Origin of the sequence: Burkholderia sp. B10 (assembly GCF_004368385.1) — a bacterium.
Lineage (GTDB): Bacteria > Pseudomonadota > Gammaproteobacteria > Burkholderiales > Burkholderiaceae > Burkholderia > Burkholderia vietnamiensis.
This window is the reverse complement of record NZ_PQMX01000005.1, coordinates 1-112,905: the sequence shown is the minus strand read 5'-3', so window position 1 is coordinate 112,905 and position 112,905 is coordinate 1. Positions and strand designations below refer to the sequence as shown.

The 112,905-nt window shown below is 61.9% G+C and carries 113 protein-coding genes and 1 pseudogene (1 of these 114 only partly in view); 31 read left to right on the top strand and 83 right to left on the bottom strand.

Going from position 1 to position 112,905, the window contains the following annotated elements:
* From C3Y15_RS04450 to C3Y15_RS04435, 4 genes are all read right to left on the bottom strand, one after another.
* Positions 1 to 571 carry the 5' portion of an oxidoreductase gene (locus C3Y15_RS04450; protein ID WP_124259839.1) on the bottom strand. 125 nt of this gene lie to the left of the window's left edge, so only the first 571 of its 696 coding nucleotides appear in the window; its start codon is at positions 569 to 571; the stop codon falls past the left edge of the window.
* A 492-nt stretch (positions 572 to 1,063) separates the two neighbouring features.
* Positions 1,064 to 1,993, bottom strand: coding sequence for an ABC transporter permease (locus C3Y15_RS04445; protein ID WP_124259838.1), 930 nt, complete (start codon positions 1,991 to 1,993; stop codon positions 1,064 to 1,066).
* 13 nt (positions 1,994 to 2,006) lie between these two features.
* Complete coding sequence (locus C3Y15_RS04440; protein ID WP_124259837.1) at positions 2,007 to 3,116, bottom strand: ABC transporter permease; 1,110 nt, start codon at positions 3,114 to 3,116, stop codon at positions 2,007 to 2,009.
* An 11-nt stretch (positions 3,117 to 3,127) separates the two neighbouring features.
* Positions 3,128 to 4,693 (bottom strand): ABC transporter ATP-binding protein, encoded by a 1,566-nt coding sequence (locus tag C3Y15_RS04435; RefSeq protein ID WP_124259836.1) that lies wholly within the window; start codon positions 4,691 to 4,693, stop codon positions 3,128 to 3,130.
* A gap of 883 nt (positions 4,694 to 5,576) precedes the next feature.
* Between C3Y15_RS04435 and C3Y15_RS04430 the strand changes: the two genes are divergently transcribed.
* Complete coding sequence (locus C3Y15_RS04430; RefSeq protein WP_124259835.1) at positions 5,577 to 5,801, top strand: DUF4148 domain-containing protein; 225 nt, start codon at positions 5,577 to 5,579, stop codon at positions 5,799 to 5,801.
* Between the two features lie 77 nt (positions 5,802 to 5,878).
* Here the strand turns inward: C3Y15_RS04430 and C3Y15_RS04425 are convergent, their stop codons facing one another.
* The 17 genes from C3Y15_RS04425 to C3Y15_RS04350 all read right to left on the bottom strand — a co-directional run bounded on the left by C3Y15_RS04425 (position 5,879) and on the right by C3Y15_RS04350 (position 22,957).
* A complete protein-coding gene (locus C3Y15_RS04425; protein WP_124259834.1) occupies positions 5,879 to 6,451 on the bottom strand; it encodes a hypothetical protein in 573 nt (190 codons plus the stop codon).
* Between the two features lie 402 nt (positions 6,452 to 6,853).
* On the bottom strand, positions 6,854 to 8,125 hold the full coding sequence (locus C3Y15_RS04420; protein WP_185499738.1) for a site-specific integrase: 1,272 nt from the start codon (positions 8,123 to 8,125) through the stop codon (positions 6,854 to 6,856).
* Between the two features lie 5 nt (positions 8,126 to 8,130).
* Positions 8,131 to 8,502, bottom strand: coding sequence for a hypothetical protein (locus C3Y15_RS04415; protein WP_124259833.1), 372 nt, complete (start codon positions 8,500 to 8,502; stop codon positions 8,131 to 8,133).
* 4 nt (positions 8,503 to 8,506) lie between these two features.
* Entirely contained in the window at positions 8,507 to 9,454 is a 948-nt protein-coding gene (locus C3Y15_RS04410; RefSeq protein ID WP_124259832.1) for a hypothetical protein, read from the bottom strand.
* Positions 9,447 to 11,552, bottom strand: a complete 2,106-nt coding sequence (locus tag C3Y15_RS04405; protein ID WP_124259831.1) for a site-specific integrase — start codon at positions 11,550 to 11,552, stop codon at positions 9,447 to 9,449. Before C3Y15_RS04405 ends, C3Y15_RS04410 begins: the two co-directional genes overlap by 8 nt.
* Complete coding sequence (locus tag C3Y15_RS04400; protein WP_124259830.1) at positions 11,549 to 13,651, bottom strand: hypothetical protein; 2,103 nt, start codon at positions 13,649 to 13,651, stop codon at positions 11,549 to 11,551. The genes C3Y15_RS04405 and C3Y15_RS04400 overlap by 4 nt, the downstream gene beginning before the upstream one ends.
* 62 nt (positions 13,652 to 13,713) lie before the next feature.
* Positions 13,714 to 14,598, bottom strand: coding sequence for a phosphoadenosine phosphosulfate reductase family protein (locus C3Y15_RS04395; protein ID WP_243860189.1), 885 nt, complete (start codon positions 14,596 to 14,598; stop codon positions 13,714 to 13,716).
* Positions 14,599 to 14,669: 71 nt separating this feature from the next.
* The gene (locus C3Y15_RS04390) at positions 14,670 to 15,230 is read right to left on the bottom strand and encodes a phospholipase D family protein (protein WP_059475124.1); all 561 of its coding nucleotides are present in this window, start codon (positions 15,228 to 15,230) and stop codon (positions 14,670 to 14,672) included.
* Positions 15,231 to 15,317: 87 nt separating this feature from the next.
* Entirely contained in the window at positions 15,318 to 15,725 is a 408-nt protein-coding gene (locus tag C3Y15_RS04385) for a hypothetical protein (RefSeq protein WP_124259829.1), read from the bottom strand.
* A gap of 59 nt (positions 15,726 to 15,784) precedes the next feature.
* Positions 15,785 to 15,979, bottom strand: coding sequence for a hypothetical protein (locus C3Y15_RS04380; protein ID WP_059475123.1), 195 nt, complete (start codon positions 15,977 to 15,979; stop codon positions 15,785 to 15,787).
* A 22-nt stretch (positions 15,980 to 16,001) separates the two neighbouring features.
* Positions 16,002 to 16,178 carry a hypothetical protein gene (locus C3Y15_RS31640; RefSeq protein ID WP_166677036.1) on the bottom strand — a complete coding sequence of 59 codons (177 nt, stop codon included), beginning with the start codon at positions 16,176 to 16,178 and terminating at the stop codon, positions 16,002 to 16,004.
* 90 nt (positions 16,179 to 16,268) lie between these two features.
* Positions 16,269 to 18,590 (bottom strand): SMC family ATPase, encoded by a 2,322-nt coding sequence (locus C3Y15_RS04375; RefSeq protein ID WP_124259828.1) that lies wholly within the window; start codon positions 18,588 to 18,590, stop codon positions 16,269 to 16,271.
* Positions 18,578 to 19,105 carry a hypothetical protein gene (locus tag C3Y15_RS04370; protein WP_059896603.1) on the bottom strand — a complete coding sequence of 176 codons (528 nt, stop codon included), beginning with the start codon at positions 19,103 to 19,105 and terminating at the stop codon, positions 18,578 to 18,580. The genes C3Y15_RS04375 and C3Y15_RS04370 overlap by 13 nt, the downstream gene beginning before the upstream one ends.
* Before the next feature lie 201 nt (positions 19,106 to 19,306).
* Complete coding sequence (locus tag C3Y15_RS04365) at positions 19,307 to 20,686, bottom strand: metallophosphatase family protein (protein ID WP_124259827.1); 1,380 nt, start codon at positions 20,684 to 20,686, stop codon at positions 19,307 to 19,309.
* Positions 20,687 to 20,766: 80 nt separating this feature from the next.
* Positions 20,767 to 21,252, bottom strand: a complete 486-nt coding sequence (locus tag C3Y15_RS04360) for an NADAR family protein (RefSeq protein WP_124259826.1) — start codon at positions 21,250 to 21,252, stop codon at positions 20,767 to 20,769.
* A gap of 167 nt (positions 21,253 to 21,419) precedes the next feature.
* A complete protein-coding gene (locus tag C3Y15_RS04355) occupies positions 21,420 to 22,694 on the bottom strand; it encodes a hypothetical protein (protein ID WP_124259825.1) in 1,275 nt (424 codons plus the stop codon).
* Complete coding sequence (locus C3Y15_RS04350; RefSeq protein ID WP_059896595.1) at positions 22,691 to 22,957, bottom strand: hypothetical protein; 267 nt, start codon at positions 22,955 to 22,957, stop codon at positions 22,691 to 22,693. Before C3Y15_RS04350 ends, C3Y15_RS04355 begins: the two co-directional genes overlap by 4 nt.
* Before the next feature lie 618 nt (positions 22,958 to 23,575).
* Here C3Y15_RS04350 and C3Y15_RS04345 point away from each other — a divergent pair.
* The 4 genes from C3Y15_RS04345 (at position 23,576) to C3Y15_RS04330 (ending at position 26,054) form a co-directional block, all read left to right on the top strand.
* Complete coding sequence (locus C3Y15_RS04345; protein ID WP_059741215.1) at positions 23,576 to 24,184, top strand: hypothetical protein; 609 nt, start codon at positions 23,576 to 23,578, stop codon at positions 24,182 to 24,184.
* An 89-nt stretch (positions 24,185 to 24,273) separates the two neighbouring features.
* Entirely contained in the window at positions 24,274 to 25,098 is an 825-nt protein-coding gene (locus C3Y15_RS04340) for a hypothetical protein (protein ID WP_124259824.1), read from the top strand.
* An 11-nt stretch (positions 25,099 to 25,109) separates the two neighbouring features.
* A complete protein-coding gene (locus C3Y15_RS04335; protein WP_059475115.1) occupies positions 25,110 to 25,529 on the top strand; it encodes a polymer-forming cytoskeletal protein in 420 nt (139 codons plus the stop codon).
* A 21-nt stretch (positions 25,530 to 25,550) separates the two neighbouring features.
* On the top strand, positions 25,551 to 26,054 hold the full coding sequence (locus C3Y15_RS04330) for a hypothetical protein (RefSeq protein ID WP_124259823.1): 504 nt from the start codon (positions 25,551 to 25,553) through the stop codon (positions 26,052 to 26,054).
* A 59-nt stretch (positions 26,055 to 26,113) separates the two neighbouring features.
* Here C3Y15_RS04330 and C3Y15_RS04325 read toward each other — a convergent pair whose 3' ends face one another.
* The 32 genes from C3Y15_RS04325 to C3Y15_RS04175 form a co-directional block, all read right to left on the bottom strand.
* On the bottom strand, positions 26,114 to 27,820 hold the full coding sequence (locus C3Y15_RS04325; RefSeq protein WP_124259822.1) for an ATP-dependent helicase: 1,707 nt from the start codon (positions 27,818 to 27,820) through the stop codon (positions 26,114 to 26,116).
* An 18-nt stretch (positions 27,821 to 27,838) separates the two neighbouring features.
* Positions 27,839 to 28,738 (bottom strand): ATPase, encoded by a 900-nt coding sequence (locus C3Y15_RS04320; RefSeq protein ID WP_124259821.1) that lies wholly within the window; start codon positions 28,736 to 28,738, stop codon positions 27,839 to 27,841.
* A gap of 352 nt (positions 28,739 to 29,090) precedes the next feature.
* Positions 29,091 to 29,696: a DUF4400 domain-containing protein gene (locus tag C3Y15_RS04315; RefSeq protein WP_124259820.1), complete on the bottom strand. Its 606-nt coding sequence runs from the start codon at positions 29,694 to 29,696 to the stop codon at positions 29,091 to 29,093.
* Complete coding sequence (locus tag C3Y15_RS04310) at positions 29,686 to 29,970, bottom strand: hypothetical protein (RefSeq protein WP_059475110.1); 285 nt, start codon at positions 29,968 to 29,970, stop codon at positions 29,686 to 29,688. Before C3Y15_RS04310 ends, C3Y15_RS04315 begins: the two co-directional genes overlap by 11 nt.
* Complete coding sequence (locus tag C3Y15_RS04305; protein ID WP_059475109.1) at positions 29,933 to 30,445, bottom strand: hypothetical protein; 513 nt, start codon at positions 30,443 to 30,445, stop codon at positions 29,933 to 29,935. Before C3Y15_RS04305 ends, C3Y15_RS04310 begins: the two co-directional genes overlap by 38 nt.
* Positions 30,446 to 30,455: 10 nt before the next feature.
* Positions 30,456 to 32,324, bottom strand: coding sequence for a conjugative transfer system coupling protein TraD (gene traD / locus C3Y15_RS04300; protein WP_059475108.1), 1,869 nt, complete (start codon positions 32,322 to 32,324; stop codon positions 30,456 to 30,458).
* Positions 32,321 to 33,547: a TraI domain-containing protein gene (locus C3Y15_RS04295; RefSeq protein ID WP_059475107.1), complete on the bottom strand. Its 1,227-nt coding sequence runs from the start codon at positions 33,545 to 33,547 to the stop codon at positions 32,321 to 32,323. The genes traD and C3Y15_RS04295 overlap by 4 nt, the downstream gene beginning before the upstream one ends.
* Positions 33,544 to 34,611, bottom strand: coding sequence for a type IV secretion system protein (locus tag C3Y15_RS04290; RefSeq protein ID WP_059475106.1), 1,068 nt, complete (start codon positions 34,609 to 34,611; stop codon positions 33,544 to 33,546). Before C3Y15_RS04290 ends, C3Y15_RS04295 begins: the two co-directional genes overlap by 4 nt.
* Before the next feature lie 9 nt (positions 34,612 to 34,620).
* Entirely contained in the window at positions 34,621 to 35,358 is a 738-nt protein-coding gene (locus C3Y15_RS04285; RefSeq protein ID WP_059475105.1) for a hypothetical protein, read from the bottom strand.
* Between the two features lie 11 nt (positions 35,359 to 35,369).
* Positions 35,370 to 37,832 (bottom strand): VirB4 family type IV secretion system protein, encoded by a 2,463-nt coding sequence (locus C3Y15_RS04280; protein ID WP_059896587.1) that lies wholly within the window; start codon positions 37,830 to 37,832, stop codon positions 35,370 to 35,372.
* Positions 37,826 to 38,137: a VirB3 family type IV secretion system protein gene (locus tag C3Y15_RS04275; protein ID WP_124259819.1), complete on the bottom strand. Its 312-nt coding sequence runs from the start codon at positions 38,135 to 38,137 to the stop codon at positions 37,826 to 37,828. Before C3Y15_RS04275 ends, C3Y15_RS04280 begins: the two co-directional genes overlap by 7 nt.
* A complete protein-coding gene (locus tag C3Y15_RS04270) occupies positions 38,130 to 38,510 on the bottom strand; it encodes a TrbC/VirB2 family protein (RefSeq protein ID WP_059475103.1) in 381 nt (126 codons plus the stop codon). Before C3Y15_RS04270 ends, C3Y15_RS04275 begins: the two co-directional genes overlap by 8 nt.
* Before the next feature lie 13 nt (positions 38,511 to 38,523).
* Positions 38,524 to 39,570 (bottom strand): ATPase, T2SS/T4P/T4SS family, encoded by a 1,047-nt coding sequence (locus C3Y15_RS04265; protein ID WP_059475128.1) that lies wholly within the window; start codon positions 39,568 to 39,570, stop codon positions 38,524 to 38,526.
* A gap of 264 nt (positions 39,571 to 39,834) precedes the next feature.
* The gene (locus tag C3Y15_RS04260; protein WP_124259818.1) at positions 39,835 to 41,076 is read right to left on the bottom strand and encodes a VWA-like domain-containing protein; all 1,242 of its coding nucleotides are present in this window, start codon (positions 41,074 to 41,076) and stop codon (positions 39,835 to 39,837) included.
* A 7-nt stretch (positions 41,077 to 41,083) separates the two neighbouring features.
* Positions 41,084 to 42,010, bottom strand: coding sequence for a hypothetical protein (locus C3Y15_RS04255; protein WP_059475101.1), 927 nt, complete (start codon positions 42,008 to 42,010; stop codon positions 41,084 to 41,086).
* A 99-nt stretch (positions 42,011 to 42,109) separates the two neighbouring features.
* The gene (locus tag C3Y15_RS04250; protein ID WP_124259817.1) at positions 42,110 to 43,135 is read right to left on the bottom strand and encodes an ATP-binding protein; all 1,026 of its coding nucleotides are present in this window, start codon (positions 43,133 to 43,135) and stop codon (positions 42,110 to 42,112) included.
* A 314-nt stretch (positions 43,136 to 43,449) separates the two neighbouring features.
* On the bottom strand, positions 43,450 to 44,967 hold the full coding sequence (locus C3Y15_RS04245; protein WP_124259816.1) for a hypothetical protein: 1,518 nt from the start codon (positions 44,965 to 44,967) through the stop codon (positions 43,450 to 43,452).
* Positions 44,968 to 45,043: 76 nt separating this feature from the next.
* On the bottom strand, positions 45,044 to 45,454 hold the full coding sequence (locus C3Y15_RS04240; protein WP_124259815.1) for a hypothetical protein: 411 nt from the start codon (positions 45,452 to 45,454) through the stop codon (positions 45,044 to 45,046).
* A gap of 214 nt (positions 45,455 to 45,668) precedes the next feature.
* A complete protein-coding gene (locus C3Y15_RS04235) occupies positions 45,669 to 46,142 on the bottom strand; it encodes a hypothetical protein (RefSeq protein ID WP_059896578.1) in 474 nt (157 codons plus the stop codon).
* A gap of 8 nt (positions 46,143 to 46,150) precedes the next feature.
* The gene (locus C3Y15_RS04230) at positions 46,151 to 46,543 is read right to left on the bottom strand and encodes a hypothetical protein (protein ID WP_124259814.1); all 393 of its coding nucleotides are present in this window, start codon (positions 46,541 to 46,543) and stop codon (positions 46,151 to 46,153) included.
* 90 nt (positions 46,544 to 46,633) lie between these two features.
* Positions 46,634 to 47,095 (bottom strand): hypothetical protein, encoded by a 462-nt coding sequence (locus C3Y15_RS04225; protein ID WP_124259813.1) that lies wholly within the window; start codon positions 47,093 to 47,095, stop codon positions 46,634 to 46,636.
* A gap of 131 nt (positions 47,096 to 47,226) precedes the next feature.
* Complete coding sequence (locus C3Y15_RS04220; RefSeq protein WP_124259812.1) at positions 47,227 to 47,481, bottom strand: hypothetical protein; 255 nt, start codon at positions 47,479 to 47,481, stop codon at positions 47,227 to 47,229.
* A 333-nt stretch (positions 47,482 to 47,814) separates the two neighbouring features.
* The gene (locus C3Y15_RS04215; protein WP_060122031.1) at positions 47,815 to 48,270 is read right to left on the bottom strand and encodes a hypothetical protein; all 456 of its coding nucleotides are present in this window, start codon (positions 48,268 to 48,270) and stop codon (positions 47,815 to 47,817) included.
* A 99-nt stretch (positions 48,271 to 48,369) separates the two neighbouring features.
* The gene (locus C3Y15_RS04210) at positions 48,370 to 49,188 is read right to left on the bottom strand and encodes a PRTRC system ThiF family protein (protein WP_124259811.1); all 819 of its coding nucleotides are present in this window, start codon (positions 49,186 to 49,188) and stop codon (positions 48,370 to 48,372) included.
* Positions 49,185 to 49,823 carry a PRTRC system protein A gene (locus C3Y15_RS04205; protein ID WP_124259810.1) on the bottom strand — a complete coding sequence of 213 codons (639 nt, stop codon included), beginning with the start codon at positions 49,821 to 49,823 and terminating at the stop codon, positions 49,185 to 49,187. Before C3Y15_RS04205 ends, C3Y15_RS04210 begins: the two co-directional genes overlap by 4 nt.
* Entirely contained in the window at positions 49,820 to 50,548 is a 729-nt protein-coding gene (locus tag C3Y15_RS04200) for a PRTRC system protein B (RefSeq protein WP_124259809.1), read from the bottom strand. The genes C3Y15_RS04205 and C3Y15_RS04200 overlap by 4 nt, the downstream gene beginning before the upstream one ends.
* Before the next feature lie 13 nt (positions 50,549 to 50,561).
* The gene (locus C3Y15_RS04195) at positions 50,562 to 51,671 is read right to left on the bottom strand and encodes a PRTRC system protein F (protein ID WP_243860193.1); all 1,110 of its coding nucleotides are present in this window, start codon (positions 51,669 to 51,671) and stop codon (positions 50,562 to 50,564) included.
* Positions 51,593 to 51,811, bottom strand: coding sequence for a hypothetical protein (locus C3Y15_RS32150; RefSeq protein ID WP_243860187.1), 219 nt, complete (start codon positions 51,809 to 51,811; stop codon positions 51,593 to 51,595). The genes C3Y15_RS04195 and C3Y15_RS32150 overlap by 79 nt, the downstream gene beginning before the upstream one ends.
* A complete protein-coding gene (locus C3Y15_RS04190; protein ID WP_059739574.1) occupies positions 51,804 to 52,022 on the bottom strand; it encodes a PRTRC system protein C in 219 nt (72 codons plus the stop codon). Before C3Y15_RS04190 ends, C3Y15_RS32150 begins: the two co-directional genes overlap by 8 nt.
* 10 nt (positions 52,023 to 52,032) lie before the next feature.
* Entirely contained in the window at positions 52,033 to 52,566 is a 534-nt protein-coding gene (locus C3Y15_RS04185) for a PRTRC system protein E (protein WP_311732191.1), read from the bottom strand.
* Positions 52,567 to 52,574: 8 nt separating this feature from the next.
* A complete protein-coding gene (locus C3Y15_RS04180) occupies positions 52,575 to 54,251 on the bottom strand; it encodes a PRTRC system ParB family protein (RefSeq protein ID WP_124259807.1) in 1,677 nt (558 codons plus the stop codon).
* 231 nt (positions 54,252 to 54,482) lie between these two features.
* On the bottom strand, positions 54,483 to 55,442 hold the full coding sequence (locus tag C3Y15_RS04175) for an N-6 DNA methylase (protein WP_124259806.1): 960 nt from the start codon (positions 55,440 to 55,442) through the stop codon (positions 54,483 to 54,485).
* Between the two features lie 494 nt (positions 55,443 to 55,936).
* On the opposite strand from C3Y15_RS04175, the gene C3Y15_RS04170 reads away from it, so the two are divergent.
* The 3 genes from C3Y15_RS04170 (at position 55,937) to C3Y15_RS04160 (ending at position 57,168) form a co-directional block, all read left to right on the top strand.
* Entirely contained in the window at positions 55,937 to 56,173 is a 237-nt protein-coding gene (locus tag C3Y15_RS04170) for a hypothetical protein (protein ID WP_124259805.1), read from the top strand.
* A 6-nt stretch (positions 56,174 to 56,179) separates the two neighbouring features.
* The gene (locus tag C3Y15_RS04165; RefSeq protein WP_124259804.1) at positions 56,180 to 56,377 is read left to right on the top strand and encodes a hypothetical protein; all 198 of its coding nucleotides are present in this window, start codon (positions 56,180 to 56,182) and stop codon (positions 56,375 to 56,377) included.
* Between the two features lie 119 nt (positions 56,378 to 56,496).
* Positions 56,497 to 57,168, top strand: a complete 672-nt coding sequence (locus C3Y15_RS04160) for a Lar family restriction alleviation protein (protein ID WP_060092796.1) — start codon at positions 56,497 to 56,499, stop codon at positions 57,166 to 57,168.
* A gap of 213 nt (positions 57,169 to 57,381) precedes the next feature.
* Here the strand turns inward: C3Y15_RS04160 and C3Y15_RS04155 are convergent, their stop codons facing one another.
* The gene (locus C3Y15_RS04155) at positions 57,382 to 58,530 is read right to left on the bottom strand and encodes an integrase domain-containing protein (protein WP_124259803.1); all 1,149 of its coding nucleotides are present in this window, start codon (positions 58,528 to 58,530) and stop codon (positions 57,382 to 57,384) included.
* A 1,111-nt stretch (positions 58,531 to 59,641) separates the two neighbouring features.
* Here C3Y15_RS04155 and C3Y15_RS04150 point away from each other — a divergent pair.
* From C3Y15_RS04150 to C3Y15_RS04140, 4 genes are all read left to right on the top strand, one after another.
* A complete protein-coding gene (locus tag C3Y15_RS04150; RefSeq protein WP_124259867.1) occupies positions 59,642 to 60,664 on the top strand; it encodes a PRTRC system protein D in 1,023 nt (340 codons plus the stop codon).
* On the top strand, positions 60,661 to 61,008 hold the full coding sequence (locus tag C3Y15_RS04145; protein WP_124259802.1) for a hypothetical protein: 348 nt from the start codon (positions 60,661 to 60,663) through the stop codon (positions 61,006 to 61,008). The genes C3Y15_RS04150 and C3Y15_RS04145 overlap by 4 nt, the downstream gene beginning before the upstream one ends.
* A 96-nt stretch (positions 61,009 to 61,104) precedes the next feature.
* Positions 61,105 to 61,257 carry a hypothetical protein gene (locus C3Y15_RS31635; RefSeq protein WP_166677035.1) on the top strand — a complete coding sequence of 51 codons (153 nt, stop codon included), beginning with the start codon at positions 61,105 to 61,107 and terminating at the stop codon, positions 61,255 to 61,257.
* A complete protein-coding gene (locus C3Y15_RS04140) occupies positions 61,254 to 61,520 on the top strand; it encodes a hypothetical protein (RefSeq protein ID WP_124259801.1) in 267 nt (88 codons plus the stop codon). Before C3Y15_RS31635 ends, C3Y15_RS04140 begins: the two co-directional genes overlap by 4 nt.
* 45 nt (positions 61,521 to 61,565) lie before the next feature.
* Here C3Y15_RS04140 and C3Y15_RS04135 read toward each other — a convergent pair whose 3' ends face one another.
* The 6 genes from C3Y15_RS04135 to C3Y15_RS04110 all read right to left on the bottom strand — a co-directional run bounded on the left by C3Y15_RS04135 (position 61,566) and on the right by C3Y15_RS04110 (position 65,461).
* Positions 61,566 to 61,790 (bottom strand): hypothetical protein, encoded by a 225-nt coding sequence (locus C3Y15_RS04135; RefSeq protein WP_059739593.1) that lies wholly within the window; start codon positions 61,788 to 61,790, stop codon positions 61,566 to 61,568.
* A gap of 99 nt (positions 61,791 to 61,889) precedes the next feature.
* The gene (locus C3Y15_RS04130) at positions 61,890 to 62,990 is read right to left on the bottom strand and encodes a primase-helicase zinc-binding domain-containing protein (RefSeq protein ID WP_124259800.1); all 1,101 of its coding nucleotides are present in this window, start codon (positions 62,988 to 62,990) and stop codon (positions 61,890 to 61,892) included.
* A 215-nt stretch (positions 62,991 to 63,205) separates the two neighbouring features.
* Entirely contained in the window at positions 63,206 to 63,793 is a 588-nt protein-coding gene (locus C3Y15_RS04125; RefSeq protein ID WP_124259799.1) for a single-stranded DNA-binding protein, read from the bottom strand.
* A gap of 11 nt (positions 63,794 to 63,804) precedes the next feature.
* A complete protein-coding gene (locus tag C3Y15_RS04120) occupies positions 63,805 to 64,578 on the bottom strand; it encodes a hypothetical protein (protein WP_124259798.1) in 774 nt (257 codons plus the stop codon).
* 8 nt (positions 64,579 to 64,586) lie between these two features.
* Positions 64,587 to 65,015: a hypothetical protein gene (locus C3Y15_RS04115; protein ID WP_059475338.1), complete on the bottom strand. Its 429-nt coding sequence runs from the start codon at positions 65,013 to 65,015 to the stop codon at positions 64,587 to 64,589.
* A 122-nt stretch (positions 65,016 to 65,137) separates the two neighbouring features.
* A complete protein-coding gene (locus C3Y15_RS04110) occupies positions 65,138 to 65,461 on the bottom strand; it encodes a hypothetical protein (RefSeq protein WP_124259797.1) in 324 nt (107 codons plus the stop codon).
* 475 nt (positions 65,462 to 65,936) lie between these two features.
* Between C3Y15_RS04110 and C3Y15_RS04105 the strand changes: the two genes are divergently transcribed.
* The 7 genes from C3Y15_RS04105 to C3Y15_RS04075 all read left to right on the top strand — a co-directional run bounded on the left by C3Y15_RS04105 (position 65,937) and on the right by C3Y15_RS04075 (position 71,577).
* Positions 65,937 to 66,638: a nuclease-related domain-containing protein gene (locus C3Y15_RS04105; protein WP_243860184.1), complete on the top strand. Its 702-nt coding sequence runs from the start codon at positions 65,937 to 65,939 to the stop codon at positions 66,636 to 66,638.
* A 210-nt stretch (positions 66,639 to 66,848) separates the two neighbouring features.
* Positions 66,849 to 67,295: a hypothetical protein gene (locus C3Y15_RS04100; protein ID WP_124259796.1), complete on the top strand. Its 447-nt coding sequence runs from the start codon at positions 66,849 to 66,851 to the stop codon at positions 67,293 to 67,295.
* Positions 67,296 to 67,307: 12 nt separating this feature from the next.
* Complete coding sequence (locus C3Y15_RS04095; RefSeq protein ID WP_124259795.1) at positions 67,308 to 68,561, top strand: hypothetical protein; 1,254 nt, start codon at positions 67,308 to 67,310, stop codon at positions 68,559 to 68,561.
* Positions 68,562 to 68,614: 53 nt separating this feature from the next.
* Entirely contained in the window at positions 68,615 to 69,817 is a 1,203-nt protein-coding gene (locus C3Y15_RS04090; protein WP_059475342.1) for a FlhC family transcriptional regulator, read from the top strand.
* Positions 69,804 to 69,983: a hypothetical protein gene (locus C3Y15_RS04085; protein ID WP_124259794.1), complete on the top strand. Its 180-nt coding sequence runs from the start codon at positions 69,804 to 69,806 to the stop codon at positions 69,981 to 69,983. The genes C3Y15_RS04090 and C3Y15_RS04085 overlap by 14 nt, the downstream gene beginning before the upstream one ends.
* A gap of 9 nt (positions 69,984 to 69,992) precedes the next feature.
* On the top strand, positions 69,993 to 70,355 hold the full coding sequence (locus C3Y15_RS04080) for a hypothetical protein (protein WP_060092834.1): 363 nt from the start codon (positions 69,993 to 69,995) through the stop codon (positions 70,353 to 70,355).
* A gap of 217 nt (positions 70,356 to 70,572) precedes the next feature.
* Positions 70,573 to 71,577, top strand: a complete 1,005-nt coding sequence (locus C3Y15_RS04075; RefSeq protein WP_124259793.1) for a CAP domain-containing protein — start codon at positions 70,573 to 70,575, stop codon at positions 71,575 to 71,577.
* 878 nt (positions 71,578 to 72,455) lie between these two features.
* On the opposite strand, the gene C3Y15_RS04065 is transcribed toward C3Y15_RS04075, so the two are convergent.
* From C3Y15_RS04065 to C3Y15_RS04000, 14 genes are read right to left on the bottom strand one after another with little or no spacing between them, the layout of a single operon-like run.
* The gene (locus C3Y15_RS04065) at positions 72,456 to 73,661 is read right to left on the bottom strand and encodes a hypothetical protein (protein ID WP_059475344.1); all 1,206 of its coding nucleotides are present in this window, start codon (positions 73,659 to 73,661) and stop codon (positions 72,456 to 72,458) included.
* Between the two features lie 8 nt (positions 73,662 to 73,669).
* Positions 73,670 to 74,263, bottom strand: a complete 594-nt coding sequence (locus C3Y15_RS04060; RefSeq protein ID WP_059475345.1) for a type 4 pilus major pilin — start codon at positions 74,261 to 74,263, stop codon at positions 73,670 to 73,672.
* 8 nt (positions 74,264 to 74,271) lie between these two features.
* Positions 74,272 to 75,402 carry a type II secretion system protein gene (locus tag C3Y15_RS04055; RefSeq protein ID WP_124259792.1) on the bottom strand — a complete coding sequence of 377 codons (1,131 nt, stop codon included), beginning with the start codon at positions 75,400 to 75,402 and terminating at the stop codon, positions 74,272 to 74,274.
* Positions 75,399 to 77,648 (bottom strand): ATPase, T2SS/T4P/T4SS family, encoded by a 2,250-nt coding sequence (locus C3Y15_RS04050; protein WP_124259791.1) that lies wholly within the window; start codon positions 77,646 to 77,648, stop codon positions 75,399 to 75,401. The genes C3Y15_RS04055 and C3Y15_RS04050 overlap by 4 nt, the downstream gene beginning before the upstream one ends.
* Positions 77,645 to 78,283: a hypothetical protein gene (locus C3Y15_RS04045; protein ID WP_243860182.1), complete on the bottom strand. Its 639-nt coding sequence runs from the start codon at positions 78,281 to 78,283 to the stop codon at positions 77,645 to 77,647. The genes C3Y15_RS04050 and C3Y15_RS04045 overlap by 4 nt, the downstream gene beginning before the upstream one ends.
* Positions 78,216 to 79,547 carry a type 4b pilus protein PilO2 gene (gene pilO2, locus C3Y15_RS04040; RefSeq protein ID WP_124259790.1) on the bottom strand — a complete coding sequence of 444 codons (1,332 nt, stop codon included), beginning with the start codon at positions 79,545 to 79,547 and terminating at the stop codon, positions 78,216 to 78,218. Before pilO2 ends, C3Y15_RS04045 begins: the two co-directional genes overlap by 68 nt.
* A 4-nt stretch (positions 79,548 to 79,551) precedes the next feature.
* Entirely contained in the window at positions 79,552 to 81,165 is a 1,614-nt protein-coding gene (locus C3Y15_RS04035) for a type II secretory pathway protein (protein WP_124259864.1), read from the bottom strand.
* 5 nt (positions 81,166 to 81,170) lie between these two features.
* On the bottom strand, positions 81,171 to 81,719 hold the full coding sequence (locus C3Y15_RS04030; protein WP_124259863.1) for a toxin co-regulated pilus biosynthesis Q family protein: 549 nt from the start codon (positions 81,717 to 81,719) through the stop codon (positions 81,171 to 81,173).
* 2 nt (positions 81,720 to 81,721) lie between these two features.
* Positions 81,722 to 82,147, bottom strand: a complete 426-nt coding sequence (locus C3Y15_RS04025) for a lytic transglycosylase domain-containing protein (RefSeq protein ID WP_124259789.1) — start codon at positions 82,145 to 82,147, stop codon at positions 81,722 to 81,724.
* A complete protein-coding gene (locus tag C3Y15_RS04020; RefSeq protein ID WP_124259788.1) occupies positions 82,144 to 83,424 on the bottom strand; it encodes a TrbG/VirB9 family P-type conjugative transfer protein in 1,281 nt (426 codons plus the stop codon). Before C3Y15_RS04020 ends, C3Y15_RS04025 begins: the two co-directional genes overlap by 4 nt.
* A complete protein-coding gene (locus C3Y15_RS04015) occupies positions 83,421 to 84,227 on the bottom strand; it encodes a transglycosylase SLT domain-containing protein (RefSeq protein ID WP_059896540.1) in 807 nt (268 codons plus the stop codon). The genes C3Y15_RS04020 and C3Y15_RS04015 overlap by 4 nt, the downstream gene beginning before the upstream one ends.
* Positions 84,220 to 85,482 (bottom strand): TrbI/VirB10 family protein, encoded by a 1,263-nt coding sequence (locus C3Y15_RS04010; protein ID WP_124259787.1) that lies wholly within the window; start codon positions 85,480 to 85,482, stop codon positions 84,220 to 84,222. The genes C3Y15_RS04015 and C3Y15_RS04010 overlap by 8 nt, the downstream gene beginning before the upstream one ends.
* A gap of 8 nt (positions 85,483 to 85,490) precedes the next feature.
* Positions 85,491 to 86,366, bottom strand: coding sequence for a TrbG/VirB9 family P-type conjugative transfer protein (locus C3Y15_RS04005; protein ID WP_124259786.1), 876 nt, complete (start codon positions 86,364 to 86,366; stop codon positions 85,491 to 85,493).
* Positions 86,363 to 87,079, bottom strand: a complete 717-nt coding sequence (locus C3Y15_RS04000) for a type IV secretion system protein (protein ID WP_059475357.1) — start codon at positions 87,077 to 87,079, stop codon at positions 86,363 to 86,365. Before C3Y15_RS04000 ends, C3Y15_RS04005 begins: the two co-directional genes overlap by 4 nt.
* Positions 87,080 to 88,858: 1,779 nt before the next feature.
* On the opposite strand from C3Y15_RS04000, the gene C3Y15_RS03990 reads away from it, so the two are divergent.
* Entirely contained in the window at positions 88,859 to 89,740 is an 882-nt protein-coding gene (locus tag C3Y15_RS03990; RefSeq protein ID WP_124259784.1) for a replication initiation protein, read from the top strand.
* A 98-nt stretch (positions 89,741 to 89,838) separates the two neighbouring features.
* Here C3Y15_RS03990 and C3Y15_RS03985 read toward each other — a convergent pair whose 3' ends face one another.
* Positions 89,839 to 90,090 carry a hypothetical protein gene (locus C3Y15_RS03985; protein ID WP_081054267.1) on the bottom strand — a complete coding sequence of 84 codons (252 nt, stop codon included), beginning with the start codon at positions 90,088 to 90,090 and terminating at the stop codon, positions 89,839 to 89,841.
* 85 nt (positions 90,091 to 90,175) lie between these two features.
* Between C3Y15_RS03985 and C3Y15_RS03980 the strand changes: the two genes are divergently transcribed.
* Positions 90,176 to 91,621 carry an IS1182 family transposase gene (locus C3Y15_RS03980; RefSeq protein ID WP_059475717.1) on the top strand — a complete coding sequence of 482 codons (1,446 nt, stop codon included), beginning with the start codon at positions 90,176 to 90,178 and terminating at the stop codon, positions 91,619 to 91,621.
* 335 nt (positions 91,622 to 91,956) lie between these two features.
* Complete coding sequence (locus tag C3Y15_RS03975; RefSeq protein WP_166677034.1) at positions 91,957 to 92,676, top strand: serine protease; 720 nt, start codon at positions 91,957 to 91,959, stop codon at positions 92,674 to 92,676.
* A 570-nt stretch (positions 92,677 to 93,246) separates the two neighbouring features.
* Here the strand turns inward: C3Y15_RS03975 and C3Y15_RS03970 are convergent.
* From C3Y15_RS03970 to C3Y15_RS03945, 4 genes are all read right to left on the bottom strand, one after another.
* Positions 93,247 to 94,317, bottom strand: a complete 1,071-nt coding sequence (locus tag C3Y15_RS03970; protein WP_059475365.1) for a ParB/RepB/Spo0J family partition protein — start codon at positions 94,315 to 94,317, stop codon at positions 93,247 to 93,249.
* Positions 94,314 to 94,997 (bottom strand): ParA family partition ATPase, encoded by a 684-nt coding sequence (gene parA, locus C3Y15_RS03965; RefSeq protein ID WP_011875473.1) that lies wholly within the window; start codon positions 94,995 to 94,997, stop codon positions 94,314 to 94,316. Before parA ends, C3Y15_RS03970 begins: the two co-directional genes overlap by 4 nt.
* A 560-nt stretch (positions 94,998 to 95,557) precedes the next feature.
* A complete protein-coding gene (locus C3Y15_RS03955) occupies positions 95,558 to 97,681 on the bottom strand; it encodes a phage integrase family protein (RefSeq protein ID WP_124259781.1) in 2,124 nt (707 codons plus the stop codon).
* Positions 97,682 to 98,061: 380 nt separating this feature from the next.
* Positions 98,062 to 98,274, bottom strand: coding sequence for a hypothetical protein (locus C3Y15_RS03945; RefSeq protein WP_124259779.1), 213 nt, complete (start codon positions 98,272 to 98,274; stop codon positions 98,062 to 98,064).
* Here C3Y15_RS03945 and C3Y15_RS03940 point away from each other — a divergent pair.
* Genes C3Y15_RS03940 through C3Y15_RS03930 form a run of 3 tightly spaced genes read left to right on the top strand, consistent with a single transcriptional unit; the run spans position 98,273 to position 101,881 of the window.
* A complete protein-coding gene (locus tag C3Y15_RS03940) occupies positions 98,273 to 98,914 on the top strand; it encodes a hypothetical protein (RefSeq protein ID WP_124259778.1) in 642 nt (213 codons plus the stop codon). The two genes, C3Y15_RS03945 and C3Y15_RS03940, sit on opposite strands and share 2 nt — an antisense overlap.
* On the top strand, positions 98,911 to 100,884 hold the full coding sequence (locus C3Y15_RS03935; RefSeq protein ID WP_243860181.1) for a hypothetical protein: 1,974 nt from the start codon (positions 98,911 to 98,913) through the stop codon (positions 100,882 to 100,884). The genes C3Y15_RS03940 and C3Y15_RS03935 overlap by 4 nt, the downstream gene beginning before the upstream one ends.
* A gap of 4 nt (positions 100,885 to 100,888) precedes the next feature.
* Positions 100,889 to 101,881: an ATP-binding protein gene (locus C3Y15_RS03930; RefSeq protein ID WP_134206803.1), complete on the top strand. Its 993-nt coding sequence runs from the start codon at positions 100,889 to 100,891 to the stop codon at positions 101,879 to 101,881.
* A gap of 145 nt (positions 101,882 to 102,026) precedes the next feature.
* On the opposite strand, the gene C3Y15_RS03925 is transcribed toward C3Y15_RS03930, so the two are convergent.
* Positions 102,027 to 102,245: a hypothetical protein gene (locus C3Y15_RS03925; RefSeq protein WP_124259776.1), complete on the bottom strand. Its 219-nt coding sequence runs from the start codon at positions 102,243 to 102,245 to the stop codon at positions 102,027 to 102,029.
* 1,253 nt (positions 102,246 to 103,498) lie between these two features.
* Here C3Y15_RS03925 and C3Y15_RS03920 point away from each other — a divergent pair.
* On the top strand, positions 103,499 to 104,671 hold the full coding sequence (locus tag C3Y15_RS03920; protein ID WP_124259775.1) for a DUF3800 domain-containing protein: 1,173 nt from the start codon (positions 103,499 to 103,501) through the stop codon (positions 104,669 to 104,671).
* Between the two features lie 217 nt (positions 104,672 to 104,888).
* Positions 104,889 to 106,244: an ATP-binding protein gene (locus tag C3Y15_RS03915; RefSeq protein WP_124259774.1), complete on the top strand. Its 1,356-nt coding sequence runs from the start codon at positions 104,889 to 104,891 to the stop codon at positions 106,242 to 106,244.
* Positions 106,245 to 106,306: 62 nt separating this feature from the next.
* Here C3Y15_RS03915 and C3Y15_RS03910 read toward each other — a convergent pair whose 3' ends face one another.
* Positions 106,307 to 107,548, bottom strand: a complete 1,242-nt coding sequence (locus C3Y15_RS03910; protein WP_124259773.1) for a tyrosine-type recombinase/integrase — start codon at positions 107,546 to 107,548, stop codon at positions 106,307 to 106,309.
* 157 nt (positions 107,549 to 107,705) lie between these two features.
* On the opposite strand from C3Y15_RS03910, the gene C3Y15_RS03905 reads away from it, so the two are divergent.
* From C3Y15_RS03905 to C3Y15_RS03885, 4 genes and pseudogenes are all read left to right on the top strand, one after another.
* Complete coding sequence (locus C3Y15_RS03905) at positions 107,706 to 108,761, top strand: DNA-binding protein (protein WP_124259772.1); 1,056 nt, start codon at positions 107,706 to 107,708, stop codon at positions 108,759 to 108,761.
* Between the two features lie 461 nt (positions 108,762 to 109,222).
* Complete coding sequence (locus C3Y15_RS03895; protein ID WP_124259770.1) at positions 109,223 to 109,669, top strand: SET domain-containing protein-lysine N-methyltransferase; 447 nt, start codon at positions 109,223 to 109,225, stop codon at positions 109,667 to 109,669.
* 583 nt (positions 109,670 to 110,252) lie between these two features.
* The gene (locus tag C3Y15_RS03890) at positions 110,253 to 111,287 is read left to right on the top strand and encodes a PDDEXK nuclease domain-containing protein (protein WP_124259862.1); all 1,035 of its coding nucleotides are present in this window, start codon (positions 110,253 to 110,255) and stop codon (positions 111,285 to 111,287) included.
* A 12-nt stretch (positions 111,288 to 111,299) separates the two neighbouring features.
* Positions 111,300 to 111,480: pseudogene (locus C3Y15_RS03885) on the top strand (integrase core domain-containing protein); the annotation flags it as partial.
* A gap of 130 nt (positions 111,481 to 111,610) precedes the next feature.
* Here C3Y15_RS03885 and C3Y15_RS03880 read toward each other — a convergent pair.
* Both C3Y15_RS03880 and C3Y15_RS03875 read right to left on the bottom strand, forming a co-directional pair.
* Positions 111,611 to 112,603 carry an IS5 family transposase gene (locus C3Y15_RS03880; protein ID WP_124259769.1) on the bottom strand — a complete coding sequence of 331 codons (993 nt, stop codon included), beginning with the start codon at positions 112,601 to 112,603 and terminating at the stop codon, positions 111,611 to 111,613.
* An 87-nt stretch (positions 112,604 to 112,690) separates the two neighbouring features.
* Positions 112,691 to 112,905 (bottom strand): diguanylate cyclase (locus tag C3Y15_RS03875; protein WP_124259768.1); only part of this gene is annotated, 215 nt, incomplete at its 5' end.

Below are 112,905 nucleotides of genomic sequence, written 5' to 3'. Positions count from 1 at the left end.
TCGCGTGCGTGGGGCTCACCGCGAGCGATGTGGCTCGCTCAATCTCTTCTTCCTTGAGCCCAATCCTGATATTCACTTGGCCATACTCGCTAAGCGAATCGAGCTCTTCCCGAAAGATGGTACGCTCAAGGGTTCGAGCGAAATTGTGAATTTCGAATACCTTGCCAGCAGCAGCCAGCCTTTTTGCAATGCCAGCAACTGCAGTCACGCCGAGCCCCGCTGAGAAGAGGATGTACCGGGAATTGCAGTCCATCACAATCTCCGGGTTTCGAGGCGCGCCAATGTAGAACTCATCGCCGCGATTCCACGAAAAGTCGGACACGTCACGCGTCCCTTTGGCGTCCGCTTCCTGCCGAACACCCACGACAAATGCGTCCTCGCGGGAAGGAAGGTGCCACAGCGGATGGGAACGCACAGCACGACCTTCGTGGTCCCGGGTTAGGTCGACGATTGCTCCGTCGTCAAACGGCGGAACTTCCGAATGATGCTTGGTTTCAACTTCCACCGCATGGTAACCCTGGGCGAGTTGCCATCTGCGCTTGACTACCGCGGCAATCATGTTCCTGTGCATGTCTTCTCCAGTACAAGCCCGATGAATTTTGGGATTGCCCGGCGTAACAAGCAGCGTTGCAGTTGACCGAGCTTTGCTTTTGCTTATTGGATTCAGGTTAAGCCGCTCCAATAACTACGACAAGGTATGAAACGCGAATGCCTTGTATATGCCAACTACGATACTAAGCAGCAGTCGCTTGTAGTTCGTTCTATTTACGAAACCTACTGTCTCGAAAATGAAACGTTGGTTGAATGGCCATCTGATCAACCAACGCGTATCTGCAAGCGGTGAGCTGGAGGGTTGCCCGGTGCTTTCGCAGCCAGCCGCGGCCGATGCGCGGAATTGAGCACCAACAGCGAGGACTCCGCCGATTAAGAATGCGACGAGTTCCGCGATGTCGCGATGCCCTCGCCTTTGGGCCGGCGCGCCACGCGCGGACGCAGCCACGCTGCCGATCGGGTGATCCGTGCGATGACGCCGCAGCCCGTTGCAGAACCTCTAAGGCGATTATCAATTCATCGCAAAGAAGCGCTTGCCGAGCGAGGCCGGCGCGTTGAGCTTGATCGTGTTCTGGTTGCGCGAGATGAGTACCAGCACGACGATGGTCGCGAGATACGGCAGCATCGCGAGGAACTGCGTGGGCACCGGCACGCCGATCGCCTGCGCGTAGAACTGCAGCGCCATCACCGCGCCGAACAGCAGCGCGCCGATCAGGAGACGCCCCGGGCGCCACGTCGCGAACACGACCAGCGCGAGCGCGATCCAGCCGCGGCCCGAGGTCAGTTGCTCCTGCCAGATGTGCAGATAGATGATCGAATAGTAGCCACCCGCGATGCCTGCCATTGCACCGCCGAAGAGCGTCGCGCCGTAGCGCACGCCGACCACCGGAAAGCCCACAGAATGCGCGACCGAAGGTGATTCGCCGACCGAACGCAGCACGAGCCCCGCGCGCGTCTTGTAGAGAAACCAGCCGATCACCGCGAACATGATGAACGCGAGATAGCCGAGCGGCGTCAACGAGAAGATCGCCGGGCCGAGCACGGGAATCGATGAAAGACCGGGAACCGGCATCACGTCGATGGTCGAGCGCATCGCCGCCGACGTGTACGGCTTGCCGATATACGCCGAAAAGCCGATGCCGAAGATGGTCAGCGACAAACCCGTCGCGACCTGATTCGCGAGCATCGTGATAGTCAGAAAGCCGAAGAGCAGCGCCATCGCGAGCCCGGCGAAAACCGACGCAACGATGCCGAGCCACGGATTGCCGGTGATCACGGTAACGGCGTATCCTGCGACCGCGCCCATCAGCATCATGCCTTCGACACCGAGATTGAGCACGCCCGACTTTTCCGCGACGAGCTCGCCGGCGCCAGCGTACATTAACGGAATGGCGGCGATGACGGCGCTCGACGTGAGATTGCTAGCTTGATTGATGTCCATGTTCTTGCCCCTCTTATGCGGCGTGATGCGCGATCGCGCGGCGCGTAATGCGGTAATTCACGAAGAGATCGCAGCCGAGCAGACAGAAGAGCAACAAGCCCTGAAACACGCCCGCGAGCGCTTGCGGCAATTGCAGCGAGGTCTGTACTGCTTCGCCGCCCAGATAGAGCAGCGCCATCAGGAGGCTCGCGAGCACGATGCCCACCGGATGCAGCCGCCCGACGAACACGACGATGATCGCGGTGAAGCCATAGCCCGGCGACCAGCCCGCCTGAAGCTGGCCGATCGGCCCGGCCACTTCGCCCATGCCGGCGAGGCCTGCGAGGCCGCCGGAGAGCAGCAGCGACGTCCAGATCGTCTTCTTGTCGGAGAAACCGGCGTAGCGCGCGGCGAGCGGCGCGAGACCACCGACGTTCATCCGGAAGCCCGCGAAACTCTTGCGCATGAAAAGCCACACGAGCGGAATCGCGATCGCCGTCAGAAACACCGACGCGTTGATGCGCGTGCCCTTGAGCCACGTCCAGTGCCAGTCGCCGTAGAGGCGCGGGAACAAGGCGGCGTCGCCGAACATCGCCGAGATCGGGAAGTTCATGCCCTCCGGGTCGCGCCACGGGCCGCTGACGAGATAGATCAGCAATTGCGTCGCCACGTAGGTAAGCATCAGGCTCGTCAGGATTTCATTCGTGTTGAAGCGGCTCTTGAGCAGCGCGGGAATCGCCGCCCAGATCATGCCACCGACAATGCCGCCCAGCATCATGAGCGGCAGCGTCCACCAGCCCGATGAGTCGCCCGCATGAATCGCGATGCCGCTCGCGAAGATTCCGCCGAGCAGCATCTGCCCTTCCGCACCGATGTTCCACACGTTCGCGCGATACCCGAGCGCGAGCCCGAGCGCGATCAGGCACAGCGGCGACGCCTTGAGCACGAGCTCGGACCAGCCGTTGATGCTAGAGAGCGGCTCGATGAAAAACGCGTTCATCGCGCGCAACGGGTCTTGGCCGACCAGACTGAAAATCAGAAAGCCGAGGACAAGCGTCGCGACGGTGGCCATAACCGGCACGGTGAGTTGCATGAGACTCGACGGTGTCGAGCGCGCTTCGAGTCGGTAGGGGAAAATAGTCATTGTGTTCTCGTTCAGACGGTATCAATTTCGACCGCTCTCTGGCGCTTCCCTTCGAAGAGACCAGCCATGAAGAGCCCAACTTCCTCCGCGTTTGTTTCGCTCGTCTTGCGCACTGGCGAGAGCTTGCCGCGCGCGATGACGGCGAGCCGGTCGCAGATGTCGAACAGTTCTTCGAGCTCTTCGGAAATGACGAGAATCGCGACGCCGCGGGCCGACAGATCCAGCAACTGCTGACGGATGAAGCCCGCCGCGCCAACATCGACGCCCCAAGTCGGTTGCGCGACGACGAGCACCTTCGGCTCCTGCAGGATCTCGCGTCCGACGATGAACTTCTGCAGGTTGCCGCCCGACAGGCTTTGCGCGAGCGCATGGCTACCGCCGCAACGCACGTCGAACGATTCGATGCAGCGGTCCGCGAACGCCTTCACCGCGTTCGTCTTGACCCAGCCGCCGCGCACCAGATTCTCGCGATGAGCGGTGAGCAGGCCGTTATCGGCGAGCGACATCGCGGGCACCGCGCCGCGTCCCAGCCGTTCCTCGGGCACGAAGGCGAAGCCGAGCCGGCGGCGCCCGCCGGCGGTCAGACGCGCGGCGGGATTGCCACAGATCGACACGGCATCGGCCGCGATGTGCTTGTCGCGGATTTCGCCCGACAGCGCGGCGAGCAGTTCCGCCTGGCCGTTGCCGGACACGCCCGCGATCCCGAAGATCTCGCCCGCGTGCACCGCGAACGACACGTCGTCCAGCGACGTGCCGAACGGATCGGGACTCGCCACCGAGAGATGCTTGACCGCGAGCCGGACATCGCCCGGCGTGTGCTCGCGGCGCGTGTAGTCCGGCAGCGAATGGCCGACCATCATCTGCGCGAGCGACGCCTGGGTCTCGCGGCGCGGATCGGCGTTGCCGGTCACGCGGCCGCCGCGCATCACGGTGGCGTTCTCGCAGAGCGACTGGATTTCGTCGAGCTTGTGGCTGATATAGAGAATGCTGCAGCCTTCGGACGCGAGGCGGCGCAGCGTCAGGAAAAGCTTCTGCACCGCCTGCGGCGTGAGCACCGAGGTGGGCTCGTCCATGATGAGCAGACGCGGGTTCTGCAAAAGACAGCGCACGATCTCCACGCGTTGCCGCTCGCCCACTGTCAGACTGTGCACATGGCGCTGCGGATCGACGTCGAGCCCATAGTCCTTCGACACCTCGCGGATGCGGCGGGACAAAGTCTTCATGTCGAATTTCTCGTCGAGCGCGAGCGCGATGTTCTCGCCGACCGTCAGCGTCTCGAACAGCGAGAAATGCTGGAACACCATGCCGATGCCGAGCTTGCGCGCAGCCGCCGGGCTGCCGATTTCGACTACTTCGCCCTGCCAGCGGATCTCGCCCTCGTCCGGACGCACGGCGCCGTAGATGACCTTCATCAGCGTGGACTTGCCCGCGCCGTTTTCGCCGAGCACGGCGTGGATTTCGCCCGGCATGACGACGAGGTTCACGCCGTCGTTCGCCTTGACCGACGGATACTGCTTGCTGATACCGGATAACGCCAGGCGCGGTGGCCTGGTCGACGCAAGAATGGAGTCATCCATTGAGATTCCTTAGCGCCTGGCTGCCGACTAGGCAAGGCTCGTATAAAGTTACCGATCCTCTAATGCTACAAATCAACCAGCACGAAGTAGCGGTAATGTATTATGGAATGCAAACTGTTTTACGTCGTACATACGGCTGCACAATAAGTTAATGCCACTGTCAAAGTTCAACTTGCTAGACCCGGTTTCCGGCGACGCCCGCGTCGCAGCCTTCAATTCCATAGCAGCTCAACCGACGAGAGTCTGTTGCCACTGAGCCGGGTGCCCATTACCTTTCCGCATAAGCATTAAGGGCAGAGCAATGCCCCCCTTTTGTCGCGGGGTGCACGAAGAGGCGAAGCACGTTAAAGAGTCATGGCTTGAGACAACCAGTCGTTCGAAGGACACCGGCACGCCATTACACGTTGTCGCAATGGCATGCGTGTCCCGGTCGTTCCAACAGATGCCGGTTGAAAGATCCAACTCTGCGCTGGTTCGCTAGAGTTCATAGCTGGTATACCAGACTGTATAGCGAAAAAGTACGTTGCTGCAAGCAGTATCTCGTTGGGACAAGTACTGAGGGAGAGTGGCGAATTGGGATTAAGTAAATCAGTACCAACAACGCTTCCACTCACGCTGTAGCCAACCGAAGCCAAGCGGACATCAGTCTCCAAGAGCGTGCTTAAGGTCCATTCCCGATGTCTCAAGCGTACCGAAACGATAGCCACGAATGACGGCGGTGAGGCCCATTGAGATGCTCGTTTATCGTAGCTCGGAGCTCACCCTCAGGCGTGGGCGACGGCGGACATAGTCATCCGCCCTATAGCAACTGACAACGCTCAACTTGTCAGGCCGTGAAGGACGCTAGAGGCGTCAACCACCGGACAGAGGGTCTGCACGCGCCTTGCTCGCCTCCTCCCCCATCGCTTCATTCGCGCAAACCGACGCGCCGCTCACGCGCGCACAGGTTCGCGCCGAACTCGTCAACCTGGAACGGGCCGGTTACAACCCGATTCCCGACGACGTGGATTACCCGCAGATGCTCCAAAAGGCCGAAGCCCGAGTGCAAGCTGATCAGATGGCGTCGCAACGCCAGGCCGCGAATCAATCCGCCACGAGCCAACACTGAGTTGGCTGCTTCAACGGCCGACACGCATTGTTCCGGCTGGCCCTTCGGAACCCTGCCGGCCGTCATCTCCGAAAAGGTTAATCCTTTAGCGACCGCGCTCGACCGCAACGCCGGTTAGCCCATGCAGTCCGCAAAGCGACGCAGAGCGATTCGCTGGCACGTTCATGCAGCAAGGCAACTGTTTGCCGACCCTCTCGTTCTGCTTCGCCCATCTTGAGCAGAAGTTGACGATACAGTCGCCCCAGCCCCGCCGCGTCACACTCCGGTTTGCCACTCGCGATCAACATATAGAGCGTGCGAAAAGCGCGGATTCGTCCGTAGACCAGGGCGACACGCTCGGGCAATGCGGTCCCGAGTAATCCGATCTTGGGCACGGCGCTTTCGTACACGATGTCGCGCGGCATTTCGATTTCCGCCACCCGAATCATGTTGCCAGCTTCAGCCTGCTGGGCAAGCAACGTGATGTTCTGCGTGAGTTCGCCGATCGCTGCTGCGTAGGAGAGAAGTTCGCCCGCGAGCGCGCTTGCGAGCGCAGATCCATCGCGGAAGCGTCTGAAGTCCTCAGCAACGAAATTGGCCACCACCGCGACGATGACGCTGCCGGTGAAGGTGAAGAATGGTCCCCAAAAACCGCTCCAAAAACCGTCCATTTCATTTCCAGTTGTCATTGACGGTGAGCATTCTAACCAGACCGACTGTGCGACTAATACCGACGAGGAGCATCGCACCGGCTGATGTAATAACTACCGACACTCAAGCTGCTACATTCCGCGGCCGGTTGATTGCCGGCGGAGCAGTTCAATGTGAGCGAACTTCGTTCAAGGTTCGATGAACTTCGACAAGCGGCACGCAGCGTTCTCGCATGCGAGAATGCGCCGGCCCTTTCCCTAACTCTTGAAATCGCTTTGATGATTATTGCCATAAGCATCAAAGCCACTTTTTCTCATTAAGGTGTCCGCATCCGCGAATCGAGCGCCTGCCTGTAGATCCGTACGAGAACACCGAAACACTGGCGATTTTTGGCGCCGATGTCGCACCCATTAGGCTCTCGCTCACTTGCCGCCTCCGTAATCGTGATACTCCAGCAGCGCACTCAAGCAAGAGTCAACTTGTGTGCGTTTGAGATCGACCAGCAGATCGTCGTGGGCAAATCGATTCACGAGATGCACGTAATATTCGAGCGTAGTTTTGATGTCCTTGTGGCCCATAAGCTTGCGCAGTTCCGCATCCAGCGCCGCGTCGTAAACGAAATGCTGTCCTAGGCGCCCCTTCTGCTTGAGCGCTTCGTACACGAAGTACGTGGCGCAGGAATGTCGGAGCATGCAGGCCGTGAAACGGCGCCCCTTGAATTTCACTTCGAGTGCCTTCGCGGCGAGAAATGGAATCTTGGCGAATTCGCGGTAAAGCATCTGATAGGTCACTGCATACCCCGCCTTGTTGAGGAACAGGACGGAGTTCGGTGGGGAAATCCCCGTGCGCTCGCGATACAACTCCGCACGCTGTCGGCGAAGCGGAATATAGGCGGCACAGATGGTCTGCCACAGCTTCCCAGGAAATTCGATGGAACGCACGTTGCCCTTGGATGCAAATTCGTAATGCAACGATCGTCGGCCAAGGTCCGGCGGTGCTTCGCCGTCGTCGTAGGGCACGAAGTCGACGTTGAGTCCCTTGCCGCGATATGGGAGCTGGAGCAAGTCCTTAGGGCGCACCGCCGTAATGCGTATGATCGTGGCAATAATGGCATACACTGGGTCGTCGAAAAGTGGCAGCGCCGTCTCGTAGTCGGACTGCGTCACGAACCTGTCCAACTCGCGGTGATGCAATGCCGGCCGTCCAGTAGGCAGGTTGAAGTTGAGCTTCTCGACGCTGACGGAGGGCTTGATGTGTCCCAGTAGATGCTGGTTAGCATCGAGACGATGCTCGATCTCATCCCGCTCCACTTCAAGGGAATGCTCGTAGCCGTTTTTCTTCGCCCAACTGTAGAAGTCGTAAATCCGGTAGGCATAGTGGAGCGCCGTATCGTAGGCAATGGTGCTGCCGTCCTCTCGGGGCTGCCCCAGATGGACCAGATAAGCATCGAAGATGTCCTCGTCAATGGATTGCCAGGCCGCGCAGCCGTAGCCTTCATTGTCCAGCCAGTCGAAGTAGCGTGCCAGGATGTGCGCATAGTTGCGGCTAGTCTCGACGCTCCTAGATTTCCGCTTCGCGACCGCCATCATCCAACGCGTGGGCTCTTCGAGAAGTCCGTGATCGTTATCGAAGAAGATGGCAACCCGCGAACGCTTGTACGCCGGATGACCCATCAGGCCGTTTGCGAACTCCATTATGCTCACGACGCCGGCATCTCGTCTGTTCCAAATGAGGCAATGAATGCCCGCATCTCCTGGATTCCTCCCAGCAGGGTGTCAATGCGGGCGTTCAGCGCGTCGAGCTGTTTGTCCGCCTCACCGTCGAAGTTTGGTGCTGACGGCTCTTCAGTGCCGGACGCTCTAACGATTCCCCGCTGCCTCAGGTTCGCCTCCATCTCTACCAGCCGCATTTGGATGGCAGCGGCTTGATACAAGGTGCTCCGAGGGAACTGGCAGCCTTCAACCACCCTTTGGCGACTGATCCGGGTGCCCGCCTTGTTGAGGTATTTTCGCCAATCGCCTGCCTCCTCTCTGGCGGTAAAGAACGCTTCGAGCCGTTCGAGCTTGGTCATAGCATCACGCCAGGACGATGGAGTTGAAGGGCTCGATCAAGGACACCTCCTCGAACTCCGCCGCGATCATCTCGATGGCATGCTGCACCTCAATGTGAGCGGCACCACGGTGTTGTCGACCGCTGCGGGCTACGCACGTCGGACCGTCAGCGTGTAGCCGAACGCAATGGATTGGAGCCTTTGTGATCTTGCGTAACCGATCCGCGATGAAACGGCGCTGCTCCGCAGTGTGCGTGGTGCCATCGACGTAAAGCGCGATACCAGGGACCTGAGACTTATGCTCCCTGGCCCAAGTGGTTTTCCCGGCCATCGGCAGACCGCACAAGACATAGACGGCACTGACGGTGTTTCCAACTGGGTCATCTGGTGTAACCTGCACCAGTTGGTCCATGAACGACGCCAAGGTGTCGGCCCAGGAACTTGACGTCGGCAGCGTAATATATCGCTTGGTGGTCAACGCCGCTGGTTCCGCTGGGCCGTTGCCCACCTGCTGTCGCAGCATGGCAACCTCCGCCCGGAGGTGCTTGATTTCCTGCTTGTCGTGACCGGCCTCCTTGAGTTGCTTCGCCCGATTCGCCGTTTTAGCCGGCGTCTCGGCGGCCAATGCCACGTAGTATTGAAGCTGATCGACTAGTTTGCGGTAGATCCTCTCTGCATCCTTCCTGAGGGCTTGCAATTCACCTTCAGCGCTGGCCACGCGCTCTTTGAGTTCGGCCACCTTCTGCTTGACTTTCGACGCCTCGGTGACCTCGACCTCGACGAGCTTCACGCGTGACGATGGTTTGCCTTTGATGACCTCGCGGACCTCTTGCCAATCCGGGTCGGGCAGATAGAGGGTAGCCCTAGCGACCCCAGCCCTCACCGCCACCTTCTCGACGTTGAGCTTGTCGCCGCGCGAACGCATCGTCCCGATGCACGCATACACGCGATCCAGAACGTCCGGCTTAGCCATTGGCCAACTTTCTGAGGAAATCGTCCGCACGGTCACTGTCGATCTCGCGCAACCGCGCGAAGGCGTGCTTGATGATCCGCTCCGAGAAAGCCTTCTGCTGCTCGCCGGCATACGGATGCACGACCAGCTTCTGGTGGAACACGATCTCGCTTTCCAGGACGGGGACGTGTCTCTCCGTGAAGACAGCGAAGCGGCAGTTCAAGGGGTCGCAGGCGTATAGCGTCGGATGCAGTTCCGGCGCTTCCACGAGGAACTTGTGCCCGCACGGCGAGGGCTCCACCGTCGCTGGGGTCTTCATGCAGATCCCTAGATTTGTGCGATGAAGGATGGAGATGCCCTGGTCCAGCATCGACTCAACATACTGAACTAGCGTCTCCTTACCAGCATCCTGCAGCTTGGCCTTGAACATCGCAGATTCTTTTATGGTCTTCCGCGCACGCAGGCCCGCGACACCACCAATCTTGTTGTTGAACACGGCCCCGACGACCTCCGTCAAGAGGGCGACGTTCTGGTCGATGATGATTTGCTTGATTTCCGTGTGTACGCCCGGAAGGGCGAGGATATACCGCAACGTCATCTTCAGGCTCTTGTGCGAGAACAAATGCCGGATCAGCTCAATGTTGCGCGGGTCTTGGTAGATTAAGTACATCGCCAGCGACTTGCGGAAGCGGTGCGGATGGATCGAGGCATCGACCCCAGTGATGCGGGCGACGCGCTTTACCGCTCGTTCGGGATACGCAAGGTGCGCACGGTTTCCGAAGTGGTGCCCCGCTACGACCGCGAATAGGTAATCGTGCCCACCGTACATCCGTGCTTCGTGGGACAACGCCTCCAGTAGTTCAATGGCCCTTGCCGTCGGCTCCGGAATAGGAATGACCTTTGTGTCCCCCTGGCTGGCGTGCGAGGTCTTGAACACGGCGAAGCGCAGCCAAGGGCCTTCCGCCGTCCTGCTCACGCAGCCGGAGCGCAGGTTGACTACCTCCGACCGGCGCATTCCGGTAGTCGCCAGGATTAGGGTGCAAGAGGCGTCCATCAACGAGGCGATGATGTGCATGATCCGGTGCCGATCGAGGTAGTCGGTGCCATCGCTACGCTTGGTTGTGATGCCGAGCGGCCACCAAGGTTTTCCTTCCACGAGGGCAGGCGTGTAGGCAGCAAATTCTTTTAGTCCTTCCCGTGAATTCAGCGATAAGCTATCTAGACGCAGCTTCGCCTGTTCGGCCTGCTGGCTTACTACGGACCGGAAGAAGGTCCGGAACAGCCAAAGGACATCGTCGCCGTAGTCATTGACCCAGCGCAGACAATGGACCACGACTTCAGCATAGTCGTCGAGTGGGATCGGGCTAAACGGGGTGGATGCATTGTCGTAGGCTTCCCGATAGCGCCCAACCGTCGCCTTGTCGATGTACTTGTCGTGGATGGCATATTGCGGTGGCAACAGGCTTGAGGCAGAAAGCTTCCGCCAATACCGGAGCGTCCACGCGATTTCCCACTTGGCGCCCGATGTCGGGAGATTTTCGATGAATGCCAGCACAGTCTCCACTGACAGATCGTTGATTGTCCTAAACCCGGTGTCGCCTGGCGCTCCGAGATAGAGAGATTCCTCGTTGAACAACTGGAACAATCTCGCCAGTCGGGTCTTGCGCGAGGCCATGCTCCCATAGGAGCGAATCCATATAGAGACCGCGAAATGCGGGACTTGATAGAAGAGCAACGCCTTGGAAATGCGCAACCAATGAACGAAGCGTTGCGTCGTTATGTTGAAGTCAAGCGCATTCACGTAGTCAAAGTTGAGCCTAGCGCCCTTGGCCACGACATGTGGGTAGCATGTAAAATTCCAGAGGCCATCGCCGAACCTGCTCAGAGGAGAGACCGCAATGGAATCCCACTCTTCGACGGGGATGTCGGCCAGCGAGATAAGCCCGGCAGGCACATCGTCAGGTTCCTCGCCTTCGTCTCCATCGACGAATTCGCCAGCAGCGTCGACACCGGCTTGCGTCAGCAGCGCATCCTCTTCGGCATCCTCCAGAATAAGCGAATCTCCAACATCCTTGAGCGCAGCTTCGATGCCTTCATCAGAGAACATCGATCTGGTCATGCGGCACCTCGCATTATGCGTGGCAGAATGTACGCGTCGGTCCTCGCCAACGCCACACCCTCGGCGACTTCAGCCCGATCGCTCCAGTTGTCCAGCACCCATTGCCAGCCGGCACGCTCATCTTCGTAGTTATTGGCCCACTCCGGCGCCGGAATAATCAAGCGCAGGTCATCGAGGTCACAGATTCGGCGTGCAACCCATGGTAACGCTTCCTTGAAAATGAGCGCCCTATCACACATAGAGCAACGGTTAAAGAACCGGCACCGCTCGCCAGCGCCAACAAACTTCTCTGCATCTGGCCAGGTGGGTGCCAAGGCGTTTGTGCATGCCGCAATGTAGGTCTGGCCGAAAGGAGACATCAGGTGAGTGACCTGTTCTTGAGTAAGTTCTAGGGGGTCGTCTGCCCGTCCGAGGCGCAGATGCTGCTGCCTAACGTGGCTTGTGCCTCGCAGAGCTTCCCGTAACTCTTGCAGGGTCGCGCTCTGTGCAAGCCGCGCATGGTAGCTGTGGAAATCCGCAACGTGCCGCGTCTGCAACTTTCTGATCTGCTGATTTTTTAGCTCCGCCGCGCCGACATCGTCGTCGTAATGCACGGATGTCGTGTCAATGTCGGCATGGCCTTGTAGTCCTTGCATCTGATCGATGGTCAAGCCTTGCTGCCGCCGCTTCGTCTGCACCGTGGTACGCAAGCGACGGGATTCAAGGGTCGGGGATTTGGCCTCAGTGTCAATCGGGAGGTCATGCCGCGCGAGGAATTTAGCGCTGTACTGCGAGATCGCTGCGCCGCCTACGATGGTCGTCAGCATGGTCTCCGTCTTCATCCACAGATTCTTGATTGGAAGGAACTGCCAAAGCTGGCCAGGCAGGAAGTGCGGCGACGATGACTGTCGCGTGACCATCTTCTCGACAAACTTTAGTAACCGATAAACACCGTAGGGTGACTTTCTGTTTGATCGGTGCGACACCGCTTTCTCGGTTCGTTGCTTGCTGCTGTAGATGATGCAGTAATGTTCATCCACAAGGTCAGACTCAATATGGCTTTCGATCGGCAGGCTGAGCGACAGCACGGATTCCAGATTCCACCCGGTGTTGATCTGCACAAAGAGGATGAATGGATAGAGCGATGCGGCCGAGAAGGCGAAGTGGCTAAAATAGGCGTTCTGGCCGTGGCTCATCTCTTTGCCCTGCGGGCCGAAAGACATCGCCTGAATCACCCGGCGCGCACGCCCCTGGGCGGATAGCATCCCCTGATATCGGGCGCGCTGCTCCTCCATGGAGAAGGTCATTGTCGCTTCCTCAAGTGGCATGCCAAGCGGCCAAGCCGGATGAATGTTGTACGCCGTGGCCATCGCGCGCCATTCCGACTCAACGGAGGTTAAGGAAGATTTCGTGCGGTACCGGTTTGAGCGAACATTGACCAGTATGCCGTCGTTATCCGAAAACGGCGCGGTTCGGCCAAGCTGCGCACGGAATGACGACATCTTGTCAATGACGTACTTGATATCTTCGAGGCAAGCACCAACCAAAGCGTTGAGCGTAGCTCCCGAATAGCTTTCGGATACTTGTTCGGTCGTGCGCGGGCCGGGCGGCCACTCGATCACCGGCCCGACGACGCGAGATCCGCCATGCTTCTTCTGGAGGGCAAGAATGGCGCTACGAAGGTTGCCATACAGTTTGCGGTTGCTTGCCCGGCCGGAATGCCTTCGGATCAGCCACGCGTGAAAAAGACGTCCGATGGCATAGCTGAGATCTGCCACACTAGTCGGAACGCTTTGCAGCGGCTCGTCGCTGTTAAGAAACGCGATGAAGTTCTCGATACCGAGATGCGACGATTGGTAGGACTGGAACGAGCGGGGCTTCAGCGCGAAGTGCAGGCTGACGCCGACGAGCAACTGCTGGATCAAGAATCGATGGTGAGGATATGCGTCGGCAAGCGCCGACAGATCGCGGTTGAAGGCTGGTTTCTGCGGATTATGTGTCTTGTACCGCATCACGAGCTCGACCGCGCTGAAGTCTGGGGGGCGATTGCGCGCTTCCCGACGCTCGGCCAAGCTGACGGGATCGTTGGGAAGCGCAGCAACGGTCAGGGCCGGCTTCATAAGCGTCTGAGCGGTCACAGCGCCCGGTTTTGAGAACGGTCGAGGTCTTTTGGCCATACCAGCTATATAGACACACGATCAATGACAGTACTATTTCCGCGGCCAAAAGAGAGGAAATAGTCACACATCGAGTGAAGACAGATAACGAATCGAGAACCGCACGCGGCACGCGCGCCGCCCTCTCCCAGAATCACACCGCACGTCCCGTCGTTGCCAGCGCGGTATAGATCCGAGAGCCGCCGGATCGACTCGCTGGACACGGGCGACGGAAAGGGGCGACCTGCATCCTCCGCGAAGAGCGAAAGCATCGTCCAAACGCAGTCGGTGGACCACTCGGCGACCGGCGAAAACGTGAGAAATCCGTCCGCATTCCGGACGGGGCTCAGCGCATTCTCGTTGCGAGCGGCCATGGCCGTTGCGCGACTACCACTTTCCCCGAACCGGTTGCCGAGGATGGTGACGACTTCACCACTTCCGCCGGCGGCCGCCAAGCGCTCGAGCGTGACGCGCAGGCGATTCTGCGGGTCGACCTTCCAGTCCGCCGCACAAGCACGTATCCGCTTTCCGTTCCTCACTCCGTTTTCCGGGGTGCGAGGAAGCGTCCCGCGCCCGATCGTCGCAACGACGAACTGCGACGCAAGGGACGGCGTCGCAACGTGCACGGAAACTGGGACATCCGCATCGTGATTCGCGTCGCGGATCTCATCCAGCATGGCCTGGAGGTGCCAGTGCATACTCGGATTTTCGATTGTCGTGTCTGCGCTCGTCACGAAGTGCTCGCGCGACACGTCGGTGCCGGCACGCCGCACCGCCTCGAGCATAAGGATCGCCGTACAGGTTGAGTCCTTCCCACCGCTCAACGCGTTCGAGAGGGTGTAGCCCTGCCGAATCAGCGCGGCAAGTGCGTCGATCGCCGATTCCATCTTCGCCAAGATTTCAGAAAACATATGCTGCTCCATGTGCACGGGAACAGCCCCATGCGGGCGCCATTCCCGCATGGGTCGAGGATAGATGCCGATCAGGGCACGCGGTAGAGTTCGCCGCGTGCAGAGACCGATTCCCAGTTCTTCAGATAGACGTCTGCGATCCGCGCGTCGCCGCGCAGCACCACGACGTTCTCCGAGTTGTACCGGGCCTGTTGCGAGTAGTTGTAGCTGCCGGTTTGAACCGTGACGTTGTCGATGACGATAATCTTCGAGTGCTGAGCCGAGTAGCTGCTCACGACCCGAACCGGAATCCCGGCGTACGTGAGCGCTCCCAGCGCGGCGCGTGCCCGGCCGCTACGATCCTCGTCGAGGTTGCTGCGGGCATCGACCGTCACCGCGACGTCGACGCCTCGCCGCTTCGAGGAGATCAACGCTCGAGTTACTGCCGGTGCGGTGAACGAATAGGCCAACACGCGAATCGACTGGCGCGCTTCGCCGATCGTCCGCAACACCAGCGCTTCAGCGCCGCCATCCGGCGAGAACGCAATTTCGACCCGCGGCAAGGGCTGCGCCTGCGCGCGGCCGCCCAGCGCGATCGCAACGCAACAGCACAGCCATGCCACCAGCACGGCCCAACCGATTTGCTTCTTCATAGAGGTATCTCCAACGGAAAAGAAAGGCGCCGCCCCATTCCCGTGCCGGGCGTTGAGATACGGCATCGAAACGTTGTGACGAACGCACTAGCGGTTCGCCAATGCTTTCGCCACATCGCGCGCGGTGACGGTCAAGAGCCAACGACCACTCTTGTCCCGCGGCCAGCGGGCATACTCCGCATACCCTTCTGTCTGCGGTCCCGGCGAACTGGTGACCGCGACGAGGAAGTCAATGTGATCGGCAGGAACGCGCAGTACAGAGCAGCTGGATTGCAGCGCGTACCGAACTGCCGAAAGCCCGACGTATGCTGGTGCATCAAGCACGGTCAACGCATGCAGCGCGACGTCGCGCGCTGACGCGTCTCCAGCTTTGTCGGCGACGATCGAGAGCGTCGCCAGACGTGCCCGAACCGACATCGCGTCGAATGAATCTCGCGCGCTTTCCGGCACGACACGCGACGCGAGCTGAACAAGATCAACATTCAGAAGTGGCATTCAGAGGCCTCAAAAAAAGGCCCCACTCTCTTGCGAGAACAGGGCCGCTGGTCAACGGATTAGATGCAGGGCTTGGGGTGCCCTGCGGGAAAAGTGTGAACTTGTCCATCTTTGCAGATGACCGCGTCCGTTTTCATAGGCGGCCGCCTATTCACGGCCTGCGAAGCCACCACGTAGCGCAGGGCCGGTGCCGGCGGCTGTGAGCGGCCGTGCATCGCGATCAACAGCATCACCAGGTTCGTCATCCCGTCCATCGAACACTCCTCCGTCGACGATTCAGGACACGACGACAGCCGTAGCGGCCACCGTCACCCATCGCCCGTCAATCAGCACGTCGCGCAGCCGCGAGCCGTTCAGCTCGTAGACGTGCTCCGTACCCATGCGGATGGGTTTCGGGCGAACCGAAACCGTCAGGCTTCGATTCAGAGCGACAGAGTTGGACTTCAGTTTCATTGCGTTCCTCGAAAAGAAAAAAGGCGAGGAACGCCCCCATGCGGGAGCAATTCCCCGCATGGGTTTAAAGAAGTAAATAGCTGCGCGAACCTAGACGGCCAGCGCGGCGACATCAATTACCGCATCTGCTTCGGCGATAAGCTCCGGCGTTTGCGAGATGAAGAACTCCCGCTCGTACCGGCCCAGCCTGAGCACCTCTCGCTTCATCCGCATGAACTGCACTTTGCGTTGCGGATCGAGCGGACCGTCCGACTCGTCGCTGAACAGCGATTGGTACGGTTGTCCCGCGTTCTCCGCGCTGTACAGCGCGATACCGCGCGTCAGGCACTCGTTGATCCACACCTTCTGCCCGCCCGACATCACCCCCACTGCCTTGGTGCTGTCGCTCTCGGCGTCGTGCACGAGGATCTCGAACCCTTCCCGCAGATCGCCGTTGGCGAGGGCCCGTTGCGTCCGGATCTCGACTGTGAACCGCGTGCCGTAGCACGCCAGCAACAGGTCGTTCACCGTCTGCGTGAGCGCCGGGCCGGCGTCGTCGATCGTCAGCGCGATCACCCCATCGTTGCCGAGGCTTTTCGCGCCCAGCTTCCACTGCGCGATCTCGTCTGAGATCCGCGCCGCGAGCGCCTGCGTAGCATCAAAACCCGCCAGATCACGCTCGAGGCCCGCCAATTCGGTCTCGCGCGTCGCCTGACTGCGAATCAATGCCTCGATCCGCGCATCCGTCGCCGTCAGCCCGTGTCGACGCTCGGTCAACTGGTTGTCGATGTCCGCGATGACCCGCGTGACATCGACCGCCGCGAGACGACTCGCTTCCGTGTCGATTTCCCGAATCAGCGCGGAAACCCGTGCACGCTCCGTCTCCCGACGTCGCGTGGCTTCGACCTCTTCCGCATCCAGTGCCGACAGTTCAGCGCGTGACGTGACCATCCCGGCATCCGCTGCATCGAGCAACGGCTTGCGAGCGGCAAGATCAGTCGCCCGCTGCAATGCCTGTCGTTCGGCCGCGAGGCTTTCCGACACGCTCCTCAGTTCCGCCTGCTTCGCCTGAAGTTCAGCGAGCGTGGGCTCGAGCGAGTCGGCCTCGGCCTTTAGCGTTCGGTATCGACCACGAAGATTCTGGATCGTCACCGTCTGCGCGTTGGCGTCATTCGATGCCTTGCGCGCCTGGGCGAGCAACGGACAGGCCGCGTGGATATCCATCCCCGAGCACGGCACCGCATCAACCACTGCAGCCTGTGCCCGGAGGTTTTCCAGCAGCGTCGACGCCGACGAGCCCTCCGATTGCAGCCCGGAGAGCGACGACCGGAGCGTCACGAGGCGCAAGCGCTTCGCATCGAGTTCAGCAATCGCACGCTGCAACGGCTCCATGCGAGCTTCCAGCTGCCCGAGACGGAGCAACGCCCGATCGCGCACCGCCGCAGCCCCCAAAATCGCGTCGCGCTGCTGGAACGTGGCCTCAAAGCCTCGAATCGCGCTCTGGATCGCGCTTCGACGTTGGCTGGCTCGTTGCCGGTCCGCTGTCGCATCACGATCGAGCGACTGCAGCGTGGCGATGAGCTCGTTGCGTCGTGTCGAGAGATCGCGGAGTCGAGACTCGACACCCGCATTCTCGGACTGCTTCGCCACCAGCCCGGCCCGTTGCTGCACCAGGTTTGCAATCGATCCCTGTAATGCCTCACGCTGTGTTCGCGTGGCATTCAGCGCCTCGACATCAGCCGCAATCGACTGCCGCATCTGCTCCGCGCGCTCACGCTTTCCGGAAAACGCGACGATCTCCTGCTGCACGGCGTCGAGCCGCTTGGACAGTACCTTCGCGACGTCGCCTGCTTTCGCGGAGAGCCCACGCAGGTGTTCGATGTTCAGCAGCTCGGCCAGTAACGCCTTGATTTCCGACGCGCTGTAGGACGCCAGCGGTCGACGGTTCTGCGCCGAAAAGACACTCGTGAAGAACGACTCCAGCGAGCCGGAGATCGCCTCGACGCAGCGATCATAGGTTTCGCCCTTGCCGTCCGATACCGTGCCATCCGGCAGCGACACCGGCCGCCACTCCCCGTCCGTCGAAAGATAGAACAGGAAGTAGTCGGCTTTGCCCGTCTTGCCCGGCTTGCGGAAGGCGAACGACGAGCGATAGCGAATGCCATCGTGCGTCCATTCGAATTCTTTTCGCGCCTGGGTGCCGCAGAGGTGATCCCAATACGAAAACGCATCGACCGACAGCTTCGATGCGCGCGACGGCATGATCCGGTACGGATGCAGGTTGTCCATGATTGTCGTTTTTCCGGCGCCGTTCGGGCCGGTCAACGCGATCAGGCCTTCCGGCAACGATTCGAGATCGAGTTCCACGCAATCGCGCTTCATCCCATCCCGTACCCCCTGGAAGCCTTCGAGCAACAATTTCAGCGGACGCATGAGAGCTCCTCCTGAAACGGCGCATCGTACGTATAGTCCGGCGGCAGCCACGCTTCGTTGCCGTCATCGGGCCATATCTCCATCACCGGCGCCGGGGCGACCGACGGTCGCGAGAGCCGACCGGCCGCCGCTTGCTCCACGATGTCACCGATTGACGCCAACGCGGTGGACGCAGCCCGGATCAGGCCATTCCACTCGCTTTGCCCGGTCAGGGAGAGCAGTTCGCGGGCTGACCACTGCCCGGAATAGCCAGTGTTGAACGACCAGAGCAGATTCTGCATCTCGACGTCGGGCACGACGACTAGCTCAGGCTCTGCGCGCTCGAGAGAATCAGCGAGCACCAGAAAGCGCTCACGCTGCGCGACGGCAAAGCCGCGTTGCGTACCGAACGGCTGATGAAAAATGCCTGCCGTGAAGCCAGCGTCGTCAACCAGACTGCGTTGCAGCGCGCGGGCGTCCACCGTGGACGAAAAGAACTTGATCCACTGGGGACCAGCGGGATAGAGACCAAACATGATGACACTCCAGATGAATGGACGGAGTGCGACCCGCAGGGATCGCTCCCCGCCAGGGTCTATAAAAAAATGGATGCAGGGAGGCTGCAATCGATGCGTCTTGCGACGCGGGGTGAATCTTGTTTCGATAGCCTGGCGGCTATCGGAACACGACGGTGTTCAAAGGAGACGGCCGCATCGACCGTTCATGAATGGCGATCGTCAGGTGGCGAACAGATCATCCGTAAGCCACGACAACGACGACGAAGGCTGGGCGGCGATCGCGACAGGTTCGACAGGCTCGGCCGACACGACCGGAAGCGGGATCACATTCGTCCCTTCCTCCCCCGCATCAACTTCGTCCTGCGGCTCGTCGCCGAGCGTCAGGCGGTCGAGCACGGCGGCCGCGATCATTTCCGCATCCCCGGTGTCGAGCAGTTGCAGGCGGTCCAGCACGGGCGACGCTTCGATGCCGGTCAGCTCGCACCATCGGGCCACCTTCGCTTCGACGGTCGGCTCCTTACTGATCCCCTCGGCACGGCTGCGCATCACCGGCAGCACCCGCGGTTCCAGCTTCAGGCCGGCGGCGCCAACGAACATCGCCTCGATCGCCTTGCGGTCGACGAGTTGCTTGTGTTCCTCATCGATCTGCCAGCGAACCCGGATGAATTTCCCGACCGATTCCGCCGCCAGCGCAGCAAGCCGCTCTGCGTCGGGCGGGCCGTCGAACTCGACATAGACCATCTCGCGCGACGGCGTTGCGACCAGTTGCGACATCGCGCCATCGGATTCCACGTCCCAGAGCAGGTAGCCCTTGTCTCCCTCCTCGCCATAGTGGAAGCGCCCGATCGAGCCCGGATAGGCCACGCGATGCCCGGCCTGATCCCAGGACTGGGCCTTGTGGATATGGCCCAACATGAACGCGGAGCATTCGGCGTCGAACAGCGCGCCGAGGCCGAATTCATGGTCGAAGCCGGCCATCGTGACACCGTGCTCGGTCACGCAGCCCGAGACCGTGCCGTGAGAAATGCCCACGGTCGGCACACCCATCGCCCGAAACCGCGCATTGATCCGCCCGGCCGCCGACAGGTAGCCCGCGAGGATGTCGCCCACGACGGTCGACGCGCCGAGCGATCCGACCTTCAGCGCGAGATCTCCCTTGTTGAGGGTCGGCAAACAGGTGAACGCAGCATCGGGATTCAGCCCAGCGAAATCGAGCAGGTCGCCGTCGCTAAACACCGGCCCGCTGGACACACGGAACCGGCCATCCAGCAGCACGACCTGACAGATTCGGTCGGCCACGAGTACCGGATAGCGAGCGCCCATCAACGCGAAGTTGTCGAGTGTGCCCGGCGGCTCGTGCGAAAACGTCCCTTGCAGCATGATCACCGGCATCGCTTCGGCAAGCCGATGCACCTGCGTCGCCAACGCATGCAGCGCCGGCGCGTGTGCATCGAGGCGATGATCGGTCGAATCACCCGAGATCACCGCCAGCTGCGCGCCGCGCGCGATCGCATCTGCGACCGCGAAGCTGAAACACCGGTCCGCCTCGTCGAGGTGTTCAGGCGCGTAATGCAAGTCAGAAAAATGCGCGATCTTCATCAACGCCTCCAGAAAAAGAAAAGGCCACCCGCAGGCAGCCAGAGATAGGTCTGCGCCGGCATCCGGCGCAAGAAGGAAAGTTACGACCGAGAAAGCGCGTCCCGCACGTGCATGAGCGCCTTGCCGAGCAGGTTCAACCCCAGCCAAGCGGACGGATCAGCGATGCGAGGATCCTGTTCGCCGAGCCCGACGCCCCAGATCCGGTCATACGGGCTCGCCTCTACCAGGACCGACGTCCCCGTCGCGCGCAGCGCGATCGCGAGCGCTTCGTTCTGTCGGAACTTCTCACGACAGCCGACGAACATGATCTTCTCGCGCGCCGTAATCCAACGAGCCTCGTCGAAACCACGTACCGAACGGCCAAGCCGCTTCTGCTCGCGTGGCGACGTCGACGACAGGATTGCTTTCGCTGTTGCGTGGTCATCGAACAGCATGGCCTTTGCGTACATCATGAATTGTTCGCCACAGTTGAAGGTGACGTCGTGGAACGTGAAACTGCACGGGTGCCAATTACTGAACACGTCGGCGGCGCCGAAAAACGCCGTGATGTTGCCGATACGGCGCATGGGATCCTCCAGAGGGATGGGTCAAAAAGATGCCGCTTGCGCGGACGATTTCGATGCGTGGGACACGGGGTCGAAAGCACTGGAGCAAATTGCTTTGCTGAAGGGCTCTCCGGATCGCGCTGTAGAAAAGGACACCGGCCCCAAAGGGCCGGCGAAAGGGGTGTCATTTACGTGCCGTGGTACGACTCGACCGCGGCTCCGATTTCACTTTGAAGTGAAGTCGGGTCCTCCAGTGCCATCGTCAGCCTCGCGATCATCTTGTCGACGTCGGTGGGGCGCTCCACCCAGCCGCGTCCGTATCGGAAGTGGCCGTAGATGCGAAAGGCCTTGCGCTGGTCTTCCTCAACGAAGCGAAGGCGCTGCAGCAGGTCCTGCATGCGATGGCGCTTTTCGTCCATCGACTCGGGGGGGCCGTCGGCGGCTACAGCCTGATCAGCGCGCATGGCGGGACTTTCTCCCTCCGACGGGTGAAGCTGAATCACCGTGCTGCCAGAGTCGGGCAGTGTGGGCCGCCCGGCGCCTTCGATCGCTGCCGTGGCGTCCTCGGCACCGTCGAGCAGTGCACCGATGTCGATATCCGCATCGAGCACGGTCAGCATCTGCATCTGACGCACCGCGTCGCCCGCCTCGTTGATCCGCGTGATGTCGAATTCCCGCTTCGAGATCCAGAACTTCGTGCCGGTCAGCTTGCCGCGAGCCAGCTGGACCGTCTTCATCGCCGCGTATGCTTTCTGCAGGACGTAGATCGAGTTCGTCGGGAGTTCAATCAAACCCAGTCCCTTGATATCGGGAATGGCGAAGATGAACTGGGCACCGAGGTTGCATTGCCGGCTTTGGTACTGCGGGCATTGCTCAGGGTTGCAGATGCCATCGGGAATCGCATCATCCTGCCGGAAAATCACGTCGCGGCCGCCGAAATGGCGAGCGGCACGCTGTGCCCGCGGATCGCGCTCGACCTTTGCATACGTCTTGCAGTAGCGCAGACCATCGGGTCCGTACTGCGAGAAGTACTTCCGACCGCTCGAGCCCCACGCTGCCATCTCATTCGGGATGTTTTGCATCCAGTCGTTGAAGGCGAATAGCACGGGGAAGCGGTAGAGCCGGATGCCCTGCCCTCGATTCTCACCGTAGAGCCGGAGAATCTCGTCGGCGACGTCCGGATTGTTGAAGTCCGAGCGGCGGCACGTGAAGTAATCGGTGTTGCGCGGCGCCAGCGCATGCTTGAGCCGACAACGGAATTCGATCGCTTTGCCGATCGTCTCAAACGAGTCACCGGCGGCCACCATCTCCTCGTATAGCGCAACCGCATCCGGATTGCCCCGAGCGGCCGAGGTCAGGACCTTGATGCCGGGCCGGATCTTCCCGATCACGGGCGGGCGCATCGCCCGCTCTTCGACGACGCTCCGTACGGGGCCGCCGATCAAACTGACAACTGCATTCATGAAGGTTTCCTCGCAAGTTGGAAGATCGCCTGGGTGCGCAACGCGTCCGCCGATTGCTCGAGCGCGTTGGCGGCCGCCTCTCCGCGGCGGTGGGCGATACTGGACAGAAGAATCCGGCGGTCGGAGTCGGTGAACATCGCGACCTGGGCCACTTCGCAACGCTCCCGCCAGGCGGGTGTCGTCGTGTCGGTGGTCGACCTTTCGTCGGCGATCGTTTGACTGATCACGCCGGCAATCCGGGAGTTGAGACGATTGGGAAGCACACGCACCTCCGGGGCAGAAAAAGGACGAAAAAAAGCGCGTTCCTCGGCAGAGGAACGCGCTTCGTGGATTCGGTTAAATGACCCAAGCACCACGTCCCTTCCGGGGACGTGGTGCTCAGGGAGCCGGTCGGCTCATAGAGAGAACGTTAGGTCGTCCTCGCACAGCATGGTCACGCTGCGCTACAGCCCATTTTCGGAATATTCATTCCGCCGCAGGATCACGGCTCAGTCGACTACAGTCGTTCTACCCAGACGGGGCCTGGAGAGAGAACACCCAATGTCGGGGCTCGAACGACGTCACGGCGCAACTGAATGCGGCCAGCGACGAGTTTTATGACTGAAAGATGGGAAGCGCGGGCGAGGCGCTCATCAACAGAAAGATTCCACACTGGTTGCCAACCAGCCGGAGCATGCCCAATGGCACGGCTTAGACAGTAGATGGACTTCGGGCTTCGAAGTCTGTGTCGATGCGTCTGAGACGCGAGAAGTAGAGTCAGTATTGACGAAATTCCGAACCGCAATTCCTCAAAAGCTCACGAAAACAGGCCAGCTTTTGCCGCCAACCGGCTGATTGGGTTCCCGCACAATCATCTGTGAGAGAGACCACCCAAAAGCATCATGGCCGCCGTTCTGGAATTACCGCCCGATCCTCACGAGGAACCGTCCCCGTCTGCTGCTCCACCGGTTTCAAATACCCCCGTGGAGTCCGCGCCGACCGCAAGTGGCTTGAAGCCAATCCAACGACTGACGAGTGATACGCGTATCGCGCGGATCATCCCGACGTCGGATTCGAAAACAGAACTTCGCTACAGATCTCAGTTCGCCCGGACGTTCATTCGCGGCGACTACAACTTCTGCGCATCCAAGATTGCCGTCGCCCGCGGCGGCAAGACGCGGGCGCTCGAAATCGCGCTGCGAGACGTATCGGAGTGGCTGCGCAAGGCAACGGCCTGGGTGGAAAAGCACAACGCCCGCAAGATCGAGCTCCCGTCCGAGTCCATCAATCTGGAAATCACGCGGCCGCTTGCCGGTCTGCTGGTGCGCTGCCTCACGCAGTACGACCGCCTGTTCGTCTCGACGATGGAGGCCGTGCTTGCCGACAAGATCACCGCACAAGACCGCGCCACGATTCTCGCCAACGCCGAAGGACGCATCAAGCACATCACCCTGCTCTGTGTGCCCGACACCGACCAGTACGACTTCGACGGTTCGCTGCGCGACGCCTGACCGGTAACAGCCCTCTCCCCTATTTCTCCGGCGACCTTGACTTTGGCGTCGGACGGCTACGCTCGACCTACATTCCAGTGAGGGAATCCATGGACCTACGAGAAATTCAGGCGTTGCACGAGCAGTACGCGTCGCAACCCATCGTGATCGACATCACCAGCCACACCAAGGCGATGGCCGCCCTGCCGGCGCCCGAGCGATCCACTTCTGGTCGCCCGTGGATCGGCCGTGTGATGCCCCGGTGCCGACGTCTCGCCAAACCCACAGCGATCGTCGTTGCAGTCGCGATGGCGGCAGGCACCGCGGGAGTCAGCGCGGCCAAGCTGTGGCGGGTCATGCACACGGCCGCCCATCATGCGCCGGCGGCCACCGTTGCACCGCCGCCTTCGCGCGCCGACGCGCCGCAAGGCGCCAGCCCAGCCGACGCGGTCGCGCCTCGTGCACTGACGTCGGCCGAACTCGGCGGCGACAGCAATCCGCCTGCGGGAGCGATGGCAAAAATCGACCCGAGCGCCTTGACCGCGCGCGCCCCAGTTGCGTCCGCCGCCCGGTCGCCGGTCAGCGACATCGCGCAAGCTGAGGCGTCGCCAATTCATGTGCCCCGCCGTTCGGCAACGCCCCCGGTCCAGACAGTGACCGCGTCAGCCACGGCCGTTGCTCAACCGGCCATGCAAGCGCGCATTCCGCAGCCGCAGCCGCAGCCGCAGCCGCAGCCGCAGCCGGCAATCGTGAAGCAGACGGCAGCCCAACCGCAAACGGACGGTGAGTCGACCGAACTGCCCCATCCGCCCCGCCCGGTCCACCACGCCATGCCGCGCAAGCACGTTGCGCCGGCAACACAACCGGATGCTGCGCCCGCACCGTCCGCCAAAACGCCGACCGCCGCCAAGTCCGGCGATGTCCAGCTCTTCTGATCGAGGCCCGCATGAAATCGAAATCGCTCAACGTCACTCTTCTCGCCGCCGGCGCGGTGATCCATGGCGACCTGATCCTCGACCACGGCGTCAGCACGTTCGCGCTCGTCAACGGCGGCATCATCTCGACCGCCGGTCTGCTCCACGTCGGGCAAGGCGGGATGGTGAAAGGTCGGATCCAGGGCGAGTACGTGCGCGTCGACGGGGCCGTCGAAGGCGATGTGCATGCGCGCGAGATGCTGGAAATCAACGGGCGTGTGAAAGGCAACGTCTATTACTGCGGGACGATCCGGCTAGGCCCGAACGCCGCGCTCGACGGCCAGATCAGTCGTGTCGCGCGGGAACGGGTGATCGAAAACGCCGCAAACCCCGTGCAACAATTAGCACCGGCGGAATCCACCGTACCGGTCGAGGCAGCAATCGCGCTTTAACCACCACCGAAAGGAGAAACCTTGAAGCTCAAATCCCATATTCTGGCGATCGGGGCCATGCTGGCTACCGCCGTCGCACACGCCGCGCCCACCTTGCAAATCGTCGACGTCGACTGGCGGCAAGACGGCCACACGATCATGTCAGGATCGACCATGGTGATGGCACCGGTCGAGAACTCGACGCCGCTCCACTTCGCGTCCGGAACGAGCGTCGGCTACGCAACATGCACGGCGTCGGGTGCGTCGTTCACGCTCCAGAGCAACCAGAAGTTCGTCGGCCGCTCGCTGACCGTTCGCCCGGTAACGGCACAGAACGGCCAGGTCCAATTCGCGATCGAGGCTAGCGATACCTCGCTCGCCGACATCAAGCTGGTCGATGCCGGGCCGTGCAAGTCCGAGGTGGTCGAGACCGCCGGCCTGCAGCCGGTGAAGCTCACGGCTACCGTCGCGCAAGGTAAGACTGCGACGGTGCCGTTCCCGGATGCGCACTACGAACTCCGACTCAAGCTGCACGCCGACGAATAAGGCCGGCTTCGTGGCAACGATCGGCCGCCCCTGGGCGGCCGATTGCTTTACAGCGTCGATCAGTCGATCTTCGACTCGATCACAAACCGCGATACAGGATTCTTCTTGATGGTCGAGATCACGAGTCTGTCACGCGCCCGCGTCATCGCCACGTAGAACAGGCGCCGCTCCTCCGACTCCGGGCTTTTCTCGTCGGGCACCACGCCCTCTTCCGCCCGGCTGATCCACACGTGGTCCCACTCCAGCCCCTTCGAGCTGTGCATGGTAGTGAGCACGAGCGCGCCATCAACCGGCTTGTTGTTGTCGCGCTTGAGGAAATCGATCCGCTCCGAGAACAGCCCGTTCAATCGGCTAATCACGTCGTAGGTGCCCTGAATCGCACGGATTGCCTGATCGCCCTTCGCGTAGCTCATCATCCACTCGAAAACGCCTTCGAGCGCGAGCGAATAGAATTCGCGCTCGCACAGCGACTGCCACTCCGCCAGACGCTTCATGAACGCCCGGTACGCCGTCGCGGTATCTTCGGACAGCCCAAGCGCGACGAGATCCTTCTTCTGCCGTTGCACGAACTCTGCGCCCATGTCCCGGTGCAGCATCGCAAGATCGTGCGATCTCATGCCCATGTGGGCCAGCACCGCGTCGACGCCGTTCTGCTTACGTCCCTCGACAATTTCGAGGAGGTTGCACATCAGCGCGCCTTGCGGGCGGTTGAGCACCGAGCCTCCCGACGCCCGGTAGTACGGTACGCCGTGCGACCGGCACACCGCCTCGATCGGATCGAGAATACGGTTCGTACGGGCCAGGACCGCGCAGGATTTTCCGGCCGCGAGCACCGGCCGCAGGGCTTCAACTGCGGCGACTGCGTCAGCATACTCGTCCTCGAAGCGCTGGCTGCCGACGCCGCCCCCTTCGCCGCGCTCCGCGCGCAGCACTTTCGGAATGCGGTCGGCGTTGTTCCGGATTACCCGGTCCGCCGCCGACAGGATTTCGGCCCGGCACCGGTAATTGCTGCCGAGCACGATCTTCTGGGCGTCGAACGTGCCGGCAAAGCGCTCCATGCCGCGATATCCGAGCCCGGCGCGGAAGCCATAGATGCTCTGGTCATCGTCACCGACGACCGTCACATGGGCGCCAGCGCGGGCATGCAGTTCGACCCATCGGTACTGCAGCGGGTCGGTGTCCTGAAACTCGTCAACGAGCAGATCCGTGAAGCTGTAGGGACGTATCTCATTGCTTTCCATGCCTGCCACCGCCAGCCGCAGCATGTCCTGAAAGTCGATCTTGCCATTGCGCTCGAGCGCGTCCTGATAGGCGTTGTACAGTTGCGCGTCCGACGTGCCGGCTTCCACCTGGCCAAAGTTGGTCTTGATGCGCTCGATGATCGGCACCGCCTCTTCGACTTTCCAGTCAAGACCCAACTCCACGATCACACGTCCTAGCATCCCGAGGCGATCGCCGTCGGAGGCGATATCGCGACGCTCGCGGCCAGGTTGCCCGAGTTGCCGAAATGCCAACGAGTGAAATGTCCCGGCGATCAGGCGTCGCTTCGCTCCGGGCCCCGCGACCGCCAGAATCCGATCGCGCAGTTCCACCGCGGCATCCTTGCTGAAAGTCACTGCGCCGACCATGGCAGTCGGGTCATCGAGCAAGCGCGCGGCCTTCGCCGCGATCGTCTTGGTCTTGCCCGCGCCCGGACATGCGATCGCGAGGCAGTGGCGGCGCAGAAGTGCCACCTCACGCTGTTGGGGGTTCAGCTCGTCGAGCATGGCACGGACCGCTTTGCCTTACCGGCCGCGCACGGTGGTCATCAGGCGCAGGTGGGTCATATAGCCTCGCAGACCGATCGGATGGAACTTGCCGAGGAAGCGTCCAGTTTCTTCATCGACGTCCGACTGATCGCGCAAACCGTTCCACACGAGGAAGTCGAAGTGATCCATCACCTGATCGAACTTCATGATGAGCGTCAGCAGGCGGTACGAGAAGCGGGTGTATGCCTCGACCTCGACAACCAGCGACGGCTTCGTGATCGTCGGCGAAAACACGATATCGCCGCTCTCGCGCAACGTCGCCTCGGTTCTTTCGCGGAATCCGCGCGCGACTTCCAACTGCTCCGCCACGTACTCCTCGAGATTCTTCAACTGCGCTTCCAGCCACGTCGTGACGACCTCCTGATCCTCGACCCCGAAAGTCGACCGGCCGAATCGCTGCATGTTGATGCTCATCCGGTTCAGATACGGCCACCACTGTTCGAACAGCGGCTTGAGCCGCGTATGGTTCAAGCGAACCACAGCGCTCACGACGGCCGCGCCCGACAACTGCTTTTGCATCAGCTCACGGCCGATCTCGCGGCGGCGCCGAATGATCGCCGCACGCTCCTCCGGCGGCAGCTCCTTGAACAGCTTGCGCGTGCGCGCGACCTGCTCGCGCTTTTCCTCGACCTCCGAATCGCTGATGATCCCCTCTTTATGAAGAGTGGTCGCCGCCTTCTCCATCTCCTCCAGCTCGCGCTCGAGCTCGCCATCGTCAGCGCCGTCGGTCGACGGTCGGGCAAGGTCATCGCGCTGACCGGGGGCACCCACACCGGCGTCCGCCGCTCCAGCAGCAGCCGGGACGGTCGTGTCGGTAGTCACCGGCGTTGCGGTTTCGCCGTCGATGAGAGGCGTCGCTTCGTTGATCGTGCTCATTCGGGATGTCCCAGGTTGGTTGATCGTCGCCGCACACGCGGCATGGGACTATTTTTGCGAGGACGAGGGGGTACCGGGGCACTGAAACATGCACGATTTCGAGGGGCTTTCGGGACAGGGCCTTGCGCCCGTATACGCGCGCGGAAAGCCCAAGCGATATCCGGGCGGGCTTCCGTAAACTGAGCAAATTGGTGACCGGCAGACATTTGCCGGCCGTCTCGGTTGTGTGGGCGGCCGTCAAGATGGCTGGAGACCGTCGATCTACGCCGCTGAGGTCGCCTGAAGCCCCTTAACCGGTTAAGGGGCTTCAGGCGGAAAGCTCGCGTTTTCCGGGTAGCTTTCCGCCGGAAGGTCAGCGATACGACGACGCGGCGTTCCAGAGCAGCACGCCAATGGCGGCGGCGGCCACGATCCAGTACGGGGCCAGGACGGGGACCGGCAAGATCAGTACCGTGGCGGCCGCGCCGAACACGGTCAACAGCCCATGGGCAGCCAGATGGAAGGAGACGGGACTCGCGTAGCCCGCCGCTGCGGCTCGGATCTTCCGACGCACGACACCATCGACGAACATCGCGACTCCAAAGACAATCGTGCCGAGCAGCCAGAGCTTCATCACGGTTGCCCGGTACACCGCCCGGTAGACCATCCTCCAGAAATTCTGCACCCAGGTATGCGCGAAGTTCGAAACCCCACCGTCGTTGAGCGTGCCTTCCCTCGTTTCTGAGACCGTGGTGCGCACCAGTCCCGACTCGACGAAGTAGCGCCGAAAGGAGCGATTGGTCGACTCGATCGCGGCGTCGGCTCGATCTTCGCCTACTATCGCCGTGACCGAGCTCGCTTCCGCGTCCGGGATGGTGAACAGCGCCGGGTCCGGGATGGCGGGCAGAATGATGCCCCCTATCAGCGGCACAAAGAAGAACCAGACCTTCGCGTGCCGGACGAATCGGCTACCCGCCATGTGTGCCCCCCCACATTGCCATCAGCCCCATCACGAGGCGAACGGCCAGGTAGATCGGGAAGGCAACCAGCCCGGCGAGCCCGACGTAGAAATGCAGCGGTCGGCGGCGGATGAACAGCGCCAGCGCGTACGCCATCGCCTGCTGCCCGCGGGTGAACTCCGTGGGTACCGGCGCTCCGGGATCGTCTTGCGCCGCCGCCGTACTGATCGCGCGACGCACAACGGAAGCGTCGAGCCTAGTGAGCGTCGCTATCAGAAAAGGTGTGAGCGACATCGTATCCCTCGAAGTAGAGTCGAAAATGCTCGCCGGTCAGCGCGCGCGCAGCCAACTGGAATGCCGCCGAGCGCTGGCTGATGTTCTCGGGACAGCGCTCGTCGACCATTTCGGTCGCCAGCGCGGAATGCCGCGCCTCGAACACCGGGATCGGCTCGAACATCGGCGACCAGACGTGATAGCGCTCCCCTTCCCGGGCGACGTACCGGCGCGCGTACAGCAAGTGCGCCGGTGCGAACAGCCCTTGCATGAATGCCACGTGCGGCTCGCCGGTCTTGCGGACGCGCTTGTAGCTTTCGAGTCCGTCGACCAGCATCTCCTTGACGAGCGACTCCGCTTTGCCGACAAAGTGCTCACCGATGAAGTCGGCCACGCGCGTGCACACGAGTTCCAGCTCGGGAGCGAACGTGAAAACCGGATTCAGGCGAGCCGAAAGCTTGTGATCGCGGATGATTTTTCTAAATACGGCAGACATGCGTAGGTTTTCAACCTTTCAGGATGGGAATGCGGCCCTGATAGACCGAGGCACCCGATATCCGCATGAAATATTGCAGGTTCGGAAGCCCGTGGATCAGGCGGGTTGGGATCAGCGGCACCTTTTCCAGTTGGAGCGAGCGCGTCACCGATCCCGTAAATTCACCGACATGCGCCTCGCTGCCCGAACTCGTACTGCTCGACATCACGAGATTGCGAATTGCGGTCTCACCGACTTTGTCGGAGAACCACTGCGCGGTGTCACTGTCCTCTAAGCGTAAGATGATCTGGTTGTTCAGATTGCCCAAAACCTGCAGCATTTTCGCGGCGTTTCCGAGTCTGGCCTCGAGGTCCGCCCGCGCCTGGAACGCAACAAACGCCTTGAAGCCCGCGCCACGCCCCTTGTTCAAAACCTGAATCACCTGCTCGTTGATCGCCTCGGCGATCTCGTCGATGATAAGCACCACCTCCGGCGGCGAATCGTAGAAGTTGTAGATCGTGCCGCACACCGCCGCGACGTCGGCCAGGATCATCGACGCAATCGCCTTCTGCACGATGTTGTTCGACAACGAATCGAGGCCCATGTACAGCACGGCCTTCTGCTTGATGATCTTGTCGATGTCCCAGATCTCGCGCTCGTCGTCAAAATCGTCGGCCTTCGGCGCGAGCATCAGACCGGTTTCGCCGGTTGCCAGCATCTGCAACAGCGGCAACGCCGATGCGATGATCCGCATGTAGTGCTCGCGGTCATGCACGTGTGTCGCGATCAGTCCGTCGAGCGTCTCGTGGCCCTGATCCAGCGTCGCGAATCGCGCCTGGTAGAGCGCGATCATCCCGTCGACCCGCGATGCGCCCGCCTTTTGCGCGATCTTATTGACGTCGGCGGCGACGAGCGATTCCCAATCCGTCAGCCCTCGCTCGATGAAGAATCGCTTGAGCGCTCTTTCGAGCAACGTGGTGATACCCGACTGCGCGTACTTCAGGATCGACCGCAGGGTCGGCTTGTCACCGATGTACAGCTCGCCCTTGACCGCCCGGTCGATGAACAGGAAGGCGAAGTCGCGGAACGGCCCCTCTTCCATCAGCTGCGAGATGCGGCTCGGGATTTCGGACGGCTGGCTCCAGTTCTCGATCGGATTGAGGCGGATCGACTCGGACGGCTTGGCCTGATTGAAGTACAGGAATTTGCGGCCGGCGCGCTCGCACTCCCGCTCGACGCGCTCTTTCCATTCCTTGTCGTTCTTCGGATCGACAATCAGCAGCACGTCGCCCAGATGGATCACCTGCGTCGAAATCACCTCGTACGTCCGCGTCTTGCCGGCGCCGGTGGTGCCGCCGACGAGCGTGTGGCCGCCCATCGCCTTGTAGTGGAACGGTACGAGTCCCTTCTTCGGCTCCATGCCATGAATCCACGACGAGCCCTGCGGCATCAGATCGCGAATGCTGTCTTTCGGCGCGAACAGCTGCTCGATCAACGCTTCGACTTTCCGGCCGGGCTTCGTTTTCGGTAGCCACGCGGGCAACCCCGGAATATCGGTGGTCGGCATCCGCAGGATGTCGTGCGCGATCTGGCAATGCTTCTGCGTCCATTCGTAGCCGATGCCCAGATACATCGCGTTCGCCTCGGCACGCATCCGTTTCTGGATCGCCAGCAGCTTCGGCACATCGAGCGTCGTCAGCCACTTGGTCGAAATCGCCATGCGGAATTTCAGCGCTCGCCAGACTTGCCCTCCCCGCAACACAAGGATTGCCAGTCCGAACAGCGCGAATGCCCAACCATATGGCATCCCGGACATCGGCAGCACCACGACAGCGAGCAGCCACGCGAGCACGGCGCGCAACTCGAAGATCGGCCGGAAATGGTTGATGTAGCTATTCAAGTGGTGCGCTCCAGTATCAGCTCGCCCGCGCGCGGTGCGATCGTAATTTCTGTCGGCTCGTTGCCCAGCAACAGCGAGCGCTTGCGAAGATGCTCGATTAACGTGTCGCTTGCGACGCCGTAGCTACCGACGAGGCGCTTAGGCAACACCAGCCCCATGTTGCTCCACTGCACCTTTGCCTTGCCCGCCTGGACGTCCTGACGCAGTGCGCGGAATAGTTCAACGATCATGCGCGGCGCGCCCTTCAAGACCTCTTCGAATGCCTGCTGAGGCGGTTCCGCAGATCCCGTTGTCTGGCTTTCCGTCGGAGGCCGGCTCGATGCCGCACCGGGATTCATCGGTGCAGCTGGTGGCCGGCCGCTCGCGGCGTCGGGACGTACTTCGGGGGACGTAGCTAGTGCCGGCTCCGCAGGAACCGGCGTCGGTGCCGGTGCCGGTTGGGGGGCAGACGGCGCTGCCGCTTGAACGGGCTCAAGCTGCGCGGCGACGTGGATCGCCGACGGCACCTCGAACTGGACGGGCTCAAATACCGCACGTTGCGCCTTGCGATCGAACTCGGCCGCCGTTGAAATGGCCTGACGCACGACCTTGTGCGTTAGGGATTCCGCGTCCATCGGACTCGGGTTCGGGTTGATGGCCCCGAACACCTCGGCCAGCACTTCCACGTCGAGCCCCGCAAGCAACTCGCTGCCGATGAGCTGCTGCGCGAGCATCCCCGTTCGCATCCGCTCGACGGGCAACGGGGTCGCGCGGCGAACCACCCGGTACGGACTCGCACCGAGCCACGGACCGACTGCGCCGTGAACCGGCGGACTCCATACCTGCATGTCGGCGTCCCGCACGATTTCGAAGTGCCGATACGGTTCATCCAGCCGCGAACAGATCGCCGCCAGAAACACGCCGTAGTTATATTGCGGCTCGATCCGCCGGCGCTTTTCCGAGGGCAGGTTCGTGCCGAACTTCTGCCCGCCCGCCAGCCGCATCGCGTAAAACGCGGTCTCGATCGTGCACCGGAAGGCGCCGCCCGGCTCGCGGTACAACTCCGGACTGAGCGGCATCGACGAGAACCACGCTGCGCACCGCTCGGCGAGCGCGAGCCACTTCCGGGCAAACTCGGCCTTCGTCGATTCGTTGGCAGTTTGCTCAAGCAGCTCGATCCGGCGCGCGGCGCGCTCGAGTAACGTGTCGGCCGCGATCGGCGCATGCAACGGTGTTGTGCTCATGGGATAAAGCTAGTCGCGAGTTTGGTTCCCAGCTTCGCCGCCTTGCCCAGGGCCGACCCGCTCGCGTTGGCGCCGCCGCCGAACATGCTCGCCATCTTCGGGATCTCGAACGCGAGCAACAGCATGAAGATCGCCAAACTCATCACATTCGTGGCCGCCATGGGCGTGCTCAGGCCCAGCCCGCTCGCCGTCGAAATCGCCGTCGCCAGCGAGCCCCCCACTAGCCGCTGCATGCAGGCCGCAACGACCACATACATGCCCGCGCTGATCATGTAGTCGAGCCACGTTTTGAAGAAACCACGGGTGAACTCGGAGAACCCCAACGCGAGCGCAACTTGGCCCATCACCGCGCCGATCGCCATCTGAATCAGGCCGACATAGCTGTAGTACAGAAAGACGAGGCCGGCCAGAATGAGCACGACAAACGCCAGCAAGAGCGGGATGACCGCGACCAGGTGCGCGGGGTATTCGTACCACGCGGCGCCCGCGAAAGACTGGACAAAATCATCGAACAGTGTCCCGCTCGCATGAAACATCGCACTAACGACATTCGTGATGTCCGCGCCTGCTATCTTGGTGGACAGATTCACGAACCAACCATAGAAGCCGGTGGCAAACGACTGATAACCCATGTATAGAGAGGCAAAGATACCGAGCATCGCAAGATCCTCGAGAATCTGGCCCCAAGCGACAATCGCATTACCTGTCGACGCAAATCGGACGCCCGCGATAACAATCGTGATCACCGCCAAGGCGCCCGCAAACTTGTCCGATTCGTCATGGATGGTCTGACTCGCCTCGACGGCGCTCTGGATCAACGTGCCAATCAGCCCGCCGATCGACTTCATCGCGCGATCGGCACCCGCAGCGACTTCACCCGGCGCAACCGTCGCCCCTACGCCGCCCGATGCGCCGGGCGACACCACGGAGGTGGGCGCCGGGATGCTGATGCCGCCCACTGTGATGGTCGTCGCGCCATCGGCCCAGCTCGGCGGGGCCACGGCCATCAGCGCCGCGCTGAGGGGCAGTGCCGCCAGCAGGCGGCGGAACCATCGTGCCGTCATCGCCGCCCCTTATTTTCCAAAGCCGTAGGCCGCCCGCTCGGCGTCCTGTTGCTGAATGAATTTCTGACCGGCCGCCGCCCTCTCCTTCCGGTCCTGCAGGGCCTGCGACTGCTCTTGCGCATCGTGTTGGGCTTTCGCCGCATTGAGTTGCAGCAGATCCGCGTTCTGGCTCGTCACGATGTCCAGGTAGTGGGTCGTCAGCTCGGCCGTCGCCTGTGCGGTCGGCGACAGCGACAGCTGCGACTGCAGGTCCTGGCGACGCTTCGCCAGATCGTCGGTATGCGACATGATGCTGGTGCCCATGTTGAACAGATTCTTCGCGACTTTGTCGTTCTGCTGGTACAGCGTGTTCATGTCGGAAAACCACTGGTCGTTGCTCTTTCCCGACCGCGCGATCAGCGTCTGCACCTGCGACAGCCACTGACCGTCGTCAGTCAGGCTCCCGTACAGGTTCTTGAGCGTGCTGTTCAGGTTCTTGATCTTGGAGATGTCGCCGGAGATCTGGTCGAACTGGGCCTTCATCGCCGACGGATCAAGCTTGGTCGCCTGCAACAGCTGGTTCGCCATCATCTGGTACTGGTACATGATGTTGGTGTTCTGGTAGATCTCCCCGCTCACGGCCTTCGCCGCGGTAATGACGTTCTGGCCGAAGTTGGCAACGTCGAAGACGGGAATTCCGGTTGCCGATGCATATTGGGTCGCAAGGAGAGTCGCCGCGAACACGGCGGAACGGAGCATGCGTTTCATTGGTTCACCTGTCAGTCGAGAGTCAGCATTTCTTGCAAATACGCCTCGCGCCAATGCGGCGAGCCCGAAGCATAGTGTTTGTCGAGCACACGCTGCGCCGCGCCGTCCGAGCGCAGCACCGCGAGCGCTTCCTTCGGAAACTGAGCCTGCAACATTCGCGAGTGGTCGGGCGTCACCCACAGGTAGTCGCGGTTTGGCACCGCGTTGGAGATCATGTCGATCTGGTCGTCGGTCAATCCGCACACGTCGCGATACAAGTGCTTCGTGGTTCGCGCGTCCTTGTTCGGCAGATAGAAGATGTTCGGGATGTTCTCTTTGAGAATCTCGAAATTCGGCACGCGCGCGAGCTGACCGAGCGACTGGGTCGCGAGCAGCAACGTCGCATTGAGCTTCCGGATCGTCACGGCCCAGATCTCGAGGCGCTGGTAGAAGCGCGGGTACTGGAAGAAGAAACCGCACTCTTCCACTTCGATGATCGTGTAGCGCTTGCCGTCAAGCCACTGCGAGATCCGGTAGAACGCATAGTCCATGAACAGCGCGGCCGCGACCGGGTAGTTCTGGAACAGGTCGCCCATCTCGATCGATATGTCGTCGGACAACGAGAACGCATCCTCGACGTGATCGAAGAAGCGCCCGTTCTTTTCGCCCTTGGTCCAGATCTGCAGGCGTTCACGCAACTCGATCGCCAGGAGCGTCGTGAGGTTCGACAGCGTCCAGAACTCCGGCGTGTAGCCCTCGCCCAACGTAGCGACCGCTTCGTAGATCGTGCTTTGCTGCTGCGGCGTGCAGCGGAAATCGTCATCTTCGATAGCCATCTGCACCCATTCGGCGACGTAGGTGTAGTGCTTGGAATCGGCCAGCAACGACAGCGGGTTCACCGAGGTCGCCGCTTCGAACCGGCCGGTCGCATCGACGAATCGCCCGTTGGCGAGCACGGTCGGAATGCGTGTCGAGCGATCCTTGTCGAAGCGGATGCGGCGGGCCTTGTGACGGCCGGCCTGCGAGACGAGGAAGTTGAGAAACACCGACTTGCCGGCGCCGATCGGGCCGATCACGAGCGTGTGCGACTTGCCGCCCGGATGATGCAGGCTCACCCGTTGCAGCGTCTTGTGGCGGGTCGGCAGCAATGTGAGCGGACCGGTTTTCACGCCGGATTGCTGCGTCAGCCAGTCGTTGAGCGCATGCCCCTCGGCGACGCCGCGCAGCGGCGCGATGTCCGACACGGCTGGCGTCTCGACGAACTGCAGGCGCTTTTGCTGATCCCAGCGCCCCGGCATCGTCGTCGCCCACGCGGCCGCGAGATTGCGCGTCTCCACGATCACGCCGAAGCCCGCGTTGCCGATACGCCCGACCACTTCGCGGGTCATGTCGTCGCATTCCTCGATCGAGTCCCCATAAACCACTACCGAAATATTCGCGAACCCGTACTGCTGGCCGTCCGCGATCAGTTTTGCCAGGGCTTTCTCGGCTTCCTCGGCCAGCATTTCCCGGCCTTCGTCGTTCTTCTGTTCTTCCTTCGCGAAGTACGCCTTCAGCACCGCGACCGGGTTGAACGCGGCGACCTTGTAGAACTTGCGGATCTTGTCGATGTAGGCCTGCGCCTTGCTCGCGGACAGGAAGCGGAACATCACGCAGACGTCGAGCTCGGCGTCGACGTCGGCCAGCACGTCAAGCGCGGCCTCCTGAAACCCCATCCATTCCTTGACCGACACGATCTTCGCGTAGCGCGTGCCGTACGCCGATTCGAACATCAGATGCTCGGAGCCGTACGTCACGAAACTTTCGGTCAGGTGCGTGTCGAGCATCGTGACCGGATACCGGACCCGCCGCGGGGGCACCGACGGGTTGGCCGTTTGGTGCAGGTACGCCATTGCGTTCTGCAACTGCAGGCGCTTCATCTTGAGTCGCGTAACGCCGCCTTTGAACGCATCGAGAATCGACTCGAAGCGCTTGATGTCGGCCGCGATCCGCTCCATGTCGAATGAGAACGCGCTGCGTGCGAACAGCATGTCCTTCACGGTCTCCCAGATAGCTACGGGGACCGCCTTGCCGCCGACCGTCATGTGGTAGGCAATCTTTTCGAAAATCTTGTTGATGCCGGTTTCAGGCGTGAACGCCAGGGCGAGCGAATGAGAGTTCCGGAAGAACTTGCCGCTGCTGACATGGGCGCGGTTGATCGCATCGACGCGTTCGTCGATCGCGTTCGCAAACTCGCCTTCGATCTCGCCCTTGACCCGCCGATGCGCCAGGCGCCACCACGCGGTGACACGGTGATCGAAGTTCTTGCAGGCATGGTCGAGGTTGTCGCGCGCCGCCGAGATGTCCGACGCGTTCGGGCTGTCCGCGTCGACGCCGTCAAAGCTGTAGACGGTCAGCAGGGAGCCGTCCTTGTCGAGAACCAGCTCGGGCGTGACCATCGTGGCCCATGGGGCGACTTCCTGCACCGGGCCCCGCTTGATTTTCGGGCTCAACATGGCAAATCCTGATCGAAACCGTAGGGCCGTTTGAAGCGAACCGAGAACCGCGATGTCGGCAGCGGCTCGTGGACGTCCGGGAACCGGTTGTAGACCACCAGCACCTCTTTCCACCAAGGATCGCGTGTCGACAGCCAACGCAACAGCCAGTGCACAGCAATCCCAACGACGAGGAACGTCGGCGTCATGCTGCTATAGCAGAGCAGCGCCGTCAGCGTGCCGTTCGCGATTGCCAGCCCGCGATCCGCCCCGCCCATCTGGCGGGGCAGCGACAGCGAGCGGCTCACCCGGGTCGGATTACGCACAGGTGTAGTTGACGTGGAGGTGGTCGCGCACGATCGGCAGCGCGCAGGCGGCGATACCGAGGCCCACCAGCACCGACGAAATCATCTTGCCGATATTGCTTTCCGAATTCGCAATGGCGACCGCACCGATAATGATCAGCACGATGCCAATGCCGTACAGCCACGGACCGCTGATGTACGACGAGATCAGACAGATGACATCGGTCGCGGCGCCGAGGCTGGACATGTCGACGGCGTGCGCGGCGGGGGCCGCACCGGCGAGCGCGGCGGCAATCAGCGTCGAGCGCAGTTCATTGCGCGCGAACAGCGCGCGAGAGGTCGCGACCGCCGTCATGCGCAGTCGGTTGAAAAGTGCGTGTTGTTGCTTCTGCATTGGATAACTCCAGTTAGAAAACCCGTTTGAGGACGTAGTCGCCGTCCTTGAAACCCTTGATCTCGAGCACTTCGGACACGTGGCGCAGATCGCCCGTCCGGCGCATGTGGATCACATAGTTGAAGCAGTCGGCGATGGCCTTGCGCATGTCCGTGAGCTCCCAGCGGCTGCCCGTCGGGATGCCCAGCATCGCGAGGCTTTCTAGGCGGCTCAATGCACCACGCGCGTCGTTCGAGTGGATCGAGCCCATGCCGCCGTCATGCCCGGTGCTGAGCGCCTGAATGAAGTCGTAGGCCTCGCCGCTCCGCACCTCGCCGACGATGATCCGGTCCGGCCGGAACCGCAGGCACAGCGCGACCAGCACTTGCGTCGTCACGCCCTTGTCGGGATTGGAAAGCAGCCGGACACGGTTGGGCGCCGAGAGCTTGAGTTCCATCGTGTCCTCGATCGTGATCACCCGTTCGTCGGGCGGGATCTCGGCATTTAGCGCGTTCAGCAGCGTGGTCTTGCCCGACGATGTGCCGCCCGCCACCAGCACGTTGCAGCGCCCTTGCACCATCGCGGTAAAGGCATGGCGTAGCGCCTCGTCGGTCACGCCGGGCGGGAACAGGGTGCGCTCCACCTCCCGGCGTGCGTGCACCGCGGAAAACGCGCCCATGCTCACGTAGTCGGCGAGCGACAGCGTTTTCTCGCGATGCTTGCGAATGGCGAGCGCATGGCCGTCGATGGCCGTCGGCCGCATCACCGCGGCGATCCGCAAATTCTTGTGGCCGCCGTTGATGATCCCCTGCGACGTGCCGGCCTTGGCCGACTTGTCGACCGACGCCGCAAGCGCGTGGATCGCGCCCTGCAGCGTCGCCTGATTGAAGGTCACATCGAGCCGGCGCATCACGCCGCGCGACTCGACCCAGACGTTGTTGAAGTCGTTGACCATGATTTCGGCCACGTCCGGTGCTTCGAGCGGTTCGACGAGGGACGAAAGCGAGGCGAAGAACAGATTGACCGCAGCTTCTTCGAGCGGTCGAACCTTGAGGAGCGGGCTTTCGGCGATTTCGGACATGCAGCTATTGTTCAAGCTGCACGGGTCGTCGTTGGACTGAAAGAATGCCTAATTTCGTGAGCTTTCGAAGCGATCGGGCGTGCCGCTTGGGCGATGATCCGATCCACGCTCAACGCAACCGGTTAAGCACCTTCAGCCGGAAAGCTGCACAAAAACGCATCGCTTTCGCCGACAACGCTGAAAGCTGAATGTGCTGGGGGCAATTCGTGGACGAAAAAAACCCGGTCGCGATGGACCGGGTGGGTTTAAGAAATGGCGTGTCGTTCAGCAGATCACCTCCACCGTTTCGCCGAACGGCGCGCGCCTGGCACGACGCACCGGCACGGTCGAGGCCCAGAGCACCGGATAGGGCGGCGCTTCCGAGGGGAAGTGGCCGTCCATGTCGGTCAGATAGACGAGGAACGCCGGCTCGATCCCGTCCGCCGTCACGCGGCAAAACGGATCGACGAACGACGTGCCACCGCCGCCCTTGATCGGCGCCAGGTCGACCGGCTCGCCACGCTCGAACACCTGCACCTGCGTCACGCGCGTATCGCAGTCCATCACGATCAGCCGGCGCGGTCGGATGGCATCGCTGACCGCCGAGATTTCGGCCGCGAACTGCGCCTGCGTCTCATCCCATACCGAGCCGCTGGCGTCGCGCACGAACACCGCGTCGCCCACAGCCGGCTCGTTCAATGACGGCAGATAGAGGCCAGCATGCAGATAGCGCCGGTTGGGCGCCGCCCACGTGTAGTCGCTCGGCGCGGCATCCTGCGCAAACCGATGCAGCAGCGCGCGCCAGTCGACCACCGGCACGACCGCTTGCTCGATCGCCGCCTGCAAGCTGGCGCCCATCGCGCCGCGTGCCTGGGCCGCTTTCGCGGCCTGAAGCACGGCGACCTTCCACTCAGCCTCCTTCGCCGCCTTGGCTGGCCCCGCATACTGGCGGACCTCACCGCACGACGGCGCGGCACCCGGCTGGCCGCCCGGAGACGGAGTCGCAGACGGTGTGTTCGCGCCGCGCGCGGCTGGCGGGGGATTCGATCCTCCGGACTGGCTCGACGGCTGATTGCCGTCGGGTTGGCCCGGTTTGCCGCTACCCTGTCTGGCCTGCTGCCGCGCCTCGTTCAGACGCATCCCATAGATTTCCTCGACCGACCGCCCCTTGAATCGCATATCGACCAGACAACCGGGCGGCAATTGCAGCCCGGCATCCAGCACGATCGGATTCACCGCATAGTCGGCGGCATCGTTCCAGCCACGGTCATCCCGGGCACCCTTACGCCAGCAATGCCCGTTCGCGATGTGCCACACCTCATGCGCGAGCACGCCGCGAATTTGTAAATCGGGCAGGCTGGCGGCATAGGACGGGTTGTAGCCAATTGCCACGCTGTCGGTCCAGAACGTCTCGCAGCTCGGATCTTCGACCAGTCGCAGTCTCAGCGAGAGCGCCCCGAGGAACGGATGATCGAGGACAAGCGCCGTACGTTGCTTCGAGACGCGTTCATAGAGTTGGACATCCATGGCGGGCTCACGCGGCAAGCCGCAGTGGCGGCAGTTGAGCCGACTGACCGACGACCTGATCGGTCATCGGCGACGGCACGCTACCCATGAACGCGGCCATCAGCCCTTCGATCTCCGTCGCCTTGGCGGCGACCTGCGATCGCAGGACATTCGACTCCTTCAGCTCGGCCCCGGTGTGCGTGGCCAGGTGCGTCTTGGCCTGCGTGAGGATATGCGTGAGCTTCGGATCGTCGCTGAAGTTCAGCTTCGGCAGCAGATCGCACAGCTCCCGGACCTGATTCGCCACATCGAGACGCACGTTGTTGGACGAGTACAGACGGTTCGCCATCATCGAGACAGCTTCGTACAGCCGGCCGACCAGATCGTTGTTCGCGGTCTGAATCGACGCGAACACATGCTGATCGATCTCGGTGCGAAGATTCGTCAACACGTCGTTCGGCAGATCGACGCCGAACTGGCTGGCATCCGGGAACGGCAAAACCGACAGCTTGACCGCGAACTTGCCGGACAGCTCGGCCAGCGACGGATAGTCGGCCTCGTTGTACAGGGTGTGCATTTCGGCACGGGCCTGTTCCTTCAGATCCAGGTAATTCGTCAGGAACACGGACACGGCCAGATCGAACTCGTCCTTCATCGCGCGCATCCGGTCGGCGACCTCCATATAGATGCTGGTCGGCAGCAGCCGCACGCCCAGCTGGTCGTACTTCAGGGTGTGGCCGTAGTAGTACGAGCGGATGCGGTTACCGATCGAGAGCACCTCGGCGTAACTCGGCGCGTGAGCCGGCAACAGCCGTTTGTTGAAGCGCCCGATACCGGCGGCCTGGTGATTCTTCTCGACCTCCTCCGTGACTTTGCCGTCGTAGCGACGAGCAACCCAGGCGGAAATCGTGACGGACGAGAGCATGACCTTGGACTTCAGATCGGTGATATTCATGGAAAACTCCAGATAGAAAGAAAATCGATAAGGCGAAAAAAAGCCACGGCGCGCGAGCGGGCCGTGGCAGCAGAAACAGCAATGAAGAGGAAAACGACGTCAGTCGCCGCGGAGGATCTTGCCGATCTCCCCGCCTTGCGCGCGGATGAAGGCGTTGTGGCTTTGCAGCTCCGGTTTGCGCAGCACCGCATCGCGCACCAGCACCGCTACGAACTCGCGGTGCTGGGCGTCGACGAGGCGTTCCGCGTAGCGCAGCACCCGCTCGAAGTTGCCGTCGTCCGCATGGCACGCGAGCGCCGTCGTCAGCGCGTACAGCACGCTCGGCTCCTCAGGAATGGGCCCCAGATCGGGGTTCATCACGATCGCGTCGACCGACGGAAGCGCGCGGAAGATGCCTAGGAAGCTGACGAATTCCGCTGCCGCGCCCTCGCCCACCGCGCCGCTGACCGCATGGGTCAGCAGGTGCGCCGGTACGGACAGCAACACCTTGGCGACGAAGCCCCAACTGCGCGGGCTCGGCGATGCCTCGATGTCGCGGTTCGTTTTGACGACCGACAGCAGATGGGGGCGAAACCGGAGAAACGCGATCAATTCCGGCGGGACTCTGTGATTCACCGCCCAGGCCGTCCAGTCGTTAATGGTCGGCTCCAACTCGACCACGGCGGCGAAGCGCGAGATCACCGGATCGAGAATCCCGGTGACGCCGGCGTTGTCGCCGCGACGGTTGGTCGCCGCGACGAACGTGACGTGATCCGGCAGTTTGTGTTCGCCGATGCGACGCGCCAGCAGCAGTTGCATCTTCGCCGCCTGCACGGCCGGGGTGGACTGCCCGAGGTCATCGAGGAACCAGAGCAGCGGGCGACGCGTGTTCAACGCGCGCTCGAGATCGCCGAACGGCAGGAACCGTGCGCGCTCACCGTCGGCTGACGGAAACGGCAGGCCCTTGGAGTCGGTCGGGTCTTCGACGACCGGATGGCTGATGAGCAGTTCGTGATCAGTCGCGGCGGCAGCGGCCTCGACGATGTCGGACTTGCCAATGCCGGGACGGCCACTGATGAGCACCGGGAAGCGCTGGGGAATGTAGATGCCAAGCAGCTCGATAAGCTGCGCGGGAGACAGTTTCATGGGGGACCTTGAAAGAAAGATGCCCCACAAAGTCGCGCCCACAGGGGCGGAACCCTGCGGGGCAATATTGAGCCGTTAACCGGCGGTGTCGATGCGTCGAAGACGCGGTGGATAACCCCAGTGTAGGGGCGCCTCACTGCGCCAACTGCCAGAAAGATCGAGAAAATGGCCCCGCTTTGGCCGCGCACGCCCCAGCGAAGGCGAAAAAAAACCGGCGCAGTGCGCCGGTGGGTTCAAAAAGGTATCGAGATCGAGAAAAGCGTGTGACTCCTCCAACGGCAAGCCCGGCCCCCTACAAGCGACCAGGCAAGCCATCACGCCGCAAGCGGCTCAAGCAGCGAACGCGCGTACTGCAGCGTCCCGTCGTTGGCACGCAGGTTGCGCGCTTCGCGAGAGGCTGGATTCACCATCGCGTACCGTCTCGACGCGCCGTGCCGATAATCGCGGATGACCGTAAATCCGGCCGCCAGCGCGCGATCGACGTGCTCGACGCCCGAAATCACGGTTCGGTCCGCGCAGCGATAGCGAGCCTTCGACGCTCGCTCCTTTGCATCATTCGCGGCCTCGCGAGCCTTCGTGTGTGCGCGTTCCGTCTCGCGTTGCGCCTCCCACTCGGCCTGCGCCGCCTCGTCGTAGCCGCAGAGCGCGAAGATCCCGCGCCGGCGGCGTTTCGAGTTGAGTCCGCGCAGCTTCAGGCCGAAATGCTCCGCCACTACCTGCTTGCTCGACTCATTGTCGCCATCGGGCCGATCCAGAGCCTCGAGCAGCAGCGGCAGATCATGCGTCGCGAGCGCGGTCGCAAAGCGGTTCGGCCACTCGAACGTGTGGCGGCCATGGGCGAGATGTGCGATCGCAACCTGCATGGCGTATCGGCGCTTCGAGATCTGACCGGTCGCTAGGGATTTTTCGAGCGCCGCCAGCTCACGCCCGCGGACCAGATCCGCGATCAGGCGTCGCAGCCGCTCAGCCACCGGCGAGACAGGCAAGCCGACATCGACCTGCCGCTGGTAGGCCTCTGGAAGCGCCTCCGGACCGACGATGCCTGCCGCGTAAAGCAGGTCATCGACCTCGACGTAGGTTGCCGTCGCAGGCAAGCCCCGCAGTGCCCCAACCATCTGTGCGCCAAGTTCCGCATCGATGTCGCGCTTCTCGTGTCCGAGGATGCTGACTGCGGTGCGCAGCACGTCATACGGCAACGCATTGCGCAGGACCGGCACTTTCAGCGGCGCCTGCGCCCACTTCAGGTCGGAGCCGAACAGGGCGGGATTGGCGCGGTATTCGTCGAGCACCGAATCGGGAATCGGCTTACCGAGCAGGAGCGCCTGCACGACATGCACCTCATGGCGACCGTTGACGGTGCCGCTCAACGCGCGCGGCCCCTCCGAGCCGAAACCGAACACCTTATCGGACGCGTGCGAACACGCCACCCGAAGCGAGAAGCTCCGGCCATCGCCGCGCGCAGCCTCAACTTCGGCTTCCACCTGCGCGCTCGACAGCATCAACGCGGGCTTGTTACCCAGGTCGAACACGAACTGGAATATCTCCCACTGATGACGCGGGATCTGCGAGACGTGGCGCTGGGTGCCGTTGTCGAGAAACCAGCGGTCGCGAATCTCCTCGAACATCGAAGTGAAGATGGATTCGGCAGAGCCCGGCTGGCGCACGGCCAGGATGCCGTTATAGCGCAGGATCGGAAGCGGCTCGCCCCCCTTTTTCAGCGCGATCTCTCGCGTCTCGTAGGCAGACAGGCGCGCGTCGTGGAAGAAGATGTAAAAGACCTGAGCGAGAGTGTCGGCGAGGATGGTGTCGCCGGGAATGTAAATCGAATACATGGATGGTGTCCTTTAAAAAACGGGCAACCACCCATCGGGGCGGTTGCCCCAAGAGGGAGAGAAAAAACGAAATGCGTCAGTCGATGTCCAGCAGCCGCGAGACCACCGCGGCGATCGCCCAACCCTGAGAGCGCGACAGCGTTTTGATGGTGATCAGTGGTTGGCTCGTCCAGTGCCCGCCCTCGTCCGCCTCATGGAAGCGTACGTAGTCGACCTGCACGATCCAGCCCTCGGACATACCGCGCTCGACCGACAGGCTGAGCCGCTGTTGGCGGCCGCCTACCTCGGGCCACTCAGAGTCAGGCTTGAGGCCATAGCGCGCCTCGTTGGCATCCGCGAAATGGTTGGCGACCGTGGCCCACTCGGGCTCGATTTCCGTCTTGCGCAGCGCGAGCTCGACCTGCCGAACCACGCTTCCTACTGTCTTGCCAACCGGATCGAACGGCGCGTTCGCCAAGTCGACCGGCAACTCCAGAACATGAGACATGGAACCTCCAAAAGCAAAAAAGGCCGCACCCGGAGGTGCAGCCTTTCATGATTTGATGACCCGCGTATGCGGGCCAACACTCAATAACGCGGAATGCGATGGAAGCGCGCGTGACGACGGGCGCGGTCCGCCTTCCGGCCGCGATCGCACATGTAAAGCCCGTAAGCGCTAAGCACAATGCCAAACGACAGGGCGAAGATTGCGAAACCCATGGTCAATCTCCATTCATAGAGTGAATCCCTACGTAAAACAATAGCACAGCGAGGACAACCAGCATGGATAAACTGGCGCAAGCGATAGCAGTCCAATCATGAGTCGAATGCCAGAAACCCACCGCGCCAATTGCGGCGGCCGCTGAGATTGTGTGCGCATACCGGCCAAACTGCTGCCGCTGATCCTTTGTCCACGCATGACCGAGCAGCATACCAACCAACCCGGCTTGCTCTGGGGTCTGTTCGGCGAGCTCCCCGACCACTTGAAACGTACCGTCGAGTCGCGACGCCAGCTCAACCTCCACGCTATCGATCGATGCAAATGCGGTCGGCGGCGCTTCGGTGTCGCCCAGATCCTTCAGGATCAGGGCAACACGCATTGACGGATGCACAATCTGCAAATCGGCAACATACGTGGCCCGATCGATGATCGAGAGCCCGGACGGATATTCGATAACAAGATCGACGATTTCCATCCCCCCTCCTATCGACGCTCGTGATCGAGACCATCCACCAGCCGCAGGCCGCCGAGCAACGCCTCATAACCATCTTGCGAGGCGAGTTGCTCCAGCGGCACCACGTTGTCGACGCCGCCCGACAGGTCGTTGCGGCCACGACGCGTACGGAAACTCACCGCGACGCGCTGCCGGCTTGGAGAATCGGCCACTTCCAGCATCATCGCGTTCGTGCGCAGCGTGACGCGACAGCCGCGACCACGGCCCGCCGGCTCGGCGACGATTTCGTGAGCGTCGTTGCGCAACCGAAGATCCCGGGCAACGCGACGAAGCATTTGCGTTGCCTGATGCGTCAGCGCGGCGTCCGATTTCGCGCCGGCGCTGCGCCGGTCCGCATAGAACAGCTTGGGTACATTGACCATTTTTTCCTCGAAACAAAAAAAGCGAGGGCCCGGATCGGGGCACCTCGCTGTGTATGGAAAGTCCGGCAATCGCCGGAAATGAAAGCGGCTTTAGCGCGTGACGCGCAGGCCGGAATTGCTGCGGACGAGCATCACGCGGTCGCCAGGAACGAAGCGCTGTTCGTTCGACTGCACGACCACCAGCACGCGACCGGACACCGTGCGAACGACGATCTCCAGCCCCGGATGGCGCTGGAGCGCCGTCGACACGCGCTGCGCCAGGAAGCCCGCACCCGCGGCCGCCACGGCGCCAGCGACATAGCGGCCATTGCCGCCCCCGAACACGCTCGAGCCGAGCAACCCGCTCACGCCGGCGCTCAACAACGAGGCAATGCCCGAATTGCCGGAGCCGCCGTCGAGGGTGACGCCGCGAACGCTGACGATGGTTGCGGGCTCGACGGTGCCTGCCTGCTGGACGTCGTAGCGTTGGTACGTGTCGGGAGATCCGAAATCGACCGCTGCGCACGCGGTCAGGCAGGCGAAAGCGAGTGCGGAAATGAGAAGTTTGAACATGGCGGTTGCCTCGAAATGTGGGGCAACCGGTCCGTCAGGAGCGTTGCCCTGACAGGGAGATGAGAGGTGGGGCAGGCCTTGCGGCCCACCCCGTCTACGTGGGATACGTCTGACTTCGGTCCGCCACGCGATTACGATGCGGGGCGAAGATGGTGAAGGTCGACGTGCCCGTTCACCACAAGGTTTCGATCTGCTTCGATCGGGAGACCACCTGCCCACTTCACGATTGCGGTACCGTCAAACCAGACGGAAACGATACGGCCTTCGTAGACGCGGGGAGGGCTTGCCTCGACGTCCTGGCCCGTGACGCGTTGATCAGCGCGGAGGCCATACAACTCGGGGACCTTGATCGGGGCGACTTCAAGATGTGCTGCGTTTGCAAACATGACAGGCTCCAAATGACAACGGGAGCCATATCCCGTCGGGAGTGGCTCCCGATCCGGTTGAAAAGCAGGATGCGCCATCCTGAAATGGGGCGACAAACGTCGACCTAAGAGATGAAAACGCAATAGCAGAGCCGTTGCGGTTAGGTCGATGCGCAGATTGCGCGGGTGATGAGGCTAGTGTAAGGAGCCAAGTGGCCTCCAACGGGGGAAATGCTAAGGAAAACCGCCCCGCTTTCGGTCAGCAAGCCCTCCGACCGCGGTCGCGCAGGCGAAAAAAACCCGGCAACATTCGCCGGGCTTGTTCAAATGGGATGGGCGTTTGCCGCGCCACTTTCACGCTTCGGCGGATTCGACCAATGGCACCTCGCCCAGCGCCATGCCGCAGGCCTCGGGCGAGTCCGGGAACGTGGGCATAAGACGTCGATACAACGGCGGAATCTCGTCGGCCGTGATCTCGGATCGGTCGAGTGCCACGCGGTACGCCTCTCTGCGATCCCACCACAGCAGCTCAGCCTGCGCGACATAGTCCCAGCGGGCCGGGACTGCCGACTCGCTGAACGAGCCATCGTCGTGGCCCACGATCGCGACAACTTCGAAGTAGGTGCCGAATTCGTGGGGGAAGGATTTGCGCACGAACGACAGGCTGTCCGGCCTGGCAGGCCGAAACACCCGCTCCAGCTGGCGAATGAACATCGCGCACTGGTGCCTCGCGCGCGATACGTTGTAGTCCGGCGTGCCGACTTGCTCGCACGCCTCTTCATAGGGCACGGGGCCGAGTTCGTATTCCATTTCGTTGCTCCAGATAGGCGGAGCGCGTCCCATCTGGGGGAGCGCCCCGGATGGGAAAGAAAACCGAAAAAAAGGCCGCCTCATAACGAGGCGGCCCGGTTATGCCGCAGCCTTGGCCGTCGTCCTCTTGCGAGCGCGCGACTTCTTCTGCGGAGGCACTTCGTAGCCGAAGCGCGCCCATGCGGCAGGATCGATCGGTATCGGGCTCGTGCGCCCTGTTTCCAGGTTCACGAAAACGCTCGAATACTTCAGCGATCCCGTTCTAAACAGCGTCCAGAGCAGGTTGAACGCCTGCACCGAGATCGCCTGATTGATGACGAGTGACTGCTTGCGTAGTGCGTCCGCCATCGAACAAGACGGGGTGCCGTCGCCCTTGTCGTTCTTCGCGTTCAGCAGGTCCGGAAACAGATCGCCCACATGGGGGAGCCTGTCGTGCCGAGCCTTGCCGAATTCGCCGAGAATGACCTGACCACGATCCGTCTCGTTGCCGCAGTCGAGGTAGTAACGACAATTCCCCCGCTTCGCCGCCTGCACGATGGCGTGCCGCGCGCGACGCGAGTCGACGCAGCCCACCACCATGTCCGCAACGATCCGTGTCGACGAATCGACGCGACGCGGCTCCGCAACCCAGTTGGTACCCATCAGGTTGTTGAGCCGGTTCACGAGCAGCAGCGCTTTGTAATGCCCGACGTCGTTGGGATAGAACCCCTGCCGTCCGACATTCGTCTCGCTGACCGTGTCATCGTCGTACACCGTGCACTCGATCCCGCCCGGATGGCCGAGTTCGATCATGGCGTGGTGCAGTCGTGCGAGACTGGGCAGAAAAGCACTGCCCGTCCCGCCCGCACCGACCACGACGACGCGCCACGGCCGGTTGACCATGTCAGCCGGAATGCAGTGCTTGATCGGCTCGCTCATCGCACCACCTCCGTCGTCAGCGCCGCGGCCCACGACTCGGGCGCACGTTCGAGCTTTTCGAAAATCCCCTTCGCGCACAGCCGCAGTGCGATGGACGGAATGCCACCGCAGTGACCGAGCACGAACGCAAACTTCACATCGTGCCGGTCATCCTGGTTGTCCGTGCGCGAGAAGAACGCGGGGCCAGTGCCGTGGGAGTGGCAATCCACCACCAGCCATTCGCCATCGGCAAGCGGCGGCCGCTCATAGACCAGATGCCCCGGCCCGTGCGACAGCGACGGCAACGCGATGATGCGGAAGCTCCGGGTCACGCTGTTCCAGACGATCCATGCGCCGGCCTCGTTCGGCAGTGCCGCCCGAGCCATCGCATGAAAGTCTGCGACCAGCGTGGCCGGAATCTGCCCGCACGTCAGCTCGGTGGTCCCGCTGACGGTTCCATAGGGAACTGCCGTCGAGACCTCGTAGCGCGCGATGCGACGCACCAGACGGATCCACGGCCGCAGGATTTCGAGAAAGACGCCGTCCAACGCGATGAGCAACCGCTCACCGGGACGGGTCATCGGCGCAACCGGCTCACGGGACGGCACCATCACCGACGGAAACGACTGCTGGAGAGCGGTATCGAACGGGTTCATACGCCCTCCCCGATCCGGCCATTCACCAGCTGCTCAACCGTCACCGTCATCGGCACCAGCGTTTCGCGCGGAAACACCTCGCCAAACTTGCCGTCGAGCATGTCGCGCCAGAACGCGTACTCGCCGTTCTGGTACTCGACGCGCTTGCCGCCGGCGTTCGGATGGGTGAAAGCCGAGTCGAAGAAACCGGCTTCCCAGCCGTCGATCGACGCCACATCCACACGCTTCGGCACGTGCGCGCTGCCGATGCAGATGCGTCCGCGATCCCACGTGTTGAAGTACGGCGGCTCGAACAACGGCGTTTCACGAACCGGACGATCCTCGGACACGACAGCGAACACCCGAAATCCATGGTTCGACGCCTGAAACACGAGCCCCGGGTTCGGAACCACGGCGCTGCGCTTACCGAGATTCTCGCAATCGAAGAACACGCGACGCATCGCCGGGGGGCACCACCAGGTCACGGCTTCAGGCGAGACGCCCAACACCGTCGCCGGCAGGAACTCCGCGCGCGGCGCAGCTTGGTCGGCCAGCTGCTTCAGTGCTTTCAACAAGGCCGCTCGATCGAGCGGCCGGCCCGCGCCGATGATCGGCCGGCCGCTTTTGTGGTCGGCAATAACAGCATGAGCCGACGCGAAATGCGCGCCATCGCTGCCGCTATAGAGCAGGAAGGCTTGCGACAAAGCAACATCCGAACCGGTTCGACCGGTCGAGATTCCAGACATGGGAAATACTCCATTAAATGGGATGACTCACCAGCGCCAGCAACCTGTCGAGGTGAGTGAGAATGCGAAATGCCAGCGCCATGTCGGCGTACTGGCGCCGGATGCCTTTGGGCGTGGACGCCACGCGGGAAAATCCGCTATAGGTTGTCGCATCGCCACATTGCGCTTCGCCGTCGAAGTGATGGTCGAGCAGATCCCAGACGAACTGGTTGCGCTCCATGACCAAGGAGCACATGGCGTAGACCGGATTGCTTGAATAGGCCACGTTGAACAGGTCCCTCCTCCGGCTTGCACGCATCAGCTTCGTGAGCGCGAGCAGTTCGGTACAGACCCGGCGCGGCATGCCCTTGCTACGTTCCCGCAGCGCGCGCAGTTGAGGCCTGGTCAGGATGCGTTGCCCTCGCCAGCGTCCATCGACGTATACCGAGGAACAGACATCGTCGGGGCACAGCTGCGGGCGAACCACCGATGGCAGATATTCCTCGCGCGACTCACTGTCATCGCCAAAGCGATCCCGAAGCAGGTCATCGGCCTCCTGATCGGCAATGGTCTCGTCGCCGTCCCAGTACCAGCACGAAAACTCGTACATGAACCAGTCGGGCATCCGGACAAATAGCGTCCGCGCCGATGCACGGGCCATCACGCTCATCACCGTCTGCAACAACATCGGATGGGTCGAGCGCAGCGTGGTTGCCGCGTCGTCAAGTGCATACACCCACTCGTCTTCGAGCGCCATGCCGAAAAACAGCGGCGTCGGATCGTCATCGTTGTTGCCATTGCCAAGCAAGTCGAGCACGTCCCGCACCGCATTCGCGTCGAACAACTGCGGCTCGAACTTCAGCCGGACGAGCTTGCCGCACTGCCGACGCACCCATGCGAAGAACGCTTGCTGGAACGCATCCCCCGCGTCCGCCGGCGCATGCACATCGGCCGCGCGCAGCGGGCCGTACTGGAACTGCTTGAGCACGGTCTCGGTCAGCACCAGGTCTTCCCGCCACCTCAGTCTCACGGCGTTCGGCACCTCCGCAGAAACCGTCGGCAGCGTCAGAAAATCAGCGGCAGGTCGACGTCGGGCAACGGCAGCGCGTGGCGGTTGCCAGGCCGCGGCCGACCCTGCAGCGATGCTTGAATCAGGGATTGCAGGATCGAAGAACATTTCCGCACTTCCTCGTCATATAAAAAAACCGCCCTCTCGGGCGGTTCCTGTTGATTGAAGCCGCCGTCCGGGTTGGAAAGCGCCTTGAGCAGAGCGTCCTTACGCATGGGCGCCTTTGGCACCGGCCGCGCGAACGAAGGTGTACGACATGACCTCGCCCTTGATTTCCGGGCCGCCGACGGTGGCCGTCGTCAGCTCCGGATACTGGGCGGTGTACAGATCCCGGACGTCATCCGGCGAAAACGCCGCGCCGGGATCCATCAGGTTCATGCCGTTGTAGACAAACTCGCGAACGACTGCTGCGATGCTGATCGACATGATTGCCTCCTCAATCGAGCAACGAAACGAGATCGGTGCCGGCCGGCTTCGGGTCGGCAGCGGACGGCTGCGACGCGGACGTCTGCAGCTGATCGCCTTCGTCATCGTTGTCGTCGCCGTTGTCATCACCGTCCGAAGCGCTTGCCGTGCCGCTGGCCGACGTCTTCGAACCCTTAGCCAGCGCCTTCTGCGCCTTGGTCACCTGCGTGCTCTTCTGCGCTTCCAGGATCGCCGTCGTCGCCGCCACCTGTTCTTCGAGCGACTTGTGCGTGGTCGCGTAGGACACCACCGCCGCAGCGAAGCCTTCGTCGAGTTCAGCGGCGGGCGCCTTCAGGATGAGCGGCTGACGCAGCGTGGCATCCTTTCCGCCTTGCGGCGTCAGGAACACCACCACGTTGTCGGCGTCCATCACGAGCGTCATGGTCAACTTGCCAGCTGAACGGATCAGCGGCTCGAGTGCTTGAAACATAGAAATCTCCGGAAAAAATAAAAATGCGCCGCTCAGTGGCGGCGCAAATGAATGACGGACATGACCAACGGCCATTCCGCATGTCAGAACTTGAGTACCTTCGGCACCTTGCCGGCGTAGTCGAAACCGCTGACGTTGAGCAGCGCCTCGATCACCTCCGACTTCGACTTCGCGAATACCTTCTTGAAGTCGTCGCCGAGCGCTGCGCGCAGGCCCAGCTCGTCCGCGACCACCATCATTTCGGACTTCGTGATCAGCTCCAGAAAACCCTTGTCGAGTTTCCAGTGCTTGCCGAGATCCAGCTTGTGGTGCTTGCAGAGTTGCGTGAGATACGCGACATCGAGGCCTTCGATCGCGGCAAACAGCATGCCGGTCACAAGGTCGGCTTGCTTCTGCTCGCTCGACGCCTGCACCAGATCGACTGCTTTCGGCAGATCGCCGGACGGCACCTTCTCGTCGGTCATCTTCTCGAAGACCAAGCGGAATGCGTCGTCCTTGATCTGACGGGCGTATCCCGCGAGCACGATCGCGATCAGGTACTGACGCGCGAGCACGCCATTGGCACCGATGTCACGCCGCAAGGCTTTGCGCCATACCGCCACGCGATACTGCTTGACCCGGTCGGAATCCGCGACGACCGTAGCCGGTGTTGCTGCAGCGTTCGATGTCGCCACGCCCTTTGCCGCCCCTTTACTGGTGGCGGCGCCGGCCGTGGGGGCAGGCGTCGTCGACTGCTTCGCCGCCTTTTCGGCCTGAATCCGTTCCGCAACCTTCTTCATGTTGCAGACGGTATCGAAGCACTGGCCGCGATAGACCTTGCCGAGAGAATCCGGCAAGCCGCTCACCGCCACACCATAGTTCTGGCAGGCGTGGCAGGCTTTCGCCTGTTCCTCGCCCACCCCGTTGGCGCCGTCGACGGCAATCTGGACGCGGGTGTTGTTGTCGCCTGCCCGCACGACTCGAACCAATGGGAACTCTTCGCGCAGGCCGGCGGCCGTCGCTTCGAGTTGCTTCTCGGTCTTCTCGTTGTAGCAAGCGCGGTTGGTGCAGTTGCCGTCCGCGATCGATTCTCCGAACAGCGCAGATTGCGTGGACGAGTTGTGCGGACAGCTTGCGCACTGGTCCTTGTTGAAGATCGCCACGTTCAACGAACAGGAGACCGACTCGACCAGCTTCTTCACATCGGCGACGGATCGCTTCTCCGCGACGATGACAGGCAGCACCTTGTCCTGGTTCTCTTTCGAGAGCGCCGCGAGCAACTCGGCATGACCGAGGTTGAGCTTTCGAGTGTTGAGCGCATCCAGCACGGTCGCGCTGCAGTTCATCAGGGCAAGACGGCTGTTGAGCGTTTGCACGCTCCAGCCGATGCGGCGTGCGGCTTCCTCGCGGTCGCCTTTGCAACGGCCGAGCATCTTCGCCGCCGCGACGGCTTCCTCGCCAGGTGACATGTCGGCACGCTGGATGTTCTCCACCAGCGCGATTTCCTCGGCCTCGTTCTCGTCGACGTACTTTATCGAGACCGGCATGTCGTAGGCATCGCCGTGGACGTCCATCGCGGCCTTGTACCGACGTCCGCCGGCAATCAGCTGAAATGTACCGTCGTCAAGCGGGCGCACCAGCACGGGTGTATCGACACCGCGTGCGCGAATGGAGGCGCGCATCTCTTCCATCTCTGCATCGTCGAAGTAGGTCCGAGGGTTCGGGCCGAGGACGATGCGACCGAGTGGAACGGTGGGTTGTTGCAGGTGAGCATGTTGCATAGCAGGTTCTCCAGAGAGGGAACCTGCCCCCTGTCGGGAGTGGTTCCCGATAGGGTTGAATAAATGGATTGCCGGATTGCCCGGCGGGGTCGATGCGTCGATGACGCGAGAGGTAGAACTACGATAGCGCCGCGAGACCGGTCCGACGCCCGGAAAGCGGGAAAAATCCGCCCCGCTTTCAAGAAAAAAGCCCGATCATGAAGATCGGGCTGGATTCAAAAGATAGGCTGGCTAAAACAACGCCATCTGGTCGATCGCTGCGAAGATCGCGGCGGGACCGGTCTGCTCGACAGCATCTTCGAACAGTTCGAAGATCGATGCTTCGCCCGCCGTGGCTTCCGCGACCAACTCCGCCACGTTGCCCTCTAACGGGTTCGGCTCGGGCACGTCGATCGGCGCAGGCGTATCCACCTCTGCGGCCTCAGTGAGTTCGCGCTCGCGACGTCGCAGCTTCCATCGCCAGCCGCCCATGATGTGCGCCGGCGTGTACCAGGTGCCCCACACCTCGCCCGTGAGCGCATTGCCATGCACGACGATCGCAGGAATATGCAGCAACGAAAGCTGCAGATAGGCCATGTGCACACACACCGGGTCGATGTCGATACAGGTCGCGTGCATCGTCTGCTGATAATTGTGACCGGCGGCCGCGAGCGACTCGGCGGTCGCGATCACCATACCAGCGGCGCCACACGCAGGCTCCTGCAGACGGATGAATCCGTGCTGCGCAATGCCCGGGCCACCGTCGCCTGTCGTCATCATCGCCATCAGGCGCGACACGTGGTAAGGCGTGAAGAATTGCCCGGCGCGCGAGTTGCCCAACTCCAGCATCATGTAGGTCTCGCCGAGCACGTCGGTCATCCCGTCGAAGACGGGAATCGCGCCGGGCCCGGCTTTCTCCGAGACGCCCATCCGATGCTCAAACGATAGCGTCAGGGCGCCGAGCATCCTCGGAAACCGCTCAACATCTTCGGGCTTGTATTTCCCGACAATTTCGAGATAGCGCTTCTCGCGTGCCTCGAACTGGCTGCGATCGACACTATTGCTGATCGACAGCGCCGCCAGCTCGACGAAATCGGCAAACACCGTATGCGTGTGCTGCCCATACGAGAAAGCCTTAATCATCTGCACGAACTCGCGCTGATAGGGATCGGCGTTGTGGCCGTGCTTGCGTTCTGCGCTCTTGCGGCTCATGCGAATACCTCACAGGCGCAGGTGTACAGATAGGACATGATGCTCTCCAGGTTGAACGGGAGAGCACGCCCGGACGGATGTGATCCCGTCTGGGTAAAAGAAGATAGACCGCTGCCGGCGGTCGAGAGTCGATGCGTCGAAGACGCGAGAGGTGGAGCGATGTTAGCGCGCGCCACGACCGCACAATCAGCGTAATGCTTGCCGAAACGCGCCCGCTTTTGATCCTCCTCGCCGAGCCCGGAGCAAAACGAGATACCCACAAATTTGCTGAACAACCTTGTGGAAAACTGCCGTCGTGCCTTGTACCACGGGCGTCACCGGCTGACACTCAAAAATTAGGCAGCCGGTGTCCGACTTAGCCGGTTAAGCCCATTCAGGCTGAAAGCTCGACAAAAACGTATCGCTTTCCGGCTTAACCAGCCACGCGCGCGAGACTTGACTTTTGCTCCACGGTGCGACGATGGACCCGTCACCACAACTCTACGAAGCCACACATGCAAGGCAAGAAACTGTTTCTCGATCGCGCCGTTTCCCGATCCATCGAATGGGGCCCGCACTTTCCGGCGCTCCTGACGGCCTGTCGCGAACCGGAATCGATTTCCCGTGGACGCCAAGTCGCGGTTGCGTCGACCGATGCGGAAGGCGTGCGGTGTGTGTTCTTTAGCAGTCTCGGCTCGACGCTGGATTTCAGCGCGACCTGGAGCGAACTCGAGCAGGCACGCAGTTGGTGATATTACGTGCGCGCGTGGCATTTCTGGATCCTCGACAACGACGAATCGGCGAGCCGCATCTTCGCGGCGACCGCCATGGCGGCCGACCACGGACTCGTCTTTCCGACCGCAGTCGTCCGGCGACAGGACGACGCGTTTCTGCGGTTCCTGTCGGGAATCGAACAGGCCGCCCGCGAGCAGATCGGTCTCGCCGCGGCCGCATAGCGTTGCACCGAGCGGGCCGGACAGGGAAGTCGAAACACCGCGCAAACGCTTTTTTCGCGTCATCCTCGCGACAAAGCACGTAATATTGCGACCGTCCCAACATTTCTTTTTTCTTACAAATGCTTGAGCATCTCTATCCCTGCGGCCACTGTGGAGAACGCCCCCGGATAGGGCGCTCGCAACGCCTGATCGACTGTAAGGAGAATCGCCTCTACGACTACAGCACGTTCGGACGCTATGCGGGGCCCCCTGAGATCGGTGATGTGCTGCCGCGACCGCCCGAAGCCCCCAAGACCGAAAAGCTCGTTTGCATCTACTGCACCGGCTGCGGCATGCAAACGCCCTGGGAGCCCGTTGATGACGACGATCTCGGCGCGAAGAACCGTTGCTTCGAGGTGTGGAATAACCGCCTGAATCGCCCCAAACTTGAGGCGGACGACCTGCGCACCCTGATCGAGCGCGAAATCGGCGCGTGCGACTCGCAGATGGTCATCGACCTGCTATCCCGTGCTGACGGAGACTGGACCGAACTCGGGCCGATTTTCAAGATGCTCGCACAACGGCTGGTCGATGCGACGATCGTGACAATCGACGCGTGGCCGATTTCACCAGTCCTCGAGGATGCTGCGCGCTACCGCAAGCTCGTGCAGCTCGCGAAGTGGATTGAGATCGACGGCCATCGCTACGTGCAGTTCCCGAAGATCGCGTCCCCGCTCGACCACAATGACGGACAATTTGAAGACCGCATCGCGGTAGCAGTCGATGCGATGCCTGACCGCGATCGTTGGTAAGCAAAACGCCGGCTTTGAGCACCCCAGCAACAGCCGCCAGCGCGGCCATATAGGACTTTGTCCACGACGTCCGCCAACGAAAAAAAATGCCGGCGCAATGGCCGGCACAAATCGTTCGGGCGGCACGGGGATTCGCCACGAACTCAACACGAGAGACTTCATCGCCATTGTGCGACGCCCACGCACCTGCCAAGCGCCCCTATGGTCGCTTTTTCAGTGCTCATTCCCGCCCGGCGTCGATGCCAGCAATCGGTACAGCGCCTGGCGCGAAATCCCGAGCGCCGCGGCCGCGTGGCTCTTGTTGCCGTTGGCGTTCCGCAGGGCCATCCCTACCGCCTCGACCGTGGGCGGAACCTTGCTCAACGCCTCCTGTTTCGCGAACGTCGACAGGTACGCGTTCGCCTTCGACTCGCGGGTGTGGCCGGCCGCAGCCACGACGCGGCGCTTCGCCTCTTCGTGGGCCGCGCGTTCGGGACGGACGGCCGCCCCCTTCACCGGCGCCGGCACCTCCGCCACCTGTTCATAGAGCGTCTGCAGATATTCGTGACGCAGTCCGTGGCTCGTCACGCCCAGCCCAGCCTTGGTGACGCCGTGCTTTTCCAGCACGTAGTAATACCAATCACGCCACTGTTTCAGCGACCGACCTGCCGGCACCGTGGACCCCGTCACGCCGTTGCTCAACCGGGCCGCGTCCTCGAGGATCGCAATCTTCCGTTCGATCGGCACTTCGCGCGGACGGCCACCCTTCGTCCCGCGCGTCACCGCCAGCGTCTGCGGATTCCGCACCGCTTCGAGCGGACGCAGCATGAAACTCTCCTCGACGCGCAAGCCGAAGGCAGCCTGCAACTTCAACTGGATTGCGGTGTACGGGCACGTCTGCGCAATCTCCTCGATCTTCGCCACCGCATCTACGCCGTGCGCCGTCCACGATTTGTCTTCCGTCGCGACATAGCTACGCACCAGCCCCACCGCACGCCGGTCCACATAGTCGCCGAGCGTGCCGACCAGATTGGCCTTGCCCATCCATTGCGCCAGCGCCCGCAGATACGTCAGCTTGTTCTCGATTGTGCCGCCCGACTGCCCGTCCGCCACCCATCGCTTGACGAGGTGCTCCACGTGCTTGGCCTTTAGCGACCAAGGCGTTTGCAGCGCGAACCCGCCCTGCCGCAGTTCGACGAACGCCTTGCAGAGCGCGGTCGCGCGATTTTCCTGCGTCTTGATTGACAACGCCCGGTTACTGATCCGTGTCGTGCTGTGAATCTCCGCGACGTGCGTATCGAACAGCGCCAGCAGCGCTGCCCGGAAATCGGGAGATAGCGGGTATCGGTTCACGACCGCGCGCACATTCAAGATCGCTGCCATCCTCGGCTCTCCACGCGGCACTCGCCGCTACTTCGTTGTTCCCTGCCTGCGGCGCATCCCCGGCATCCCTACCCGATGCCGTCCCGGTGCGCGCCGCGGCGCAATGACTGCCGCTTCCTGCGGCGCTGCCGATTTCCGTCGGCACGGTCCTGCGTCTTCCTGTCCTTTAGCGATTCCATCCGATCGGCCCGGTGCATGGGAAGAACATGCACTCCGACTGTCCAACCTGCTGCCCGACCGCCGCATCCCGCGCTTCGCGCAAGACACCGCCCGTCGTTCGCGCCCGTCTCCGGTCGCGCTGCGCGGATTGCCGCCCGCGCGGTACAGCTTCGTGGCTACCCTGCCAGCCTGACGCGCTTGCGTCGCGGCGCCCCCCGCTTGCGCGGCTGCGGACGCCGGGCTAATTGCCGGGCAATTCGTGTTGAGCTCCTTTGGGTACGGCGGCTCAGACCGTTCTCTCTTCCGTTCAGGGAATCGCGATCCACGGCGTTTGCCGGTCGCATGACTTCCCCCGCTCCCAAGCACACTCATCTCCGCCGCCGTGTATCGGGCTTCGTGAGTGCACCCAGCTTCGTTGCTGTAGGAGCGAGTCCAGACTCAATGAAGGGTTTGCGAACTGTCCGGTGTCCGGCGTCCACATGTCCTCATTGCGTCCCATTGCGGCAAACCGCCGCCAATCGTATGGATATCGCACTGTCCAGCGGTCCTCATGGTGGACCACTGTGTACTTGATGTGATGCAGAAAAAGGCCGCTTCAGTTTGCGGCCTGGACACTTCACTGCTGGATGCCCGTTTCCGGGAGAAAAGGACGAGCGAGCGCCTCGCGCTCGATGTCGATGCGTCAGTGACGCGGTAGGTAACGACAAGAATAGGCCGATTTGCCAGGGCGCTTGCTTCAAAAGCTGGCTGGAACCGTGCAGCTTTCCGCGACTTGACTTCGCATACGGCTCGCTAGACTCAAAGCGTGGGATCTAACAGATAAGTGTTAGATAAGTGACACTTTGACCGTTCAGCAGCGATGACTCGGGGCGAAGTGTCAGATAACTAACAGATAAATGTCAGATAAGTGCCACTGCCCGCTTTCCCCTTAATTTCGCCATTTGGAGTCCTTGTGAAAACTTCCGTCTTTGCTGTCGATGTCGGCTATGGCAACACCAAATACGCGTACCGCGCTTCGAGCGGCACGATCGCGTCCGGGATGTTTCCGTCGCTCGCGCCGCTGGCCGCCAGCCGTACGCTGTCGGGCTTTGGCGACGCCGTACTTGCGAGCCGCAAGGTCGCCACGATCGTGATCGACCAGATCGAGTATGAGGTCGGACCGGACGTCTCGCTGACCGCCGCTTATGGCAATACCGGCCGCGCGCTCGCAGACGACTACGTGCTCTCCGACAACTACGCGGCGCTGCTGTTCGGCGCGATGCACTTCGCCGGCGTGACGCACATCGAGCGGCTGGTGCTCGGCCTGCCCGTGCACAACATCAAGAAGTATTCGCCCGAGTTGAAGGAACGCTTCTCCGGCGAACTGGACATCGGTATCGGGCGTGTCAAAGTCGACAAGGTGGTGGTGATTCCGCAGCCGCTCGGCTCGCTCGTGCTCGCGTCGAGCAATCGCCAAGCCGAGTTTGCGCGCGATGTGGCTCACCTGGTGGTCGACGTCGGCTACTTCACGACCGACTGGGTGTACGCGAACGGCTTCACGATGGACGACAACCGCAGCGGCGGGATGCCGGGGGGCGCGTCGCAGATCTACCAGCGAATCGCGAGCCTGATCTCGCGCGACCAAGGTGACGAGGTCGAGGACATCGAGCGGATCGACAAGGCACTGCGCGAGCAGACCCCGTTCTTCTTTTATGGCGCGAACATCGACCTTGCCCCGTATCTGGAGCAAGCCCAACCGCTGATCTCCGGCGTCGTGAAAGAGATGCAGAACAACGTGGGCCGGCTGCCGAACGTGCGCTCGATCATCTTGTCCGGCGGTGGCGCCGCACTGTACGCGTCGGTCATTCGCCGCGCGTTTCCGCGTGTCCTGATTGAAGTGATCGACGCGCCGTGTATGGCGAACGCCAAGGGGTTTCTTCTCGTTGGGGAGGCCGGACTCGGGCGCGAGCGAGCGCGTGAGTCCGCGCACGCATGAGCGAAAAGTTCTCGATGAAGGTGGTCATCGACGACGTGACCTGCCCGTTGCTCCATTCGCGACTCTCGCTCATCACGGCACCTCGGGAACGCGCCGCATTACTCCGCGCGATCGCCGAGGCGGCCCTTCGGGGAGAAGCCATCGGAGCCACAACGGGCCGAACGCTCGATGTGCCCGCACGGCAATGGGACGATTTGCCCGCGACGCCTCCGCCCGTCACCGAATCGACGCGTCATCGCCCCATGCAGCATACGGCGGACGATACATTCGCGGTGGTCGATACGTCGCAGGCCATTGGGATCGACGCCGAGGCCATTGCCGAAGGGCTCGGGGCCTATTTCTGAGGCGACTTGACTTCGGTTAAGTTCTGACAAAATGGAAGCAAAGCACTGGTGTTCAAGACGTATCGCGTTTTGCACCGGTGCAACAAGGAGAAAAACATGCTGGAACTCATCGGCTGGATTAAGGACGGCACCCTGATGGACAAGCTCACCTCGCCGCTTTTTTGGCTCACGCTCGGCGCGTTCTGCATGGCAGGCCACTATATCGGCAAGGCGATGTTCGAACCGCAAGAGGAGTCCGGGCAAAAATGAACGCGGCAATCGACAAGGCGGCGGCCGTCCATCGAGCTTTCAAGGCCCAGCCGTTTTTCGTCCAGCGTGTGCTCCTCACGATTCTATCGACTGCGATCTGGATGTTTGGCGCATTTTTGCTGGCGAGGCACCTCGAATCGATCGGCGGTCTGATTTCCATCGTCGGGATAGTCGGCGTATTCTGGGCGACCGGCCTGTATACGTTGTGGCGACCGTTCCTGGTGGTACTGATGGTCTTGTTAACCTTTCTTTCGCTCGATTGATCGCAAAAAAAAACGGCTCCCATAGGGAGCCGTTTCGTTTCCAGGTTAATGCTTTCGGGCCGCTGCCTGTTGCGCGAGCCACGCCATACAGAAATCCACTGCGCCGCCGAACGGTTCGGCCCGCAACACATAGCGGCGTTCGCCATCCGCGTTGCGATCGATCACATCGAAGGCTTGCGCATCCGACAGCGTAGTCGGCCGGCGGCCATCCGTCGCACCGGTAGTCGCGACGATCTCGAATTCCCCCAACAACAAGCGAAAGGCCATCATCGTTCTCCGAATGAGGCCCGGCGCAATACGCCCCGGCGGGGACGTATCCCCACCGGGCGAAAAATAAAATGTCGGCAAGCGCCGACGAATCAATCCAGACTAGCGCGCCCACTCGCGTCCGGTCGGACGCACAGCACGCACATCAGGCCGTGGCGAACTCACCGCGGGCGGCCGGTCCACGCTTTGCTGCATCCACTCGTCGGCGAAATCCGTCCCACGCCGTTTCGGTCGATGCACAATCGCTGCATACCCGTCGGCGCGCAGCCGCTTCGCAAGCTCCACGCCGGCCGATACGCCCGGCGACTTACCCGTCTTCGGATCCATCTCGTCGTAATCGACGAAGATGTGCACGACCCGGATGCCGAAGCCGTCCGGCACGACAAACTGGCTGAGCAACACCCGATTCAGGCAATACCAGACCGGAACATCGAACAGCATGTGCGCCGCGTATGCAGTTTCCAGCCCTTCCGCGACCCCGATCTCACCGTCAACCGGCTCCATCAGGCGCACCGCACCGCCCGCAAGCGGATTGAGCGTCTTGTCGTTGAGCTTCGGCTTCAGGATCTCGCCATCGGGCGAGACGATCTGTGCCTTTGCCGGTACAGCCGGATCGAGGAAGGTGCGATGCAGTGTCCCCAACTGGCCGTCCGGCCGCTCGTAGCGAGCGACGATGCCGGGCCACTGCCCGAGCACCTTGCCGTCATGCCAGTAGTCGAGCGTGCCAAGGCGCAGCGCCGGCGACGGCGCGGCCCGAAGCCCCGGGATACGCGCATGCAGGTAGCGCATCGCGTGATCGCCGATCGACAGCTGCCGCGCTGCGCTCCAGATGCCCTTGAGGCGCTTTTCGACAAACGCCCGGCTTGCGGGACGCCTGCCGCTCGGTGCGGGTGCGCTCGACGTCGATCGGCTGACCGGCATGACCGGCCCAGTACCGGACAACTCCCGCATCAACTGAACAAAACCGATGCCGGTCGTGCGACAGATCAGCTGGAGGCCGTCGCCGGCCATCGGATGACCGTTGTTGCACTGACGGCATACCCAGTCGCCACGGCCGTTCTTGTTGTCATAGGTGAAGCGGTCGTGACCGCCACACATGGGACACGGGCTGCCCTTGCCGCGCAATGCACTCTCGGGCACTCCGTACCGCTGGAGCAGCGAGAGCCATTGCTCGGGCGTGAGCTTGATGTCCTTTGCATTCATGGGTCACTCTCCTTGGGAAGTAGTGAGGTGGGTCGGTGCCTGAGACAGGCGGGGAAACGCTTGCTCAACGAAGCCAGGCGCAGGCGCGCGCGGGCTTGGTTCAGCAACGTGATCGGCACGGAAGGAAGCGGGAAGCGTCGTGTGTGACACGCCCGACGGGCGCGCCACACATCAACGGTGAGGAAATACAGAAAGACAGGTGAGAATGTTCGGGATCAGATTGCCGCCCACGCCGCGCGTGGCAAATGGGGCGCGAACGGGATGTCGTCGTCCATGGAATCGAACCCGCCACCACCGCCATACGACGCCGTGGTTCGCGAGGCCGACGGTTGCAATCCGGCTCGCGACGACGGTTGCGGCTGCGCCGCCGTTCGCGGTGCCGCCGTACGCTCGCCATTCACTGGCGCCGTGCGACGAGAACCGCCCTCGGCGCCATCCGCGCCATAGCCATCCCGTTGCGTCTGACCGCCGCGCCCGCCGAGCATCTGCATCTGGTCGGCCACGATCTCGGTCGAGTAGCGATCCTGCCCGTCCTGGCCTTGCCATTTGCGGGTGCGGATACGCCCTTCGACATAGATCGACGAGCCTTTCTTCAGGTGTTCGCTGACGATCTCGGCCAGCCGACCGAAAAAGGAAATGCGATGCCATTCGGTCGCTTCCTTGTAGTCGCCGGACGCTTTGTCCTTGTAGCGATCGGTCGTCGCGAGCCGCACATTCGCAACCGCATCGCCGCTCGGCAGATACCGCACCTCAGGATCGGCTCCGAGATTGCCGACGAGAATCACTTTGTTCACTGATGCCACGAGGGCCTCCATTACTTAGAAATTGACCATATCCACTTGTCCCACATGGCCTGTCGTCCGTTCACGATCTTCGGTGTGCCGTCCTGACGGAAAGCCGGCACCTTGATCTTGCGCAGACGACGGACCGTCACGCGATCGCCCACCTGACACCGACACTCGGCAATCGCGTCTTTCAACCCCTCGCCCTGCAACGTGCGTTCGCCGTGCGCGGTATCGAGTCGTAACGCAAAGGAGGTGTAGGAACGCGCGCCATTCGAATTGCGATCGGAAAAGCGATCCTCGCCCCACCAGGCGATGCGGCCAACGACGGGCGCGGAACTCTGCGTGTCGTCGCGGCCACCGCGAGATGCGTGCCGCGCGGGCGGCATCGGATCGTCACGGGGCGCATCGTTGACAGTGGACGGGCCGGCCTGAGGAACGTTCTCAGAAGCCGGCTGGCCGACACGACGGATCGCGGTCGCGATCGCCTCTTTCAGCGCGCACCGATGCTCGGCGCGCATCGACCAGTGCGGTGTCAGCTCGGGCAGGATCTTGAGACCGAACGCCGTGTCGCCGGTGTGTTCGTCGAACGCCGGTTCAAACTCGACCACGCAATCGCCTTCGTCGACAAACAAATGCGGCACGCCGTCGATCGTGATCCGCGTTTCGTTCGCCGCGCCCTGTCCGACCACTCGCGGCGTCTTCGGATGCGCGTGCGTGACGGGCGATTCGGGCCGGCGGTCATTCGGCTTTCCCGGGAAGAGGTCGCCCAGCACACGGGCCAAAAGACCTGCTGGATGTGCCATGCGCCCTCCTACAACAACGAACCGAAGCAGATGCGCTTCAGTTCGCCGAGGTCGCGCGCCAACAGCGGCGTGTTCAGGATCACGTCCTGCATGGTCTCCGGATCGATGCCGTTGACTCCGCAGACATACGCGTACGGCAACGCGCCGTGCCAGTAACCCATGATCCAGCCGAGGGTCGCGAAGTAGTCGTCGATGTCGATCTTGCGATTGCGCAGCCGCTCCGACAACAGATTGGCGCAATCCATCAGCGATTCGGGCATCCGATCGCCACGCCGGCTATCGCACGCGAGCGAGATCAGCGCGTCGATCATCTGCTCGCGCGCGCTTGCACTCCAGTGCTGCGGATCGGGAAGCGGATCAGGCTTGGGGGGTAAGAGGACGACGGGGTTCTCCCCGCCGAAGATATCGAGCTGCCAGGCAGCCACATGCGTTTCCATGAGATGGCTCCGGTATAGCCGGGCAACCTCATTACCGGCAGCCGGGAATGGGTTCCCGGCGCGGGTAGAGGACGCAGGCCGAACGATGTGATCCGTTCGGCCTGCGGGGGGGATGGGGTGCCCTATCGGGAACCCGTTTCCAGCGGACGTACGACGGCCGATTTGGCGTATTGCCGGCTCGGCGTCGTGGGTTCAGCGACATCGTCGTTCGCAGCGGCGCGTTGCTTCACGAGCCGGGCAGCGTCCGCTGCTTCAGCACGCTCCGCGGCTTCCGCCTCTTGCATCGCCGTGCGTTGCTTGGCGATTTCGCCACGAAGCCAGTTGCCCGCAATCAACACGAGCAGCCCGACGACGAACAGCGACATCGAGGCGATGTAGACCACCATACACAGTGCCAACACCTTGAACGGCGACCGGATGGCGTTCTTGCACAGGAGCTTCAGCATTTTTCTCTCCAGAAAAAATGACGCACAAGGGAATGTCCGGACTCACGTCCGGCGGTTTCGATGCTCGATCGAGCAAGGAAATCGGCGCGAAGCGCTGTCGTACCGACCCGAGCGGATCGGACCGGTACGGCAAGGCTTTACGTCGATGGAACAGGGCAGGCGCGACACCGGACTGAACCGGCGGCGGATGGACGTAGCCCGTCGGCTACGAAGGTCGATGCGTCGAAACAACGCGAGATAACCCCAGCGTAATACACGTCCGGCCGTCGGTCCGCTCGAATGCTCGCGAATCCGATGCGGCTTTCGAGACGATGGCGATTCGCTGCCTCCACGCGCGCCGCACCTTAACCGGTTAAGCCCCTTCAGGCGAAAAGCTACCTAAAAACCTATCGCTTTTCGGCCGAAGCCACGCCGACTTGACTTCGAAAATGCCGCAGCAAAATGAAATCGTCATTCATCGCCAGGGAAACCGCTCATGTATATCCTCGAGTACCTCATTATCATTTTTGTGTTTTGGCAGGGTTATCGCCGCCTGCGCGACCGCACCATGGCGAAATCGCCGCCACCGCGGAAAACCTACGCCCGCGCATCGGGCGACGCCGGCGAAGCGCGAGTGCTCACCGAACTGCAATCGGTCCTGCCGTGGCTCTGCGGCGACGACTACTACGTCCACCCGTCGCCGGTGCTGCTGCACCACGCACCCGGTACGGCATTCCCTACGGCCGAGGTCGATCACCTGGCAATCACACCGTTCGGCATCTTCGTGATCGAAACGAAGCACTGGTCCGGCCGCATCGAACGGGGCGCGGATGCGAACACGGTTCGCTGTCATCTGCCCGATGGCAAGGTCGACGAGCGCCGTTCGCCGCTGGCACAAAACCGCGCGAAAGTCGCGTTCCTTCGCGCGATGCTCCCCGCGGTCTGGGACGTTCACGGCGTCGGCGTATTCGCCAACGGCGCCTGCACCGTCGCCCCGTCGCTGCCGTTGAGCCTGATCCGCGTGAACGATCTAGCGCACTGGCTTCGGACGAAGAAGGAGGAGCACGAACGCGCCCACAAGCCCGCGATCTCCGTGCAGCAAGCACGAGCCGCCATTCGGAAACTCTCGATCGACGATCCAAATGGCATCGAGTTGCGTAAGCATCAATTGCGCGTTTCGCAACAATCGAGGGGTTGAGTATTTCGGCCCGGTTGCCGAAAAGATGTGTTTGTCACTGGATTGCCATTCATGAAAAAGCAGGGTGAATTCATCCCGCTTTTCACCCGCTCGCCGAGAAATCGCGGCGTATTCTCGGGGTCATAGCCCGCCCGCCATTCGCTTTGCATACATCCCTGAGCGACCGACGATCGGGTCGGCGCGCCCGACTATTTTTTCTGGAGAGAGAAATTGAACCCAAGCCATCTTCCCCCGCCAAACAGCGGTTCAGTATCCGGCGCGCCTGCGAGCCCGCCCGCACTCGGACACATGGAGCTCGCCGGACGCTTCGCTGAAGTCATGCGCACTGCCGTCGTCAGCCATATCGAACGCCACGGCGACACGCCCGCCAACCGCGATTGGGCGCGTGAAACCGCGTACGAGTATCTCGCCCGCACATTCCAACGATCGAAATCCGTCATCCGCCTGTACATCCGGGTCTACGAGAAATTTTCGACCAACCTCGATGCGGTAAACATGTTGACCTTTCGCGACATCGCGTTGCTGCTCGGCGGAGAGTTTATCGACAAGGTCGTCGCCGCGCGGCGTGAGCATCCCGAGCTGGGCACGGCCGACATCGCAGCTCTGCTCGCGAACGACCGAAAACAGTCGAACACGCCGAACACCATTCGAACCTGAGCCAAGCGACCTATGAACGCAAGAAATCTTCCCGCGAAGCCCCTGCCCGACGCCGAATTCAACCCGACCATTCCCGACGATCCGTCTATTCTCGGCGACGAGGCGGACGAGCCGTTCGACCTGTCCACCACCTTCGCCCATATTCCGAGCCAGCGTGAGCTGAGCAAGGTCGCGCGCTCGACGTTTGGCGATCTGCCCGAGGCCCTGATCCGGACGGTCGTCCAGGAGAGCGAGGAAGTCGCGCACTCGACACGCAAGATTCTGCAAGAGCACATGCGGATCGGCGGGAACTTCGTCCACATCCTGACGAGCGTCGTGGGGCACTACGTCACCACGCTGGGCGACACGCGCGCGGTGCGTGACCGTGCAAAATCGCTGGTGTACGGCTATTTGACCAAGACCTTCCGCAAATCGAAAGAGTCCGTTCGCCTGTATATCCGCTGTTACGAGAAGTTCTCCACGAACATCGGCGCGGTACAGATCCTCACGTTCAGCGATCTGGCACTCCTCGTCGGCAACGACATTGGCAACGACGTCGTTGAAATGGTGATGGACGCACGGCGCGACAACCCGGATCTGTCCAAGCGGGAAGTCGAGAAGCTGATCGCCGACTACCGGGACAGGCTCGATGAGAAGGACAGCCGCATCGGCGCCATCACCGATGAACTGATGACCGCGGTCGGCCAGCTGGATGTCGCACAGCATGAAATCAAGCGCCTGACGAAATCTCTCGAAGCGGTCCGACTGGAACAGGCACAGGAACGCGAAAATGCTGACGCCACCTCGGTCGAATTCGCATCGGTGAGCAAGCAGGTCAGCACCTTGCAGCACGAACTCGCCAATCGGGAACGCGAAGTCGAGCAGATCACCCGGGAGCTGGCGCAGCTTCGCGCGAATCCGCTGAAAGAAAAGATACCTGTTCCGACGCTGCCGGACGCGTACCAGAATCTGTCGGATGCGCTCGAAGCGAAGATGGCCGAGCTGAAGGACGTGACGGTGCGGCTGGATGAAAAGACGGCCGAGTTGAGCGAACTCGAGGAAAAGGCCAAGGCGCAGCAGTCCGCGATCGAGGCCAGCGCGGCGCTGGAAGCGAGGGTGCGCAGCTTGATCGAGAAATTCGGGGTATTCGTGCAGGACTATCACAGCGCGCAGTTGCTGGTGACCGCCGACGGGAACCCGGCGCGATTCCGCAACCTGTTTCAGGCGCTGGCCGATCTGATCGGCAAGTTCCACGACGAGGTGGATGCCGCCGCTCAGGCAGTTTGAGGGGACGGGCGCGCATGCGCCCGCGAATACCGAACCACGAGAGAAAAAAAAGAATGCATCAAAAGACCCCACGGGACGCTTACCGATCCGTCGAACGGCACTACGTGCCTGAGTGGCTCACCCATCGCATCCAGGTCGCGAACTTCGATCTGGTCGATCATATGATCTGGCTGCTGCAGGAAGCGGGCGGCTTCAACGAGATCCTCCGGGTCGAGCGCAAGGAAATCGAGCACTTCACCCACAACGCGCAGTCGTTGCGCAACCTGCTGCGTACGCCGTTCTTGATGATCGCGCCCACGCTGGAAACGGTCGAGGACTGGCGTGGCTTCATCGATGAGACGCCCACCACGCTCGCCGTCGACGAGCTGCGCCGCAAGCTCCCGCCGATGCGAGCGATGACCCGCCATATGGTCGAGCAGCACAACCGGATCTTTGTGGACCTCATTACGAGCGTCATCCACATGAACGTGCTCGCCGCGCCGCTTCTGGGCATTACGACCGAACTCGCGAACTATCTGGTATCGGTGCCGCCGTACAAGCTGCGTCTGGCGCTGCGGCGCATGCAAGGGCTGCCCTTGTTCCGCTGGCGCTTCAACACGCCGGCCTTCTGGTATCAGTTCACGGCCAAGACCTTGACCGACGAGATGGTCGCGCATCACCTGATGCAAACGTCGCCGATCCGCATCGGTGATCTGCCGCGCGCTTCCGGCTGGGTCGATCTGCGACAGCCAAGGGAGAAGAACGAGATGTACGCGTACGCGATGATGGCGTACAAATGCCGTGCGTCGACCGTGGCATCGTTGTTCAGGCTGAATCAGAATGCGATGCGCCAACGCTACTTCGAAATGCACGGCGTCAGCTCGCCATGCGGCAATATCCCGACGTCGCTCACCTGGTTCGTGGAAACGCCGCATAACCGGCTCCACGCGACGATCTACACCTGGCTGTACCGGGCCGCTCTCGATGCGGGCGCGAACGGGCCCGAAGCACTGATTGCGACCAACGACCTGTATGAACTGCTGTTCGATGGCGGCGCTGTCATCTCGGCCGACCGAGGCTGCAACCTGACGCGCGCGATGGCGGCCGATACCCGGCTCGCGATCGCGCCCTGCCGCATCTGCCGTACCCACTATGTCGTCAGTAACAACGACTCGAAAATCGAAATGCAGCATAGCTTCGATTGCCCGGCGTGCAACAACCAGCTCGGGCCGAAGCGTCGCGTGAGCCGCCCACGGAGCGAAAATGCCCAATCCTGATCGCGCCGACCTCATACCGGCCGGGTTCGTCGTCTTTAGCTCAGATGGCAGGGTGCAATTCGGCTGGCTCAACCCGGAAACGAACGAGTTTTGTGCAGAGGCCGACGGCCGACACATTCCGAACGCGGTTGGCGCCATCCCATGGGTCGCCGACCATATGCACTGAGGGCGCGTGATGGAAGACTTTGCCTACCTGTGCGCCGACAGCAACGCCGCGTGGCTCGCGGGCCGTGGCGATGGTCGCTATGAGCGGTATGAGCGCTTCTATCACGCGCAGCGTGCGACTCATGCCGATGGTTTCGATCTGGAGCAGATCAACGAGCAGTACGGGGAATGGGCCGGTCGACGGTCATCCGTCGCGCTCGCCGCATTCAATGCCCCGTGGGTCGGCAAGGTGGCGGTCGCGGGCTGCTGCGCCTATCTCGGTAGCCACATCGTCCCCGTGATCAGCGCACGCGCGCCGCAAGCAACCAGCATCATGCTCGCCGCCGCATTCATCGGGATGCGGATCTTCCACCGGCGGCGCAAAGCCACGTAACGCATCAGGTCGCGAAATTGGCATCCCTCGGCGCGATCGCTTAAGACGACGCGAAATTCGTCCGTTAAATATAATCGCGCGCTTCGGTGGCGGTTCAAAGAACCACGACGGGATGACGTTCACGCGCCGCGCGACAACTTGACTTCGCGCGGCGCTCGATAAGATGAAATCAAGGCGGCACAGAGGGTGCGGCCACTACAAAACGAGGAACAAAAAAATGAAGAAAATCGCAAGCACCAGCCTCACGGCACTGTCGCTCGCGGCAGCAATGGCGCTCGCCGCTTGCGGCGGCGGCGGTGGTGACAGCGGCAGTGCATCCACGCCCTCCAATGGCTCGGGCCCGACGCCCCCACAACAGACTGTGACGAGCGGTAATGTCTCAACGCCACAATATGCCGCTAACAGTATGCAACTGGCGGCATTCAATCTGCTAAACCAATATCGCCAACAGTGTGGCTTCCCGGCGCTGACCGAAAACACCTTTCTCGACCAAGCAGCTCAGAATCACGCGCAGTATCTGGGACTCAATGGCGGCGCAATTACCGACACCGAGTCGTCGACAAATGCAGGCTTTACCGGCGTAACCTACACTGATCGGGCCGTGAAAGCTGGGTTCGTATCGGGCGCTTCGGTCGGTGGGGTGAGCGGCGGGTATTACACGAATGCGACGCTTAGCCAGACCCAATACGGCGAGCAGTTGGCCTACGATTGGATGTCTGGCGTTTACCACATCGGCGTCGCGGCATGGCCCGTCACCGAGGTCGGTATTGGGTTCAACCAGACGGCGTATAACGGTTATCCAGAGATTCAAGCGACGCTCAGCTTCGCCAATGAGGCAAAGACGATTACGTCGAACGGGCCGATAACGTTTCCGTGTCAGGGCACGGCAGGGGTTGCCTACTCGGCCGGTGGAGAGACTCCCCTTCCGCCGAATACGTCTGGCAACTGGGGAACGCCCATCGCGATTGCAGGCAACCTGACTGATACCATCGTGTTGTTGTCTGCAACACTGACTCCAGTATCGGGAGGCAGCCCCCTGAATCTGCAATTGCTGGACTCAGCCAATGACCCGAATAAGCTCCTGCCTGCATATCAGGCGGTGGCCTATCCCACCACTCCGTTGTCGCCGAATACTGCTTACTCAGTGTCGATCAGTGGCACGGTAAATGGAACGCCTTTTTCGCGTAACTTCACTTTCACCACCGGGAATGTCATCGGTTAAGTCGATATCGGGCCTCCCGCCGTCATCGGCGGGTTGACTGTGCCGATGATACAAGGGGCTGCTGCCGCAAGCCCCTTGTCGCACACAATCGGTTACGGCCCGCAGGTCACTTGAAGCGGATTACTATGCAACTGGTTAAGCGTCGAAGCGACCAAGTGCGGAGCCGACGCCGGGCATGCGTACCAAAACACCTCTCCTCCATTGCCGTGAGTCGCCGCAACATCACTGTCGCGTGGCCTGACAATCGCAGCTCCATAAGTCCACTGATCGTTTACCCAATACAAGACCATGCCGGCTGGAGCAGTTGCATTCATGTCATTGGAACCGCCGTCATAGCCGACAATGAATGACTGAGGTGTAGACCAGTAATAGGTCTGCGCACCAACGCCATGGTTGTCAGATCCAGTACTACTCTCAATATACTTCCCCCCCGCTAACGAATAGGTGCAACTCCAATCTGTAGGCCCAGGCCGGAGATACCAGACGGTTCCACAGTAACCGACGAACAACGCGGGCGTGTTGCTAGGCGGTTGAGGAGCGTCCGGGGAACACCCGAGTCCAACCCAACTCGCCCCATTCCAAACCGGTGGCGACGTCTGATCGTAGCCGGCAGGACAAGTCGGCGGCGCCTGATAATTGCACTGCGGTGCCGACCACTGCGACCCCTGCCAAGCCGATGCCGAAACCGTGGTCCATCCTAGTCCAGTCGGACACTGCGGCTGCGGAATCGGCGCGCGCGAAATCGGCGTCGTGCACGTCGAGTCCTGGTTCCCGTAGGAGCAACGCGCAGGCCCGGCTAGGGCTGCACTGGCCCATCCTGTCATCGCAAATAACAGCGCTACACGCGCCACCGCCAGTATTCTGTTCAATTTTCACTCCTAGTAGGCGCAGTATGTCGTAGCGACAGCGGCACTCCAGACTGGGCTTCCGCTTCCGTCGGTAATGGAAATTGTCCATGGCCCCGCTCCGAACGCGTTTAAGTTCAGGACCGCAGTCGGATCGATATAGATCTGCTGGGATGCCAGCAACACTTCAGGCGTCCCGCCCGCATTGCACATCGGTGCAGGCACAACAGTTCCGTGCGCGACGATATATCGTCCGTACTGCTGCCACGACCCGCCAATCGGCAGCCAAACGCGCAGCCCGCTAATCGGGTCTCGCTGACAGGACAAGACCATCCCCGAGCCGTCAGCCGCCGAAGCGATCGACGTTCCGGAACACGCGTTACGCGGCCACGCCACACTCCCCAAAGTCGCCGTGCCGGTGATCGTCGCGTCGCCGTTGACGGTCGCCGTCCCTGTGTTGATCGGCGCGGGGGCCGTCCCAGCCGCGTTTTGCACGTAGAGCGTGCCCGGCGTGCGAATCGCATTGCTGACGGCGGCGTTCGATGCGGCAAGCGTCGGCGCGGCGATGGTTCCCGTCGCGTCGATGCTGTTGACGTTGTGGAGGCTGACACCGTTGACGTTCTGATCGCCGGTCCACGTCAGCGCGCCGTCGCGGCGGATGTACACCGAATTGCCGTCCGTCGTCGGGCCGTTGGTCGCCATCACCACGGCGGCCGGCGTGCCCACCACTGGGTTATTCGCCGTCCATGCGCCGTTCAAGCCCGTCACGGTCGCCGGGTTCTGCGCCTTCGAGAACCCGAACGCGTTGCCCGCCGCCTGCGCCACAATGCCAGCGCTCCGCACGTCCGGTTTGCCGTTCTTCATCACTGGCTTGGACGGATACAGCGCATAGCCCACATGGCAGCCGGTCGGCGCGGTGAGGCACCCGGCCGGCCCGACGCTCATCGCGATCTGGTACGTCCCGCCCCAAAACGGCCCCGGTGCGTAGCTCGCCTTCAAGTAGCCCAGCGACTGCAAATCGGCCAGCGTCGGCGGGGTGATCGTGGCGGGACCGCCCGCCACCAGGGTGCCGTAATGATCGGTCACCCAGTTCGACAATGCCGCATTGATCAGCGCCTCGTTCTGGCCTTCCGTCGTCAGCACCATCGTCCGGCGCTTGGCGACATCGTCCTTAATTCCCTGAATCGTGAGCAACGCCATCGCCACTAGGACGACCGCCATCTCCAAGATGCTGAACATGACGAGCCTTAGTTGTCGTGCGTCGCGTACATTTCAATGGTCGCCGTCGGACCGGCCGAACTACACGCCTTCCCGGCCTGCGTCGCGTCGAACGTCGTGGACGGACCGGATACCGTCGTGCTGTTGATCCTGACCATCGAATACACCCCGGCGACGGCACCCGCCGCCAGTGAACAAACGGTTGCCGGCACCGGGTACGACAACACGATCGCATCCGTGCCCGAAATCACCGTGCCCGGTGCGGCCGTCACGGCGCCACCAAAGATGCCCATCAGCGTGCCGGACGAGACGTTCAGGCGCGAACCGGCCGAATCGAATGCGTGGTTCTGCGCGAGCGTCTGCAGCGACTCGCTCGAGTAGTCGATATCGGTCGCGGTCGCGTCCTGAATGCCGCTGCGGAACAGCTGCGCCTCGCTCTTGAATTGGTGCGCGTGAATGCGATCCATCACGTATCCGCGCCCCACCAATACCGCGAGGGCCAACAGCGCAGCGCCACCCATAACGGCGGCGGCCTCAATGATCGACAGTTCGCCGGATTGCTTGCGGCGACGCGCGATCCGTCGCCAGTAAGCCTTGTCGTCGAAGGAATGAATCTTGTACATGTCGGTCCTTAAAAGGGTTTAGCGATGGAGGGGGAGCTATCAAAACTGACGGCGCCGGTGAGCACATACGAGCCCACGCCGAGCGTGAGAAAGGCGAGCGCCGCAAACCCGAGCAGCACGTAGTGGGTGATCTTCGCGTTGCGTCGCACCGTCTCGACGACGCGATCGAGCGAGTTCTGGCCGAGATCCTTGATCGACTCAACGAACTGGTCACGGCTGGCCGCGTCGGTCATGATGTCTATCGTCGCCTCGGAAAAGATGCCGGTGTCGAGCGCGCGCATCGGTTGATCGGGATCGATGGTCAAACGCACGCTCATGCGCTTCAGATGCCATCGCAGCCATGGATCGGCGGAGGTAATCAGCTTGTCCAGCGCCGCGCGCAAGGTCAGGTTCGAATCGAACAGGCCCGCGAGCGACACAATCAGCAACGCGGCCCGCAGGTCGCGCCGATTGCGCCACATCAGCGGCATCGCGTCGATTCGGTTGCGCAGCTCGCCGGTCCAGCGCTTGAGCGTATGGAAGTAACCGATCACGATGCACGCGACGACCGCGCTCGTGAGCCACCAGTAATTCGCGCAGAACGTGTCGATCGCATAGATGACCTTGCCGGAGGTCGACCACTGATCGAGCGGCTTGACGTCGAGCGTGGCCGGAAGGATCTCCGAGCCGAACATCACGCAGAAGCCGTACAGGTACACCAGCAGAAAGGCGGGATAGGCCATTTGCATCGCGGTGGTCGCCGACAGCACGCCCTTCGCGTGCGCGGCCATCTCCGCCAGTTCCAGGCCCCGCACTGCAGCGTCGTCCTTCGGCGACTGACCGGCCAGCTCCAGCAGCACGAATTCGTCGTTCGGGATGAACGGCTTGATCGCAGTCGCAAAATCGTCGCCCGCCTGCATCCGCTGCGCGATTTGCTGGAACACCAGCCACACCAGATTCTTCCGGCCCCGATGACGCTTTTCGAGCGTCGTGAGCCGCTCCAGCAGCGTCTCGCTGTTGCGCAGCCCTTTCTTCGCCACGTCGAGGCGCGTCTCGCGATAGAACATCTCGCGTAGCTTCCTGAAGCGCCAGGTCGCGATGCGCAGCCGCTCGTGAGCCGGCAGCGCCATCACGATCGAATAAGCAAGCGACTTGATCACGACGGCGTCCTCCCGTCGCGATCCGGAAATACCCGGTAGGCGTCGAAGGGGCGCATCGCGTCGTTGAGGAAGCGCGGATCGACGATCCCGCACGATGCCTTGTACAGCGCGTGCTCATAGACCGTCTTGCCCGTCATGTCCGCCTCGCCAAATCCGGCCGTGCGCGAGGAGCGCCACACACGCTCGGCGCCGCGCCAGTCCCGCTCCACGACGCGATCGAGAAACTCGGGCGTCGGCCGATACAGCTCCATCGCGAGCGTCTGGCCCCTGATGCCGGCCGCGACCTTGCCCGCGCGCGTGAACAGGCCCGGACGGCGGCAGCGCTCGCAGCCGTTCTCGTCGCGGCACGCCATCTTCGACGTATCGAGGCCGAACTTGGTCTCGAGCAGCGACAACTGGTCCGGCGGCATCACGTCGCGTGCCGAGCGCTTGCAGTGCGGGCACAACAGCGGCAGCAGCTTCTGGTTGCCGACCGCATTCAGGAATTTTTCGGACGCGACCTCATCCATCGGCAGGCGCAGCCGTCCGCCGACCAGACGCATCACCGCGCCGATGATGTTGTCCGCGTGAATCGTGCCCCGCACCGGGTGGCCGGTCAGCGCCAGTTCCGCGACGAGCCCGGCCATCACCGAGTCACGCACCTCGCCGATCGTCAGGTCGTCGGGGTCCATGCGCATCAGCGTGCGGATCACCTCCGCCACCTTGCGGCTCGCCTCCTCGTCGGTCTCGCCGGGCCGCCGCTGAATCGAAATATCGGACAGCCACGGCGCCGGCACTTCCGACGGCTCGTTGACCGCGAACTGCTTGCGCAGGTCGCGATCCGGCAGCAGGTACGACAACGCGCGCAGCAGCGTGGTCTTGCCCGAGCCGGTTTCGCCCGACAGGAACGTCGCGCCCCCGCTGACCTTGCCGAGTGCGTCGATGATGTCGAGTTGGCTGCGCTCCAGCCCCATGTCCTGCGGCATCAGCACCTTGATGTGCTTGAAATTGCCGTCGAGCAGACGCAAGCCGACGTCGAACCCGCCGACGAGCGGCGAGCTTTGCCAGCGGATGTTGACGATGTCCGTATGCGCGACGAGCGGGATCATCGCCGACTGCGGCGCCGACGGCTGGAAGGTCTCGCCGGAGTTGGTGTTACGCTGGACTAGATCCTGATACGCAGCCGACAGCGCGCGACGCACGAGCGCCTTCGGCATCGTCCGGTACGAATACAGATCGCCGTCCACCCGGAAGCGCACCTCGACCTCGTCGGCAAAGTCGCGGTACTCCCAGTGGACATCGCTAGCCGTGAAGGCGTGCGCCGCTTCGATCACGTCGCGGAAGGTGCCGATTGCGCGCGACGATTCCGGCACGGCCGCGGACGCGCGTTGCTTTTCCTTGCCGTACAGCGCCGCGATCACCTCCTCACTGGCCAGCATCTCCTCGTGCACGGCAATATCGGCCCGCGCGAGATCCTTCAGGTACGTCGCGTACAGCTGGCTTTCGTGAAAGCGCTTCGTCGTCACGGCGATCGCAATCCCAGCCTGCAATTCGACTGCGATGAACTCGCGGCGCGCCGCATCGGTGATCCGCAGCGCGGCGTCCGGCCCGCGCCGACACAACACGCGCTTGAACGTCAGCGCGTCGGCCGACACGAGTTCCGGCAAGCCGCTTTTCAAGCTGTCGAACGCCGGTTCGATCAGATCGGTGCCAAGGCGGTGCACCACGGGCTCATCGTCCCGCGAGGTGGCGGTTGCATTCACAACGGGCTGAACAACCGGTTCAACGACAGGCTCGGCAACGGGCTCAACGACTGACTCAACGATCGGTTCCAGGATCGGCCCGGACGCCTCGTTGGTGCGCGTATCGGGCGGGCAATGCTCGGCCGCCCTCGCCGCGGACGCCTCCGCCGCCGCTTGGCGGTCGCCGAGGGTCGGCTCCGCACGTTCGTCGGCGATCGGCGGCGTGTCCAGCGCCGCGCCTGTCTCGCCGACCAGTTCGACATCCTCGACGTCCGCCATGCGCAGCCGCATCCCCATCGTCATCGGCTGGCCCTTCGCCGCCTGCCGCGGATGAATCGGCTGGCTCGCGCTCTGGAAGCGCGGCTCGCGTGCGCGCACCGGTGCGTCGCCGTCGTCCGGCGCCGTGCCGACGATGGGCATGGCGGCCGACGACGTGTCGGCGAAATTCGCCCGCAGGGACTTGAGACGGTGCAGGAAACCGCGCTTGGCCGGTTCGCGCGACTCCACCTCCGCAAACATGCTCATCGCGCACCTCCCTGCGGCAGCGCCACGGGCGAGGCCGGCAACGGCCCGCCGAACGGCAGCGGCGACCCGAGGTTGACCAGCGACCCGACCGCACTCGCGGACGGCGACGGGGCCGGCACGTCGGCTTGGATCGGCTCAGTCCAAGTGCGCCTGCCGTCCGACACCGTGACGACGTAGCCCTCGACTCCCTTGACGTGCCAGCCGTTCAGCAAGGTCGTGCCGACGCGGCCTGGATAGATCGCGTCGTGATACGTGTACAGCACGTAGTTGCCGGGGCTCACGCCCGAGTCGTCGCGATAAGCGCCCACGAAGGTCACGGGTTCGGAACGCGCGTGACGCGCAGGCTTATCGGCGGCCACCGGCGCGGGTTTAGCCGCAACCGGCGCGCTTGCAACCAGCGCCGGCTGCGGCAGTGTCATGGCGCCGGGCGCCGGCGCATTGCCGGACAACTGTCGGGCGATGTTGGCCCGCGCCATGTCCGAAATATCGTCGATCGACAGCTGCGGCTTCGCCGGCTCGGCCTGCGCGACCACGGCCACGCCGGCACATGCGACGACGAGGGTTCGCTTAATCCAGCACATAGTATTTGCCCTTAGCGGTGAAATGAACGCCGTTCGGCGTGTCGCCCTGTTCATTGCTCTTCGATGCCCCCGTGCCGTCATTCAGGCGCAGTTCGACCTTGAGCGAATCCAGTGTCAGGTTGGGCGGCAGCTTCGCGAGCAGCGGCGCCTGCCAGCGAAAACCCTCGATCGTCCAGTCGCCCTGACGGATCAGGTGCGCGGGACGCCCGCGCACCTCGCCGGCGACCGGCAGCGGCAACAGCGGCTTGGCTTCGTCGAGCTTCACGGAGTAGCCGTACGCCCGAATTTCGAACGGACGAGTCGACATGCGCTGCGGCGGCGATTGCAGCAGGTCGATCAGCGCTTGTTCCGACGGCCACTGCGCCGCATCTTTCAGGGAGACCGCGGCAACGTGCGGAACCGCCGCGCCGCGCGCCGCAAGCGTCAGCCCGTCCCGCGCAAACGAAACCGGCCACATCGACGGCGACGCCTCCCGCTCGAAGTCCGCAAAACTGCCGCCCTGACGCCGATAGCGCACCGTGCAGAATCCGGACGTCGGGCAGTCGACGCTGTCGAAGACCCAACCGGCCACAACCGCCTGGCTCCGGCCGACCGCCTCGAGCAGCGCCGGTGCGAGCGCCGACGCGCGCGGCATCGCGCGCGCGAAGGTCGAACGCACGGCGGCCGCATACTGCTCCTGAAACGTCCGGACGCGCGGCGGCGGTGGGGGGGGCGACAGCACGTCCATCAGCTGGATGCAGCCGTAGATCGCCCCCACCGCGCAAACCAGCAACGGAATCGCGGTCGGGATGCGGACCGGCAGTTTTGCGATTCGGCCGACCTTGCGGTTCGCGAGCAGCTCGCTCGCCTGAAACACCTCATCGATGTCGCCGATGCGCGCGCCCGAACCGAAGGTGGTCAAGTCCAGGTTGGCCTTCAGGCACTCCTGTTCAATCGCGAGCCGTCGGGTCGCCGCTTCTTCGAGCGACAGCACCTCGTCGCCGCGCACCGCGCCGCGCACCACGAACACCGCATGCACGCGCAGGCCGTCCTGCAGCAGCATCAATGCGGCCACACGCGACTTGATTCGTTCATGTTGCGCCACGCGGGCCGCGCCCGAATACAGGCGGGCGCCCTTCACGTCGCCCGATTCCGGCATCGCGAAGCCGCCAATCAGCTCGTCGCCGACCTTGTATTCGACGTAATGCGTCGCGCCGAAGGCGTCCGCATAGCGGCGCCGTTCGGCGCGGCCGCCCTTGACCGGGTAGGCCCGCCAATCGAGGCCGAACACGAGGCGCGCGCGCTTGTCGGTCGGCAGGGGTTCCGTGATGTGCATCATGGCGTTACATCGACGGGACGACCGTAGCGGTCAGCATGATGATCTGGAATGTCTTCGCCTTGTTCCAGTTTCCGCTCAGCCCGCCAATGCCCACGTTGGACGCACCGTCGGCGTGATCGGTCATCGCGCCGTACAGCACCACGGTCTGACCGTCGGCGAGCGCCACCGTCTGATCGTCCTTGCTCCCCGTGGTGTGCGAGAGCTGGATGGTCTGCAACGTCTGGCCCGAACCGACCGATTTCTCGGTGAAAGGACCATTGAGCTTCGAGCTATCCGACCAGTACGCGAGCACGATCTGGTTGTGATCGTTGACGGCCGGCAACACGTTGACGAAGTCGCCGGTGGTGACGGTGCCCGGCGTCAGGCCCGGCACCCCGCCCGACGTCGCGGTGAGACTGCCGGCCGAGGGTGAGGTCGAGCGCAGGTAATCATCGCTCTGGAACGACGCGACCGACACCGGCAGGCCATTGAGGGTCATCTTGGTCAGCGTGTTGTCCTGCACCGTGCGTCCATACTGGCTGAGCGCATTGATCGCCGCGTTGGTGCCCGAGAACGGCGCGTCCGGACGCAGCACCGACACCCCGATCGCCCCGCCGCCCGACGCGAGCGACGTCGGCGACATGAAACTGATCGCATAGCGCGCGAGACCGGCATGCATCGCGTTGAACACGACGTCGGCGCTCGCGCCGGCCTGACTGCCATTGGTGAGCGCGATCTGGATCGTCCGGACGCGGATTGCGACCTGCCGCGTCGAGATCGCATTCTCGCTCTGCAACAGCTTGCCCATGTTGTCGGCCGCCTCCTTCGTGTCGTACACCATCACGAGGCGGCTCTGCGGGTTCACGTTGATCCGCCCCATCGGGGAGCGCAGTTTCTCCAGCTCGTCGGTAATCGATTGGATCTGATCGAACGAGCCATCGCGCCCGGTCGAGGTTTGCGCCGAGAACGAGCCGGTGTTGCCACCGGAGCCGCCGCCGTTACCCTGCGTCCCCGTTGTGGTGTCCATGCCCTTGCTCATCGTCGACTTGATCGACACCTTGCCCGGGATCGCGGCGATCTGGTACATGCGCGTGACGAAGCGCGAGATATTGATGGCCGAGCCGTCGAACGACCAGTCGAGGCCGAGATCGGCCGTCAGCCCGCGCAGATAGAGACCGACCTTGCCGGAGTAAGCTTGGTTGTAGACCGGCTCCTCGTAGACCTTGCTGGTCACCGTGTTCTGGTTGGAGGACTTGCCGTCGCCCGTCGTCGGCCGGGGAATCAGTGCGTCACGCGGCACGAATACGTCCGGGCTCAGATGCACCGGATAACCCGTCGCGTTCGACACGAGCGTCGCAATCTGCTTGATGCCCAGGTTCGCCGGGAGCGTGATCGACTTGTCGCGGAACACGGCCGGCAGCGTCGCTTCATAGGCGAGCGGCACCAGCCGGTCGCCGAGGAAGGCGCTGGGCACGTCCTCGACGAGCGGCATCGACGTGGGACCATTGGCGAATGCGTCGGAGATGGTGCGATGGGCGGCATCATAGCTTTCGTCGACGTCGTGTTGCGAGACGGCGCAACCGGCCATCGCCACACCCGCCGCGACCGCGATAGTCGACTTCAAAAGGTGCATGCGCATGGTTCTCAGTCCTGGCAGTTGCCCGCGCGCGCGATGACGCGGATCACGTTGTTGGTATGGCGGCAGGCCCGCGTTGGGGTACGCATATGATTCGTCGCCTTCATCACCTGTTCGAGGACGGACTTGAAATTGCCGGTGAAGGTCGCGTTGAATTCGAGCGGCAGGTCGTCGTCGATCTTCCACGCGAGCTGCCAGCCTTGGGTTTTCAGCCAGCGTTCGAGCGCGTCACGCAAATTGACGTCCTGCGGCATAACCGTGAAGGTCAGCGCCGTCGCTGCGGCCGATGCGGCAGGCGAATCGTCCGCGCCTGCGAGCACCACCGGCGCGACCGCACTCGATCCTGCCAGCGCCGTTGCCGATGCAGCGGGCACGGTCGCCGTTGTGGGGGCCGCGGCCGCCGCAACCGGCTTCGGGCCGGCAGAGAGAAGCTGCCAGCCGTCGGCGCTCGCCGCCGCTTTCGGCTCGATCGCGGCGTGTGAACCAATCGCCGATGCGGCGAGCCCAACGGTAACGAGAACGCGCGCGATCGCGCGAAGACGAGATGTGAGCTGCATGGTCAGTACCCTTGTTGCATGAGTCGGCGGTAGATCGCGCTGGCGTACACCAGCTGCTTCGATGGCGTCGTGGCGTTGTAGGCGCCCACCGCTTTCCAGTTCGGTCCGAATTGGCGGATGTTCGCCGCTAGAATCCACGCGCCGACATACGCGTTGACGCAGGCATTGAACAGATGCTCGCGGCGAATGCCGTACTGCGCGAGCTTCGGCAACCATGCCGAGTTGATCTGCATGAGCCCGATGTCTTCGCTGCCATTGGCGTTGCGATTGACCGCCGAGGGGCGCATCTGCGACTCGTACTGGGCGATCGCATGAACCAGCTTCGGATTGATGTGCTGATACGTCGCCGCGTCGTCGAGGCAGTCGGCGTAGCTCGAATGAGCCGCGCCGGCCGCGGCCAGCGCAACGAACAGACGAAGGAATCTCACGATGCGCCGCCCCCGCTGGATTGCGCCGTCGTCACGGCAGCCGCCGATGTCTCTTCGCGATAGGTGACGTCGTGTCGCCGCGTGACGGTGACGGTGTTCCCGTCGGCGCTCGCGATGAACTGGTCGGCGGTGCCGTCGAACTTGTAGTAGCGGCCCTTCTGCTCGCCGGACCCGAGGTGGCGCGCGTCCGTCACGTTGATCATCACGGCCGACTCGCCGAACTTGAAATACGTCTGACCGTCCCGGTCGAACACGGCTTCCAGATGCGCGCGATTCGGCACGTCGAATTCGTACACGGTCTTTGCCTCGCGCATCACCTCGACACGATGGGTGGCGTCGGCCACCACGAAGCGCTCGGCGCGGTCGATCGTCATCACATTGGCCGCGCCGTCCCAGCCCGGATGCAGCGACTTGCCGTCCGGCGTCAGGAACGTGACGTCCTTACCCGGTCGCGCCGCGAAGCGGATCTGCGTGTGCGTGTCATCGCCGTCGCGGATCGCCTGCGCACCGAATTGCTCGGCCAGTTGCGACACGGCGGGCGCGGGCGCGGAAACGCGCGCGACGACGGCGTTCAGGCCGCCCTCGTCGGCCGTACGCGCGCCCGCCGCATAGTTGAGCGCGGCCGACTTCGGCGCGTCGCGCAGCAGCCGGACATGGCGCGCATTGAAATCGACGTCGGCATACAGGCCGGTCTGCGTCATCAGCCGGTCGAGCGCCTGCATCCAGTTCTCGCCGTCTCGCGTATCGAACGCGGCGGCGCCAGTCAGATCGACGTCCTTTTGCGCAGTACCGGTCCATCCCTGCGGCACCAGCGCCTTGACCACGTTCGCGACCGCCATCGACGCGTGCAGCGGACGCACCGGCTCGAGGCTGCCGTGCGTGCCGATCAGCACGAGACGATTGGTGAATCCATCGAATCCGGCCGGCTGATCGTCGCGCAGCGCGGCCAGCGCGCCGGTACCGCCGATGAACGGATTCGCCTTGCGCCAGTGTGCGGTCGCCGCGCGTCCGTCCACCTTGTAGCCGATCGATTGAGGCGTCCCGTCGACCACCACATACGGGCCTTCGTTGTGGCCGCCGTCCGCCGTGATGACCTGACCGGCGCGCGGCTGGATGTAGGTCTTCGCGCCGTCGTTGAAGATCAGCGCGGGCCGTTCGGCGATCCCACCGATGATCTCGTAATCGAAGTCGAACGGGTCGGTGTTGGCCGCGTAAGGCGCGGCGCTCCAGACGAGCGCCGCGCACGCGCAGGCGAGTTGGGTAATGGCGCGCTTCATCGGGCAGCCTCGATCAGGTTGAGATGACGCACGAACCGCGCGAGATACGCACGGCCGGGGGACGGGTTGGCGCTGTGGTAGGACGCGATTGCCTGCGCGACAGAGCCGCTGCGGGCATAGTTCTCGTTGAGGATCGCTTCGGCCACGCGGATGTTGGTCGCGGGTGCGAGCGCATCCCATGCGGACGCGAAGCGCTGCGCATGAAAGCACCAGTTCACCTGCATCAGGCCCACATCGAAATCGCAGCGCCCGCGCGCGAGGAGCGACTCGATGACGCGATACGCGTCGGCGCGCGTCCGGAAAAAGAGCCCCTGTCCGGCTACATTGAGCGTCCACGGCCAGGCCCGGCCGCCGTAGGCGGACTCGTTCAGCGCAATGCCGGTCAGCACTTTGGGATCGACGCTCGTATGCATCAACTCGAACGGCTCGACCGGGCTCGCGCATGCCCATCCGCCGCGGCGCTCCGTCACCGCCGCTTGGGCCTCGTCGTCTAGCACCGGCGGCTGCAACCAGCCGCGCGCGACCAGCAGTTGCTCGAGCGGCACGTCGCGGCCATCGACGGTAACCGTGATACCGGTCTGAGGCGTGCTGCGCACCGGTTGCCCAACCAGCGGCGCGGCCCACTCGGTGAACGGGGCGAGGCCGCAATAAAAGACCGGCGTGCCGGCGAGCTGCGCGACCTTGCGCGTGTCGCCCTGCGCGATCACGACATGCGTCGGGCTGATGATCTGCGCAATCACGGCAGCGTCCGTCCGGGCCGCCGAAAGAGCCAATGCCGCGATGACGAAAATCCGTTTAGTCATTGCGGTAGGGCTCCAGCGTGATGTCGCGATTCACCTTGATCATGAAGTGGCGCTCGCCCGGCTTGCCCGTGATCGTCGGGGGGATGTTCTGGTAGCGGCCCAACACCGACTGCGCCGTGGTCGCCGCGACTTGCCCCGCCGTGCTGCTGACCTGGGTGACGCCAAGCGGGCCTGTGGTCGTGCTCGAATTGCCGCCCTCGAAATGGTTCAGCAGAATCGCCGTCAGGAATGACGTGCCGTAGATCTTCCAGAAGTGGGTGTTGACGTGCCCGGAGAAGCCCGCCGTACCATCGGCGTCTGCGCCTTGCGCGCCGTACAACGGCACATGCTTGCCGTTGGGCAGGCGCATTTCGGTCGCCGCAACCAGAATCGATTCCTGGCCGGGTTGGACGTCCGCGCTGTACGGCGCGGTGATCGTGGTGCCCCACGGGATCATCAGGCAGGTGCCGGTCAGGCTGTCGTACACGTCTTTCTCGACGACCAGCGACGCCGTGCCCGGCCGATCCGAGTTGAAGCCCTCAACGGACAGCACGGGAATGTGCGCGGGGGGCGACAGCGTACAGCCGTGCGACTGGCCGACAAATCCGGCGCGCGCGAAGTCGCGGCCGCTCTCGCTCTGCGCGCCGACCGACTTCATGAAGTCGGTGTCGCGCTGCTGAGTCGTGACCGGACCGCCCGCTTGACCGGCTTTCGTGGCGAGGGCGGCTTGCGAGTTGGCCGCATTCATCGCCGCCGCCTGCGCGGCCGCCTGCTGCAGCAGCATCTGCTGCGGAGTGACGATGCCACTCGGCGAGCCCTGTTGCGGGGCGGCTTCCTTGACCTTGACGCCAGGACGGAACACGGGCGACGCATAGATCGCGTCCTCGTCGGATTTGGCCTTGATGTCCTCAGTAGGCGCCACCGGAACCAACCCATCCGCCGACAGAGTCGGGCGCGGTGCGCTGGCTGGCGCGTCGGGCGCCGACGCGGCACGCGCCGCTGCCGCCGCACGGCGGGCATCGGCCTGCTGATCCGCGATGATTTTGTCGACGTCGTCGCTTCGGTTGCTCTTGTCGACGACTTCAGCCGCCTTCGCCTTCTTCTGTTCGTGGGCCTCTTGTTCAGCCTTGTGGCTTTCCTGTAGCTGGTAGTAGAAGCCGATCGCGCCGATCGCGACGGACGCGACCGCGCCGACGGCGATCAGCGCGTTGCGCGGCACCTTGCCCTTGACGATCGCGGCCTGATCCGCCGACAGCGGCTCGGTTGGTTTCGCCATCTCGCGCCTCAGAAACCGAGCAGGCCGCGACGCCCGCGCTTGACCGTTACTTCCTCGGACGCCGCGCGCAGCGTGACCTCGTCGGCCAGCTGCTGGATCACGATGTATTGGCCGCGACGAATGAAATTCGGGCTTACGAGATCGCCGTGATCGCGCACCACCGGTACCGCGAACGGGGCGTTCGGCGGCAGGCGCAGCCAGATGAACTTGCCATCGTCGAATACGGTTTCCGGCTTGATCGCACCGGACCCGGACACCGTGTAGTCGAAATTGAGCTTGTCCGGCGACACGCCGATGGGGCCGGAGTCACCCGAATGCCGGCCGGCCGGATCGTCACTTGTTTCAGTCGCGCCGTCGGCGCGCGCACGGACCTTCGCCATCAGCGAATTCGGGTAGTTGAAGCGCACGGTCTGATAGAACAGCCCGCCAACCGGCGACGAGACGAGGGTCATGTCGTACTCGCGCTGGTTCGTTGTCAGGTGCAGCGTGTTGACGAGGCCGGGCTTGATCGGTTTCACGAACACATGGTTAGCGCCATCGGTATCGATGACCCACTGAATCGAGTCGCCCATCGCCGGATCGGCCGTCAGCGTTTCGCCGCGCCCCAGCTCGATCGTCGTCAGCTTCAGCGGCGCGGTCATGACCCGGAAGATCTGGTCGCGGCTGTACGGGAATACTGCCATGCGTGCATCGCCCGGCATCGTGATCGGATCGGTACCTGCGTTGTACGGGTTCACCGGGCTCATCGGGTCGCCGATGATGTTGCCCACATCGAAATTCGGTGCGGGCGGCAACGCTGGGGGTTGCTTTGCGGCGAGCGCATGGGTCGCCAGCACGACCAGTGCGAGCGCGCCCCAAGGATGGAAGGTTCGTGATCGAATCATGCCGCGGTCTTCTGCAGAGTGAAGAACGGGAAGTAAATCCCGAAGGGGTTGGAGCCGAGGGCGTCCTCCTGGGTCGGAGGCACGATCTGGTAGCGGATCGTCAGCGCGAAGCGCTGCACGATCGGCTTGTCGGACGGAGACTGCGTGGTGGATGTCGTGAATTCAACGACAGCGGTGGAGTCCTCGAGCAGCGACACGTTGGTCACCTTCACCTCGCGGACGAGCTTCGGATTGGCGGTGATCTGCTGGAACGGTGCGTCGGTCTTGAGCCAATCGCCGAACTGGTTCCGGGCGTTGCCGGTCATCTGGCTCTTGACCGCGTTGATGTTCTTCGCCATCCGCGACTGCTGAATGTCGTCGCTCAGCACCGGCTCGATCGTGAACCAGCGCTCGACCGTCTCGCGCAGCGAGGTACGCTTGGTTTGATCGTCCGGGTTGTAGGCAGTCAGCTGCGTGACCACTGGATGGCCGCCCGCATCCGAGGACACGCCATAGGCCTTGACGACCGACGGCGCCGGGTTGCGCGTATAGACCGCCCCGCCCGCGACGAACACCAGGATGAAGCAGAACGTCTTCCAATGGTTCGCTTCCACGCGCAGCCGTGTGGACTGATCGAAGATCACCTGCTCGGGATCTTCGTTCGAGTAGAAGCCAGGCGCAGGCGACAAGGCCACCTGTTTCTTGCTGAGCGGAAAGAGTCGGGAGAAACGCATCGCGGAGGTTCCAATAGGACGGAGTCCATTGAAACAGCGCGGGGGGCGCCCCATCCCGGCAAAAGAGGGGTGATTTAGGGAGGCTTTCTAGCAAAAAGCGCCGGGGACGAAATCGATCGGCCAGGGGCTTAACCGGTTACGCCCCTTCAGCCGAAAAGCCCCTCGAAATTATGCAGCTTTCTGGGATTTTCTAGCGGTTATTCCCTATAGAGCCGGTTTATTGCCCCTACCACATGCATTGCACAAATTGCACGCCACCCGGCAACATAGGGGCGCGTCATAAGTACCGTAAAATCAGTTACTTGGGAGCATTTTTGCTTCGCGAAGGAGGTGCCATTGGGCTTAACCGGTTACTGTCTGTATTTCTATTTCAGCAACAAACCGTACGATATACCTCCACATTTCGCTTATTGTTGCGCCATCCGTATGTTATAGGCAGTGCCTACAGGAGCGAGACTCCGTGGGCGAGGGCCACGGCAATATGTCCAAGTCGGAGTTAGGCAGCACCGAGGCACCGGGCAGAAACGTTCGGGCGAAGTCCGGCCTGAGCAAGTCGGGACACGCCCATGGCGCCTGTGAACTGAGCGGTGCGGTAATTCCTCAAGCAGCAGGAACCCACCGAAGCGACTCATCCCGGCTCTATGCCGGGGCGAGCCCCGCAGGCTCCTTCCGTCGGTCCTTCCGCGCAGACGCTGACGGTATCTGCCGAGCAGGTGACAGGTTCCGACCTCGAATGAGTCGCCACACGATCGGTGACATTATCCGACCTAGTGCTCGCGGCAGACTACCAGCGCGAAATCAGTTGCCCACCGCAACGGTGACGGTTTCCGACCCAAGGTCTATTGAGGTGACATTTTCCGACCCGAAGCTACAGTCACCCAAAGGTGACTTCTTTCGACCTACTCGCTTCCCATGAATAGTGACAAATTCCGACCTCCCGACCGGAAGGCGCAAAAGTGACGTTTTCCGACCCGGTGCCCCTGTTCGTAAAGGTGACACGACCCGACGAGCACGCGGATCTGATGGTGACAAATTCCGACCCGTCGGTGTTTTGAGAAGTGACATATTCCGACCCGAAGTCCGAAGCCCTGCTCCTCCTTTCGCATTCGTCATTCGCGCCAAAAGTGACGTTTTCCGACCTAAGGCCTTGTCCGTCCTATGACTTTTTCCGACCTGCTGCGATAGATTCTCCTACGATGAGCCGCCCGCGTCATAGGACTGGCCGTCCTAGTTCGCGGCAAAGGTGACATTTTCCGACCCCGCGATTCGGTCCGTCGTCGAAATCGGCACCTATTCGGTCAAAGATGAGTGAGTACTTAGTATCTATTGGTCGGCGAGGTCGGAAAGCGTCACTTTTTGTTCCGGCAAAGCCGTCTTTGCGACCAATCGGAAGTGGATTGAAGGTCGCGCAGGCGTGTTGAGGTCGGAAAATGTCACTTTTCAGCCGCGTAGCGAACGCTGGAGGTCGGTGTAGGGATGGGTTTTGTTGTTAAGAAGCAACTTTCTAACGGTGCTCTTTGTAAGACAGTTTGTAGAACCGTTTGTAAAACCTTTTGTAAACGCTGTGCCGCGCCTCGCACAGGCTTGTCAGCTAAGGCTTTGCCGGACGTCACAGTCAGGAAACTGTGACGTTTACCGACCTAGAGGTGACGCAATCCGACCCTAAGTAGACACAAAGCGGGCCGGCGGTGACAAATTTCGACCGTTATCCACAATGGTGACTTGCACCTTGAGCATGTCACTTTATAATTGTGACACTTCCCGCTGAAGGTCACCTTTGTGAACAAAAAGGCAAAAAAACAGCCTGAGCCGGCTCAGGTCGAGATCGTTGCGATTGAACCCTTCCAGATCGAGCCGTTGGACGAACCGCCTCTGGACGGTGATGGTCGCGTACGGGGTACTGTTGCCATGAGCCGAGCGCTCGTCAATGCGCAGCAAGGACTAACCCTCAACGAGAAGCGAGTCATGATGGCGGCTCTGCGTTGCATAGACAGCACGAAGTCACCCTACTTGCATGGTAAGGGTAACGGCTATGTGAGTGTTCGTGTTCGAGCCGATGAGTTCGCCGCCCTAGCAGCACTTGCTCCGCGGTCCGGCGAGAAGCAGGCGACCGCTGCGTATGAGGGGCTGAAGGAAGGCTGTGCGAGTCTTCAAAAACGCCAATTGACGTATATGGACGGCCCGCGGAAGGTGGTGCTGAATTGGGTTTGGAAGGCGGTTTACCACGAACGAGAAGGATGGGCAGAAGTTTCCTTTTCTCCGGATCTAACGCCCCATATTTTCATGCTCCAGCGGCGGTTCGTCTCGTATCAACTTGAGTTTGCGCGCGGGCTACAATCACTTTACTCGTGGCGGCTGCTCGAACTGTTGATGCGAGAGCGGGATCGTGGCCGGCTCCTGATTACGTTGGACGATTTCCGGCACGTGCTTGAAATTCCCACGACGTACCGCTTTGCTGACATCAAGCGTCGGGTGATTGAAACCGCCGTGAACGAACTGAACGCTAAGGCGGATCTTGTGATTTCCTGGACACCGGTGAAGCTCGGCCGCGCTGTGAATTCGCTCGATTTCAAGTTTGTTCAGAATCCTCAAAGCCGCCTAGCGCTGGATGGCGAACTGCCCTTTGAAGAATCAGGTGCGGCAGCAACTGCCGAAAGCTGACGTGCGTCAGTCAAGACCTGATCTTTCGGTCGGCGTCAGATGAGGCCTGAGATTGCTTTCAGGGGCCGTTATCGACCGAGGCTGTGTGAAAACACGAGCTAGGCGCTTGGCCCGAATTTGAGTTCGATGATGGGATCGGCAGAGGCCAATAGTGTGGCGACCTGTTCGGCCGCACTCGGGGCGAGCCCAAGATGCTCGTAGCCGAGGTATGCAACCGTATCCTCGGGCGACCAAGGGCCCAGCGAGGTCACGTAATCAGCGATCTCATCTTGGATCTGTCGCCACGATTCATATCGGCGGCGCGACAGAAGAATTCGATCACTTCGTGTATAGATCACATGGAGATCCACGTGCGTTCTCGTCGATGAAAATGAGCCTTCATTCTCTCACGTGATCTCCTAAACTTCGGTCAGCACTTCAAGGTCGGAGGAACAATTGAAGCGATTCGTTGAAGGTGACGACCGGAAGCAGGTGACGTTGTTGCCCGAATGCCTGGACGATTTCGTTGCCGAGGACAACCCGGTCAGGATCGTCGAGGCCTTTGTCGAAGAACTGGCGCTAGAAGCGCTCGGTTTCGTTGGCGTTACGCCATCATCAACGGGCCGCCCCTCCTACCATCCCGCAGTGCTGCTGAAGATATACATCTACGGCTACCTGAACCGGATTCAATCGAGCCGCCGCCTGGAACGCGAATGCCAACGCAATATTGAGCTCATGTGGCTTACGGGCCGCTTGGCGCCAGACTTCAAGACCATAGCGGACTTTCGGCGAAACAACGGCACAGGCATTCGCAAAGTTTGTAGCAGGTTTGTCGTTTTGTGCCGCGATCTCAAGTTGTTCTCTCAAGCGTTGGTCGCCATCGATGGAAGCAAGTTCAAGGCATCCAATACGCGTGACCGCAACTTTACGACTGGCAAGATCGACAAGCGGCAGCAGCAAATTGAGGAAAGTATCCAACGCTATCTCAGTGCACTGGAAACGGCTGATCGGACCCAACCTCCCGAGGTGGAAGCGAAGACAACTCGGCTGCGAGAGAAAATTGCTCAATTACAAGGGCAAATGCGCCACCTCGAGCAGGTCAAAGAAGAGTTGAAGACGCTGCCTGATGGGCAGATCTCGCTGACTGATCCCGATGCTCGCTCCATGGCGACAAGCGGTCGTGGCTCGGGGATTGTGGGCTACAACGTGCAGGTAGCCGTAGATTCCAAACACCATCTCATCGTTGCTCACGAGGTCACAAATGCCGGCAGTGATCGGGCACAGCTCAGCCCGATGGCACAAGCTGCTCGTGACGCCATGGGCAAAACCAGATTGAAGGCTATCGCTGATCGAGGGTATTACAGTGGTCCACAGATAAAGGCCTGCGAGGATGCTGGTATCGCAGCCATTCTGCCTAGGACCACGACGTCAAGCGCAAAGGCTCACGGTCGCTTTGATCGTGCAGACTTTATCTACATCGCCCGAGATGACGAATACCAGTGCCCGGCCGGGCAACGTGCGATCTACCGATTTACCGGTCTGGAACATGGCATGTATCTGCGCCGCTATTGGAGTAGTGCATGCATTGGTTGCGCACTGAAGCCGCAATGTACGCCAAGCGACTACCGGCGGATTACGCGCTGGGAACACGAGTCAGTACTGGAAGCTGCGCAGCGAAGGCTGGACAGAATGCCGGATGCGATGACGGTGCGAAGGCGGACTGTCGAGCACGTGTTCGGGACGTTCAAACACTGGATGGGCTACACGCACTTCCTGACTCGTCGGCTTGCCAATGTGAGCACCGAAATGAGTCTGCATGTGCTGGCGTACAACCTCAAGCGCGTAATAGCGATACTTGGGTTCGCGAAAACCATGAAGGCCATGAGGCTGGTGGGTGCGTGAAGCACCCAAAATTCGCCGTATAAGCTGTACGCGGTCCGCAACGAGGATTGAAATTACACCAGCATTCGTGGCCTATCGAATTGCTGCGACGATGCAGCACGGAATCTATGCCCCGGCAACTCTGCGTTTCGCGTTTCCACACAGCCTCGACCCAAAAAGGACAGTCGACCCATACGAAAGCGGACGTTCACCACCACTCAACGAGCGGCATCTGGTCGAAGCGTTAACCTATGCGAGTACCTCAACGACGGAATCAGGCGGCATGAAGATTGTTCCGAGAAAATGAGATAATTTGTAGGTAAGCACAACACTCACCGCAAAACAACGGCATGAACATGAGTCATTCGCATCAGCGTGGCATGGTCCGAGACTACGTCGTACCGGTAATCACGGTAGTCCGTGAGCCGAACGGTTTTCGCAGCACCGGCTTTCTGGGGACAGCGTTTAACATCGGCTCTCGCGGTGTGCTGCTGACTGCGCGACACGTCATCGAGGGCCACCAAGATGAGACTCTCGCGGTGTTGTACGTCGATACTAATAACGAGTGGGCGGCCCATGTCGTCCAGGAAAGAGAGCTTTGCGATAACGTTGACGTAGCTGTTTTGAAGATCGAAGGGCAATGGTCTAGCATCATCGAGTGCGATGGTGAGTGGCAAGGCGCCTCTCTGCACTATGACTGCTGGGGATATCCGGAGGATGCGCAGTTCGATCCCGGCGCAATTTACCGGCCGGATCTCGTCTACACGACAGGATATATTCGGCGTAACTATTCACATGCAATACCGGGCGTCCGGGGCACTCAATTCTTTGAGATAAGCGAAATCGCTGGTGCTGGTTGCTCGGGGGCCCCGCTAATCCACAAAACTAAGCGCCTCCGCGGTGCGCAAAAGACCTGGGCCTTGGTCGGAATTTACTCTGTTGAGCGTCGCACAGAAGTGCATGTTGGTGGAATGCCCGTAGTTCGGGAAGTGCCGTATGCTGTTCGCGAAGAGGCGTTTCGACATTGGGCGCCGGCGGTACTCGGGCGCACGATCATCGAAGAGGCGCGAATCTGACCGGAAGCAAAGCCACTTCGCCCCGCTCCTTCATTCGACGAACTACATAAGACCAAGCGTTAGCGGCACGCTGGACCAGCCCACAATAGATGGCCCGATCGTTTACCGGACATCGACCCGACAAGCAAGAACGGCGGGAGTGGCGCTAATTTGAACGTGAGCGGCTAATTTGAACGTGAGCGTGCCGATATCGAGCAGATTTGAATCGCGATCATAGCCTCGCCGCCATCGTGGCGGCGTCACTCTACCGCCAAACAGCTGCTATGCGGACACCGCGTCGAATGTCCGCTTCTGGCCGATCGGGTGAGGTCGCTAACGGCCGCTTTATGGCGCTCTAGTTCGCAAAACCTGAATTCGACCGTCTGACCGCTTTGGAGACGGTCGTCTGACCGGAGTGGGTCGATCACGGCCCTTGATGAAGCGACGGCGAACCACTCTCAGACCTGATCTGACGCTGACTGACAGATCAGGTCCCGACTTACGCACGTAAATCATGTGGAGAGGCCAGGAGGTTTTTCGTTACGCCGCTCAGGCATTCTAGCCCGAGCGGCCGGTAAAGCGGCGGCTCGCTTACGCTGCTGACTGCGTAGCGCGAGGTGGTAGGTCGACGTCGTCCGCCTGCAGCTCGAGCGCCCAAGATTGTACGACCGCAGTCAACTTGTCGATCAGGCGCTCTTGCGCTTCGCCCTTTATCCCCTTCAGGTTCAACTCGGCTCTGCCGTCGGCGAACGCCTTCAGTTCTCCAAGTTCGAAACCACTTGGTGAGGCAAACTTGACCCGCGACTCATAGTGAGTCCTCTTTGCGCCTCGCGCGGCGGTTTTCTCGCTGGTCGCGACTTGTTCGAGTTTTCGGACAGATGCCTGACCGGCGATCACCTGGTCGAGCCAGTGTTCGGCTACCGCCTCGCCCGCCTTGTCGCATATGAGCTTGATGTTGTAGGCATGCGAGAGCTTAACCTTGTCAGCGTTGTCGACCATCCGTTGCAGCAGCGGCATCGGCAAAGTGTTGAGCAGAAGAACCTTATTGACCACTCCCTTGTCTTCGCCTACCGCCGCGGCCAATTCGAGCTGGTCCCGATAGACATGCTCGTTCAAGAGGCGCTGCCACGAAACGGCGTCGTCGAACACCGTCTGATCGTCCCGTTCCTTGTTTGCCCTGTACGCCAACATGAACAGAGATTTCGGCGAAAGGTTGCCGCGATAGACGCCCAGGACGGTGGTGCGCCCCAAACTCTTCAGAGCCCGCTTGCGTCGTTCTCCGTCGACAATAATCTTTTTACCGGGAAACTCCGGCAATTCCGTGAAAATAATCGGCTGAAGTTGTTCTTCTCGGTCAAGCGTCGCAGCAAGAGCATCGATGCTCTGAGGGCTGTAGAAGGCGCGAGGATTGTACGGATTTCCGATGCAATCGGCGATCGAAAGGATGTGGATCCGTTGATCGCCCGGTCGTTCTATTGAAGCGTCAACGATCGGTGTGGGCTTCTCATCGCTCACAGCGCGGGAGTCGGGCTCCAGGATGTGGGCGGCGTCCGACTGGGCAGTTTCGACAACACCGGAATTTTTCAGGCGTGCGTCAACGTCGGAACGCTCCGCATTCATGCCGACACGCACTTTGCTTTTTAGGTCGAGCTTCCTACTCATTCTGCATCTTCCTCGGTGTTGTAAAAGGCGATCAGTTCCTCAAGTAGCGCTGCGACCTCGTTTCGAGCCGGTTTCACGGCGTCGGACCTGAGCCCTTTCACATCGAATACAGTCCGACCCAAGGCCGCAGCCAATTTATAGACTTCTCGATTCTTAATCGTGGTCGATAAGAGGTGAACTTTGCTTTCCGAAAGTAGTTCCTTCATCTGCTTATGGAGCTGGGTCTTCGGGTTCGCCTTGTTGAGAAGAATCGCGTACTTCCCATTAGGCTGCACGGCGCGAGTTTGCTCCACCAAGCGGATCATCCCCTCGCTGCTCCAGAGGTCGAGCGGTGACGAATCGGTCGGAATGATCGTTGCGTCGGCGACCATCAACACTCGTGCGGTGATTGGGGACTCAATGCTGGGAGGGCAATCCACCAACACGATTTCTGAATCTTCCGCCAATTGTGTGATGACACTTCCTATTTGCTTGCCGTGACTCGCGACACTGACGATTTTGAACGGAAGCGGATTTCCATCGTCCGCGACGGCGTTCCAGCGCAAACAAGAGTTTTGAGCATCAGCATCTGCGACAAGTGGCTTATAACCGGCAGCATGGAAAGCCCCAGCCAGATTAATTGTCGTGGTCGTTTTCCCGGTCCCACCCTTCTGGTTTGCAACAGCGAATACTAGACCCATCTCGCCTCCGGACTGTATCAGGGCATTCGATTCCCATCACCGATCTCCACGTGGAGATTGGAGTTTGGGCTGACGCCGATCTCCACGTGGAGATCGAGCGACACATCGTAGTGATGTGTATAAAAGCGTTGTGTGTTATAAAGTATAGACGGTTTGTTGTTAATTTCAAGAAGTATGTCGACAGTCTCCTGCGAGGGTCTCCACGTGGAGATTCCCGGGTGTGCAGGCAGCAGCGCGGTAGATCGATAGCACGCGCAGCGGGGAATCTCCACGTGGAGATTGCGCCTCAGACCATCTGACGAATTGATCGATCCGATGTCGAAGACGAGTCTTTGATCGGTCTTGGGGGGTGATCTTATATACCGAATGTCGGCCGGCGTGGCGGGAGTCGCGTCGGCCCTGGCGGTAAGTCCCAGATCATCTGGGAGATTTTTTGCGGCTCGCAGAGGAAGTCGAGGATTTTCTGGGGGTTTGATCGCGCCGGCTGGTCAATCTCGGACAATATCTGGGAGAAGCCCTTTTCGGTGGGGCGCCGCGAATGGGGCCTCGCTCCAATAACACTATTTAGAGGCTCGACTAAGGAAGGTCTCCGCCTCGCGATACTGACGGCCAAGCTCTGCGGTCGCGTAGATCGACGTGGTATCGAGTGAGTCGTGGCCCGCAAAATTCCGCGCGCTCTCGAGGCTCATGCCGTTCGCGAGCGCATGCGACACGAAGGTGTGCCGCAGCCAGTGCGGGCTGGCCGCGCTGAACGCGCGTGCGTGCGGCGAGTCCTCCCGCATAGCGGCTTCGGTCGCAGTCGCGAAGAATCGTTTCACCGCGCGGTAGAGCCGGTCGGGATGGACCGGCCGGTCGCGGCGAGTGAGGGCCGCCACCGCTGCATCCGGATCGGCGCCTGACGCCGCAGCCTCGCGGCGCACTCGACCAATCTCGCGGTTGTCGAGCAGCGCGGGGATGAGCGGGGTGCCCAGGGGGCAGGCCAGCGGATCGAGCGGGAAGCCGCGCGTCACGAGGTAGTCGCCGAGCGCGTCGAGCACGGCTGGCACCAGTGGCACGAAGCGCTCCTTCGCGCCCTTGCCGACCACCCGCAGCAGGTGAATCGTGCCGAGTTCGGCGCCGGCGTAGCGTTGCACGATGTCGTCGGTGAACGCACCGCACAGCTCCGCGCGGCGCAGCCCCGTGCTGTACGCGAAGGCGAGCACGAAGCGCAGGCGAGCCGCCGAGGCCGAGTCGGGCAGCGCGTCGAGCACGCGCATCGCGAACGCCCAGGCCTCCTTCGTCAGGCTGCGTTCCGCTTGAATGCGGGGTTTCGCGGCGACCCTTCGCTCGTTGCCGGCGGCGTCCAGCTCGGTGCCGAGAAACACCCTGATCTTGGTGAACGCGTTGTGGTCGAGATATTGGGCGGCGACCAGATCGCCGAAACACTTCTTCAGCGCCGCCAGCGCATCCTGGCGGCTCTTGACCGACAGCGGGCCACGAAACGGGCGCCACGCCGGGTCGGCGCGGGGCATTGCGCGCTCCATCACCCACATTGCGGCCGGCTGCGGATCGACCAGGAAGTGGTTGATGTAGTCGCGCGCGTCGTTCACGTCGAGGCTGGACAGCGGCTTGCACTTCGCGAAGATCGCCCACAGCAGCAGGCGTTCGGCCTCGGCGCGGTATTTGTCGCGGGTGTGCGGGTTCTCGTTGTCGGCCAGCCAGAAGTCGATCGCCTGCAGGTCGTTGTGCGCGCCGCTGTTGTTCTTGAGCGGATTGCGGTTCGCCCCGCGCGAGCCGTCGAGGTCGGCCGGGATCAGGAAGTATTCCAACGGGACGATGCCGGTGGCGGGCGCTCGCGTGAGCGCCGGCACCGGCAGCGTGCGCTCGGACGGGTGAACCCGCGCGTTGGTCGCGATCCGCAGGCCGTCGACGTCGCCGTAGTGTTCGAGCCACGCGGTGATGCGGCGCGCGCCGATCTCGCCCAGGCGGGGCACGGAGCGATACCAGCGGTAGCCGACCGCGTTGATGGTCGCGACTAGCCGGCCGATCGTGTCGATCCCGACGTCGGCCAGGCGCAGCGCCACGGCCGTGTCGAACCAGCCGAGTACGTGGTGCTCGGGCTGCGGATCCTCGACCAACAGGCGCGCGAGCGCGTCGAGCGCCGCCATCTGCCGGGCCCGCAGGCGTGCGTTGCGCTGCTGGCGGCGCAGCGTGGCGCCGGCGTCAGCACTGTCGCTGGCGTGCTGGGCGGTAAACAGGTCCAGCAGTTCCTTTTCGGTGTAGAAGCCGTCCGGATCGTGTTCGGCGGCGAAGTCCTCCAGCGACGGCGTCGGCACGGTGGGCACGGCCGGCGCGGCCAGCGCGGCCAGCGCCGCCGGGCGGATCGCCAGCAGCCGGGCGGTCGCGAAGTCGTGGCGCTTGCGGGCCGCGCCGACGAACGCGGTGACCAGCCAGGTGCGCGTCGCCGCCGCCTTGCGCGCGTCGCGGCCGAATTCGAGGTACTGGTCGGCCAGCTCCGCCAGATCCAGCCCCTCGAGATAGCCGCGGAAGAACGCCAGGTGCTGCAGGCCGATCCGGCGTTCGACGGGCGCGGCGCGCGGCGGCCGCCGCCGGGCGCGGCCGTCCGGGTGCGGGCTGCTGGCCGGCGCGGGCGTGCCAGCGACTTCGTGAAACACCACCTCTTCAATGTCGCCGGTCAGCTTCATGCGCGAGTCCTGTCGAAATACGGAAATCGTGTTGTTTGATACAGATCGGTGCGGCGGTGTCAGACGGCCGCTCGACGATGCGCCGATCACGCTGGTTCGCGGATCTTGTGTGCCTGACCCGTTGGTGGAAGTAAAAGTGGAAGCACTGACCGAGGGCCGTCCCGTCTATCAACGGAGCGGCGCAGTGATTTTCTCTTCGGTTTGGTCGGAAGCGAAAGTCGGAAATCTCGCGGAACCGAAGTGAAATGCTGAAAACTCGCGGTAGCCGACGGTATTACGTGCAGACAGCGTGAAACAACCTCGCACCCTTGAGTAGATCAGCGAAAACCATACCCAGACTGGGATTCATGGATTTTCACGAGGGAATTTTCCGCGATGTTTCACGGTGAGACGCGTTCCGGGAATGGACGATCAACGAAAACCACACTCTCAAGGCGGGTCGCCTGATCGATCAAATCAAATGTATTGGTTGATACGTATTTTGTAGTGATGTTTCTGTCGGCGTGCAAGACGCTCCGCTCCTTTTGTGCGGCCGAATATCCGCCGTCCCGGTGCTTTTGTACTACAACTGGAAAATCGACCGGAGCGATCATGATCCCACCACGTTTCCGAAGGGCAGTCAACGATGCACGTCCGTTTGGGGTGCATCGGTTCGATGTCTTTGGTCCAAAGGTCGGTCGTCCGCTGACGCTGTATGGTTTGAACGCTTTTCACCTCTGGCTGCGCTTGGAGGCCAACTCGCGAGTGACCACATACTGCGAACGGCCGCTGCGAATTCCTGATACCCGGCCGACGCGGGCAGTGGATTTCTGGGTCGGTGAGGAAGGGCAGGAGATATTGATGATCGTTTTGCGTCGCAGCGAGGTGGCTGCGGTTGCGATGAGCGGGACACCATTTCCGGCTTTCGAAGCCTGGAGCAGATCCCATTCGATGGTGTTAAGGATCCTACACCCGGACGAGCTCGACGATCCCGAGTTGCTGCGTCGAAACCGGCTAACAATGCTGCGCTACCTTGCCGCGAGCGCGTACGAGTGCTGCGATGTTGTCGCACCTGACATCTTGGGAGCCTGCCGAGACGGACTGACGTTGAGCCAGCTCGAGCATCGCCTGGCACCGCTCGATCCTACGGTCTCACGTGCGGCCGCGTTCAAGTTGGTCCTCAGCGACGCGTTGTACTGTCCGACGCTCGCTACGCAGTCGCTGGGACTGCGCAGCGTACTGGTGACGCGATGAGGAGCATCGCGTTCGGTGCATTGCACTTCGATCGCCGCTCAATCCCCGCGGAGCTATCCGATATCCAGCAATGGCCCACGATTGACGAGAGCGCGTTATCGGAGCAGGCGCGGTCGCAACTGGCGCGGCGCGTGACGGCGATGATGCTGTTCTTGGACGGTCATACGCCGCTACGCGAAATCACGCGCCAGACGGGTGTCGGCTTCAACGATCTCTACCGCATGTTCGAGCGCTGTGTCGCACGACATGAGGACGGCCGCATATTCGGGTGCCGAGCGCTGATCCCCTATAGGCACACGCGCGCCTACGAGCGTCGCGCACCCGTTACCTCATGTCGCGAGGGCGACGTAAGCGGCGCGAGCGGAGCCTTCCAGCAACTATTGCGGCGATACCCGGATATTGCACACTGGATTGAGCGCAGAGTTGCAGATCGCAGCCGCAAGCAGGTGACGTTGACGGAGGTACATCGGCAACTTTGCCGATTGCACGGTGCGTTTCTTGCGCAATGCCGGCAAGCTGGCATACAAAGCCACGAGTATCCGTTCAACCAGAAGCATCTCGGCGAGCGGTCCCTTGCACGTCATGTTCGCACGCTCACGTATCAACATTTCGGCTCTGCTTCGAAGGCAGCCGGCGCGCAACAAGTCCGCCATCAGTGGCGCGACGATCCGAGCGCCGTGCGTAAGCCGGCGACGTATCCGTATGACGTGGTCGAATTCGACGGCCACAAGATCGATGTGCGGCTAACGCTGCGCATCGACGATCCGTTCGGCTTCGAAACCCTGCTGGTCCTACATCGGATTTGGGTTCTCCTTCTGCTGGACACAGCGAGTCGAGCTGTGATCGGGTATGGTCTCGCACTCGGACGCGAGTACAACAAGGATGATGTGGCTGCTGCGCTCCAAGCGACACTTACGCCGCATCGTCCGCGCGAGTCCAAAATTCCCGCATTGCGAATCAGGCCCGGTGGTGGATTTCCGTCGACTGTGATTCCGCAAACTGCGTGGGCATGTTGGAACACGTTGCGTTTCGATGCGGCCAAGTCGCACTTTGCCAAAGCGACTCTCGAGCGGCTAACGACGATCGTTGGATGTACGACGGATAACGGCCCGCTGGGCCAAAAGAATGAGCGTGCGCTCATCGAGCGCTTCTTCGATCAACTGGCGTCACACTTCGCACACCGACTGCCGGCCACGACAGGAAGAGATCCTCAATCGATTGAGCGGTTGCTCAACGACGTGGGTGAGGACGCGTCGGTGATGATGACGCTCGATGAGCTCGAAGACGTGATCGACGTTGTCCTCGCCAACTATAACGGTGAGCCGCACACGGGACTGGGTGGGCGCACGCCGCTTGAGGCGATGCAATTCCAGCTTGCGAAAGGGGAGGAACTGCTACGCACACTTCCCGTTGTTCGCCGTGGCACGCTCTGCCTGCTGCAAGAGGCGCGCGTCGTTACCATCCGCGGTAACGTCAGCCGTGGTGAACGTCCACACATCAATTTCGAGTACGTGCGCTACGACAGCCGGCTATTGTCGAGCATGGCCGGGCTCATCGGCCAGCAACTGCGTATTTACTTCAATGTGAAGGACATAAGGCACCTGCACGCGTTTTTCATGGACGGTTCAGAGCTCGGTGTGCTGACTGCTGCGCGTCCATGGTGTTTCTCGCCGCATTCACTCCGCGTGCGGCAGGAGATCTTCTCGTTGATACGGCAGCGCAAGCTGGCCTGTCGGGAGGGAAGCGATCCGGTTGCTGCTTGGTTCGCGTACAAGAAGGAGCAGGCGCGGCGGCATACGCGCGACGCCAATGATCTCGCGCGCATGCTAACCGATCGAGCGAAGGCTCACGAGCTTGCAGCAACGGTCGGGCCCGGCGAAGGTTCGGCCGCTACCGTCTCGGCATTGCCAGCCACACAGCGACGCGTTGCGCTTCCGACGCCGTGGCTGACGGCAATATTCACGTATTGACGTCATGCCGGACTCTCTGCAACGACCTGTTGACCAGGCAGAGCACCCACTGCGCAATCAGACGTACATCGTGCCGACGCCAGCGATCGCCGAAATGTACGCGCTGGTGAGGCAGTGCGTGCGGCGAGGGATTGCCGGTGCCGTCATCTACGGTCACACCCGATGGGGTAAGACATACGCAATTCGTTATTGCGCGAGGCTTTTGCAACACGAAATGCGGCGTATCGTCGTGCTTTCGATGGGCATGCCGCAAAACCCATCGCGCTCGGAGGCGCTCTTCTTCGGCATGTTGCTCGAGGCGACCCGCCATGAGCGGGCCGACAGAGGATCTGCCTTTCAGCGGCGCTTGCGGCTTTACCATCGGCTCGCCGAGATGGTCGAGCGCGCCAGCGGCAATACGCTGGTTGTGTTTGTCGACGAAGCGCAGCGATTGGATCTCGAGCATTACGAATGGTTGCGTGACGTGCAGGACGAGCTATCTCGCCGCGGTATTCGCATGTTCACGTTTCTGGTCGGCCAGCCCGGCATTCTCAACCGCAAGAGTTCCTTCAAGCAAAATGTCGACACCTCGCAGGTCGTCGCACGTTTCATGGTCGAGGAAATGCGCTTTGCTGGTCTGCGCGGTGCCGAGGACCTCAAGATGCCGCTCGGCGCGTACGACAGTTCAGTGTTTCCAGAGGGAACTGGGTGGACCTACACGCGCTTCTTCTTGCAGCGCGCGTTTGACCACGGATTTCGGCTTGGTCAGCAGCACGAGCGACTATGGGGGGCGTTCGATTCGGCTCACCAATATGCGCGATTCGATTTTCCAATGGAGATCCCGATGGAGTATCTGACACGAGCCATCGAAATCGCGTTGACCGACAACATGGAACACGATCATCCAGGTTTTGCGCTTAGTGCGGCCTGTTGGAGGCAAGCGGTCGACGAGTCGAACTTTGTCGCAGCGCTGGAGGAGTTGCGCATCGTATTCGTGGACGAGGGCCGTGCGCAATGACACGTCGTTTCGATATTCTCTTGCTGGGCATTGAATCGTCGACTCATGCACCTTGGTGTTGGCGCGATGACTGGCATGCTCCAGGCGAATCCTCGCTGGCCTTGCTTGCCAAGTTTCGCGACTCAACGCGGTGTCGTGTGCGGAGCTAGTCGATGCGTTTGCCTTTCGCGATGGTCGTCGGCGTACGTCGCGGGATCTCGATTTGCGCGACGCACGGTGCTTCGACGTGCCGCGCATGATGGCTGTGTTGCGCGTGCCGCTCAAGGACGTTGCGGCTGCTTTCATCATGCCTTCGCATCGACTCGAGCGAATTGCTTTCGCGACGTTGCGCTGGTGCCCGAAATGTTCGATTGAGGGCGTCCATCTCAGCGCATTCCAGTATCGGGCCAGCGAGCAGTGCCCGATTCATCGAGTTCAACTCGTCCAGCGTTGCGAGCAATGTGGGGCAACGATCCCGTATCGCTTGCGGCCGAATGTATTCCGCACACCGTTCAATTGCCCATCATGTGCACATCCGTGGTTCTTGCCGGCGCAAGGTCCTGACAACCTTCGTGTGGGACGGACGTATCGGGGGCTACTGCAGGATCGATTGGAAAATCGCTTGCCAGTGATTCGAACCGAAGATCGCGGGGCGATGCATTTTCGGATGCCGCCATCGCATGCGTGGACCCTGTATGCCTGCAGCGACGCGATCGAGGATGACGAAGTACGAGAAGAGATCGATCTGGAACTCGCTAGCGACTATGTGCGTAGCAGCGATATCCTGGCCCGCGGATGTTACAAGGCTGTGCGGCGCTGGATCATGCGTGAATACGGGAGGAGGCATCGAGCCTGTATCGCGACGGCCGCGCGCCATCTGTGCTGGTCGTTGACAGGGAACACGACGACTTCCTTTTGTCCGGTTGCACAAGCGTTTCTACGCTGGCGCTGTAAGTGGGAGGGCTTCGGAACACCCAGCGCACTATTGCAGTGCCCGCTCCATGGACCGCTCGGACTCGCGACCTGGTTGTCACTATACGCGCCAATTGCACAGCGAAATTGGAGTCGCTCTGCCAGAATATGGGTCACGCTGCACCTATTAGGCCGAGCGTGCTTAGATAGCTTTCGCACTTTCCTGGCGGAGGTTGATCAACAGCGCATGCACCGACGGACACTTTGGCTGCCGTTTCCCGTACATGATTTCCCGCGGCGCCAAGTCGTCGCACGTTGCGGCGATCGGCGCGGCGAGTCGATTTGCTTTTGTGTCTTGCCGCTCGACGGAGCCGACACCGATCATGAGTTGGCTCGGGATTGCGGGGGCGATAGCCATTGGCGCGCGCACTTGGAGGGGTTGCGCGACAACGTCGCTCCCGTCGAAGTGTCACGTTCCTCGTCGTGGTTATCAGAAGCAACGGAGTTGCCGGCAGCATTGAGCGATGCCCGCTCGCGGCATGTCGGTGGCGCTTGACCTCGCTTCGTCAGCGTCGGTGATGTAGATGAAGCATGCCGCTGGCTGTGCCAGAAGACCGTCCTTATGATGGCGCCGTGGAACGAAAGCAAGTGCGACCGCGAGTGAACGCGGTCGTTCATACAACAGTCGAAATATGGGATTGGTCATCAATCCGTCGGGGGCACGTCATGTACTTCTATGTGGATGAGAGTGGACACACGGGCGCGAACCTCTTCGATCCGGAGCAACCAATGCTGTACTACGGCGTGCTTTCGAGCAACTGTAACGTGGACCTGCTCGCGGCGGATCGCATGCAACGGTTGCGCCGGCGGGCGGGGGTTTCGCGGTTGCATGCGGCTGAATTGGGTAACGGAGGATTGGTTCCGCTAATTGAAGACCTTGTCAGGCTTGAACCGGTACTTCAATTGCGGTTCGATCTGTATCGCGTCGCAAAACCGGACCATGCCATCATTTGCTTTTTTGATCAGGTGTTCGACCAAGGGATGAATCCTGCTATTACCTGGTCAGGGTATTGGACGCCGTTGCGCTACGTGCTCCTATTGAAACTGGCTAGCCTATTCGACGAAGGGCTGGCCAAGCGAGCTTGGGATGCACGGATTGAGATCGACGACGGGAAGGCCGAGCAGGAGCTCGCATCGGTGTGCGACGAACTGCGGGCCCGCGTGGGGAGTCTGCCGGATGCCCGCTCGCGCCAGCTCATTTCGGACGCGCTTGAATGGGCCGCGAAGCATGCCTCCGAGCTTTACTACAACACCAAGAACAAGAGGGACAGGCTGCAAGTTACCCCGAACATTGTCGGCTTCCAGTCGGTGATGCATGGCATCGCGATGCGCATCAAGAAGCATGGAAGGAGGGAGTCGCGGATAACCGTTGACCAACAATCGCAGTTCAACAAGGCGCAGAAGACATTGGCTGAACTCTTCGCCTCAATGCGGGGGATACCGTGGCTTACCGGTCCCGGCCTGCCGACGACGGATTATAGCGGTATGCCCACGACCCCGATCACGTTTTCCTCGAGCGCCGACAGCGCAGGATTGGAGCTTGTCGATATTTACCTGTGGGTGTTCAAACGCGTCATGGAACGGAAAGAGGTCGCGCCGGAACTCTTTGCGCTCGTGCGACCTCAGCTTCGTCGCGGCCGCACCGACGAAATTTCCCTAAACGCGCTCGGTGCCCGATGGAGTCGCTGGTTCGACGAGATGCCAGAGCCGACTGCGGAGCAAATGGCGCAAGGGCGAGATCTGTTGGCCATTGACGAAGGAAGGCGCCTTCGCGCAGTAAGCAATCCTAGTCCACAACAGCCTTCTGGGGGCGACGACGGCGCACGCGTGCCCATTTGAAGCAGATTGCCTGTAGTCCACGCTGCGCGATACAAAACCAGTGTTGGAAAGCGGCAGTCGTGCGGACGCTTGAATGCAGGGATTAGAAATTGCCTATATGCGCCGCATGTCATCGCTCCCGGGCCCTTCCTACCTTCTGAGCGAGCGGTCTTGCCACGGATATCTGACGATTCGGCCTGCACGGCGCGAAAGTAACCATTCTCGAGGAACTATACGCATGACAATCGCCGGCTATGACAAACAGCGTGTTCGCGACCAAATGAAGGTCGCGTTATCTGCAGCGCAACCGGTGCGCACACCCGAAAAGCTCAAGGGCCGAGAGCGCGAACTCGAAGACATTGACCGTGCCCTATCGGCGCCGGGACGCAACATCTTCATATACGGCGACCGTGGTGTGGGGAAAAGCTCACTAGGAGCGACGGCCGCCTACGAGTACCAGAGCGCGGACAACCGACCGATCGTCGTTGGTGGTTCGCCAAATGAGACGTTCGATTCAATCATCGCCACCATCGCGAATCAAGCGATGGGTTATTCGCGGACGACGAACATCAAGGAGCAGACCGGTATCTCGCTCGAATGGCGCGGGCTGAAGTGGCAGCAGGGGCGCGAGGTCAGCGCGAAAGATGTGAAGGACCAGCTGAGGACGATCGGAGACGCAGTGGACCTGTTGGGGGAAGTGGCTCGCGTGCATTCGAAGCAGCCCGTCGTCGTGATCGACGAGTTCGACACGATTCCGGACACGCAGGAACGCAACCGGTTCGCTGCGTTGTTAAAGGCGCTCGGGGACCGGGAGGTGGATCTCAAATTCATCTTCACGGGCGTTGGTCGCTCGCTGGAAGAACTGCTTGGCGCGCATCCATCGGCGTACCGGCAGCTTGCGACGTTTGAGGTGCATCGCCTTGGCTGGGAGGCGCGGCGCGAGATCGTCACCCAGGCCGCGCAGGAGTTCGGATTGGATGTGGACAACGATGTGAACTGGCGCATTGCAATCGTCAGTGATGGCTTTCCTCACTACGTGCACCTGATAACCGAGCATATGATCTGGCAGGCGTTCGATGATGAGACTGACTGCGACGTCCTGGGTCCTCACCATTATCAGTTGGGCCTGCGTAAGGCGATCGAACAAATCAACGTTGAGCTGAAGAAACCTTACGAGAAGGCGGTTCTGCAGCGCCCGCCCGAATGGGAAGACCTCGTGTGGGCAACCGCCGACGGGGAAGATCTTATCCGTCAGAGCAAAGATATCCAGCAGTCTTACCAGTCCATCATTGAGCGTCGCAAGAGTCCCGTGGTGTTCGAAAACGGCAAGTTCGCGGAATCACTCCGCAGGTTGAAGGCAGACAACTACGGGGCCGTGCTTGAGGCGGTGCCCCAGCGGCAAGGGTGGTACACGTACCGGGAAAAGATGTTGCGAGGCTTCGTTCGTATGCAGGCGGAGGCCTCGGGCATCGAGCTCAATGGCGACGTGCCGCTCCAACGTCAACGCATGCACGTTCCCGCGAACATGCGAAGTGGCTACCATGATGCACGCGTACCGGGCAGCGTTCGTTTGCGCGATGACCGGAAGAAATGAACCGCGTGACACGGCACAATCGTAGTTTGATTGTTCGCACGGCAAACCGGGTTGGCTCGCAATTAGCGCTTTGGCTCCCGAGACGGGAGCTCGGCCGGGTCCCCGTTGCACCAGTTCATTCGGTGGTTGCGTACTGTCTCGCGGTGTCGTTTGTCCTCTTCCTCGTGCAAGTACAGGCTCGTGGTGTTCAGCGATACGTGCCCGAGGTTGTCGCGCACTGTGCGCAGATCGATGCCGACGTCGGCCTGATGCGAGCCGGCCGTATGCCGCAGCCAGTGCGCCGAGGCGCGCTCGAGCTCGTCGGCGCGATCGACGAATTCCGGTCCGCGCGCGCGCAGCCACGACGCGGCGCCCTCGAAGACGCCTTTGATTGCATCATGAAGGGCCGACCGCGACAGGCAGCGGCACTGGCCTCTGAAGGGCATGACCAGCGGCGCGTCCTCGGCCCGGCCGGGCAGTGGGGGCAGGCCGCATGCTTTGCGGTACCGCGTCAGTTCGTCGATCAGTTCGGGCGACGCCGGCACGATGCGCTCGCGTTCGCCCTTGCCAAGAATCTCGAGCCACCACTGGTCCTGGCCATCGGTGCCCAGGCGCCGGGAGAAGTCACCCATGGCGCCGCCGGCGACCTCGGAAATGCGCATGCCTTGCAGGTAGAGGAGCGTCGTGAGCCAGCGGCAGCGGGCGGCATAAGCCTGCTGCGTCGCCGTGTCCTGCGGCAGTTGGTGGACAAAGGCTTTGACCTCGTCCCACAGGGACGGCGACAGGTAGCGTTTGATGCGCGGCGCCGAGCGCTTCGCGCGCTGGCGTAACAACGCCAGCGGGTTGCCGCGCAGGTAGCCGGCGTCCACCAGCCACGTAAACATGCCGTTCAGGATCACCAGCGCCTGTCGCTGGCTGGCCGCGGACAAGGGCCCGTTGAACGGCCGCCAGCGCGTATCGCTGCGACCATACTTGCCGCCCTGGGACCCGTCATCCTTGAGCGAGACCCAGCGGCTCGCGGGCTGTGGGTCGACCAGGAACGCCTTGAACAGGCGCAGATCCTCGTGCGTGAGCGACGACAGCGGCTTGCCGAGCTGCGCGACGGCCCACAGCAAGAGCCGTTCGGCCTCCTTGCGGTAGCTTTCGAACGTCGTTTTCGTGTCGGCGTAGTTCGACAGCCAAGCGCGCACGGCGTCCAGGTCGTTGCGGGCGGCCAGCTGCGAATGTTCGGGCGCGCCGCGATTGGTGCCATCGCGGCCGTCGAGACGCTCGGGGAGTGCGAGCGATTCGACGGGTTGCACGGTGGTGAGCTGGGCAGGAGACACGGTTCGGGTGTTTCGAAGGTGAGCTTAAACGGGAGGCGACGCTCAATCGAAGATGCACGACATTATAGCAATAATGTCGTGTAATTGGCTATATGAGTTGGGTTTATAGCGATATACGTTGTATTATCAACTGTGTTCGATGCGATTTTTCCGGCCCATGTCTGATACCCTGCCCAGCGTCCAGCCTGACGAGGCTCGCCTTGCCATCGAAATCGCGCGCCTGAAGGTGGAATTCCCGAGGACGCGCGAGCTGTACCGCGAGGTCTGTGCGCTGCTGTTTTTCCGCTTCGGCCAGACGCCAACCGCGAACCGGCTGTACCAGCTGGTGAGGCGTGGCAGCATGGGCACGCCCGCCGCCGTGCTGGGCGAGTTCTGGGCAGAGTTGCGGGAAAAAAGCCGGGTGCGCATCGAGCATCCCGACCTGCCGGCCGATCTGCAGGCCGCGGCGGGCGAGCTCGTCGCCGCGCTGTGGAGCCGCTCGAGTACCGATGCCGCCGCGGCACTCGATGCACTGCGTGCCGAAGTCGAAGCCGAGCGGGCGGCGGCGAAAGCGGAAGTCGCCGTATTGCAAGCCGATCTGTCCCGGACCGAAACCGCGCTCGAGCAGCGCACGAGCGCGTTGCTGGCGGCCCAGGTGCGCATCCAGGAGCTCGAGCAGGCGAGGGCGGCCGACGAAGCATCGCGCCGCGCGCTGCAGGCGGAAGTCGAGCGGCTGAAGTCCGACAACGCGGACGCCGATCGTGCGCTGGCCCAGGCGCGCGCCGATTTCACGTCGCAGCTCGACCGGCTGAGCGACGACGCGAATCGTGCCGAAGAACGCTTGCGCGCGTCGGAGAAGCGGGCGCTGCAGGAGATCGATCGCGAGCGTGTGACGGCCGCGCGGCTGCAGAAGGAGCTCGACGCGCTGATCGCGCGCGTTGAGCAGCGCGACGTCCAGTATCGGAACGACCTGGCCGCGTTGCAGGCGCAACTGGTCGATGCGCGTCATCAGGCGGGCGTGCTGCAGGGGCGGCTGGATGCCATTCAGGCGGAAAATGGGCGGCTGCAGACGGAGGTGATGGCGATGCGGGAGGCCGAAGTGCGGGCGCGGGAAACACGGCCGTCGGCCGTTCCGGCTGCCTCGGCCGGCGTGCGGAAGACCCCACGCCCGACCCGGCCAACGCGTGCCGTGCCGACCGCCAAGCCGGCTACGCGCCGCAAGAAAGCGGTATAAGTTCAGGGTAAATGGCTGCCAGGGAAATGGACTACATGGCTGATCGCTACCGACTCGCCGGACTGACGTTGCCGCAGGGCGTTGCCCACGAGTCCCTGCCTGGGCCCGTGGCCCGCTTCATTTCGGATTGCTGGCACGGCATGAGTCGGACGCAGATGATGGTCCGTGCGAAACGGCGGGGGCTGCGCCTATCGTTTCGCGCAACGGCGCGGTGTCGGTCTGGCGAAACCGGCGTATTCGAGTTGCGTTTCAACGATGGGGCTGTGGAATGCCTGATGCTTGCGTGGCTCCAGCGGGTCGGAGCCAGCCGCGGCAATCGCGGATCAGTCAGCCGGACTGACATATCCCGGCCCCCGCCACGCGATCCCAGGCAGACCGGGTTATTCTGACGCGATCGTGCCGGTTGCCGCGCGGCGCGTGGCTCGCTATGCTCGCAGGCTTCAACGGATCAGGAGTCGGAAGTGCGGCGTGTGACGGTCAGGAAGTCATCGGTTCATGGGCGAGGCGTCTTCGCGCTCCGGGCGATTCCCGCCGGCCATCGGATCCTCGAATACCGCGGTGAGGTGACCTCGTGGCGACAAGCCTCGGCCCGGCATCGACGCTCCGGTATGTCTGGCCACACCTTCATTTTCGGACTGACTGATGGGTCTGTGATCGACGGCAGCATCGGTGGCAACAGCGCCCGTTGGCTGAACCACTCCTGCCAGCCGAACTGCGAGGCGATCGAGGACGAGCGGGGGCGGGTATTCATCGAGACACTCGAGGACGTGATGCCGGGCGACGAACTGTTCATCGCCTATGGACTCACGATCGATGAGGCGATCACCCCCGAATTGGCGGCCGACTATTCCTGCCGTTGCGGAACCAGCCGATGTACCGGTTCGATGCTGGCCTTGGCGAGCCAATAGTGAGCCCCCTGCCGGAAGCGTTCGCAATGCCGGTTCCACTTTTACTTCTGCATTGCTGCTACTTTTCTTTCAATGCACGTGACCGGAGCGCCTTGCTGGGCGCGGGTTCGGGCGGACGCGATCCAAAATATACCCTTTCGACCCGAAAAAATGAAGGGGCGGATAGTCAGGGCTATGTTACCCTTCATTTCAGGGCATGGGCGAAGCCGCGGCGTGCGCGGTACTCCCTGTAGGGAATTGCGCGCCCCCACCGCGGCGATCGAAAAGCGGTGCTGTCACCGTTTCAGCGCCCTGGTATTTCTGGCACCGGTGGGCGCGTTCATTGGCCACCGTCACACGCGGGCGGAGAGGTTCTTCGACCCGGGCGGGGCTGTTGGCGAGGCGACTTCGTCTCAGGCGGTGATGAAGCCCTATTGCGAGCGCCGGCGAAAGGGAAGGGCTTCGGCGGGCCGGCGGCTGAATTCTCTCCGCGGTGCGGAGAGAGTTGGGGGAGCGCCCAGCAGGGTTCCGCCGTGGCCGAGATTCCGGTAACGTGGCCACTGTCGGCGCGTGCCGGCCCGCCGATTCCTCCATTCCCAACAAGATGACCGAACTCGTCCCCGTATCCCTCTTGACCGACATCCGCCGCATGATTGATTCGGCGCGCGCCCGGGCGGCCGCGGCGGTGAACGCAGAACTGACCCTACTTTATTGGCAGGTTGGTCGTCGCATTCGAAATGATCTGCTGGGCGGGGAGCGCGCGGGCTATGGACAACAGATCCTCCCCGCGCTCGCACGACAACTGAGAGCTGAGTACGGCCGCGGTTGGAGCGAGCAGCAATTGCGCCACTGCATCCGCGCGGCGGAGGTGTTTCCGGATGAACCAATTCTCTCCGCACTGCGGAGAGAATTGAGCTGGACCCATCTGAAGATGTTGATGTACGTCGACGACCCGCTCAAGCGCGACTTCTATATTGAACTCTGTCGCCTGGAGCGCTGGTCGTCGCGGCAGTTGCAGGAGCGGATGCAGTCGATGCTGTTCGAGCGCAGTGCGCTGTCGCGGCAACCCGACGAAGTGATTCGGCGCGAAGTGGCGCACCTCCGCAACGCGCAGCAGATGACGCCTGACCTCGTGCTGAAAGATCCGTACATCCTCGATTTTCTTGGCCTCAACGATCACTATCTCGAGCGCGATCTCGAGGATGCGATCCTGCGCGAGATGGAACAGTTTCTCCTGGAACTCGGCGCCGGCTTTACATTCGTTGCGCGCCAGAAGCGGTTGTTGATCGACGACGACGACTTTTATCTCGACCTGTTGTTCTACAACCGCAAGCTCAAACGCCTCGTCGCGATCGAACTGAAGCTCGGTTCCTTCAAGGCCGAGTACAAGAGTCAGATGGAGCTGTACTTGCGTTGGCTCGCCAAGCACGAGCAGGAGCCGGATGAAGCGCCGCCGATCGGCATCATCCTATGTGCGGGAAAGAAGCAAGAACAGATCGAATTGCTTGAGCTTGGCAAAAGCGGCATTCACGTCGCTGAGTACCTCACGGTGCTACCGCCGCGCGAGACGCTGCAGGCGAAGCTGCACCAATCGATCGCCGCGGCACGTGCCCGACTTGATGATAAACGAGAGTCGTGATGACAGTGCCTTGAACGCTTCATCCGGTCAGCTTCACGTGAGTGGGGCTGCGCATCGACATACCAAAGCTCGGCCCATCGCAACGAAGCCGGGGGCCAGTTGGCAGCACCACTACAACTGGCATCGAGCTCGCAACGCCATCGGCGGCAAAGTGCCGATGGCTAGACCTCCCGCATCGAGAAACAACCTCTAGGGAAATGCTGATTAATGGGCCAACCGCCGACGTTTCAGGTGAGATGACGTCGAACTTTCCGGATAACGAATCGAATCGGCGCTCATTTCGGTGCAGTTGGCTCGTAAACGAGCCTCCCTGCTCGCATTTTTCACGCGCATGACGGACTGCTCCCATGAGCCGAACGCAGCCGGTTTCGTACGATCACCAGGTTCGCCAGGGCGAACAGACTGAACAGCTGCGCCGTGTTCTTGGCCAGTCCCTTGTAGCGCACCTTGCGATAACGGAACAGGTTCTTGACGATATGAAACGGATGCTCGACCCGCGCGCGGATTTGCGCCTTGGTTCGCTCGACCGTGCTCACCAGATCCTTCAGCGGGCCATCCTGCATCGCCTTGATCTTTCCGCGCTTGGCCGCCACACGCCATTTCACCAGCTTGCCGTTCATTTCGTCGCGTTTGTCCACGCCGATGTAGCCCGCGTCGCCGAACGCTTCCTCTTCATGCCCGTGCAGCAGGGCGTGAGCCTGCGAAACGTCCGACACGTTGGCCGCCGTGCCCACCACGCTGTGAACCAGTCCCGAATCGGCGTCGACCCCGAGATGGGCCTTCATCCCAAAGTGCCAGGCGTTTCCTTTCTTCGTCTGATGCATCTCCGGGTCGCGGCTCTTCTCGGCGTTCTTGGTCGACGACGGCGCTTCGATGATCGTCGCGTCGACCAAGGTACCTTCCTTCATCATCAGCCCGCCTTCGCACAGCGAGATACCGATCTCATCGAACAGCTTGCGCGTCAGGTCATGCTCGAGCAGCAGGCGCCGGAACTTCAGCAGCGTGGTCGCATCCGGCACATTCTCGACAGCCAGATCGATTCCCGCGAAGGCACGCATCGCGATGCTGTCGTACAGCGCGTCTTCCAGCCCTTCGTCCGACAGGCCGTACCACTGCTGCAGGAAATAGATTCGAAGCATCCGCTCCAGACCTATCGGCCGACGGCCGCGCTCACCCTTCGGATAGTACGGCTCGATCGCCGTCAGCAACCGCGGCCACGGCACGAGCTTCTCCATCTCGTCCAGGAAACGCTGACGCCGGGTCACGCGCTTCTTGCCCGCACTTTCCGCTTCCGCAAAGCTCATCTGCCGCTTCATCATCGAGGATCCGTTCCGTGAACTGCCTTCTACAACGTTCTCGGCTATGTCAGCGATGACCGCCGAGCTGGATAAATCAGTGTTTCCTTAGCAGCATCTGCGAACTTCAACAGCTGCCGGTCTGAGGGTCGCATATCCATCGACGGGAAAGGTCGAGACCTTGTTCCGGCCGGTCGCCTTCGCGTAGTACAGCGCCTCGTCGGCCGCCTTGATCAGCGCACCCGGGTCTCCATCCTGACCGGGCGTCGAGCTCGCCATGCCGATGCTGGCGGTGACGCGCCCATATTCGCTGCCGACGTGCT

Excerpts from the sequence above, each read along its gene's own strand:
- C3Y15_RS04445 (WP_124259838.1), bottom strand. The coding sequence starts at position 1,993 with ATGGACATCAATCAAGCTAGCAATCTCACGTCGAGCGCCGTCATCGCC.
- C3Y15_RS04215 (WP_060122031.1), bottom strand. The coding sequence starts at position 48,270 with ATGGAATACGAACTCGGCCCCGTGCCCTATGAAGAGGCGTGCGAGCAA.
- C3Y15_RS04255 (WP_059475101.1), bottom strand. The coding sequence starts at position 42,010 with ATGAATATCACCGATCTGAAGTCCAAGGTCATGCTCTCGTCCGTCACG.
- C3Y15_RS04130 (WP_124259800.1), bottom strand. The coding sequence starts at position 62,990 with ATGAATGCAAAGGACATCAAGCTCACGCCCGAGCAATGGCTCTCGCTG.
- C3Y15_RS04360 (WP_124259826.1), bottom strand. The coding sequence starts at position 21,252 with ATGCGCCGTATCGGCAACATCACGGCGTTTTTCGGCGCCGCCGACGTG.
- C3Y15_RS04385 (WP_124259829.1), bottom strand. The coding sequence starts at position 15,725 with ATGCCACTTCTGAATGTTGATCTTGTTCAGCTCGCGTCGCGTGTCGTG.
- C3Y15_RS31635 (WP_166677035.1), top strand. The coding sequence starts at position 61,105 with ATGCTGGAACTCATCGGCTGGATTAAGGACGGCACCCTGATGGACAAG.
- C3Y15_RS04015 (WP_059896540.1), bottom strand. The coding sequence starts at position 84,227 with ATGACTAAACGGATTTTCGTCATCGCGGCATTGGCTCTTTCGGCGGCC.
- C3Y15_RS04440 (WP_124259837.1), bottom strand. The coding sequence starts at position 3,116 with ATGACTATTTTCCCCTACCGACTCGAAGCGCGCTCGACACCGTCGAGT.
- C3Y15_RS04185 (WP_311732191.1), bottom strand. The coding sequence starts at position 52,566 with ATGGCCGTTGGTCATGTCCGTCATTCATTTGCGCCGCCACTGAGCGGC.
- C3Y15_RS04135 (WP_059739593.1), bottom strand. The coding sequence starts at position 61,790 with ATGATGGCCTTTCGCTTGTTGTTGGGGGAATTCGAGATCGTCGCGACT.
- C3Y15_RS04200 (WP_124259809.1), bottom strand. The coding sequence starts at position 50,548 with ATGTCTGGAATCTCGACCGGTCGAACCGGTTCGGATGTTGCTTTGTCG.
- C3Y15_RS04355 (WP_124259825.1), bottom strand. The coding sequence starts at position 22,694 with ATGAATGCAGTTGTCAGTTTGATCGGCGGCCCCGTACGGAGCGTCGTC.
- C3Y15_RS04425 (WP_124259834.1), bottom strand. The coding sequence starts at position 6,451 with ATGGACGGTTTTTGGAGCGGTTTTTGGGGACCATTCTTCACCTTCACC.
- C3Y15_RS04265 (WP_059475128.1), bottom strand. The coding sequence starts at position 39,570 with ATGTCCGAAATCGCCGAAAGCCCGCTCCTCAAGGTTCGACCGCTCGAA.
- C3Y15_RS04390 (WP_059475124.1), bottom strand. The coding sequence starts at position 15,230 with ATGAAGAAGCAAATCGGTTGGGCCGTGCTGGTGGCATGGCTGTGCTGT.
- C3Y15_RS04085 (WP_124259794.1), top strand. The coding sequence starts at position 69,804 with ATGCCCAATCCTGATCGCGCCGACCTCATACCGGCCGGGTTCGTCGTC.
- C3Y15_RS04010 (WP_124259787.1), bottom strand. The coding sequence starts at position 85,482 with ATGGCGAAACCAACCGAGCCGCTGTCGGCGGATCAGGCCGCGATCGTC.
- C3Y15_RS31640 (WP_166677036.1), bottom strand. The coding sequence starts at position 16,178 with ATGAAACTGAAGTCCAACTCTGTCGCTCTGAATCGAAGCCTGACGGTT.
- C3Y15_RS04295 (WP_059475107.1), bottom strand. The coding sequence starts at position 33,547 with ATGAGCACAACACCGTTGCATGCGCCGATCGCGGCCGACACGTTACTC.
- C3Y15_RS04220 (WP_124259812.1), bottom strand. The coding sequence starts at position 47,481 with ATGTTTGCAAACGCAGCACATCTTGAAGTCGCCCCGATCAAGGTCCCC.
- C3Y15_RS04400 (WP_124259830.1), bottom strand. The coding sequence starts at position 13,651 with ATGAAGCCGGCCCTGACCGTTGCTGCGCTTCCCAACGATCCCGTCAGC.
- C3Y15_RS04170 (WP_124259805.1), top strand. The coding sequence starts at position 55,937 with ATGCAAGGCAAGAAACTGTTTCTCGATCGCGCCGTTTCCCGATCCATC.
- C3Y15_RS04250 (WP_124259817.1), bottom strand. The coding sequence starts at position 43,135 with ATGAAACTGTCTCCCGCGCAGCTTATCGAGCTGCTTGGCATCTACATT.
- C3Y15_RS04205 (WP_124259810.1), bottom strand. The coding sequence starts at position 49,823 with ATGAACCCGTTCGATACCGCTCTCCAGCAGTCGTTTCCGTCGGTGATG.
- C3Y15_RS04110 (WP_124259797.1), bottom strand. The coding sequence starts at position 65,461 with ATGCTGAAGCTCCTGTGCAAGAACGCCATCCGGTCGCCGTTCAAGGTG.
- C3Y15_RS04415 (WP_124259833.1), bottom strand. The coding sequence starts at position 8,502 with ATGACCAAGCTCGAACGGCTCGAAGCGTTCTTTACCGCCAGAGAGGAG.
- C3Y15_RS04090 (WP_059475342.1), top strand. The coding sequence starts at position 68,615 with ATGCATCAAAAGACCCCACGGGACGCTTACCGATCCGTCGAACGGCAC.
- C3Y15_RS04155 (WP_124259803.1), bottom strand. The coding sequence starts at position 58,530 with ATGGCAGCGATCTTGAATGTGCGCGCGGTCGTGAACCGATACCCGCTA.
- C3Y15_RS04060 (WP_059475345.1), bottom strand. The coding sequence starts at position 74,263 with ATGTACAAGATTCATTCCTTCGACGACAAGGCTTACTGGCGACGGATC.
- C3Y15_RS04000 (WP_059475357.1), bottom strand. The coding sequence starts at position 87,079 with ATGCGTTTCTCCCGACTCTTTCCGCTCAGCAAGAAACAGGTGGCCTTG.
- C3Y15_RS04105 (WP_243860184.1), top strand. The coding sequence starts at position 65,937 with ATGTATATCCTCGAGTACCTCATTATCATTTTTGTGTTTTGGCAGGGT.
- C3Y15_RS04320 (WP_124259821.1), bottom strand. The coding sequence starts at position 28,738 with ATGAGCACGATCAACGAAGCGACGCCTCTCATCGACGGCGAAACCGCA.
- C3Y15_RS04410 (WP_124259832.1), bottom strand. The coding sequence starts at position 9,454 with ATGGCTAAGCCGGACGTTCTGGATCGCGTGTATGCGTGCATCGGGACG.
- C3Y15_RS03970 (WP_059475365.1), bottom strand. The coding sequence starts at position 94,317 with ATGAGTAGGAAGCTCGACCTAAAAAGCAAAGTGCGTGTCGGCATGAAT.
- C3Y15_RS04380 (WP_059475123.1), bottom strand. The coding sequence starts at position 15,979 with ATGGACGGGATGACGAACCTGGTGATGCTGTTGATCGCGATGCACGGC.
- C3Y15_RS04315 (WP_124259820.1), bottom strand. The coding sequence starts at position 29,696 with ATGGCGGGTAGCCGATTCGTCCGGCACGCGAAGGTCTGGTTCTTCTTT.
- C3Y15_RS32150 (WP_243860187.1), bottom strand. The coding sequence starts at position 51,811 with ATGCGTAAGGACGCTCTGCTCAAGGCGCTTTCCAACCCGGACGGCGGC.
- C3Y15_RS04435 (WP_124259836.1), bottom strand. The coding sequence starts at position 4,693 with ATGGATGACTCCATTCTTGCGTCGACCAGGCCACCGCGCCTGGCGTTA.
- C3Y15_RS03945 (WP_124259779.1), bottom strand. The coding sequence starts at position 98,274 with ATGATCGCTCCGGTCGATTTTCCAGTTGTAGTACAAAAGCACCGGGAC.
- C3Y15_RS03975 (WP_166677034.1), top strand. The coding sequence starts at position 91,957 with ATGAGTCATTCGCATCAGCGTGGCATGGTCCGAGACTACGTCGTACCG.
- C3Y15_RS04370 (WP_059896603.1), bottom strand. The coding sequence starts at position 19,105 with ATGTTTGGTCTCTATCCCGCTGGTCCCCAGTGGATCAAGTTCTTTTCG.
- C3Y15_RS04160 (WP_060092796.1), top strand. The coding sequence starts at position 56,497 with ATGCTTGAGCATCTCTATCCCTGCGGCCACTGTGGAGAACGCCCCCGG.
- C3Y15_RS04325 (WP_124259822.1), bottom strand. The coding sequence starts at position 27,820 with ATGCTCGACGAGCTGAACCCCCAACAGCGTGAGGTGGCACTTCTGCGC.
- C3Y15_RS03915 (WP_124259774.1), top strand. The coding sequence starts at position 104,889 with ATGACAATCGCCGGCTATGACAAACAGCGTGTTCGCGACCAAATGAAG.
- C3Y15_RS04230 (WP_124259814.1), bottom strand. The coding sequence starts at position 46,543 with ATGGTCAATGTACCCAAGCTGTTCTATGCGGACCGGCGCAGCGCCGGC.
- C3Y15_RS04375 (WP_124259828.1), bottom strand. The coding sequence starts at position 18,590 with ATGCGTCCGCTGAAATTGTTGCTCGAAGGCTTCCAGGGGGTACGGGAT.
- C3Y15_RS04190 (WP_059739574.1), bottom strand. The coding sequence starts at position 52,022 with ATGTCGATCAGCATCGCAGCAGTCGTTCGCGAGTTTGTCTACAACGGC.
- C3Y15_RS03955 (WP_124259781.1), bottom strand. The coding sequence starts at position 97,681 with ATGAAGCTGACCGGCGACATTGAAGAGGTGGTGTTTCACGAAGTCGCT.
- C3Y15_RS04050 (WP_124259791.1), bottom strand. The coding sequence starts at position 77,648 with ATGAGCATGTTTGCGGAGGTGGAGTCGCGCGAACCGGCCAAGCGCGGT.
- C3Y15_RS04075 (WP_124259793.1), top strand. The coding sequence starts at position 70,573 with ATGAAGAAAATCGCAAGCACCAGCCTCACGGCACTGTCGCTCGCGGCA.
- C3Y15_RS03920 (WP_124259775.1), top strand. The coding sequence starts at position 103,499 with ATGTACTTCTATGTGGATGAGAGTGGACACACGGGCGCGAACCTCTTC.
- C3Y15_RS04035 (WP_124259864.1), bottom strand. The coding sequence starts at position 81,165 with ATGCGCATGCACCTTTTGAAGTCGACTATCGCGGTCGCGGCGGGTGTG.
- C3Y15_RS04005 (WP_124259786.1), bottom strand. The coding sequence starts at position 86,366 with ATGATTCGATCACGAACCTTCCATCCTTGGGGCGCGCTCGCACTGGTC.
- C3Y15_RS04280 (WP_059896587.1), bottom strand. The coding sequence starts at position 37,832 with ATGTTGAGCCCGAAAATCAAGCGGGGCCCGGTGCAGGAAGTCGCCCCA.
- C3Y15_RS04180 (WP_124259807.1), bottom strand. The coding sequence starts at position 54,251 with ATGCAACATGCTCACCTGCAACAACCCACCGTTCCACTCGGTCGCATC.
- C3Y15_RS04260 (WP_124259818.1), bottom strand. The coding sequence starts at position 41,076 with ATGGATGTCCAACTCTATGAACGCGTCTCGAAGCAACGTACGGCGCTT.
- C3Y15_RS04045 (WP_243860182.1), bottom strand. The coding sequence starts at position 78,283 with ATGAACAGGGCGACACGCCGAACGGCGTTCATTTCACCGCTAAGGGCA.
- C3Y15_RS04175 (WP_124259806.1), bottom strand. The coding sequence starts at position 55,442 with ATGAGCCGCAAGAGCGCAGAACGCAAGCACGGCCACAACGCCGATCCC.
- C3Y15_RS04095 (WP_124259795.1), top strand. The coding sequence starts at position 67,308 with ATGAACGCAAGAAATCTTCCCGCGAAGCCCCTGCCCGACGCCGAATTC.
- C3Y15_RS03940 (WP_124259778.1), top strand. The coding sequence starts at position 98,273 with ATGATCCCACCACGTTTCCGAAGGGCAGTCAACGATGCACGTCCGTTT.
- pilO2 (WP_124259790.1), bottom strand. The coding sequence starts at position 79,547 with ATGATGCACATCACGGAACCCCTGCCGACCGACAAGCGCGCGCGCCTC.
- C3Y15_RS04140 (WP_124259801.1), top strand. The coding sequence starts at position 61,254 with ATGAACGCGGCAATCGACAAGGCGGCGGCCGTCCATCGAGCTTTCAAG.
- C3Y15_RS04290 (WP_059475106.1), bottom strand. The coding sequence starts at position 34,611 with ATGACGGCACGATGGTTCCGCCGCCTGCTGGCGGCACTGCCCCTCAGC.
- C3Y15_RS04020 (WP_124259788.1), bottom strand. The coding sequence starts at position 83,424 with ATGAAGCGCGCCATTACCCAACTCGCCTGCGCGTGCGCGGCGCTCGTC.
- C3Y15_RS04145 (WP_124259802.1), top strand. The coding sequence starts at position 60,661 with ATGAGCGAAAAGTTCTCGATGAAGGTGGTCATCGACGACGTGACCTGC.
- C3Y15_RS03925 (WP_124259776.1), bottom strand. The coding sequence starts at position 102,245 with ATGGACGCCCTCAATCGAACATTTCGGGCACCAGCGCAACGTCGCGAA.
- C3Y15_RS03905 (WP_124259772.1), top strand. The coding sequence starts at position 107,706 with ATGTCTGATACCCTGCCCAGCGTCCAGCCTGACGAGGCTCGCCTTGCC.
- C3Y15_RS04120 (WP_124259798.1), bottom strand. The coding sequence starts at position 64,578 with ATGGCACATCCAGCAGGTCTTTTGGCCCGTGTGCTGGGCGACCTCTTC.
- C3Y15_RS04365 (WP_124259827.1), bottom strand. The coding sequence starts at position 20,686 with ATGAAGATCGCGCATTTTTCTGACTTGCATTACGCGCCTGAACACCTC.
- C3Y15_RS04030 (WP_124259863.1), bottom strand. The coding sequence starts at position 81,719 with ATGCAGCTCACATCTCGTCTTCGCGCGATCGCGCGCGTTCTCGTTACC.
- C3Y15_RS04305 (WP_059475109.1), bottom strand. The coding sequence starts at position 30,445 with ATGTCTGCCGTATTTAGAAAAATCATCCGCGATCACAAGCTTTCGGCT.
- C3Y15_RS04395 (WP_243860189.1), bottom strand. The coding sequence starts at position 14,598 with ATGTTTTCTGAAATCTTGGCGAAGATGGAATCGGCGATCGACGCACTT.
- C3Y15_RS04345 (WP_059741215.1), top strand. The coding sequence starts at position 23,576 with ATGGCCGCCGTTCTGGAATTACCGCCCGATCCTCACGAGGAACCGTCC.
- C3Y15_RS04335 (WP_059475115.1), top strand. The coding sequence starts at position 25,110 with ATGAAATCGAAATCGCTCAACGTCACTCTTCTCGCCGCCGGCGCGGTG.
- C3Y15_RS04210 (WP_124259811.1), bottom strand. The coding sequence starts at position 49,188 with ATGAGCGAGCCGATCAAGCACTGCATTCCGGCTGACATGGTCAACCGG.
- C3Y15_RS03890 (WP_124259862.1), top strand. The coding sequence starts at position 110,253 with ATGACCGAACTCGTCCCCGTATCCCTCTTGACCGACATCCGCCGCATG.
- C3Y15_RS03880 (WP_124259769.1), bottom strand. The coding sequence starts at position 112,603 with ATGAAGCGGCAGATGAGCTTTGCGGAAGCGGAAAGTGCGGGCAAGAAG.
- C3Y15_RS04245 (WP_124259816.1), bottom strand. The coding sequence starts at position 44,967 with ATGTATTCGATTTACATTCCCGGCGACACCATCCTCGCCGACACTCTC.
- parA (WP_011875473.1), bottom strand. The coding sequence starts at position 94,997 with ATGGGTCTAGTATTCGCTGTTGCAAACCAGAAGGGTGGGACCGGGAAA.
- C3Y15_RS04270 (WP_059475103.1), bottom strand. The coding sequence starts at position 38,510 with ATGCAGAAGCAACAACACGCACTTTTCAACCGACTGCGCATGACGGCG.
- C3Y15_RS04285 (WP_059475105.1), bottom strand. The coding sequence starts at position 35,358 with ATGAAACGCATGCTCCGTTCCGCCGTGTTCGCGGCGACTCTCCTTGCG.
- C3Y15_RS04235 (WP_059896578.1), bottom strand. The coding sequence starts at position 46,142 with ATGGAAATCGTCGATCTTGTTATCGAATATCCGTCCGGGCTCTCGATC.
- C3Y15_RS04065 (WP_059475344.1), bottom strand. The coding sequence starts at position 73,661 with ATGTTCAGCATCTTGGAGATGGCGGTCGTCCTAGTGGCGATGGCGTTG.
- C3Y15_RS04225 (WP_124259813.1), bottom strand. The coding sequence starts at position 47,095 with ATGTTCAAACTTCTCATTTCCGCACTCGCTTTCGCCTGCCTGACCGCG.
- C3Y15_RS04080 (WP_060092834.1), top strand. The coding sequence starts at position 69,993 with ATGGAAGACTTTGCCTACCTGTGCGCCGACAGCAACGCCGCGTGGCTC.
- C3Y15_RS04420 (WP_185499738.1), bottom strand. The coding sequence starts at position 8,125 with ATGGAGTTCGCAAACGGCCTGATGGGTCATCCGGCGTACAAGCGTTCG.
- C3Y15_RS04310 (WP_059475110.1), bottom strand. The coding sequence starts at position 29,970 with ATGTCGCTCACACCTTTTCTGATAGCGACGCTCACTAGGCTCGACGCT.
- C3Y15_RS03935 (WP_243860181.1), top strand. The coding sequence starts at position 98,911 with ATGAGGAGCATCGCGTTCGGTGCATTGCACTTCGATCGCCGCTCAATC.
- C3Y15_RS04405 (WP_124259831.1), bottom strand. The coding sequence starts at position 11,552 with ATGACCAGATCGATGTTCTCTGATGAAGGCATCGAAGCTGCGCTCAAG.
- C3Y15_RS04240 (WP_124259815.1), bottom strand. The coding sequence starts at position 45,454 with ATGTCTCATGTTCTGGAGTTGCCGGTCGACTTGGCGAACGCGCCGTTC.
- C3Y15_RS04115 (WP_059475338.1), bottom strand. The coding sequence starts at position 65,015 with ATGGAAACGCATGTGGCTGCCTGGCAGCTCGATATCTTCGGCGGGGAG.
- C3Y15_RS04340 (WP_124259824.1), top strand. The coding sequence starts at position 24,274 with ATGGACCTACGAGAAATTCAGGCGTTGCACGAGCAGTACGCGTCGCAA.
- C3Y15_RS03930 (WP_134206803.1), top strand. The coding sequence starts at position 100,889 with ATGCCGGACTCTCTGCAACGACCTGTTGACCAGGCAGAGCACCCACTG.